The organism is Pseudomonas sp. KK18 (genome assembly GCF_037094675.1).
In the GTDB taxonomy this organism is placed as follows: Bacteria; Pseudomonadota; Gammaproteobacteria; order Pseudomonadales; family Pseudomonadaceae; genus Aquipseudomonas.
In genome coordinates, this window is the sequence record NZ_CP146605.1 from 631,708 (window position 1) to 747,050 (window position 115,343).

The 115,343-nt window shown below is 61.8% G+C and carries 94 protein-coding genes and 2 tRNA genes (2 of these 96 only partly in view); 48 read left to right on the plus strand and 48 right to left on the minus strand.

Annotated elements, in window-relative coordinates; translation table 11 throughout:
* From miaA to V6607_RS02805, 8 genes are all read left to right on the plus strand, one after another.
* Positions 1 to 382, plus strand: partial view of a tRNA (adenosine(37)-N6)-dimethylallyltransferase MiaA gene (gene miaA / locus V6607_RS02770; RefSeq protein ID WP_003217518.1) — the final stretch only. Its footprint begins 590 nt before the window's first position; only the last 382 of its 972 coding nucleotides appear in the window; the start codon falls outside the window, past its left edge; the stop codon is at positions 380 to 382.
* A 93-nt stretch (positions 383 to 475) separates the two neighbouring features.
* Positions 476 to 739 carry an RNA chaperone Hfq gene (hfq, locus tag V6607_RS02775; RefSeq protein WP_003217515.1) on the plus strand — a complete coding sequence of 88 codons (264 nt, stop codon included), beginning with the start codon at positions 476 to 478 and terminating at the stop codon, positions 737 to 739.
* A 12-nt stretch (positions 740 to 751) separates the two neighbouring features.
* Positions 752 to 2,053 carry a ribosome rescue GTPase HflX gene (gene hflX / locus V6607_RS02780; protein WP_003217514.1) on the plus strand — a complete coding sequence of 434 codons (1,302 nt, stop codon included), beginning with the start codon at positions 752 to 754 and terminating at the stop codon, positions 2,051 to 2,053.
* A gap of 96 nt (positions 2,054 to 2,149) precedes the next feature.
* Positions 2,150 to 3,325: an FtsH protease activity modulator HflK gene (gene hflK / locus V6607_RS02785; RefSeq protein WP_003217512.1), complete on the plus strand. Its 1,176-nt coding sequence runs from the start codon at positions 2,150 to 2,152 to the stop codon at positions 3,323 to 3,325.
* Positions 3,325 to 4,191, plus strand: a complete 867-nt coding sequence (gene hflC, locus V6607_RS02790) for a protease modulator HflC (protein WP_003217510.1) — start codon at positions 3,325 to 3,327, stop codon at positions 4,189 to 4,191. Before hflK ends, hflC begins: the two co-directional genes overlap by 1 nt.
* A 301-nt stretch (positions 4,192 to 4,492) precedes the next feature.
* Positions 4,493 to 5,680, plus strand: coding sequence for an ATP phosphoribosyltransferase regulatory subunit (locus V6607_RS02795; protein WP_003217507.1), 1,188 nt, complete (start codon positions 4,493 to 4,495; stop codon positions 5,678 to 5,680).
* Between the two features lie 54 nt (positions 5,681 to 5,734).
* Positions 5,735 to 7,024 carry an adenylosuccinate synthase gene (locus V6607_RS02800; RefSeq protein ID WP_003217505.1) on the plus strand — a complete coding sequence of 430 codons (1,290 nt, stop codon included), beginning with the start codon at positions 5,735 to 5,737 and terminating at the stop codon, positions 7,022 to 7,024.
* Positions 7,025 to 7,163: 139 nt separating this feature from the next.
* Positions 7,164 to 9,098, plus strand: coding sequence for a methyl-accepting chemotaxis protein (locus tag V6607_RS02805; protein ID WP_008439098.1), 1,935 nt, complete (start codon positions 7,164 to 7,166; stop codon positions 9,096 to 9,098).
* A gap of 108 nt (positions 9,099 to 9,206) precedes the next feature.
* On the opposite strand, the gene V6607_RS02810 is transcribed toward V6607_RS02805, so the two are convergent.
* The 4 genes from V6607_RS02810 to V6607_RS02825 all read right to left on the minus strand — a co-directional run bounded on the left by V6607_RS02810 (position 9,207) and on the right by V6607_RS02825 (position 12,289).
* Positions 9,207 to 10,772, minus strand: coding sequence for an iron ABC transporter permease (locus V6607_RS02810; RefSeq protein ID WP_134325640.1), 1,566 nt, complete (start codon positions 10,770 to 10,772; stop codon positions 9,207 to 9,209).
* Positions 10,772 to 11,797 carry an extracellular solute-binding protein gene (locus V6607_RS02815; protein ID WP_008439094.1) on the minus strand — a complete coding sequence of 342 codons (1,026 nt, stop codon included), beginning with the start codon at positions 11,795 to 11,797 and terminating at the stop codon, positions 10,772 to 10,774. The genes V6607_RS02810 and V6607_RS02815 overlap by 1 nt, the downstream gene beginning before the upstream one ends.
* A gap of 145 nt (positions 11,798 to 11,942) precedes the next feature.
* Positions 11,943 to 12,029: transfer RNA gene (locus V6607_RS02820), tRNA-Leu, on the minus strand.
* A 173-nt stretch (positions 12,030 to 12,202) separates the two neighbouring features.
* Positions 12,203 to 12,289 (minus strand) — tRNA-Leu (locus V6607_RS02825).
* Positions 12,290 to 12,513: 224 nt separating this feature from the next.
* On the opposite strand from V6607_RS02825, the gene rnr reads away from it, so the two are divergent.
* From rnr to V6607_RS02890, 13 genes are all read left to right on the plus strand, one after another.
* Positions 12,514 to 15,147, plus strand: coding sequence for a ribonuclease R (rnr, locus tag V6607_RS02830; protein ID WP_003217496.1), 2,634 nt, complete (start codon positions 12,514 to 12,516; stop codon positions 15,145 to 15,147).
* The gene (gene rlmB / locus V6607_RS02835; RefSeq protein ID WP_003217493.1) at positions 15,144 to 15,899 is read left to right on the plus strand and encodes a 23S rRNA (guanosine(2251)-2'-O)-methyltransferase RlmB; all 756 of its coding nucleotides are present in this window, start codon (positions 15,144 to 15,146) and stop codon (positions 15,897 to 15,899) included. Before rnr ends, rlmB begins: the two co-directional genes overlap by 4 nt.
* Before the next feature lie 307 nt (positions 15,900 to 16,206).
* Entirely contained in the window at positions 16,207 to 16,629 is a 423-nt protein-coding gene (rpsF, locus tag V6607_RS02840) for a 30S ribosomal protein S6 (RefSeq protein WP_003217491.1), read from the plus strand.
* A gap of 28 nt (positions 16,630 to 16,657) precedes the next feature.
* Positions 16,658 to 16,888 carry a 30S ribosomal protein S18 gene (gene rpsR / locus V6607_RS02845; RefSeq protein ID WP_002551829.1) on the plus strand — a complete coding sequence of 77 codons (231 nt, stop codon included), beginning with the start codon at positions 16,658 to 16,660 and terminating at the stop codon, positions 16,886 to 16,888.
* Positions 16,889 to 16,924: 36 nt separating this feature from the next.
* On the plus strand, positions 16,925 to 17,812 hold the full coding sequence (locus tag V6607_RS02850) for a hypothetical protein (RefSeq protein ID WP_003217488.1): 888 nt from the start codon (positions 16,925 to 16,927) through the stop codon (positions 17,810 to 17,812).
* Positions 17,813 to 17,830: 18 nt separating this feature from the next.
* The gene (gene rplI, locus V6607_RS02855; protein ID WP_003171376.1) at positions 17,831 to 18,277 is read left to right on the plus strand and encodes a 50S ribosomal protein L9; all 447 of its coding nucleotides are present in this window, start codon (positions 17,831 to 17,833) and stop codon (positions 18,275 to 18,277) included.
* Between the two features lie 120 nt (positions 18,278 to 18,397).
* Positions 18,398 to 19,792 (plus strand): replicative DNA helicase, encoded by a 1,395-nt coding sequence (gene dnaB, locus V6607_RS02860; RefSeq protein ID WP_003217484.1) that lies wholly within the window; start codon positions 18,398 to 18,400, stop codon positions 19,790 to 19,792.
* A gap of 99 nt (positions 19,793 to 19,891) precedes the next feature.
* On the plus strand, positions 19,892 to 22,195 hold the full coding sequence (locus tag V6607_RS02865) for a YgiQ family radical SAM protein (protein ID WP_008439091.1): 2,304 nt from the start codon (positions 19,892 to 19,894) through the stop codon (positions 22,193 to 22,195).
* A 221-nt stretch (positions 22,196 to 22,416) separates the two neighbouring features.
* Positions 22,417 to 23,337 (plus strand): NAD synthetase, encoded by a 921-nt coding sequence (locus V6607_RS02870; protein WP_134325641.1) that lies wholly within the window; start codon positions 22,417 to 22,419, stop codon positions 23,335 to 23,337.
* Complete coding sequence (locus V6607_RS02875) at positions 23,334 to 23,783, plus strand: hypothetical protein (protein WP_134325642.1); 450 nt, start codon at positions 23,334 to 23,336, stop codon at positions 23,781 to 23,783. The genes V6607_RS02870 and V6607_RS02875 overlap by 4 nt, the downstream gene beginning before the upstream one ends.
* A 187-nt stretch (positions 23,784 to 23,970) precedes the next feature.
* The gene (locus V6607_RS02880; RefSeq protein WP_134325643.1) at positions 23,971 to 27,261 is read left to right on the plus strand and encodes a transglutaminase family protein; all 3,291 of its coding nucleotides are present in this window, start codon (positions 23,971 to 23,973) and stop codon (positions 27,259 to 27,261) included.
* Positions 27,262 to 27,451: 190 nt separating this feature from the next.
* Entirely contained in the window at positions 27,452 to 29,938 is a 2,487-nt protein-coding gene (locus V6607_RS02885) for a circularly permuted type 2 ATP-grasp protein (protein ID WP_134325644.1), read from the plus strand.
* Positions 29,938 to 30,828, plus strand: coding sequence for a transglutaminase family protein (locus V6607_RS02890; RefSeq protein WP_003217471.1), 891 nt, complete (start codon positions 29,938 to 29,940; stop codon positions 30,826 to 30,828). The genes V6607_RS02885 and V6607_RS02890 overlap by 1 nt, the downstream gene beginning before the upstream one ends.
* A gap of 130 nt (positions 30,829 to 30,958) precedes the next feature.
* On the opposite strand, the gene V6607_RS02895 is transcribed toward V6607_RS02890, so the two are convergent.
* Both V6607_RS02895 and V6607_RS02900 read right to left on the minus strand, forming a co-directional pair.
* Complete coding sequence (locus V6607_RS02895) at positions 30,959 to 31,138, minus strand: hypothetical protein (RefSeq protein ID WP_003217470.1); 180 nt, start codon at positions 31,136 to 31,138, stop codon at positions 30,959 to 30,961.
* A 68-nt stretch (positions 31,139 to 31,206) separates the two neighbouring features.
* Positions 31,207 to 31,794 carry a TIGR00730 family Rossman fold protein gene (locus V6607_RS02900; protein ID WP_134325645.1) on the minus strand — a complete coding sequence of 196 codons (588 nt, stop codon included), beginning with the start codon at positions 31,792 to 31,794 and terminating at the stop codon, positions 31,207 to 31,209.
* A gap of 337 nt (positions 31,795 to 32,131) precedes the next feature.
* Between V6607_RS02900 and azu the strand changes: the two genes are divergently transcribed.
* Entirely contained in the window at positions 32,132 to 32,578 is a 447-nt protein-coding gene (gene azu, locus V6607_RS02905; RefSeq protein WP_008439083.1) for an azurin, read from the plus strand.
* A gap of 232 nt (positions 32,579 to 32,810) precedes the next feature.
* Here the strand turns inward: azu and nadE are convergent, their stop codons facing one another.
* The 3 genes from nadE to V6607_RS02920 all read right to left on the minus strand — a co-directional run bounded on the left by nadE (position 32,811) and on the right by V6607_RS02920 (position 35,978).
* Complete coding sequence (gene nadE, locus V6607_RS02910) at positions 32,811 to 33,638, minus strand: ammonia-dependent NAD(+) synthetase (protein ID WP_003217462.1); 828 nt, start codon at positions 33,636 to 33,638, stop codon at positions 32,811 to 32,813.
* Between the two features lie 3 nt (positions 33,639 to 33,641).
* Positions 33,642 to 34,856 (minus strand): nicotinate phosphoribosyltransferase, encoded by a 1,215-nt coding sequence (gene pncB / locus V6607_RS02915; RefSeq protein ID WP_003217456.1) that lies wholly within the window; start codon positions 34,854 to 34,856, stop codon positions 33,642 to 33,644.
* 225 nt (positions 34,857 to 35,081) lie between these two features.
* Complete coding sequence (locus V6607_RS02920; protein ID WP_003217454.1) at positions 35,082 to 35,978, minus strand: LysR family transcriptional regulator; 897 nt, start codon at positions 35,976 to 35,978, stop codon at positions 35,082 to 35,084.
* 154 nt (positions 35,979 to 36,132) lie between these two features.
* Here V6607_RS02920 and V6607_RS02925 point away from each other — a divergent pair, with 154 nt between their 5' ends.
* The 9 genes from V6607_RS02925 (at position 36,133) to V6607_RS02965 (ending at position 47,279) form a co-directional block, all read left to right on the plus strand.
* On the plus strand, positions 36,133 to 37,623 hold the full coding sequence (locus tag V6607_RS02925; RefSeq protein WP_134325647.1) for an aldehyde dehydrogenase family protein: 1,491 nt from the start codon (positions 36,133 to 36,135) through the stop codon (positions 37,621 to 37,623).
* A gap of 170 nt (positions 37,624 to 37,793) precedes the next feature.
* Entirely contained in the window at positions 37,794 to 39,077 is a 1,284-nt protein-coding gene (locus tag V6607_RS02930) for an FAD-binding oxidoreductase (RefSeq protein WP_087692468.1), read from the plus strand.
* A 376-nt stretch (positions 39,078 to 39,453) separates the two neighbouring features.
* A complete protein-coding gene (locus V6607_RS02935; protein WP_003217449.1) occupies positions 39,454 to 40,590 on the plus strand; it encodes a branched-chain amino acid ABC transporter substrate-binding protein in 1,137 nt (378 codons plus the stop codon).
* A gap of 253 nt (positions 40,591 to 40,843) precedes the next feature.
* Positions 40,844 to 41,758 (plus strand): branched-chain amino acid ABC transporter permease, encoded by a 915-nt coding sequence (locus V6607_RS02940; RefSeq protein ID WP_003217447.1) that lies wholly within the window; start codon positions 40,844 to 40,846, stop codon positions 41,756 to 41,758.
* Between the two features lie 2 nt (positions 41,759 to 41,760).
* The gene (gene livM, locus V6607_RS02945) at positions 41,761 to 43,038 is read left to right on the plus strand and encodes a high-affinity branched-chain amino acid ABC transporter permease LivM (protein WP_003217445.1); all 1,278 of its coding nucleotides are present in this window, start codon (positions 41,761 to 41,763) and stop codon (positions 43,036 to 43,038) included.
* On the plus strand, positions 43,035 to 43,910 hold the full coding sequence (locus V6607_RS02950; RefSeq protein WP_003217442.1) for an ATP-binding cassette domain-containing protein: 876 nt from the start codon (positions 43,035 to 43,037) through the stop codon (positions 43,908 to 43,910). Before livM ends, V6607_RS02950 begins: the two co-directional genes overlap by 4 nt.
* On the plus strand, positions 43,907 to 44,623 hold the full coding sequence (locus V6607_RS02955; protein WP_003217439.1) for an ABC transporter ATP-binding protein: 717 nt from the start codon (positions 43,907 to 43,909) through the stop codon (positions 44,621 to 44,623). The genes V6607_RS02950 and V6607_RS02955 overlap by 4 nt, the downstream gene beginning before the upstream one ends.
* Positions 44,624 to 45,447: 824 nt before the next feature.
* On the plus strand, positions 45,448 to 46,215 hold the full coding sequence (locus V6607_RS02960) for an SDR family oxidoreductase (RefSeq protein WP_003217437.1): 768 nt from the start codon (positions 45,448 to 45,450) through the stop codon (positions 46,213 to 46,215).
* A gap of 158 nt (positions 46,216 to 46,373) precedes the next feature.
* The gene (locus tag V6607_RS02965; RefSeq protein WP_102367988.1) at positions 46,374 to 47,279 is read left to right on the plus strand and encodes a cation diffusion facilitator family transporter; all 906 of its coding nucleotides are present in this window, start codon (positions 46,374 to 46,376) and stop codon (positions 47,277 to 47,279) included.
* On the opposite strand, the gene V6607_RS02970 is transcribed toward V6607_RS02965, so the two are convergent.
* The 5 genes from V6607_RS02970 to ureE all read right to left on the minus strand — a co-directional run bounded on the left by V6607_RS02970 (position 47,251) and on the right by ureE (position 50,970).
* On the minus strand, positions 47,251 to 48,381 hold the full coding sequence (locus tag V6607_RS02970) for an AGE family epimerase/isomerase (RefSeq protein WP_134325648.1): 1,131 nt from the start codon (positions 48,379 to 48,381) through the stop codon (positions 47,251 to 47,253). The genes V6607_RS02965 and V6607_RS02970 overlap by 29 nt on opposite strands.
* A gap of 182 nt (positions 48,382 to 48,563) precedes the next feature.
* Entirely contained in the window at positions 48,564 to 49,136 is a 573-nt protein-coding gene (locus tag V6607_RS02975; RefSeq protein ID WP_087692463.1) for a HupE/UreJ family protein, read from the minus strand.
* 24 nt (positions 49,137 to 49,160) lie between these two features.
* Positions 49,161 to 49,775 carry an urease accessory protein UreG gene (ureG, locus tag V6607_RS02980; protein WP_003217431.1) on the minus strand — a complete coding sequence of 205 codons (615 nt, stop codon included), beginning with the start codon at positions 49,773 to 49,775 and terminating at the stop codon, positions 49,161 to 49,163.
* Between the two features lie 23 nt (positions 49,776 to 49,798).
* Complete coding sequence (locus V6607_RS02985; RefSeq protein ID WP_003217429.1) at positions 49,799 to 50,473, minus strand: urease accessory protein UreF; 675 nt, start codon at positions 50,471 to 50,473, stop codon at positions 49,799 to 49,801.
* On the minus strand, positions 50,470 to 50,970 hold the full coding sequence (gene ureE, locus V6607_RS02990; RefSeq protein ID WP_003217426.1) for an urease accessory protein UreE: 501 nt from the start codon (positions 50,968 to 50,970) through the stop codon (positions 50,470 to 50,472). The genes V6607_RS02985 and ureE overlap by 4 nt, the downstream gene beginning before the upstream one ends.
* Before the next feature lie 337 nt (positions 50,971 to 51,307).
* On the opposite strand from ureE, the gene V6607_RS02995 reads away from it, so the two are divergent.
* Entirely contained in the window at positions 51,308 to 51,796 is a 489-nt protein-coding gene (locus V6607_RS02995) for a C40 family peptidase (protein ID WP_003217425.1), read from the plus strand.
* Between the two features lies 1 nt (position 51,797).
* On the opposite strand, the gene V6607_RS03000 is transcribed toward V6607_RS02995, so the two are convergent.
* Both V6607_RS03000 and V6607_RS03005 read right to left on the minus strand, forming a co-directional pair.
* A complete protein-coding gene (locus tag V6607_RS03000; protein WP_017478372.1) occupies positions 51,798 to 52,430 on the minus strand; it encodes a TetR family transcriptional regulator in 633 nt (210 codons plus the stop codon).
* 151 nt (positions 52,431 to 52,581) lie between these two features.
* Positions 52,582 to 53,031, minus strand: a complete 450-nt coding sequence (locus V6607_RS03005) for a hypothetical protein (RefSeq protein ID WP_003217421.1) — start codon at positions 53,029 to 53,031, stop codon at positions 52,582 to 52,584.
* 368 nt (positions 53,032 to 53,399) lie between these two features.
* Here V6607_RS03005 and V6607_RS03010 point away from each other — a divergent pair, with 368 nt between their 5' ends.
* Positions 53,400 to 55,469 carry an AsmA family protein gene (locus tag V6607_RS03010; protein WP_134325649.1) on the plus strand — a complete coding sequence of 690 codons (2,070 nt, stop codon included), beginning with the start codon at positions 53,400 to 53,402 and terminating at the stop codon, positions 55,467 to 55,469.
* Positions 55,470 to 55,606: 137 nt separating this feature from the next.
* On the opposite strand, the gene V6607_RS03015 is transcribed toward V6607_RS03010, so the two are convergent.
* On the minus strand, positions 55,607 to 56,137 hold the full coding sequence (locus V6607_RS03015) for a ferritin-like domain-containing protein (RefSeq protein WP_134325650.1): 531 nt from the start codon (positions 56,135 to 56,137) through the stop codon (positions 55,607 to 55,609).
* A 98-nt stretch (positions 56,138 to 56,235) separates the two neighbouring features.
* The gene (locus V6607_RS03020) at positions 56,236 to 57,147 is read right to left on the minus strand and encodes a LysR substrate-binding domain-containing protein (protein ID WP_134325651.1); all 912 of its coding nucleotides are present in this window, start codon (positions 57,145 to 57,147) and stop codon (positions 56,236 to 56,238) included.
* 124 nt (positions 57,148 to 57,271) lie between these two features.
* Between V6607_RS03020 and V6607_RS03025 the strand changes: the two genes are divergently transcribed.
* Complete coding sequence (locus V6607_RS03025; RefSeq protein ID WP_134325652.1) at positions 57,272 to 57,913, plus strand: NAD(P)H-dependent oxidoreductase; 642 nt, start codon at positions 57,272 to 57,274, stop codon at positions 57,911 to 57,913.
* 1 nt (position 57,914) lies between these two features.
* Positions 57,915 to 58,220 (plus strand): multidrug efflux SMR transporter, encoded by a 306-nt coding sequence (locus tag V6607_RS03030; protein WP_134325653.1) that lies wholly within the window; start codon positions 57,915 to 57,917, stop codon positions 58,218 to 58,220.
* On the opposite strand, the gene V6607_RS03035 is transcribed toward V6607_RS03030, so the two are convergent.
* Positions 58,213 to 59,109 carry a DMT family transporter gene (locus tag V6607_RS03035; RefSeq protein WP_134325654.1) on the minus strand — a complete coding sequence of 299 codons (897 nt, stop codon included), beginning with the start codon at positions 59,107 to 59,109 and terminating at the stop codon, positions 58,213 to 58,215. The genes V6607_RS03030 and V6607_RS03035 overlap by 8 nt on opposite strands.
* A gap of 97 nt (positions 59,110 to 59,206) precedes the next feature.
* Between V6607_RS03035 and V6607_RS03040 the strand changes: the two genes are divergently transcribed.
* The 3 genes from V6607_RS03040 to V6607_RS03050 all read left to right on the plus strand — a co-directional run bounded on the left by V6607_RS03040 (position 59,207) and on the right by V6607_RS03050 (position 61,579).
* Complete coding sequence (locus tag V6607_RS03040) at positions 59,207 to 60,001, plus strand: helix-turn-helix transcriptional regulator (RefSeq protein WP_003217407.1); 795 nt, start codon at positions 59,207 to 59,209, stop codon at positions 59,999 to 60,001.
* Positions 60,002 to 60,064: 63 nt separating this feature from the next.
* Positions 60,065 to 60,379 carry a PsiF family protein gene (locus V6607_RS03045; RefSeq protein WP_003217404.1) on the plus strand — a complete coding sequence of 105 codons (315 nt, stop codon included), beginning with the start codon at positions 60,065 to 60,067 and terminating at the stop codon, positions 60,377 to 60,379.
* A gap of 186 nt (positions 60,380 to 60,565) precedes the next feature.
* Positions 60,566 to 61,579 (plus strand): AI-2E family transporter, encoded by a 1,014-nt coding sequence (locus tag V6607_RS03050; RefSeq protein WP_003217402.1) that lies wholly within the window; start codon positions 60,566 to 60,568, stop codon positions 61,577 to 61,579.
* A gap of 134 nt (positions 61,580 to 61,713) precedes the next feature.
* Here the strand turns inward: V6607_RS03050 and V6607_RS03055 are convergent, their stop codons facing one another.
* Positions 61,714 to 62,982: an Hsp70 family protein gene (locus V6607_RS03055; RefSeq protein WP_003217400.1), complete on the minus strand. Its 1,269-nt coding sequence runs from the start codon at positions 62,980 to 62,982 to the stop codon at positions 61,714 to 61,716.
* 288 nt (positions 62,983 to 63,270) lie between these two features.
* Here V6607_RS03055 and V6607_RS03060 point away from each other — a divergent pair, with 288 nt between their 5' ends.
* Both V6607_RS03060 and V6607_RS03065 read left to right on the plus strand, forming a co-directional pair.
* Positions 63,271 to 64,218 (plus strand): DnaJ C-terminal domain-containing protein, encoded by a 948-nt coding sequence (locus V6607_RS03060; RefSeq protein WP_008439071.1) that lies wholly within the window; start codon positions 63,271 to 63,273, stop codon positions 64,216 to 64,218.
* Between the two features lie 2 nt (positions 64,219 to 64,220).
* Entirely contained in the window at positions 64,221 to 64,529 is a 309-nt protein-coding gene (locus V6607_RS03065; RefSeq protein ID WP_003217397.1) for a chaperone modulator CbpM, read from the plus strand.
* Between the two features lie 5 nt (positions 64,530 to 64,534).
* Here V6607_RS03065 and V6607_RS03070 read toward each other — a convergent pair whose 3' ends face one another.
* Positions 64,535 to 70,450 (minus strand): NEL-type E3 ubiquitin ligase domain-containing protein, encoded by a 5,916-nt coding sequence (locus V6607_RS03070; RefSeq protein WP_134325655.1) that lies wholly within the window; start codon positions 70,448 to 70,450, stop codon positions 64,535 to 64,537.
* Positions 70,451 to 70,734: 284 nt separating this feature from the next.
* Here V6607_RS03070 and V6607_RS03075 point away from each other — a divergent pair, with 284 nt between their 5' ends.
* Positions 70,735 to 75,879, plus strand: coding sequence for a DUF6543 domain-containing protein (locus V6607_RS03075; RefSeq protein ID WP_134325656.1), 5,145 nt, complete (start codon positions 70,735 to 70,737; stop codon positions 75,877 to 75,879).
* Here the strand turns inward: V6607_RS03075 and ureC are convergent.
* The 11 genes from ureC to urtA form a co-directional block, all read right to left on the minus strand.
* Positions 75,864 to 77,564, minus strand: coding sequence for an urease subunit alpha (ureC, locus tag V6607_RS03080; protein WP_003217391.1), 1,701 nt, complete (start codon positions 77,562 to 77,564; stop codon positions 75,864 to 75,866). The genes V6607_RS03075 and ureC overlap by 16 nt on opposite strands.
* Before the next feature lie 128 nt (positions 77,565 to 77,692).
* Positions 77,693 to 78,001, minus strand: coding sequence for an urease subunit beta (locus tag V6607_RS03085; RefSeq protein ID WP_003217389.1), 309 nt, complete (start codon positions 77,999 to 78,001; stop codon positions 77,693 to 77,695).
* Complete coding sequence (locus V6607_RS03090) at positions 77,998 to 78,528, minus strand: GNAT family N-acetyltransferase (RefSeq protein WP_134325657.1); 531 nt, start codon at positions 78,526 to 78,528, stop codon at positions 77,998 to 78,000. The genes V6607_RS03085 and V6607_RS03090 overlap by 4 nt, the downstream gene beginning before the upstream one ends.
* Positions 78,529 to 78,533: 5 nt before the next feature.
* Entirely contained in the window at positions 78,534 to 79,055 is a 522-nt protein-coding gene (locus V6607_RS03095) for a GNAT family N-acetyltransferase (RefSeq protein ID WP_003217385.1), read from the minus strand.
* Between the two features lie 9 nt (positions 79,056 to 79,064).
* Positions 79,065 to 79,367 carry an urease subunit gamma gene (ureA, locus tag V6607_RS03100; RefSeq protein ID WP_003217383.1) on the minus strand — a complete coding sequence of 101 codons (303 nt, stop codon included), beginning with the start codon at positions 79,365 to 79,367 and terminating at the stop codon, positions 79,065 to 79,067.
* Positions 79,368 to 79,515: 148 nt separating this feature from the next.
* Positions 79,516 to 80,355 (minus strand): urease accessory protein UreD, encoded by an 840-nt coding sequence (locus V6607_RS03105; RefSeq protein ID WP_003217381.1) that lies wholly within the window; start codon positions 80,353 to 80,355, stop codon positions 79,516 to 79,518.
* Positions 80,356 to 80,385: 30 nt separating this feature from the next.
* A complete protein-coding gene (urtE, locus tag V6607_RS03110; RefSeq protein WP_003217380.1) occupies positions 80,386 to 81,084 on the minus strand; it encodes an urea ABC transporter ATP-binding subunit UrtE in 699 nt (232 codons plus the stop codon).
* Positions 81,085 to 81,211: 127 nt separating this feature from the next.
* Positions 81,212 to 82,045, minus strand: coding sequence for an urea ABC transporter ATP-binding protein UrtD (gene urtD, locus V6607_RS03115; RefSeq protein WP_017478392.1), 834 nt, complete (start codon positions 82,043 to 82,045; stop codon positions 81,212 to 81,214).
* A 23-nt stretch (positions 82,046 to 82,068) separates the two neighbouring features.
* Positions 82,069 to 83,148, minus strand: a complete 1,080-nt coding sequence (gene urtC, locus V6607_RS03120; protein WP_008439056.1) for an urea ABC transporter permease subunit UrtC — start codon at positions 83,146 to 83,148, stop codon at positions 82,069 to 82,071.
* Positions 83,148 to 84,650 carry an urea ABC transporter permease subunit UrtB gene (gene urtB / locus V6607_RS03125; protein ID WP_134325658.1) on the minus strand — a complete coding sequence of 501 codons (1,503 nt, stop codon included), beginning with the start codon at positions 84,648 to 84,650 and terminating at the stop codon, positions 83,148 to 83,150. Before urtB ends, urtC begins: the two co-directional genes overlap by 1 nt.
* A 134-nt stretch (positions 84,651 to 84,784) precedes the next feature.
* Complete coding sequence (gene urtA / locus V6607_RS03130) at positions 84,785 to 86,050, minus strand: urea ABC transporter substrate-binding protein (RefSeq protein WP_003217372.1); 1,266 nt, start codon at positions 86,048 to 86,050, stop codon at positions 84,785 to 84,787.
* 297 nt (positions 86,051 to 86,347) lie between these two features.
* Between urtA and V6607_RS03135 the strand changes: the two genes are divergently transcribed.
* Positions 86,348 to 92,269: a hypothetical protein gene (locus V6607_RS03135; protein WP_134325659.1), complete on the plus strand. Its 5,922-nt coding sequence runs from the start codon at positions 86,348 to 86,350 to the stop codon at positions 92,267 to 92,269.
* Here V6607_RS03135 and V6607_RS03140 read toward each other — a convergent pair.
* The 11 genes from V6607_RS03140 to V6607_RS03190 all read right to left on the minus strand — a co-directional run bounded on the left by V6607_RS03140 (position 92,266) and on the right by V6607_RS03190 (position 103,119).
* Positions 92,266 to 93,276, minus strand: a complete 1,011-nt coding sequence (locus V6607_RS03140; RefSeq protein WP_003217368.1) for an iron ABC transporter permease — start codon at positions 93,274 to 93,276, stop codon at positions 92,266 to 92,268. The two genes, V6607_RS03135 and V6607_RS03140, sit on opposite strands and share 4 nt — an antisense overlap.
* Entirely contained in the window at positions 93,273 to 94,220 is a 948-nt protein-coding gene (locus V6607_RS03145) for an ABC transporter substrate-binding protein (RefSeq protein ID WP_008439045.1), read from the minus strand. The genes V6607_RS03140 and V6607_RS03145 overlap by 4 nt, the downstream gene beginning before the upstream one ends.
* Positions 94,217 to 95,005 (minus strand): ABC transporter ATP-binding protein, encoded by a 789-nt coding sequence (locus tag V6607_RS03150; RefSeq protein ID WP_102605722.1) that lies wholly within the window; start codon positions 95,003 to 95,005, stop codon positions 94,217 to 94,219. Before V6607_RS03150 ends, V6607_RS03145 begins: the two co-directional genes overlap by 4 nt.
* Positions 95,006 to 95,144: 139 nt before the next feature.
* Positions 95,145 to 97,250, minus strand: a complete 2,106-nt coding sequence (locus tag V6607_RS03155) for a TonB-dependent siderophore receptor (protein WP_134325661.1) — start codon at positions 97,248 to 97,250, stop codon at positions 95,145 to 95,147.
* Positions 97,251 to 97,402: 152 nt separating this feature from the next.
* Complete coding sequence (locus V6607_RS03160) at positions 97,403 to 98,785, minus strand: PepSY domain-containing protein (RefSeq protein WP_134325662.1); 1,383 nt, start codon at positions 98,783 to 98,785, stop codon at positions 97,403 to 97,405.
* 116 nt (positions 98,786 to 98,901) lie between these two features.
* The gene (locus tag V6607_RS03165) at positions 98,902 to 100,974 is read right to left on the minus strand and encodes a TonB-dependent copper receptor (RefSeq protein WP_134325663.1); all 2,073 of its coding nucleotides are present in this window, start codon (positions 100,972 to 100,974) and stop codon (positions 98,902 to 98,904) included.
* 93 nt (positions 100,975 to 101,067) lie between these two features.
* Positions 101,068 to 101,439 carry a DUF2946 domain-containing protein gene (locus tag V6607_RS03170; protein WP_102607479.1) on the minus strand — a complete coding sequence of 124 codons (372 nt, stop codon included), beginning with the start codon at positions 101,437 to 101,439 and terminating at the stop codon, positions 101,068 to 101,070.
* A 64-nt stretch (positions 101,440 to 101,503) separates the two neighbouring features.
* On the minus strand, positions 101,504 to 101,986 hold the full coding sequence (locus tag V6607_RS03175) for a copper chaperone PCu(A)C (protein ID WP_076017993.1): 483 nt from the start codon (positions 101,984 to 101,986) through the stop codon (positions 101,504 to 101,506).
* 46 nt (positions 101,987 to 102,032) lie between these two features.
* Entirely contained in the window at positions 102,033 to 102,428 is a 396-nt protein-coding gene (locus V6607_RS03180; RefSeq protein WP_008439034.1) for a DUF2946 domain-containing protein, read from the minus strand.
* A 97-nt stretch (positions 102,429 to 102,525) separates the two neighbouring features.
* A complete protein-coding gene (locus V6607_RS03185; protein WP_008439033.1) occupies positions 102,526 to 102,813 on the minus strand; it encodes an addiction module antidote protein in 288 nt (95 codons plus the stop codon).
* Between the two features lie 3 nt (positions 102,814 to 102,816).
* The gene (locus tag V6607_RS03190) at positions 102,817 to 103,119 is read right to left on the minus strand and encodes a type II toxin-antitoxin system RelE/ParE family toxin (RefSeq protein ID WP_008439032.1); all 303 of its coding nucleotides are present in this window, start codon (positions 103,117 to 103,119) and stop codon (positions 102,817 to 102,819) included.
* A gap of 644 nt (positions 103,120 to 103,763) precedes the next feature.
* Between V6607_RS03190 and V6607_RS03195 the strand changes: the two genes are divergently transcribed.
* The gene (locus V6607_RS03195) at positions 103,764 to 104,015 is read left to right on the plus strand and encodes a DUF6124 family protein (RefSeq protein ID WP_087693137.1); all 252 of its coding nucleotides are present in this window, start codon (positions 103,764 to 103,766) and stop codon (positions 104,013 to 104,015) included.
* Between the two features lie 121 nt (positions 104,016 to 104,136).
* On the opposite strand, the gene V6607_RS03200 is transcribed toward V6607_RS03195, so the two are convergent.
* Complete coding sequence (locus V6607_RS03200; protein WP_134325664.1) at positions 104,137 to 104,856, minus strand: cobalt-precorrin-6A reductase; 720 nt, start codon at positions 104,854 to 104,856, stop codon at positions 104,137 to 104,139.
* Positions 104,853 to 106,058 (minus strand): precorrin-6y C5,15-methyltransferase (decarboxylating) subunit CbiE, encoded by a 1,206-nt coding sequence (cbiE, locus tag V6607_RS03205; RefSeq protein ID WP_102368009.1) that lies wholly within the window; start codon positions 106,056 to 106,058, stop codon positions 104,853 to 104,855. Before cbiE ends, V6607_RS03200 begins: the two co-directional genes overlap by 4 nt.
* A 95-nt stretch (positions 106,059 to 106,153) precedes the next feature.
* On the opposite strand from cbiE, the gene cobG reads away from it, so the two are divergent.
* From cobG to V6607_RS03230, 5 genes are all read left to right on the plus strand, one after another.
* The gene (gene cobG / locus V6607_RS03210; RefSeq protein WP_305955642.1) at positions 106,154 to 107,455 is read left to right on the plus strand and encodes a precorrin-3B synthase; all 1,302 of its coding nucleotides are present in this window, start codon (positions 106,154 to 106,156) and stop codon (positions 107,453 to 107,455) included.
* Complete coding sequence (locus tag V6607_RS03215) at positions 107,448 to 108,074, plus strand: precorrin-8X methylmutase (RefSeq protein WP_003217338.1); 627 nt, start codon at positions 107,448 to 107,450, stop codon at positions 108,072 to 108,074. Before cobG ends, V6607_RS03215 begins: the two co-directional genes overlap by 8 nt.
* Positions 108,074 to 108,805: a precorrin-2 C(20)-methyltransferase gene (locus V6607_RS03220; protein WP_003217336.1), complete on the plus strand. Its 732-nt coding sequence runs from the start codon at positions 108,074 to 108,076 to the stop codon at positions 108,803 to 108,805. Before V6607_RS03215 ends, V6607_RS03220 begins: the two co-directional genes overlap by 1 nt.
* The gene (gene cobJ / locus V6607_RS03225; protein WP_134325665.1) at positions 108,805 to 110,445 is read left to right on the plus strand and encodes a precorrin-3B C(17)-methyltransferase; all 1,641 of its coding nucleotides are present in this window, start codon (positions 108,805 to 108,807) and stop codon (positions 110,443 to 110,445) included. Before V6607_RS03220 ends, cobJ begins: the two co-directional genes overlap by 1 nt.
* 302 nt (positions 110,446 to 110,747) lie before the next feature.
* Positions 110,748 to 111,539, plus strand: coding sequence for a hypothetical protein (locus V6607_RS03230; RefSeq protein ID WP_102606174.1), 792 nt, complete (start codon positions 110,748 to 110,750; stop codon positions 111,537 to 111,539).
* Position 111,540: 1 nt separating this feature from the next.
* On the opposite strand, the gene V6607_RS03235 is transcribed toward V6607_RS03230, so the two are convergent.
* From V6607_RS03235 to purD, 3 genes are all read right to left on the minus strand, one after another.
* Positions 111,541 to 112,137, minus strand: coding sequence for a MarC family protein (locus tag V6607_RS03235; protein WP_003217330.1), 597 nt, complete (start codon positions 112,135 to 112,137; stop codon positions 111,541 to 111,543).
* A 184-nt stretch (positions 112,138 to 112,321) separates the two neighbouring features.
* On the minus strand, positions 112,322 to 115,099 hold the full coding sequence (locus V6607_RS03240; protein ID WP_102606175.1) for a hybrid sensor histidine kinase/response regulator: 2,778 nt from the start codon (positions 115,097 to 115,099) through the stop codon (positions 112,322 to 112,324).
* A 102-nt stretch (positions 115,100 to 115,201) separates the two neighbouring features.
* Positions 115,202 to 115,343, minus strand: partial view of a phosphoribosylamine--glycine ligase gene (gene purD / locus V6607_RS03245; protein WP_003217326.1) — the final stretch only. 1,151 nt of this gene lie beyond the right edge of the window; the window shows 142 of its 1,293 coding nt (coding positions 1,152-1,293); the start codon falls outside the window, past its right edge; its stop codon occupies positions 115,202 to 115,204.

Consider the following 115,343-nt stretch of genomic DNA (forward strand, 5'->3'; position numbering starts at 1 on the left):
ACAATTGCCCTATACTGTGGCGAATCTGGCCATCGCTCCGACGGATCGCCAGGTGCTGCATGAACGAATTGCACAAAGATTCACAATTATGTTGGAACAGGGGTTTGTGGAGGAGGTCGTAGCACTGCGTTCAAGAGGTGACCTGCATCCAGGGCTGCCTTCGATACGTGCTGTAGGCTACCGCCAAGTCTGGGATCATCTGGATGGCAAGCTGACGTCAGCCGAAATGCAGGAGCGCGGCATCATTGCCACGCGCCAATTGGCGAAGCGTCAGTTCACCTGGTTGCGCAGTTGGAGCGATTTGCACTGGCTGGACAGCCTGGACAGCGACAATCTGTCACGCGCCTTGAAATACTTGGGAACGGTCTCCATATTGAGCTGAGTCCTTGCAATTGCCGTCTATCCTTGGGGGTGTGACGGCCATGAGCTATCTATTTTCCGATTTTTATTATTGATCCTTAAAGGAGTGCGGCACATGTCAAAAGGGCATTCGCTACAAGACCCTTACTTGAATACTTTACGTAAAGAGAAAGTTGGGGTTTCCATCTATCTGGTCAACGGTATCAAGCTGCAAGGTACGATCGAGTCGTTCGACCAGTTCGTGATCCTGCTGAAAAACACCGTAAGCCAAATGGTTTACAAGCACGCTATCTCGACCGTAGTGCCGGTTCGTCCAATTCGTCTGCCTAGCGCAACCGAAGAACAGGGTGACGCCGAGCCTGCACCAGGTAACGCCTGATAGGAGTCTCCTTTGTTCTTTGAGCGCCACGGTGGTGGTGAGCGAGTAATCCTCGTTCACTTGGATGGACAGGACCCTGAGGCGCGCGAAGATCCGCAGGAGTTTCAGGAGTTGGCAAATTCGGCCGGCGCCGAGACCGTCGCGTTTTTTAACGTGCCGCGTCATCGGCCAACCGCCAAATTCCTGATCGGCAGCGGCAAGGTCGAGGAACTGCGCGACCTGGTCCACGCCGAAAAGGCCGATCTGGTGATTTTCAATCACATCCTCACGCCCAGTCAGGAACGTAACCTCGAACGAGTTTTCGAGTGTCGCGTGATCGACCGCACGGGTCTGATTCTCGATATTTTCGCTCAACGCGCCCGTACCCATGAAGGCAAGCTCCAGGTAGAACTGGCCCAGCTTGACCACATGAGCACCCGGCTGGTGCGTGGCTGGACTCACCTTGAGCGCCAGGGTGGCGGCATCGGCATGCGCGGCCCGGGTGAAACCCAGCTGGAAACCGACCGGCGTCTGCTGCGGGTGCGCCTGCGACAGATCAAGGGCCGCCTGGAGAAGGTGCGCAGCCAGCGCGAACAATCGCGACGTGGCCGTATGCGTGCGGATATCCCGACCGTTTCCCTGGTGGGCTATACCAACGCCGGCAAATCCACACTCTTCAACAACGTGACGAAATCGGACGTGTACGCGGCCGACCAACTGTTCGCGACCCTCGACCCGACCTTGCGCCGACTGGAACTGGACGACCTGGGGCCGATTGTCCTGGCCGATACCGTGGGTTTCATTCGTCACTTGCCCCACAAGCTGGTCGAGGCATTTCGGTCTACGCTCGAAGAGTCGAGCAATTCCGACCTGCTGTTGCACGTGATCGATGCGGCCGAACCGGATCGCATGTTGCAGATTGAACAGGTCATGGTGGTGCTGGGCGAGATTGGTGCCCAGGACTTGCCGATCCTCGAGGTCTATAACAAACTCGATTTGCTTGAAGGCGTTGAGCCACAAATCCAGCGCGACGAAAACGGCAAGCCCCAGCGGGTCTGGCTGTCGGCGCGTGATGGCAGTGGCCTGGAATTGCTTGAACAAGCCATTGCCGAGCTGTTGGGCAGCGATTTGTTCGTCGGCACCTTGCGCTTGCCGCAGCGTTTTGCTCGACTGCGTGCACAGTTTTTCGAGCTGGGCGCGGTACAGAAAGAAGAACACGACGAAGAAGGTGTCAGCTTGCTGGCCGTTCGATTGCCGCGCTCGGAGCTGAATCGGCTGGTCAGCCGTGAAGGCGTTGTGCCGACAGAGTTCATCGAACAACACACTTTGCAATAAAAGCCTGAGAAAGCGGTTGTGCCGCTGTGACAGGCATTCTGTAGCATTGGTCGGCGCGCCGTGGGTGCGTCTTTGCTTTATCAGATGGAGAGCGCTATGGCTTGGAATGAGCCGGGTGGCAACTCGAATAATCAGGATCCTTGGGGTGGTAAACGCCGCAATAATGGCGACCGCAAGGGGCCACCAGATCTCGACGAGGCCTTCCGAAAGCTGCAGGAAAGCCTGAATGGGTTGTTCGGTGGTGGAAAAAAACGTGGTGGTGACGAAGGCGGTCGTACGAGCAAGGGCGGTGGTTACGGCCTGCTCGGCATCGGCCTCGTCGTGCTGGCGGCCGTCTGGCTGTACAGCGCCGTCTATGTGGTGGACGAGCAGGAGCAAGCCGTGGTGCTGCGCTTCGGCAAGTACTACGAGACTGTCGGCCCTGGCCTGAACATCTACTTCCCGCCGATCGACAAGAAGTACATGGAAAACGTCACGCGTGAGCGTGCCTACACCAAGCAGGGCCAGATGCTGACCGAAGACGAGAACATCGTCGAAGTGCCGCTGACCGTGCAGTACAAGATCAGCAACCTGCAGGACTTCGTGCTGAACGTCGACCAGCCGGAGATCAGCCTGCAACATGCGACCGAAAGCGCCCTGCGCCACGTGGTGGGTTCCACCGCAATGGACCAGGTGCTGACTGAAGGCCGTGAATTGATGGCCAGCGAAATCAAGGAGCGCCTGCAACGGTTCCTCGACACGTACCGCACCGGTATCACCGTGACCCAGGTCAACGTACAGAGCGCAGCGGCACCGCGTGAAGTGCAGGAAGCCTTCGATGACGTGATCCGTGCCCGTGAAGACGAGCAGCGTTCGCGCAACCAGGCTGAAACCTACGCCAACGGCGTTGTGCCGGAAGCCCGTGGCCAGGCCCAGCGCATCCTTGAGGATGCCAACGGTTACCGCGACGAAGTGGTCTCCCGCGCCAAGGGTGAGGCAGATCGTTTCACCAAGCTGGTGGCCGAGTACCGCAAGGCACCGGAAGTCACCCGTGAGCGTCTGTACCTGGACACCATGCAGGAAGTCTTCAGCAACACCAGCAAGGTTCTCGTGACCGGCAGCAAGGGCGGGCAGAACAATCTGCTGTACCTGCCGCTGGACAAGATGATCGAAGGTGGTCGTAGCAGCACCAGCGCACCGGCTGCCGGTTCCAATGCTGCTGCCAACGAAGCGAGCGCCCGTGCGGCCGCTGACCTGCTGCAACAGCAAACACGTACCAGGGAGAGTCGTTGATGAGCAATAAATCGCTGACCGCCCTGATTGTGGGCGTCGTCGTGGTCATCGCTGCCTGGAACTGCTTCTATATCGTGTCTCAGACCGAGCGCGCGGTGTTGCTGCAATTCGGTCGCGTGGTCCAGGCGGATGTCCAGCCGGGCCTGCATGTGAAAGTCCCCTACGTCAACCAGGTGCGCAAGTTCGACGGCCGCCTGATGACCCTGGATGCACCGACACAGCGCTTCCTGACCCTGGAAAAGAAAGCCGTGATGGTTGACGCCTACGCCAAGTGGCGCGTCAAGGATGCCGAGCGCTTCTACACCGCGACCTCCGGCCTCAAGCAGATTGCCGACGAGCGTTTGTCGCGCCGTCTGGAATCGGGCCTGCGTGACCAGTTTGGTAAGCGCACCCTGCACGAGGTGGTATCCGGTGAACGTGACGCGCTGATGGCGGACATCACGCGTTCGTTGAATGCGATGGCGGAAAAAGAGCTGGGCATCGAGGTGATCGATGTTCGGGTCAAGGCCATCGACCTTCCGAAGGAAGTGAACCGCAGCGTGTTCGAGCGTATGAGCACCGAGCGTGAGCGCGAGGCTCGTGAGCACCGCGCCAAGGGTAACGAACTGGCAGAAGGGATCCGCGCGGATGCCGACCGTCAGCGTCGCGTACTGTTGGCTGAAGCCTATCGCGAGTCTGAAGAGGCCCGTGGTGATGGTGATGCTCAAGCCGCTTCGATCTACGCCAAGGCCTATGGCCAGGACCAGGAGTTCTACGCGTTCTACCGTAGCCTGCGCGCCTACCGTGAAAGCTTTGCGAACAAAACCGACGTCATGGTGCTGGACCCAAGTAGCGATTTCTTCCGCTACCTGGAAAAGTCCAAGTAACCCGCATGTAGTCTGAGAATCGCTCCGTCGGGCGGCTAAAATGCCGGGCGGGGTGATCCTTTCAGAAAACGGGTGTATGATGCGGCAGCCGGGAAATTCCCGGCTTTTTTGCGTCTGCATGTTTGATTGTGGTTTTGCTCCGCAGGCGCCACAGGTTTTTCGAGGAAAGTGCCCGACGAGGCCGATTGTTGGTCGTTCGTCACGTCGCTCTTGCGCGTGGTTTATGCAGGGGCCGGGTATTTTCTGCTTCACTCAAGGCTCGCCCGAGGGCTGGCCGCCCGGATCATAGGGGAATGGCGTAATGGCAACGGTAGACCGCTGGCTGCTGCCAGATGGCATCGAAGAAGTACTGCCACCAGAAGCTGCGCGCATTGAAATCGCGCGCCGCCAGGTGTTGGATCTGTTCCAGAGCTGGGGTTACGAGTTTGTCGTGACTCCGCATATCGAGTACCTGGAATCCCTGCTGACCGGCGCGGGCCAGGACCTGGATCTGCGCACCTTCAAGGTCATCGACCCGCAATCGGGCCGGCAAATGGGCTTTCGTGCCGACATCACGCCGCAAGTCGCGCGCATTGATGCGCACACCCTGCGTCGCGAAGGGCCAAGCCGCCTGTGCTACGCCGGCAGCGTGCTGCATGCTCAGCCGCGTGCCTTGTCGTCTTCCCGTAGCCCGATCCAGTTGGGCGCCGAGTTGTACGGCGATGCGAGCCCGAGCAGCGACGTGGAAGTCATCAGCCTGATGCTGGCCATGCTGCAATTGGCCGATGTGCCGGATGTGCACATGGACCTTGGGCATGTCGGTATCTACCGCGGCCTGGCCCGTGCGGCCGGCTTGTCGGGTGAAGTGGAACAACAGTTGTTCGATGCCTTGCAGCGCAAGGCCATCGATGAAGTGATTGCCCTGACGGCGGGCGTGCCTGCCGACCTGGCCGGCATGCTGCGTGCGCTGGTGGATCTGTGTGGCGGCCGTGAAGTACTGACCGCCGCCCGTGATCGCCTGGCGAATGCGCCGGCTGATGTATTGGCGGCCCTGGACGATGTGCTGGCGATTGCCGAGCAGTTGTCTGCGCGCTTCCCGCAGTTGCCGCTGTATTTTGATTTGGGTGAGTTGCGCGGCTACCACTACCACACCGGTGTGGTGTTTGCGGTGTTTGTCCCGGGTGTTGGCCAGGCCATCGCCCAGGGCGGTCGTTACGACGATATCGGCGCCGACTTCGGTCGCGCTCGTCCGGCGACCGGTTTTTCCACCGATTTGAAAACCCTGGTGACCCTGGGGCGTGCTGAGGTCGAACTGCCGTCTGGCGGTATCTGGATGCCCGACAGTACGGACGCAGCACTCTGGCAGCAGGTTTGCCAGTTGCGCAGTGAGGGTCAGCGTGTGGTCCAGGCCTTGCCTGGGCAGCCATTGGCCGCCGCCCGTGAAGCGGACTGCGACCGGCAATTGATTCAGCAGAACGGGCTTTGGCAAGTATCGCCACTGGCTTCTTGAGTTTTCCTGCCGGCCACTGCCGGCACCAAGTTTGCGCGAATGAGGACAAGTGTTATGGGTAAGAATGTCGTAGTCCTGGGCACCCAATGGGGTGATGAGGGCAAAGGCAAGATCGTTGATCTGCTGACCGAACATGCTGCCGCCGTAGTGCGCTACCAAGGTGGCCACAACGCTGGCCACACCCTGGTCATCGATGGCGAAAAAACCGTCTTGCACCTGATCCCGTCGGGTGTACTGCGCGAAGGCGTGCAGTGCCTGATCGGCAACGGCGTGGTGGTTGCACCTGACGCCCTGCTGCGCGAGATCACCAAGCTGGAAGAGAAAGGCGTGCCAGTGCGCGAGCGCCTGCGTATCAGCCCTTCCTGCCCGCTGATCCTGTCCTTCCACGTTGCGCTGGACCAAGCCCGTGAAAAGGCCCGTGGCGAGCTGAAGATCGGCACGACCGGTCGCGGCATCGGCCCGGCCTACGAAGACAAGGTTGCACGTCGTGGCCTGCGTGTGGGCGACCTGCTCAACATGCCGCGCTTTGAAGACAAGCTGCGTGAACTGGTGGATTACCACAACTTCATGCTGGTGGGTTACTACAAAGAGCCGGCCATCGAGTTTGAAAAGACCCTGGCCGAGTGCAAGGAATACGCCGAGCTGCTCAAGCCGCTGATGCTGGACGTGACTGCCGAGCTGCACGACCTGCGTCGCGCCGGCAAAGACATCATGTTCGAAGGCGCCCAGGGCTCGTTGCTGGACATCGACCACGGCACCTACCCGTACGTCACCAGTTCCAACACCACCGCTGGCGGCGTTGCGACGGGTTCGGGCGTTGGCCCGATGTTCCTGGACTACATCCTCGGCATCACCAAGGCATACACCACGCGTGTAGGTTCGGGTCCATTCCCGACTGAACTGTTCGACGACGTCGGCGCGCACCTGGCCAAACAAGGCCACGAGTTCGGCGCGACGACCGGCCGTGCCCGCCGTTGTGGCTGGTTCGACGCCGTTATCCTGCGTCGCGCTATCGATGTGAACAGCATCTCGGGCATCTGCCTGACCAAGCTGGACGTACTCGACGGCCTGGAAACCATCAACATCTGCATCGGCTACAAGGATGCGGAAGGCAAGGACGTTGCCCCGACTGACGCGGACAGCTACGTAGGCCTGCAGCCTGTGTACGAAGAAGTGCCAGGCTGGACCGAATCGACCGTGGGCGCCAAGACCCTGGAAGAACTGCCAGCCAACGCCCGCGCTTACATCAAGCGCGTCGAAGAGCTGATCGGTGCGCCGATCGACATTATTTCGACGGGCCCGGACCGCAACGAGACCATCGTTCTGCGTCACCCGTTCGCTTAATAAGCTGTTGATGTAAAAAGCAAAGGGCTCCTTCGGGAGCCCTTTGTCGTTTCCGCCTGGTAAACGGCACGACCCTTGCTATGGTTCTTTCTTTCGCGGTGCTATCAAATTAATGGCACCCGTGGTGGAGGGATTCCCAGTGTCTGCCGTTCTCTCATTGTTACAAAGCCGGCTGTTGCGGCCGGTGTTCGTTACCCTAGGTATCGCTCTTTTGGTGCAAGTACTGGTGGCCGTCGCCCTGACGCGAAGCACCGTCACTGCATTGGAAGCTGATTTGGGCAATCGCCTGGGCGTCGACAGCCAGAAACTGTCCGGCGAGTTGGCGCAAGCCGGCAAGGAAGTGACATCCAGCCTGGACAGTCTGTCTTCCAGCACGCGCCAGCGTCTGACGGCGGGGCTTTCCACGCGCCTGCAGGAAGAGCAGAAGCAACTGCGTGCGACCCTGGAAAAAGACCTGCAGGACTCTGCCAATGACATGGCGCAACTGCTCGCCTCGGTGGCGCCGCGCGCCATGTGGGACAGCGACGTGCCGACGCTGTCTGAGTTTGCCCGCAGGGCCCAGCGCAATCCCAACGTGTTGTTTGTGGTGTATGACGACGCGGCTGGTGAGCACCTGACCCGTTACCTCAATCGTGAAAACCCGATCAACCAGGCGCTGCTGGAAAAGGGCAAGGGTGAACGTGCCCTGGATAAAGTCCTGGATGCGGCGAAGAATGATCCCTCGGTGTTCTACGTCGAAGCGTCCATCAGCCCCAATGGCGTAGAGATCGGCAAGGTCCGCATGGGGGTTTCGACTGCCTCGGTCGAGGCTGACCTGGCCGCGCTGGACAAGCGTTTTGCTGCACTGATTGCCAGCGGTGACCAGTTGGTGGGCGACAGCCTCAAGGGTGCCGCGGCTGACAGCGCGGCGGCCATGGGCGCGCGTTTGCAGTCGGCGCAAGCCACCGCCACCCAGATGACCGCCAATACCACCAGCGCCGTGCAAGAGGCGGCGGGCACCTTGCGCTGGCGCATCGGCATGGGCCTGGCAGTTGTAGGTTTTGGTGTATTGCTGTTGATTGCTGTAGTGCTCGGCCGTCGGGTGGTCAATCGCCTGAAGCTGCTGATTGCAGCGATGGACGATTTGGCGGCAGGCGAGGGCGACCTGACCAAGCGTGTGCAGATCAACAGCCGGGACGAAATCGGCGACATGGCCTCGGCGGTCAATCGCTTTGTGGATAAATTGCAGCCGATCGTGCGTGAAGCCGGTGATGTGGCCCAGCGTACCGGCGTGGAAATCGGCGCGATGACCCTGCGCAATGCGGGTGCCGATGCGGCCGCCGGCTTGCAGCGTGATGAGGTTGCCGAAAGCCTGCGGGCGCTGTCGCAAATGGCGGATGAGGCCCAGGCGGAAAGCCATGCGATGCAGGCGGCCTTGCAGCAGGTGGTGGATATTCGCCAGGCGACTGATGAAAATTCCCGCACTTCAGCCGAAGTCGGAAGCTTGATCGAGGCGTTGGCGGGGCAGGTGCAGGCCGGTTCCAAGGTGATCGAGCGGCTGGCGCAGCAGAGCGAGCAGATCGAGGTGGTGTTAACGGTGATCCACGGGATTGCCGAGCAAACCAACCTGCTGGCGCTCAACGCGGCTATTGAGGCGGCGCGAGCCGGTGAGACCGGGCGCGGCTTTGCGGTGGTGGCGGACGAGGTTCGCGCCCTGGCCAGTAAAACCCAGAGTTCTACCGGCGACATCCAGGCCCACATCGTGGCCTTGCAGCAAGGCGCCCGTGAGGCCGTGGAAACCATCGGCAAGGCCGGGCGCCAGGCCAGCGAAGGTTTGCTGGTATTGCGCGACAGCGTGCGCCTGCAGCAGTCGGTGCAGGCCTCGGTGGAGCAGGTGCATGCAGCGATTGGCCTGGCGACGCGGGCGGCTGAGCATCAGGCGCAGGGTGCGCATGCGGTGCGTGGGCGAGTCGAGATCATTCATGCCCAGGCTGAGCGAGCGGCGCAGGCGGTGGTAGAGACTACAGCCAGTGGCAAAGTGCTGGATGGGTTGGCTGCGCAGTTGAAGGCGAGCTTGGGGCAGTTCCGGGCTTGATGTCGCCTGGTGCGGCCCTTTCGCGAGCAAGCCCGCTCCCACATTCGACCGAGTTCCACTTCTGGAATGCGAGCAAATGTGGGAGCGGGCTTGCTCGCGAAAGCTATTTCAGCGGCTCAGGTACATCCGCGTCGTAAGCAAATACACCGGCAGTCCCGACACCAAAATCAACAATGCCGCATAGGGCGCCGCTGCCGCGAATTCCACATTCGAGGTGTGCGCCCACACGGCAGTTGCCAAGGTGTTCAGCCCGGTAGGGCTAAGCAGTAACGTCGCCGTCAATTCCTTCATCGCATCCAGGAATACCAGCGCAAACGCCGCCCCCAATGCCGGGAAAATAATCGGCAGCGTCACCCGGCAAAACGCACTGAACGACGACGCGCCCAGCGTTCTCGCCGCCTCTTCCAGCTGTGGTGCTGCCTTGTTCAGCGCCGTGCGGATCGGCGCCTGGGCCAGGGGCAAAAACAGCAGCGCATAAGCGATCAGCAGCAATGCCGACGTTTGATACAGCGCCGGTACGTAATGCAGGGCGAAATACACCAGTGTCAGCGCAATCACCAGGCCGGGCAGGGCGTGCAGCAGGTACGGCAGGCGCTCGGCCCACAGTGCGAGCTGGCCCTTGTAGCGCACCACCAGCAAACCCACCGGCACGGCAAACAACAGGCAAAGCGCGGCGCCGCCGAGGGACAGCGCCAACGAAGAAAGCAGCGCCTCGCTGATCTCGGCTACCGGAAATGCCGCCGAACTGCCCACTGCCAGCCAATAACCGAGCATGCCCAGTGGAATGCCGCTGCCGATGATCGCCAGGAGCAGGCAATACAGCTGCCCCAGCGCCGCCCATTTGCCGAGTCGAACCTGTTCGGCATGCCGCGCCGCGCCCTGGCCGGTACGCACGTGTCGGCCCTTGCCGCGCACCCGCAGCTCCAGCCAGAGCAGCGTCAGGCACATCACCAGCAGCACCGCCGAAAGCATCGCCGCATTGGCGTTGCTGAACTCTAGCTCGAATTGCTGGTAGATCGCGGTGGTAAACGTCTGCAAGCCGATGATCGACAGCGCGCCGAACTCCACCAGCATATGCAGGGCAATCAACAGTGCCCCGGCCAGCAGCGACGGCCACAGCAGCGGCAAGGTGATGCGAAAGAATACGCCCCAGCGATTCAGTCCGAGGGTGCGGGCCGATTCTTCCAGGGATGGATCAAGATTGCGCAGGGTTGCCGCCACCGGCAGAAACACCAGCGGGTATTTGGACAGGGTCATCACCAGGATCGCTCCGCCCAACCCTTCAAAGTTGGCGCTTAACGAAACCCAGGTAAAGCTGCTGACAAACGCCGGCACCGCGAACGGCAGGCACAGGATCACTCCCCAGATCCGCCGCCCCGGCAGGTTGCTGCGTTCCAGCAGCCAGGCCAGGGACAAGCCGATCACGCCGCAGGCCACGGTGACGCCGACCATCAGCGCCAGGGTGTTGCGCAGCAACCCGAATACATAGGGCCGCCACAGCAAATGCACCGCTTCGGCCCATCCTGCCTGCCAGGCCTTGAGGCCGACATACGCCAGCGGCAACAGGCTCAGGCCTACCAGCAGCAGGACTGGTAGCAGCAACCAGATCGAAGGGCGTTTGCGTCTCGGCGTAAAACCCCCGCGCAAGGCGGGGGCGGGGAGCGATGGGTTCATCAGTTCAAGCCAACGTCACGTTCCAGTTCCAGGGCTTCTTCGGCGTTGCCCAGGTCGGCAGGGGTGACTTTCGGCGGTTGCAGCTCGCTGAAAGGCTTGAGGCCGCGGTTGGATTCCATGCCCTTGCGCAGCGGGTATTCGGCGGAAGTGTTGGTGATCACCCGCTGGCCTTCTTCGCTGGCCATGAATGCCAGCAGTTGCTGGGCTTCCTTTGGATGCTTGCTGGATTTCAGTGCAGCCGCGGCAGACACGGTGATCAGGCCACCGGCATCGCCGTTGGTGAAGTAGTGCAGCTGCGAATCCAGGTTGGTTTTTTCTTTCTTCAGGGCGAACCAGTAGTAGTTGTTCACCAAGACAGTGGCGACTTCGCCATTTTCCACGGCCTTGAGCGCAACCATGTTGTTGCTGTAGACCTTGCCGAAAGCGCGCAGGCCGGTCAGCCACTCTTCAGCCGCTTCGCGACCGTGCAGCTTGATGATCGCTACGGCTTGTTCCTGGAACGCGCCGCTGGTGGGCACGAAACCGACCTTGCCTTGCCACTCGGGCCCGGCGAAATCCAGTACCGACTTGGGCAGGTCTTTCTCGGCGATCAGCTTCGGGTTGAAGGCCACGACGCGGGTGCGTGCGGTCACGCCCATCCAGGCGCCGTTGGCGGCCACGTATTCCTTCGGCAGGACGTCGAGGGTGCTGGCGTCGATGGTTGCCAGCAGGCCTTGCTCGCCGAGTTTATTCAGCGGCGGCGATTCTTCGGTGTAGATCACGTCGGCAGGGGAGCGGTCACCTTCTTCGACGACCTGGCTGGCCAGCTGGTTGCTGCTGCCCTTGCGCACATTGACGTGGATGCCGGTCTTGGCTTCGAAGGCCTTGGCAAGTTCATCGCCGACCTCCTTGTGTTGGCCGTTGTACAAGGTCAGTGCAACCTTGTCGGCAGAATAGGCAGCGGGCGAGAGCAGGGTCAGGCCGAGCAGAGTGATGGTCAGGCCACGCAGAAGGGATGTCTTGAGACGGGTATCGCGGATCATCATCCGGGGTTTTCCTCACTTGAGTGCAACAAATCCTTACAAGGATAAACGATAAAACTTCTCAAGTGCGGACGAGGGGGGAAATCACCGGTCAGGTTTTCAAACCCCGGAAACGAAAAAACCCGCTTTCGCGGGTTTGATCTGAATTTGGTGCCCAGGAGAAGACTCGAACTTCCACGACCTTGCGATCACCAGCACCTGAAGCTGGCGTGTCTACCAATTTCACCACCTGGGCATTATCAACGCTTGCGCTGTTGATGGAGCGAACTATACGGAGGGCTTTTTGATCTGTAAACCCCTGATTCAAAAATATAAATCAAGATTCTTGTTAAAAATCAAAGGCCTGAAACGCAAAAACCCGCTTTCGCGGGTTTTTGGAGACTCAAGGCATAACCTTGAGTTTGAAATTGGTGCCCAGGAGAAGACTCGAACTTCCACGACCTTGCGATCACCAGCACCTGAAGCTGGCGTGTCTACCAATTTCACCACCTGGGCAGCATCAACAACGTTGCCGTCGTCGATGGCGCGCACTATACGGAGGCTATTTTGAGCTGTAAAGCCCTGCCATGAAAAAAGTCTGGAATATTTCGCCGACGGTCGCGCAAGGTGCATTCCAAGGGCTACAAAGTGCTTTTACGGGCTTGTTGACACCTGAAATTTCCCGTTTCAATACGCGTATGCCAAACTAACCCGCATATAGACAAGGTGAAAACTCTCTAATGGCCGATTGGCAGTCCCTCGATCCCGAGGCCGCTCGTGAAGCGGAAAAATATGAAAACCCTATTCCTAGCCGCGAACTGATCCTGGCGCACCTCGCCGATCGGGGTTCGCCTGCTAGCCGCGAGCAGCTGGTTGAAGAATTCGGTCTGACCACCGAAGACCAACTCGAAGCCCTGCGTCGCCGCCTGCGCGCCATGGAGCGCGATGCCCAGTTGATCTACACCCGCCGCGGCACCTACGCGCCGGTGGACAAGCTCGACCTGATCCTCGGCCGCATCGCCGGCCACCGTGACGGTTTCGGCTTCCTGATCCCGGACGATGGCAGCGACGACCTGTTCATGAGCCCGGCGCAAATGCGCCTGGTGTTCGATGGCGACCGTGCCCTGGCCCGCGTTTCCGGCCTCGACCGTCGCGGTCGCCGTGAAGGCGTGATCGTCGAAGTGGTGTCCCGTGCCCACGAGTCCATCGTCGGCCGTTACTTCGAAGAAGGCGGCATCGGCTTCGTGGTGCCGGATAACCCCAAGGTCCAGCAGGAAGTGCTGATCACCCCGGGGCGCAATGGCGCCGCCAAAGTGGGCCAGTTCGTCGAGGTGAAAATCACCCACTGGCCCACTGCGCGCTTCCAGCCACAGGGCGATATCGTTGAAGTGGTCGGCAACTACATGGCGCCGGGCATGGAGATCGATGTTGCGCTGCGCACCTACGATATCCCTCACGTCTGGCCTGAGGCTGTGCTCAAAGAAGCCGCCAAGCTCAAGCCGGAAGTCGAAGAAAAAGACAAAGAGAAGCGCATCGACCTGCGTCATCTGCCGTTCGTCACCATTGACGGCGAAGATGCCCGCGACTTCGACGATGCGGTCTACTGTGAAGCCAAGCCTGGCAAACTGCGCCTGTTCTCCGGCGGCTGGAAGTTGTTCGTCGCGATTGCCGACGTGTCCAGCTACGTGAAGATCGGTTCGGCCCTGGACAACGAAGCCCAGGTGCGCGGCAACTCGGTGTACTTCCCCGAGCGCGTCATCCCGATGCTGCCTGAGCAGTTGTCCAACGGACTGTGCTCCCTGAACCCGAAAGTCGACCGTTTGGCCATGGTGTGCGAGATGACCATCTCGAAAACCGGCGAAATGACCGACTACCAGTTCTACGAAGCGGTGATTCACTCCCAGGCGCGCCTGACCTACAACAAGGTCAGCACCATCCTGGAACAGCCGAAAACCAGCGAAGCCAAGGCCCTGCGCGGTGAGTACGGGCATGTCGTGCCGCATCTCAAGCAGCTCTACGCGCTGTACAAGGTGCTGTTGGGCGCTCGTCACGTGCGTGGCGCGATCGACTTTGAAACTCAGGAAACCCGGATTGTCTTCGGTTCCGAGCGCAAGATCGCCGCAATCACCCCGACCACCCGTAACGATGCTCACAAGCTGATCGAGGAATGCATGCTGGCGGCCAACGTGGCCACCGCAGAATTCCTCAAAAAGCACGAGATTCCTGCGTTGTACCGGGTGCACGACGGCCCGCCGCCGGAGCGTCTGGAGAAGCTGCGCGCGTTCCTCGGTGAGCTCGGCCTGTCCCTGCACAAAGGCAAGGACGGCCCGACGCCGAAGGACTACCAGGCTCTGCTCGCGAGCATCAAGGACCGTCCGGATTACCACGTGATCCAGACCGTCATGCTGCGCTCCCTGAGCCAGGCGGTGTACAGCGCCGATAACCAGGGCCACTTCGGCCTGAATTACGAAGCGTACACCCACTTCACCTCGCCGATTCGTCGTTACCCGGACTTGCTCACGCACCGGGCGATCCGCAGCGTGATCCATTCCAAGCAGAACACCCCGCACGTCAAGCGTGCTGGTGCCATGACCATTCCGAAGGCACGGATCTATCCGTACGACGAAGCGGCCCTGGAACAGTTGGGCGAGCAGTGCTCCATGAGCGAGCGCCGTGCCGACGAAGCCACCCGCGACGTAGTGAACTGGCTCAAGTGCGAGTTCATGAAAGACCGCGTGGGCGAGTCGTTCCCGGGTGTGATCACTGCCGTGACCGGTTTTGGTTTGTTCGTCGAGCTGACCGACATCTACGTCGAGGGCCTGGTGCACGTCACCGCCTTGCCGGGTGACTACTACCACTTCGACCCTGTGCATCACCGCCTGGCGGGTGAGCGCACCGGTCGCAGCTTCCGTCTGGGCGATACCGTGGAAGTGCAGGTCATGCGCGTCGACCTCGACGAGCGCAAGATCGATTTCGGTATGCCTGACAAGCCGGCTGAACCGACTGGCCGTAAAAAACGTGGCAGCGAAACTGCAGCCCCGGCCAGCAAAGGCAAAGGCGCTCCTGCGAAAGCGGCGGTCGCCGAGCCTGCGCCAGCCAAGCCTGCGCGTCGTTCGTCTGCCAAGGACAAGGCCCCCGAAGCCTACCGCCCTAGCGATGCCGCGGCGAAAAACGCGGAGCTGCGCAAGAGCCGCGAGTTGAAGCAGCAGTTGCTCAACGAAGCCAAAAGCGGTGGTAAAGCGGCGTCTGGGGGAAAGTCCCGCGAGGCGGAAAAGCCGTCGAGCAAGCCGAGTAAACACCGTAAAGGCCCGCCAAAAGCGGGTTCGGCCCCCGCGAAAAGCGGCGGGTCGCGCAAACCTAAGGCCAAGTCATGAGTCTGGAAAAAATCTACGGCGTGCACGCCGTAGAAGCATTGCTGCGTCACCACCCGAAACGCGTCAAGCAGGTGTGGTTGGCAGAAGGCCGCAGTGAGCCGCGTGTTCAAGCGCTGGTCGAACTGGCCAATCAGAACAAAGTTGCCATCGGCCAGGCCGAGCGGCGCGAGATGGACGTCTGGGTCGAAGGCGTTCACCAGGGCGTGGTAGCCGACGTCAGTCCAAGCCAGGTCTGGGGCGAAGCGATGCTCGACGAGCTGCTCGACCGCACCGAAGGCGCACCGCTGTTGCTGGTGCTCGACGGCGTGACCGATCCGCACAACCTCGGCGCCTGCCTGCGTTCGGCGGATGCCGCCGGTGCGTTGGCGGTGATCGTGCCTAAAGACAAGTCGGCAACCTTGACGCCTGTCGTGCGTAAAGTCGCCTGCGGTGCTGCGGAAGTGATTCCGTTGGTGGCCGTGACCAACCTGGCGCGTACCCTGGAGAAACTCCAGCAGCGCGGCCTGTGGGTTGTGGGTACGGCGGGGGAGGCTGAGGTCAGCATTTATGACCAGGACCTCACCGGCCCGACCATCCTGATCATGGGGGCCGAAGGCAAGGGCATGCGTCGCCTGACCCGCGAGCATTGCGATTACCTGGTGCACCTGCCGATGGCCGGTAGCGTCAGCAGCCTCAACGTTTCAGTCGCAACGGGCGTCTGCCTGTTCGAAGCCCAGCGCCAGCGCGGCGCCAAGGCTAAAGCCAAGAAATAACCAAGTCTGGCGCAGGTCAAAATGTGGGAGGGGGCTTGCTCCCGAATACGGTGTATCAGTCAGTGCATTTGGTGACTGGCACATCGCTTTCGGGAGCAAGCCCCCTCCCACATTTGTTTTTGTGGTGTATGGGGGCTGTTCAAATAATCACCAATCACCTTGCACCCTTTCTCCCCCTTCTCTACAATTGCGCCCCTTGCCTTCATGGCAGGCACGCATGTGCCTCCCTTCGGCAAGATCCATAAGTGTCATTCACTCCTTGTCTGACCGTTTTTGAGCGGCAGGCTACAACCCGTAAGGAGCATTCATGCGTCATTACGAAATCATCTTTTTGGTCCACCCGGATCAAAGCGAGCAAGTCGGCGGCATGGTAGAGCGTTACACCAAGCTGATCGAAGAAGACGGCGGCAAAATCCACCGTCTGGAAGATTGGGGCCGTCGTCAACTGGCCTACGCAATCAACAATGTTCACAAGGCTCACTACGTGATGCTGAACGTTGAGTGCACTGGCAAGGCCCTGGCCGAGCTGGAAGACAACTTCCGCTACAACGATGCAGTGATCCGTAACCTGGTCATCCGTCGCGAAGAAGCCGTTACCGGCCAATCCGAGATGCTCAAGGCTGAAGAAAACCGCAGTGAGCGCCGTGAGCGTCGCGACCGTCCTGAGCACGAAGGCGCTGAAAGCGCTGATAGTGATGACAGCGACAACAGCGATAACGCTGACGAGTAATCCACGGACCTTTTAAGGAGCCTATCAAATGGCACGTTTCTTCCGTCGTCGTAAATTCTGCCGCTTCACCGCTGAAGACGTGAAGGAGATCGATTACAAAGATCTCAACACTCTGAAAGCCTACGTATCCGAGACCGGCAAAATTGTTCCAAGCCGCATCACCGGTACCAAAGCTCGTTATCAGCGTCAGCTGGCCACCGCTATCAAGCGCGCCCGCTTCCTGGCCCTGCTGGCCTACACCGACAGCCACGGCCGCTGAGACCGGGCAGTCGACAAGTAGTAAGGGATTGAATGCATGCGCGCCTTAGCTGAGTTCATCATGCGCGGTCGTGTGCAGGCCACTCTGGTAGTGGCTGGATGTGCAGCATTGCCGTTGTTGTATTGGTTGGGTGCTGCCGCGGGTTGCCTTGTGCTTCTGCGGCGCGGTTTGAAGGACGCCCTTGGCGTTCTTGCCCTGGGGATACTGCCGGCCTTGGTCTGGTGGTTGAAATTCGATGATCCACGGGTACTTCTGGTACTGCTCGGTTCATCGACCCTTGCGTTGGTTTTGCGCGCAAGTGAGTCCTGGGTCCGTACGCTGCTGGTCAGCGTGGCATTGGGGTTGGTGTATTCACTGGCGCTTGGCGCGGCTTTCCGCCCGCAAATCGAGGCGCTGGCGCAGGAGATCATCAAGATCCTGCCGCTGGCCCTCGGGGATCTCTACCAGCAGTTATCGGTAGAGGAGCGAGCGCGCTTTGCGTCAGTGGTTGCACCGATGCTTACCGGCCTGATAGCGGCACTGTTGCAGATTGTCAGCTTGCTGAGCCTGATTCTTGGGCGTTACTGGCAGGCGTTGTTGTATAACCCGGGTGGTTTTGGTCGCGAGTTTCGCAGTATCAGAATCCCCGCTGGACCGGCGATGTTGCTGCTGGCGTTCATGGTGGTCGGGCCGACTTTTGGCCTGGCGCTGTTGGTGCCGTTGTGCAGCGTACCGCTGGTATTCGCCGGCCTGTCCCTGATTCATGGGCTGGTGGCGCAAAAGCGACTGGGCAGATTCTGGCTGGTGGGGTTGTACGTGACGCTGTTGCTGTTCATGCAGCTGATCTATCCGTTACTCGTGGTCTTGGCCATTGTCGACGGCCTGATTGATTTTCGCGGTCGTCTGGCGCCGAAAGACGCCGATAACGCGAACGGTGAAGGTTAAAAGTTAGAGGATTTTCACATGCAACTGATCCTTCTGGAAAAAGTCGCCAACCTGGGCAACCTGGGCGACAAAGTGAACGTTAAGGCCGGCTACGGTCGTAACTACCTGCTGCCATACGGCAAAGCCACCGCTGCAACCGCTGCCAACCTGGCTGCGTTTGAAGAGCGTCGTGCCGAGCTGGAAAAAGCAGCAGCAGACAAAAAAGCTTCGGCCGAAACTCGCGCTGCCCAACTGGCTGAGCTGGAAGTGACTATCACTGCCACCGCCGGTGACGAAGGCAAGCTGTTCGGTTCGATCGGCACCCACGACATCGCTGATGCACTGACCGCCTCCGGCGTTGAAGTGCAGAAGAGCGAAGTTCGTCTGCCGAACGGCACCATCCGCAACGTTGGCGAATTCGATGTAGCCGTGCACCTGCACGCTGAAGTCGAAGCAACCGTACGCGTTGTTGTGGTAGCAGCTTAAGCAACACCTAACTGACTGGCACCTCGCGTGCCAGGCAGTTAACATCGGGCACGATCCTGTTCACAGGTCGTGCCTTTTGTTTTTCTGTAGCCCCAGATTCTCCAACTATTCCAAGTGGCCATGAACGATATCTCCGCTCCTGAGCAATATGACCTGCAAACCGCTGCCCTGAAGGTGCCGCCGCATTCCATCGAGGCCGAACAGGCCGTGCTCGGTGGCTTGATGCTGGACAACAACGCCTGGGAACGCGTGCTGGATCAAGTCTCGGACGGCGATTTCTACCGTCATGACCACCGCCTGATCTTCCGCGCCATTGCCAAGCTGGCCGACCAGAACTCACCGATCGACGTGGTGACCCTGGCCGAGCAATTGGACAAGGAAGGCCAGACGTCCCAAGTGGGCGGCCTGGGTTACCTGGGCGAGCTGGCGAAAAACACGCCATCGGTTGCCAACATCAAGGCCTATGCGCAGATCGTCCGTGCGCGGGCCACGTTGCGCCAGTTGATCGGCATCGCCACCGAGATCGCCGACAGCGCGTTCAACCCGGAAGGCCGCACCGCCGAAGAGATTCTCGACGAAGCCGAACGGCAGATCTTCCAGATCGCCGAGGCCCGGCCGAAAACCGGCGGCCCGGTCAGCGTCAACGACTTGCTGACCAAGGCCATCGACCGTATCGACACCTTGTTCAACACCGACAACGCCATCACCGGCCTGTCCACCGGCTACACCGACCTCGACGGCATGACCAGCGGCCTGCAGCCAGCCGACTTGATCATCGTCGCCGGCCGTCCGTCCATGGGTAAAACCACCTTCGCCATGAACCTGGTGGAAAACGCCGTGTTGCGCAGCGACAAGGCCGTACTGGTTTACTCCCTGGAGATGCCAGGCGAATCGCTGATCATGCGTATGTTGTCGTCCCTGGGCCGCATCGACCAGACCAAGGTGCGTGCCGGCCGCCTGGAAGACGACGACTGGCCGCGGCTGACCTCGGCGGTCAACCTGCTCAACGATCGCAAGCTGTTTATCGATGACACCGCGGGCATCAGCCCGTCGGAAATGCGCGCGCGTACCCGACGCCTGGTGCGTGAGCACGGCGATATTGCCCTGATCATGATCGACTACCTGCAGTTGATGCAGATCCCGGGCTCCAGCGGTGACAGCCGGACCAACGAGATTTCCGAGATTTCCCGCTCGTTGAAAGCCCTGGCCAAGGAATTCAACTGCCCGGTGGTTGCCCTGTCGCAGCTCAACCGATCTCTTGAGCAGCGTCCGAACAAACGCCCGATCAACTCCGACTTGCGGGAATCCGGAGCGATCGAGCAGGATGCTGACGTGATCATGTTCGTATACCGGGACGAGGTGTATCACCCGGAGACCGAGCATAAAGGCATCGCTGAAATCATTATCGGTAAACAGCGTAACGGGCCAATCGGCACCACGCGCCTGGCCTTCATCGGTAAATACACCCGCTTCGAGAACCTGGCGCCGGGCAGCTATAACTTCGAAGACGAGTAAAAGCGCTGCCCGCCAATTCCGACTGCAAAGGTCGGAATTGGTCAAATTTTGTGCTATATTCCGCGCCCGCGATTTTTCATCTCAACACCGGTCACCGTCATGCAAACAGCCAAGCCGTTATTTGACTATCCCAAGTACTGGGCCGAATGTTTCGGTCCTGCGCCATTCCTGCCGATGAGCAGGGAGGAGATGGATCAGCTTGGCTGGGATTCATGCGACATCATCATCGTCACCGGTGACGCGTACGTGGACCATCCGTCGTTCGGCATGGCAATCATCGGCCGGCTGCTGGAGTCCCAGGGCTTTCGCGTCGGGATCATTGCCCAGCCCAACTGGCAGTCCAAAGACGACTTCATGAAGCTCGGCGAGCCGAACCTGTTCTTCGGCGTCGCGGCCGGCAACATGGACTCGATGATCAACCGCTACACCGCCGACAAGAAAATCCGCTCCGATGACGCCTACACCCCAGGCGGCATGGCCGGCAAACGTCCGGACCGCGCGAGCCTGGTCTACAGCCAGCGCTGCAAGGAAGCCTACAAGCACGTGCCGATCGTGCTCGGCGGCATCGAAGCCTCCCTGCGCCGCATCGCCCACTACGACTACTGGCAGGACCGTGTACGCAACTCGATCCTGATCGACGCCTGTGCCGATATCCTGCTGTACGGCAACGCCGAGCGGGCCATCGTCGAAGTCGCCCAGCGCCTGTCGTGGGGCCACAAGATCGAAGACATCACCGACGTGCGCGGCACTGCGTTCATTCGCCGTGACACGCCTGAAGGCTGGTACGAGGTGGACTCCACCCGTATCGACCGTCCGGGCAAGATCGACAAGATCATCAACCCGTACGTGAATACCCAGGACACCCAGGCCTGCGCCATCGAGCAGGAAAAGGGCCCGGTGGAAGACCCGGAAGAGGCCAAGGTGGTACAGATCCTGGCCAGCCCACGCATGACCCGTGACAAGACCGTGATCCGTCTGCCGTCCGTGGAAAAAGTCCGTGGCGACTCGGTGCTGTATGCCCACGCCAACCGCGTGCTCCACCTGGAAACCAACCCGGGCAACGCCCGCGCGCTGGTACAGAAGCACGGCGAAGTGGATGTGTGGTTCAACCCGCCGCCCATTCCCATGACTACCGAAGAAATGGACTACGTGTTCGGCATGCCTTACGCCCGTGTTCCACACCCGGCGTACGGCAAGGAAAAGATCCCGGCCTACGACATGATCCGCTTCTCGGTGAACATCATGCGTGGCTGCTTCGGCGGCTGCACCTTCTGCTCGATCACCGAGCACGAAGGCCGAATCATCCAGAACCGTTCCGAAGAGTCGATCATTCGCGAAATCGAAGAGATCCGCGACAAGGTGCCAGGCTTCACCGGCGTCATTTCCGACCTCGGCGGCCCGACCGCGAACATGTACCGCATTGCCTGCAAGAGCCCGGAAATCGAATCCGCGTGCCGCAAGCCATCCTGCGTGTTCCCGGGCATCTGCCCGAACCTGAACACCGACCACTCGTCGTTGATCCAGCTGTACCGCAGCGCCCGTGCGTTGCCGGGTGTGAAGAAGATCCTGATCGCTTCCGGGCTGCGCTACGACCTCGCGGTCGAGTCGCCGGAGTACGTGAAGGAGCTGGTGACCCACCACGTCGGTGGTTACCTGAAGATCGCCCCGGAACACACCGAGGAAGGTCCGCTCAACCAGATGATGAAACCGGGCATCGGCAGCTATGACAAGTTCAAGCGCATGTTCGAGAAGTACACCAAGGAAGCGGGCAAGGAGCAGTACCTGATTCCTTACTTCATCGCCGCCCACCCGGGCACCACCGATGAAGACATGATGAACCTGGCCCTGTGGCTCAAGGGCAACGGCTTCCGCGCCGACCAGGTGCAGGCGTTCTACCCGTCGCCAATGGCCACCGCCACGGCGATGTACCACTCGGGCAAGAACCCGCTGCGCAAGGTCACCTACAAGAGCGACGCGGTGACCATCGTCAAGAGCGAAGAACAGCGCCGCCTGCACAAGGCCTTCCTGCGCTACCACGACCCGAAGGGCTGGCCGATGCTGCGTGAAGCATTGACTCGCATGGGCCGTGCCGACCTGATCGGGCCGGGCAAGGAGCAACTGATCCCGTTGCACCAACCGTCCACCGACAGCTACCAGAGCGCCCGTCGCAAAAACTCGACGCCGGCTGGCAGCCACAAGGTTGCGAAGGAAACCACCACCAGGATCCTCACCCAGCATACCGGCCTGCCGCCGCGTGGCAGTGATGGCAGCAACCCTTGGGACAAGCGTGAGCAAGCCAAGGCCGCGGCCATGGCGCGCAACAAGCAGGCCGCCAAGGAGCGCACCGACGCCGCCAAGGGCAAAGGCAAGAAGCCAGCCCGCAAGCCGGTGGTGCCGCGTTGATCGCCGCCTGAAACGCAAAACGCCAGCCTCGTGCTGGCGTTTTGCTTTCTAGCGGGTGGGTAGCCTGTTTGTTAAGGTGGCGCCCATTCGAGCGCCATCGCAGGCAAGCCAGCTCCCACATGTGACCGGGTTTCAGCATGAGAATGCGGTCGAATGTGGGAGCGGGCTTGCTCGCGAAAGCGCCAGTTCAGACACCACCCATTTCAAGGAAGAACACCCCCATGAGCAGCCCCCTGCTTGGCATCGGCATGGACTCCAACCGCTCCCAGTTCATGGCCCGCCAGCGCATCGAAAGCCAGATCAACCTGCCACGCCTGTTTGCCGCCATCGACGCCGACCCCGGCATTGTGGGGGCGGGTGTGGTGTATATCGATGCTGACTTCAACATCGTGACCCTGCGCGAATTCCAACCCATCTGCAGCATTGCGCCCAAACGCGTGATCCTGCGGGAAGCGCAGCGGTACATAGCGCCGGCGCAGTTCGCCCAGCAGGTGCAAGACAATCCCCGTGAATCGCGGCTGGTGGGTGAAGCGATCAACACCACGCTGTCGTGTGCCGGTGCAGTCATCGGCTGGGTAGTGGTGCTCAGCGGCTCTGTCGCGATACCGTTTTCGGCGGGTGCCAGTACGGTGGTCGCAGCCCTCGGCTACACCGCTGCGGCAGCCAGTACCGTTCAGTGTTTTGCCGGTGGCTACCGGACCGTCAACGAAATAAGAAATCCGTCGCGCAACGACGAGCTCGACGGCGAGGAATGGTATCAATACACGATGATCGCGTTGGACGCCGCATCGTTGGTCGGAGTCGGTGCATCGTCACTCACCACCCTCAAGTTGGTCCGGCTGAATAAGGCGACCACCGGCAAAAGTGTTCGGGAGGTACTGAAAGGCTTGAATCGACAAGAGCGCGCCAAACTGACCAAGGAGTTGCTGAGCATTAACGACCCTCGCTTGAGCTCGAAGATGCTCAAGTTGCGACAGTTGTCAGGTGAGCTGCCCAAGCGCTTCACGCCCACACAGGTCAAGCACGCAACGGTCACGCAAATACAGGATGCGTTGGGCGCCTCGATTGGCTTCACGGGCAGTGCGCTCTCCGGGAATGTCCGAACCATTGCCGTAGGTCTATACGAGGAGATTGAGCAATGAACCAAGCACCGAGCATTCGTGCCTTTCTATCCCGGTACTTTCCGGTTTTCATGGGGGCGATATTTGCAGCGGTATTTTCCCTGGTCTTCGCGGTGCCTTTGTTTTTTGACAGCTATTTCCGGGACCTTCCCCTGGCGGATAACGCCAAGTACTCCTTTCTCGGCGGAATCGCTCTGACGTTGGTCATCGTACACTGCAACTTCATGATCGCCCGCGGACGCCCGCAATGGGTGTGGCCGCTGGTGGTGTTGCTGGGGCTTTGTCTTGTGTGTGTGCTGCCCACGATCGAGTACCGACCGCATCCATTTATTTATGGCATGAGCGTGCTGTTGCCGTTGCTGGCGCTGCTGGTGCTTAACAGCAAGCGCCACCGCGAAATGCGCCAGAAACTGGTCGAAGTGCGCCACCTGCGTGAAGCCGTGATCGCCAGGCACAAAGCCCGTTGACTGGGTAGATTCACCACCCACCCTCACACTCCCGCCACAAATATGTGCAACCCTCGCACCACGACGGCGGCCATCGCGCCGTTTTGGTGCTGTACTGCACCGGGTCCCACGATAAAGCGCAATGACCACTGCTCTGGCATAAGTCTTGCGCGCTTTGTTTCCATGCCCTGGCTCGCAGGAGGCCGCCGTGTCGATTCATGTCGCGTTGCACCACGTTACGCATTACCGCTACGACCGCGCGGTCGAACTCGGCCCACAGATTGTTCGTCTGCGTCCGGCGGCCCATAGCCGCACGCGGATTCTTTCCTACGCGCTGAAGGTGCTGCCGGAACAGCACTTCATCAATTGGCAACAAGATCCCCAGGGCAATTACCTGGCGCGTCTGGTGTTCCCGGAAAAAACTGATGAGCTGCGCATCGAAGTCGACTTGGTCGCGGAGATGGCGGTATTCAATCCGTTCGATTTCTTCCTGGAACCCTACGCCGAAAAAATCCCGTTCAGCTACGCCGCCGATGAGCAGCGCGAGCTGGCGCCGTACCTCGAAACATTGCCGCTGACCCCGAGATTCGCCGCGTATCTGGCGGGTATCGACCGCACGCCGTTGCCGGCGGTGGATTTCCTGGTGGGCCTGAATCAGCGTCTGGCCGCCGACATCGGCTACCTGATCCGCATGGAGCCGGGGGTACAAACTCCGGAATTCACCCTGGAAAACGCCTCCGGTTCCTGCCGGGATTCGGCGTGGTTGCTGGTGCAACTGCTGCGCAACCTTGGGTTGGCGGCACGATTTGTGTCCGGTTATCTGATCCAGCTGACCGCCGACGTCAAAGCCCTCGACGGCCCGTCCGGCACCGAGGTGGATTTCACCGACCTGCACGCCTGGTGCGAAGTGTATTTGCCCGGCGCCGGCTGGATCGGCCTCGATGCCACCTCCGGTTTGTTCGCCGGTGAAGGTCATATCCCGTTGGCCTGTAGTCCTGATCCTTCTTCCGCGGCGCCCATCAGTGGCCTGGTGGAACCCTGCGAGTGCGAATTTACCCACGAGATGTCCGTGGAGCGGATTTGGGAAGCCCCCAGGGTTACCAAGCCCTACACCGAAGAGCAGTGGCTGGCGATCCAGGCCCTGGGCCGGCAGATCGACGGTGACCTGCACAAGGACGACGTACGCCTGACCATGGGCGGCGAACCCACCTTCGTTTCCATCGACGACCCCGACGGCGCCGAATGGAACACCGCCGCCCTGGGCCCGGACAAACGCCGGCTGTCCGCCGAGCTGTTCCAGCGCATGCGCAAGCACTACGCACCCAAGGGCCTGGTGCATTTCGGCCAGGGCAAGTGGTACCCCGGCGAGCAACTGCCGCGCTGGTCCCTCAACTGCTACTGGCGCCGCGACGGCGTGCCGATCTGGCACAACAGCGCGCTGATCGCCGATGAGCAGCAAAGCTACGGCGCCGATGGCATGATGGCCGGGCGTTTTCTGGCCAGCGTTGCCGAGCGCCTGAAACTGCCCGCGCAGTTTGTATTTCCGGCCTACGAAGACAATTTCTATTACCTGTGGCGCGAAGGCGCCTTGCCGCAAAACGTCAGCGCCGAAGATCCGCGCCTGGAGGACAAGCTTGAGCGCGAGCGCCTGCGCAAGGTCTTCAGCCAGGGCCTGGATAAAGTCATCGGCCAGGTGCTGCCGCTGGCGCGCACGGCGGCCAATGACCGCTGGCAGAGCGGGCGCTGGTACCTGCGGGACAACCATTGCCGCCTGGTGCCGGGCGATTCACCGTTGGGTTATCGCCTGCCACTGGCCTCGCAACCGTGGGTAACGGCGGCGGACTATCCGTTCGTACACCCCACCGATCCCAATCAGGACCTGGCAGACCTGCCGACCACCTCACAACTGCAAAGCCATGGCGAGGCAGCTGCCAGCCAAGACCGTATCCCGAAGATCGACGAGTCTGCCGACTGGCTGACCCGCACCGCCCTGTGCGCCGAGGCACGGGACGGCCGCCTGTACCTGTTCATGCCGCCGCTGGAACGGGTCGAGGATTACCTGGAACTGGTGGCCGCCATCGAAGCCACCGCCGAAGAACTGCATTGCCCGGTGTTGCTGGAAGGTTATGAGCCGCCGAGCGACCCACGCCTGAGCAACTTCCGGGTGACGCCGGATCCGGGTGTGATCGAGGTCAACGTGCAGCCGTCCGCCACCTGGGACGAGTTGGTGGAACGCACCGAGTTTCTCTACGAAGAAGCCCGGCAAACCCGCCTCACCACAGAAAAATTCATGATCGACGGGCGCCACACCGGCACCGGCGGCGGTAACCACTTTGTGCTCGGTGGCGCTACGCCCAAGGATTCGCCGTTCCTGCGGCGTCCCGATCTGCTGCGCAGCCTGATCAGCTATTGGCATAACCATCCGTCATTGTCCTACCTGTTTTCCGGCCTGTTCATCGGCCCGACTTCCCAGGCACCACGGGTCGACGAAGCGCGCAACGATGCGCTGTATGAGCTGGAAATCGCCTTCGCGCAGATGCCCGAAGCGGGCGAAGAATGCCCGCCATGGTTGGTGGACCGCCTGCTGCGCAACCTGCTGATCGACGTCACTGGCAATACCCACCGCGCCGAGTTCTGCATCGACAAGCTCTACTCGCCGGACGGTGCCACCGGCCGCCTGGGCCTGCTGGAATTGCGTGCCTTTGAAATGCCGCCCCATGCCCGCATGAGCCTGACCCAGCAGTTGCTGCTGCGGGCACTGGTCGCGCGGTTCTGGCGTGAACCCTATGCGCCGCCGAAGCTGGCGCGCTGGGGCACAGAGCTGCATGACCGCTTCCTGCTGCCGCACTTTATCGAGCAGGATTTTGCCGACGTGATCGTCGAGCTGAACGCTGCCGGTTATCCGCTGCGGGCCGAATGGTTTGCCGCGCACCTGGAGTTCCGTTTTCCCAAGGTCGGTGACTACGCCGTCAGCGGCATCGAACTGGAATTGCGCCAGGCCCTTGAGCCCTGGCATGTGCTGGGCGAAGAGGGTGCGGTGGGCGGTACGGTGCGTTACGTGGATTCGTCCCTGGAGCGCCTGCAGGTCAAGTTGAGTGGCCTGCCGCCCCAGCGTTACCTGCTGACCTGCAATGGCATCCCGGTGCCGCTGCAACCCACCGGGCGTGTCGGCGAGTTTGTGGCTGGCGTGCGTTATCGCGCCTGGCAACCGGCCAACTGCCTGCAGCCAACGATCCCGGTGCATGCGCCACTGGTGTTCGATCTTTTGGACACATGGATGCAGCGCTCGCTGGGCGGTTGCCAGTACCATGTCGCCCATCCGGGCGGGCGCAATTACGACAGCCTGCCGGTGAATGCCAATGAAGCTGAAAGCCGGCGGATGGCGCGGTTTTTCCGCTTGGGACACAGCCCCGGGAAATTGCCGGTGCCGAGTGTGGTGATCAATGATGAATTGCCGATGACCCTGGATTTGCGGCGCTTCTCCAATAAGAATGACTAAATGCGATTCAAAATGTGGGAGCAGGGTTTGTGTGGGAGCTGGCTTGCCTGCGATAGCATCACCTCGGTTTAACAGAGACTCCGAGGTGCTTGCATCGCAGGCAAGCCAGCTCCCACACAAGCCTGCTTGCACACTGGATTTGCAGTGTTTGTAAATTAATCTGACTTCCCTTGCCTCTGCCGAGCGTTCCATGCCCGACTTGCTCGACCGTTACCCGCTGACCGCGGGCACTTATCACGAACTGCTGGACGACAGCGGCGCGGTTCGCGCCCATTGGCAGCGGCTGCTCGATCACTTGCAACGCAGCACCCCGGCGCAACTGGCCCAGCGCCAAGCCTTGCTGACTCGGCAGATCCAGGAAAACGGCGTGACCTACAACGTCTACGCCGACCCCAAGGGCGCCGATCGCCCCTGGGAGCTGGACCTGCTGCCCCACGTGCTGGCCGCCGATGAATGGAAGCAACTCTCCGCCGGCATCGCCCAGCGTGCGCGCCTGCTGAATGCAGTACTGGCCGACCTCTACGGCCCGCAACGCTTGATCGCCGAAGGCTTGCTGCCGGCAGAACTGGTGTTCGGCCATAACAATTTCCTGTGGCCGTGCCAGGGGATCCAGCCGCCCGACGGCGCGTTCCTGCACCTGTACGCCGTGGACCTGGCGCGTACGCCGGATGGCCGCTGGTGGGTCACCGCCGACCGGACCCAGGCCCCGTCCGGCGCCGGTTATGCTTTGGAAAACCGCACCATCGTGTCCCGCGCCTTCCCGGACCTGTACCGCGACTTGCAGGTGCAGCACCTCACCGGGTTCTTCCGCACCCTGCAGGAAACCCTGGCCCGCCAGGCGCCGAGCGACGACCAGCCACCGCTGATCGTGCTGCTGACCCCGGGCCGTTTCAACGAAAGCTATTTCGAGCATCTGTACCTCGCCCGCCAGCTTGGCTACCCGCTGGTGGAAGGCGGCGACCTGACCGTGCGCGACGCCACGGTGTACCTCAAGACCCTCAGCGGCCTGCGCCGGGTGCACGCGATCATGCGCCGCCTGGACGACGACTTCTGCGACCCGCTGGAACTGCGCACCGACTCGGCCCTCGGCGTGCCCGGCCTGCTGGATGCCGTGCGCCAGGGCAATGTGCTGGTGGCCAACGCCCTGGGCAGTGGCGTGCTGGAATCCCCTGGCCTGTTGGGATTTCTGCCGAAGATCAATCAATTCCTGTTTGGCGAAGAGCTGATCCTGCCGTCCATCGCGACCTGGTGGTGCGGTGAGCCGCCGGTGCTGGCCGAAGCCCTGGAGAAACTGCCGGAGCTGCTGATCAAGCCGGCGTTTCCGTCGCAAAGCTTTACCCCGGTATTTGGCCGCGACTTGAACGACGAACAACGCGAGGCCCTGGCTGAGCGCATGCGCGCGCGGCCTTACGCCTATGTCGCCCAGGAACTTGCGCAGTTGTCCCAGGCGCCGGTCTGGCACACCGTTGACGATCACCTTCAGCACCGCGCCATCGGCATGCGTGTGTACGCCGTAGCCAGCGCCGACGGTTATCGGGTACTGCCCGGTGGCCTGACCCGTGTGGCCGCCGATGCCGATGCCGAAGTGGTGTCGATGCAGCGTGGCGGTGCGAGCAAGGACACCTGGGTGCTCGGCGAACGTGCCCATGGCACCGAGCAATGGCGCGCCCAACGGGCCATCGGCGCCCATGACCTGGTGCGGCGTGATCCGTACCTGCCGTCGCGGGTGGTGGAAAACCTGTTCTGGTTTGGCCGTTATTGCGAGCGCTGTGATGACAGTGCGCGCTGGTTGCGGATCGTCCTCGCCCGCTATGTCGACGGAGACGACCCGCTGGCGCTGCAGGCGGCGGTTGAACTGGGTGAGAACCTGCGACTGTTGCCGGAGGAGGGCGAGTTGCCTGAGCGGCTTCAGGCGGCGTTGCTCGGTGACGACTGGCCGTCGAGCCTGCGGGCCAACTTGCAGCGCTTGCAGTGGGCGGCGTCCCAGGTGCGCGGCAAGCTGTCCCGGGAAAACTGGCAGGCGCTGGTGGAGTTGCAGCGCGAAGCCCTGGACCTGGAAAGCGAAGAGCCGGACTTCGGCGAACTGCTGGATTTCCTCAACCGCCTGGTGATGTCCCTGGCCGCGCTGTCGGGCTTTGCCCTTGACGACATGACCCGCGACGAAGGCTGGCGCTTCCTGATGATGGGCCGGCGCATCGAGCGCCTGCAGTTTCTCAGCAGCAGCCTGGCGGCGTTCCTGCGCGGCGTGGCGGTGTTCGATCAGGCCGGGCTGGAGTGGTTGCTGGAGCTGGGCAACAGCAGCATCACCTATCGTTCGCGCTACCTCGCGGTACCGCAGCTGATTCCGGTGCTGGACCTGTTGCTGCTGGATGAGCAAAACCCCCACGCAGTGCTGTTCCAGCTGAAACTGGTGAGCCGCACCTTGCGCCGCTTGAATGACGATTTCGGCGTGCCCCGGGAAACCGGGCTGGCGCCGTTGGTGGAGCGCCTGGCGCGCTTTGACCTGGGCTGCCTGGAGAACCCGCTGTTCGGCGAGTCCAGTGTGCGTGCCGCGCTGGATGGCCTGGCCGACCTGCTGCAAGCGGTGGCCGATGAAAGTGGGCAAGTCTCGGATCGCCTGGCCTTGCGCCATTTTGCCCATGTGGACGATGTCAGCCAGCAAACGGTGTCTGTGTGATGAGTGCCCGCTACCAGATTTTCCACGATACCCACTACCACTACGACAGCCCGGTGTCCCTGGCCCAGCAGCTGGCGCACCTGTGGCCGCGGCCTTGCGCCTGGCAGCGCTGCAGCTCGCAGCAACTGGAGATCAGCCCAGAACCGACCTCGCGCCGGGATGAACTGGATGTGTTCGGCAACCCGATCACCCGGCTGGCATTCGAGCGGCCCCATGATGAACTGCTGGTGAACGCCGGGCTGACAGTGGAGGTGTTGGCGCGGCCGCTGCTGGATTTCAGCCTGTCGCCGGCCTGGGACCAGACCCGCAACGGCCTGACCTACAGCAGCCAGCCGCTGTCGGCCGAAGTGATCGAGGCGTGCCGCTATCGGTTCGAATCGCCCTATGTGCATTTGAAGAAAAGCTTCGTCGAGTTCTCCGAAGACTGTTTCCCGGCTGGTCGTCCGTTGCTGTTGGGTGTGCAGGCGCTGATGCAGAAGATCTTCAGCGAATTTACTTTCGATGCCGAAGCCACCCAGGTCGCCACGCCGTTGGTGGAAGTGCTGGAGCGCCGGCGCGGCGTGTGCCAGGACTTCGCCCACCTGATGCTCGCGTGCCTGCGTTCCCGGGGCCTGGCGGCGCGGTATATCAGCGGTTACCTGCTGACCCAGCCACCGCCCGGCCAACCACGGTTGATCGGCGCGGATGCGTCCCACGCGTGGGTGTCGGTGTTTTGCCCGGTGTCGGGTTGGGTGGATTTTGACCCGACCAACAATGTGCAGCCGGCACTGGAACACATCACCCTGGCCTGGGGCCGGGACTTTTCCGATGTTTCGCCGTTGCGGGGGGTGATTCTGGGGGGAGGGAGCCATGACCCGGAAGTGCGGGTGACGGTGATGCCGCTGGAGTAATGCACAAGATCGTTCCCACGCTCCGCGTGGGAATGCCTGTTGTGACGCTCTGCGTCACCCTGCGCATATCTCAAATCGGGACGCAGAGCGCCCCAGGATGCATTCCCACGCGGAGCGTGGGAACGATCACCTATTCAGCGTCTTTCGGTGCTTCGGTTTCGTCTGTAGCCACTGTACCTTCAGCATCCGGGTTCAGTGCACCGGCTTCTTCGTCGGCTGCAATTTTCTTGCGCTGCAGCTTTTCCTCTTTCTTCTGCTCTTTGGCCAAGTCTCTCTGACGTTTGGCGAAGGAGTAATTAGGTTTTGCCATGGGCGATCCTCTGGGGTCGAAGGTGAGGTTGAGCGGCGCGTATTCTGCCTTTAATCGCGTCCCAAGGGTTAATCGGGTTTTTGGTCCACCCATTTGGGCAGGACCAGCGGTTGCCAGGCATCCAGTACGTCAAGCAGCTCAGCCGGCGATTCGCTCATTTGCAGCATGGCACGATGCGGTGCCCGGACGAAGCCTTCGCCGACGATATGATCAAGAAAATCGGTCAACTTGCGGTAAAAACCGTTCACTTCGAGCAAACCCAGCGGTTTGCCGTGGTAGCCGAGCTGGCCCCAGGTCCAGACTTCGAACAGTTCTTCCAGGGTGCCCAGGCCGCCCGGCAGCGCAATAAAGGCGTCGCTCAGTTCGGCCATGCGTGCCTTGCGGGCGTGCATGCCGTCGACCACTTCCAGGCGGGTCAGGCCTTTGTGGCCGATTTCGAGGTTTTTCAGGCTTTCGGGAATAATTCCGATCACCTCGCCGCCGGCTTCCAGCGCCGCATCGGCGACGATACCCATCAGGCCCACGGCGCCGCCGCCGTACACCAGGGTCAGCTTGCGCTTGGCCAGCGCGCGCCCGAGGGCCACGGCTGCTTCACGGTAGGCCGGGTTGGTGCCGCTGCTGGCACCGCAAAACACACAGACAGACTTCAAGGACATACCTGACTCCACTCAGTTGTGGCTAAAGAGTAAAGGCTGGCTTGCGTCTCTCAAAGGATTAAACCTCGCGTTGAGGTGTTTCGCAGGTGCCGCTGGCACCACAGGCATAGGCGGCAAGCAGGCTGCGGAACAGACTATTGAGGTGCATGGCTGGGACTCCGGATGGGTGATGGACCGATCATAGGCCGGCACCCGCACTTTGGCCGGTAGATTGTGTCGATGAGTCTGATAGCCTAAAGTTGTATACAATCTGTTGATACAGATCATATGAAGTCCTGCCTGACTCAGGCACCCTTGTCGCAATATGCGTTTTTTAAACCCTGCCCTGGAGATTCACATGTTTGCCAAACTCGTTGCTGTTTCCCTGCTGACTCTGGCTAGCGGCCAGTTGCTTGCTGCAGAGTGCAAGGTCACTGTCGACTCCACTGACCAGATGTCCTTCAACACCAAGGCCATCGAAATCGACAAGAGCTGCAAGACGTTCACCGTTGAGTTGACCCACTCCGGCAGCTTGCCGAAAAACGTCATGGGCCATAACTGGGTGCTGAGTTCCGCCGCCGACATGCCTGGCATCGCCAGCGACGGCATGGCTGCCGGCATCGACAAGAACTACCTGAAAGACGGCGACACCCGCATCATCGCCCACACCAAGATCATCGGTGCCGGCGAGAAAGACTCCGTGACCTTCGATGTGTCGAAGCTGGCGGCAGGCACTGACTACGCGTTCTTCTGCTCGTTCCCAGGCCACATCTCGATGATGAAAGGCACTGTGACCCTGAAGTAAGCAATCTTCAGGCAAAAAAAAGCGCCCTTCGGGGCGCTTTTTTTGCCTGTAGGCAGGCTGCTCTTGTGGCGAGGGAGCTTGCTCCCGCTGGGCTGCGGAGCAGCCCCAATAAGCTCACCGCGTAGCATCAGAAAAAGCAGTAAGCAGGTTTCAGGGGCCGCTTCGCGCCCCAGCGGGAGCAAGCTCCCTCGCCACAGCAAGCCCTTTTGCCAGAATGAGCCGCTACGTCAGATCAGGGTGCAAACGGCATCACCCGCTTGTGCTCGGTCTTGCGATAGGTGTCGCAGATGATCTTGAAGGCCTCCTCGCGCACCGGCTCGCCGTGCAGGAACGCGTCGATCTCGGCATAGGTCACGCCATGGGACGCTTCGTCCGGCTTGCCCGGCGACAGGTCTTCCAGGTCGGCCGTCGGGATCTTCTCTACCAGCGATTCCGGAGCACCAAAGTGCCGGGCAATCGCACGCACCTGGTTCTTCACCAGCCCGCTCAGCGGCGCCAGGTCGCAGGCGCCATCACCGAACTTGGTGAAAAAGCCCATCACCGCTTCCGCCGCATGGTCGGTACCGATCACCAAACCACCGGCCGCGCCGGCGATGGTGTACTGCGCCACCATGCGCATGCGCGCCTTGGTGTTGCCCAGCACGAAGTCCCGGGAGACTGCGGCCTTGCCTTCAAACGCCGCCACTTCGTTGGCCAGGGATTTCACCGCCGGGCCGATGTTCACTGTGTGGCGCTCGTCGGGCTCGATAAAGTCCACGGACGCCTGGGCATCGTGTTCGTCGAACTGGGTTTCGTACGGCAGGCGCACCGCGATAAAGCGGTACGCATCGTCACCCTTGGCAGCCCGCAACTCTTGCATTGCACGCTGGGCCAGCAGGCCGGCGGTCAGGGAGTCGACGCCGCCGCTGATGCCCAGCACCAACGTCTTGAGGCCTGAATTGAGCAGGCAATCCTGGATAAAGGTAACGCGCCGGGCGACCTCCGCCTCAAGGGCGGCCTGGTCCTTGAACGGTGGTTGGACCTTGAGCTGTTCAGCAATCTCGCGCTGTACGGCTTGCATGATTCACTCCTTGCTGGGTAGGGCAGGTACTTTGAAAACGTGGCGCAAATAGGCGACAAAGTTCGGATCGGTGCAGTGGGTCTTGCCCGCTTCATCGGAAATCTTCGCGACGGGCTGGCCATTACAGGCAGTCATTTTAAGCACGATGCTCATCGGTTCCACACCTGGAATATCACAGGTCAGGTTGGTGCCGATGCCGAAGCTCACATTGATCCGACCACGCAGCGCGCGGAAAATCTCCAGCGCCTTGGGCAGCGACAGGCTGTCGGAGAACACCAGGGTCTTGCTCATCGGCTCGATCCCCAGCTTGTGATAGTGGGCGATTGCCTTTTCGGCCCATTGCACCGGGTCACCGGAGTCGTGGCGCAGGCCGTCGAAGAGCTTGGCGAAGTACAGGTCGAAATCGCTGAGAAACGCATCGGTGGTGATGCAATCGGTCAGGGCGATGCCCAGCAGGCCACGGTACTCGCGCACCCAGCAGTCGAGGGCGGCGATCTGGCTGTCGATCAGACGCGGGCCGAGTTGCTGGTGGGCCATGATCCATTCGTGGGCCATGGTGCCCAGCGGCTTCATGTTCAGCTCGCGGGCCAGGTGCACGTTGCTGGTGCCGACAAAACGCCCGGGGAAGTCGTGCTTGAGCACGTTCACCACTTCTTCCTGCACGCGGTAGGAGAAGCGTCGACGCGTGCCGAAATCCGCGACCTGCAGTTCGGACAGTTCTTCGACGCTGGCGTTGGCCGTCAGCCAGTCGAACTTGCGATACAGCTGCTCGCGGGCCTGTTCGAGGATCACGCTCTGGTAGCGATAGCGGTTACGCACTTCGCTGACGATGGCCAGCATCGGCACTTCAAACAGGATCACGTGCAGCCATGGCCCGCGCAGGCGGATAAACAGCTCACCGTTTTCGATACCGGTGTGCACGTAGCGCAGGTTGAAGCGAAACAGCCCGAGGAAACGCAGGAAATCCGGCTTCATGAAGCTGATGCGTTCCAGGAAGCCCAGTTGGTCGGGGCTCAGGCTCAGCTCGGCGAGGCGCTCGATCTGGTAGCGGATCTCCGCCAGGTACGGGCGCAGGTCTTCACTGTTGCGGCAACGAAACTCCCATTCAACTTCCACGTTCGGGTAGTTGTGCAGCACCGCCTGCATCATGGTCAGCTTGTAGAAGTCGGTGTCGAGCAGGTTCTGCACGATGCGATCGGCAAACACACTCTCGCTCATAACGGGAATCTCCAGACGGGTCGGCGATGGGCGCCGACCTTTACGCACAATTAAGGAATGGCGCTAGTGGCGCATAGACCTGTGCTGTTTTGCCAGTGTTTTTTCAGCTGGGTATGGTTGTTTGGCCCCTGGCGCCTTCGCGAGCAAGCCCGCTCCCACATTTGGAACGCATTTCAAATGTGGGAGCGGGCTTGCTCGCGAAGGCGGTATTGCAGGCAACGCGCCTCAATCAGACTCAACCTGCTCCATCATCCACTTCACAAAATCCCGCACCTTGGGCACTTCCGCCGAGTGCTCGGGGTAGGCCAGGTAATAGGCATCCTGGCTCGGCATCGCATGCTGCCAGGGGATCACCAGCTTGCCTTCGGCGAGCTCTTCTTCCACCAGAAACCTGGGCAGCAGCGCCACACCGCAGCCAACCTGTGCGGCGCGAATGCACATATAAAAGGTCTCGAAGCGCGGCCCATGGTAGCTGTGCTCGGTGTGATGACCCTGGGCGGCGAACCAGTCGTGCCAGCCTTGCGGGCGCGAGGCGTTTTGCAGCAACACCAGTTCGCTCAGTTGCGTGGGATCGGTAAATGCTTGGGCGGGCAGGCTGTCGGGTGAGCACACGGGCACCAGTTCTTCGCTGAACAGCTTGAGGCTCTCGGTGCCGGGCCGTGAGCCCTGGCCAAAGTAGAAGGCCAGGTCGGCCTTGCCTTGCAGCAGCTCGTCGGGCTCCTGTTCGTTGCACAGGTCCAGGTGAATCTGCGGATGGCGCAGTCGCCAGCCCTTGAGGCGCGGCACCAGCCAGCGGGCGCCGAAGGTGTAGGGCGTGGACACCCGCAGCACTTCAGTCTCGCCGCCGTAGGAGCGCAGGTAATGGGTGGACATCTCCACCTGGGTGAGGATCTTGCGCACTTCCACCAGGTACAGATCGCCCGCCGGGGTCATCTGCAAGCGGCGGCGCACCCGGCGAAACAGCAGGTGCTGCAACAGTTCTTCCAGCTGCGCGACCTGTTTGCTGACAGCGCTCTGGGTGAGGTTCAGCTCTTCGGCGGCGCGGGTAAAACTCAGGTGGCGGGTGACCGCTTCGAAGCACTGCAGGGCGGTGATCGAGGGCAAATGTCTTTTATTCAGCACGGCACGCCTCTTTTTGTTCTTAGCATGAATAAACGGAATGATATCTCGCCTAATCGTCGTTTGTTGGCAAGTCTTGGGCCAGCTACAAATAAGGTCTGGATCGCCGCGACCGCTGGCGGCGCAAATTTCTGTTTGTAGATTGAAGGAGTGACCCATGGTTGCCGCATTGCTTGATCGTCTCGGGGTAAACCCGGCGCTGTACCAGTCGGGTAAACAACCCGTGCATTCGCCCATTGATGGCAGCCGGATTGCCAGTGTGCACTGGGAAGGCGCCGCCGAGGTGGAGCAGCAGGTCAGTCGCGCCGAGCATGCATTCGAGGCCTGGCGCAAGGTGCCGGCCCCGCGTCGTGGTGAGCTGGTGCGCCAGTTCGGCGACGTGTTGCGCGAGTACAAGGCCGACCTCGGCGAGTTGGTGTCGTGGGAAGCCGGCAAGATCACCCAGGAAGGTTTGGGTGAAGTGCAGGAAATGATCGACATCTGCGACTTCGCCGTCGGCCTGTCGCGCCAGTTGTACGGCTTGACCATCGCCTCCGAGCGTCCGGGCCACCACATGCGTGAAACCTGGCACCCGCTGGGCGTGGTTGGCGTGATCAGCGCCTTCAACTTCCCGGTCGCCGTATGGGCGTGGAACACCGCGCTGGCGCTGGTGTGCGGCAACGCAGTGATCTGGAAACCGTCGGAAAAAACCCCGCTTACCGCCCTGGCCTGCCAGGCACTGTTCGAGCGCGTACTGAAGAACTTCAGCGATGCGCCGCCGTACCTCAGCCAGGTGATCATCGGTGGCCGCGATGCCGGCGCCGCACTCGTGGATGACCCGCGTGTTGCGCTGATCAGCGCCACCGGCAGCACCCGCATGGGCCGCGAAGTAGCGCCGAAAGTCGCTGCACGTTTTGCCCGCAGCATTCTCGAACTGGGCGGCAACAACGCGATGATCCTCGGCCCAAGCGCCGACCTGGACATGGCCGTGCGCGCGATTCTGTTCAGCGCCGTCGGTACCGCCGGCCAGCGCTGCACCAGCCTGCGTCGGCTGATCGCCCATGAGTCGGTAAAAGAGGAAATCGTCACCCGCCTCAAGGCTGCGTATTCCAAAGTGCGCATCGGCCATCCGCTGGAAGGCAACCTGGTCGGCCCGCTCATCGACAAGCACAGCTTCGAAAACATGCAGGACGCCCTGGAGCAGGCCTTGAGCGAAGGCGGCCGGGTGTTTGGCGGCAAGCGCCAGTTGGAAGACACGTTCCCCAACGCTTACTACGTGTCGCCGGCCATCGTGGAAATGCCGGAGCAGAGTGATGTGGTGTGCACCGAGACGTTCGCGCCGATTCTGTATGTGGTCGGCTATACCGATTTCGCTGAAGCGCTGCGCCTGAACAATGCGGTGCCACAAGGCCTGTCTTCGTGCATCTTTACCACTGACGTGCGCGAGGCCGAGCAGTTCATGTCGGCGGTAGGCAGTGACTGCGGGATCGCCAACGTCAACATCGGCCCGAGCGGCGCGGAGATTGGTGGCGCGTTTGGCGGTGAGAAAGAGACCGGTGGCGGGCGTGAGTCGGGCTCGGATGCATGGCGCGGGTACATGCGTCGCCAGACCAATACCGTGAACTACTCGCTGGAACTGCCGCTGGCCCAGGGTATTACCTTCGACTGATACCTCAAGTCGGAGTGAGGTCAATGTGGGAGCGGGCTTGCTCGCGAAAGCGGTGTGTCAGTCAACGAATGCTTATCTGATCCACCGCTTTCGCGAGCAAGCCCGCTCCCACATTTGACCGTATTTACAATTCGGAAAAGTGGTTTGTTAGGTCTCATCGGAGTCTGGCAATGGCATTACGCGAAGCATGTTTGTGGGAACAACTCACTCCTGGCCGGCCGGATCGTGCCGCGCTCAAGGGCGAGGTAAAAGTGGATGTGTGCGTGATCGGCGCCGGCATCACCGGTTTGTCGGCAGCCATACACTTGCTGGAACAAGGAAAAAGTGTCGCCGTACTCGAGGCCCATCGCACCGGCCACGGTGGTTCGGGGCGCAACGTAGGGCTGGTCAATGCAGGGATGTGGATTCCCCCGGACGAGATCGAAGCCGGTTTTGGTACCGCGGTGGGCAGCCAGCTCAACCGCATGCTCGGCGCGGCACCGTCCCTGGTGTTCAGCCTGATCGACAAATACAACATCGACTGCCAACTGCGTCGCGAGGGCACCTTGCACATGGCGCACAACGCCCGTGGCGAGGCGGATTTGCGCAGTCGTGAGGAACAATGGAAGCGTCGTGGCGCACCGGTGGAGCTGTTGACCGGCGCTGCATGCGAACAAGCCACCGGTACCAAAAAGATCGCCGCCGCCTTGCTCGACCGGCGGGCCGGCACCTTGAACCCGATGGCCTACACCAGTGGTTTGGCCAATGCCGCCGTCGGGCTCGGCGGACAGTTGTTCGATCACTCCCCAGTCACCCAACTGGAACGCCAGGGCCAGCACTGGTCAGTGCAGACTGCCCAAGGCTCGGTGCAGGCCGAACAGGTGGTGATCGCTTCGAACGCCTACACCGAAGGCGAGTGGACCGAACTGCGCCGCAACTTCTTCCCCGGTTATTACTATCAGGTGGCGTCGGCCCCTCTGACCGACGACGCCGCCCAACAAATCCTTCCGGGCGGCCAAGGCTCCTGGGACACTCGCCAGGTACTCAGCAGCATCCGCCGCGACGCCGAAGGCCGCCTGCTGCTCGGCAGCCTGGGCAACGGCAACCAGAAACCCGCGTGGTTCCTCAAGGCCTGGGCCGATCGGGTGCAACAGCACTACTTCCCGTACCTCAAACCGGTGCAGTGGGAGTGCACCTGGACCGGCTGCATCGCGTTCACCCCGGACCACTTGATGCGCCTGTTCGAGCCGGCGCCCGGGCTGGTGGCGGTCACCGGTTATAACGGGCGCGGGGTGACGACCGGCAGTGTCGTGGGCAAAGCCTTCGCGGATTATCTGTGTCACCAGGATCCACAGGCACTGCCGATCCCCTTTGCGCCGATGCAGCCGTTGGCCGGTGTGGGCCTGCGCAGCTGTTTGTACGAGGCGGGATTCTCGCTGTATCACGCGGGCCAATGCCTGCGGATCGTGATCTGATCAACGAAATACCCCTCAGAAGCCTGCATTTTCTTAGCCGGCTACTAATCTGTATTGGTGCGAGTCGTAGCAGTAACGCACTGTAAATGTGCACTTCCGTTACGCACGCTGTTACATGTTCAAGGGTGGCCGTTTAATGGCCGGGTTGCAGCGCTTGATTGGTCGGGTTGCACTTTATAGGTCCAATGGTTGCACCTGGTTGAGGTAGACGGTTGCACGTCCAATCAAAAGGCGCCCAAAAACCTGCAATAACAATGACACCGTGTCTTTTTGAATAATAAAAACGTAATGGCACGACGCTTGCTCTGGGCTTTCTCCGAAAGTTTTTGAAGTGAAGCTGCAGTGCCAATTCAACAAAAACCTCGGAGCACCACTCATGTCCCAGACGTTTTACAAGAAAGGTTTTCTAGCCCTCGCCGTTGCTGCGGCGCTGGGTGTTTCTGCGTTTGCTCAAGCTGATGTGAAGATTGGCGTAGCGGGGCCGATGACCGGCGCCAACGCGGCATTTGGTGAGCAGTACATGAAAGGTGCCCAGGCGGCAGCCGATGTCATCAACAAGGCCGGCGGCATCAACGGCGAGCAGATCAAGCTGGTGGCCGGCGATGACGCCTGCGAACCCAAGCAGGCCGTGGCCGTGGCCAACCGCCTGGTTGACCAGGACAAAGTGATTGGCGTGGTCGGGCACTTCTGCTCGTCGAACACTATCCCAGCCTCCGAGGTGTATGCCGATGCGGGCGTGATCATGATCACCCCGGGCTCCACCAACCCGCAGGTTACCGAGCGTGGCCTGTCGGCCGTGTTCCGCATGTGTGGTCGTGACGATCAGCAAGGCATCGTGGCCGGCGACTACATCGTCGACGTGCTCAAGGGCAAGAAAGTTGCCGTTATCAACGACAAGGACACCTACGGCAAAGGCCTGGCCGACGCCACTGCGGCGCAGTTGACCAAGCGCGGCGTGAAGCCGGTGCTGGAAGAAGGCCTGACCCGTGGCGAGAAAGATTTCAGCGCCTTGGTCACCAAGATCCGCTCCACCGGTGCTGACGTCGTGTACTTCGGCGGCCTGCACCCGGAAGCCGGCCCACTGGTTCGGCAGATTCGTGAAGCCGGCCTGAAAGACGTCAAGTTCATGTCCGATGACGGCGTGGTGACCGACGAACTGGTGGCCACTGCCGGTGGTGCACAGTATGTGGATGGCGTGTACATGACCTTCGGCGCCGACCCACGCCTGCTGCCAGACAGCAAGACCGTGGTGGAAGAGTTCCGCAAAAATGGCACCGAGCCTGAAGGCTACACCCTGTACGCCTACGCCTCGATCCAGGCCCTGGCCGCCGGTTTCAATGGCGCCAAGTCCGACAAGGGCGAAGACGCAGCCAAATGGCTGAAATCCCACCCGGTCAAAACCGTCATGGGCGAGAAGAACTGGGACGCCAAGGGCGACCTGAAAATCTCCGACTATGTGGTTTACCAGTGGGACAAGGACGGCAAGTATCACCAGCTGGAAAAGCAGAAGTAATAGTTAGCGCGATGGGTTAGACGCCACTTGACCCTGTGGGAACCGGGCTTTTGTGGGAGCTGGCTTGCCTGCGATAGCGTCACCTCGGGTTGACTGACATTCCGAGGTGTCGCTATCGCGGGCAAGCCCGGCGCCCACACACGCCAGCTCCTACACGGGGACTTGGTTGCCAGCCTCTTTTGTGTCTGTCTTTTCCTCCTAGAAGATCCGCACACCCACAGGTGTGCAGGCTCTCACTGCGTGAGATTGCGTTATGGATGGTATTTTCCTGCAGCAACTGGTCAATGGGCTGACCCTCGGGTCGGTCTATGGCTTGATCGCCATCGGCTACACAATGGTCTATGGCATCATTGGCATGATCAACTTCGCCCATGGCGAGGTTTATATGATTTCCGCTTACCTCGCGGCGATCAGTCTGGCACTGCTGGCTTACTTCGGCATCGAATCCTTCCCGCTGCTCATCCTTGGCACCCTGATCTTCACCGTCGTCGTCACCGGCGTCTACGGCTGGGTCATCGAGCGTGTCGCCTACAAACCGCTGCGCAACTCCACCCGACTGGCACCGCTGATCAGCGCCATCGGTATTTCGCTGATCCTGCAGAACTACGCGCAGATCGCCCAGGGCGCCAAGCAACAAGGCATCCCGACGCTGCTGGCCGGCGCCTGGAGAGTCGATATCGGCACCGGCTTCGTGCAATTGACCTACACCAAGGTGTTCATCCTGGTGGCCGCGTTCGTCGGCATGGGCCTGCTGACCTACATCATCAAGTACACCAAGCTCGGCCGCATGTGCCGCGCTACCCAGCAAGACCGCAAGATGGCGTCGATCCTCGGTATCAACACCGACCGGGTCATCTCCTACGTATTCGTGATTGGTGCCGCCATGGCCGCGCTGGCCGGTGTGCTGATCACCCTGAACTACGGCACGTTCGACTTCTATGCCGGCTTCATCATCGGCATCAAGGCATTTACCGCAGCGGTACTCGGCGGCATCGGCTCCCTGCCTGGGGCCATGCTGGGCGGGATCATCCTGGGTATTTCCGAGTCGCTGTTCTCGGGGTTGATCAACTCTGACTACAAAGACGTGTTCAGTTTCTCCCTGCTGGTGGTGATCCTGATTTTCCGTCCCCAGGGCCTGCTCGGTCGCCCACTCGTGGCGAAGGTATAACTATGTCTGCTGCCTACTCTATCGATATCAAGAAAAGTGTCGTCGATGCGGTACTCGCCGGGCTGATTTCGCTGATCGTGTTCGGTCCGATCGTCGGCGTGGTCCTCGACGGCTACAGCTTCAACCTGCAACCGGCGCGTGTCGGCATCCTGGTGGCCATCGTGATGGTCGGCCGGTTCGCCATGAGCCTGTTCCTGCAAACCCCAAGGGGCCTGCGGATTCTGCAAGGGTTTGAAAGCACCGGCTCCGGTGTGCATGTGCTCAAGCCGGACTACAAGTCGCGCCTGCGCTGGATCATCCCGGCGTTGATCGTGATTGCCATCGTATTCCCGTTCTTTGCCAACAAATACCTGCTGACCGTGGTGATCCTCGGGTTGATCTACGTGTTGCTGGGCCTGGGCCTGAACATCGTGGTCGGCCTGGCCGGGCTGCTCGACCTGGGTTACGTGGCGTTCTATGCCATCGGCGCCTATGGCCTGGCGCTGGGTTACCAGTACCTCGGCCTGGGCTTCTGGTCGGTGCTGCCGCTGGCGGCGATTTGTGCGGCGCTGGCGGGGTGCATACTCGGGTTTCCGGTGCTGCGAATGCACGGCGATTACCTGGCGATCGTGACCCTGGGCTTCGGTGAAATCATCCGCCTGGTGCTGAATAACTGGCTGTCGTTTACCGGTGGCCCGAACGGCATGCCGGTGCCGTCGCCAACGTTTTTCGGCCTGGAGTTCGTGCGCAAGGCGAAGGATGGCGGGGTGCCGTTCCACGAGTTCTTCGGCATCGACTACAACCCCAACATCAAATTCCTGTTCATCTACATCGTGCTGTTCCTGGTGGTGCTGCTGGTGCTGTACATCAAGCACCGCCTGACCCGCATGCCGGTGGGCCGCGCGTGGGAAGCCTTGCGCGAAGACGAAATCGCCTGCCGTTCCATGGGCCTCAACCACGTGCTGGTGAAGCTCTCGGCGTTCACCATCGGCGCGTCCACTGCCGGTCTGGCCGGGGTGTTTTTCGCCAGCTACCAGGGCTTCGTCAACCCGTCGTCGTTCACCTTCTTCGAGTCGGCGCTGATCCTCGCCATCGTGGTATTGGGCGGCATGGGCTCGACCGTCGGCGTGGTGATTGCCGCGTTCGTGCTGACGGTGGCGCCGGAGCTGCTGCGCAGCTTCTCCGAGTACCGCGTGCTGCTCTTCGGCGTGTTGATGGTGGTGATGATGATCTGGCGACCACGAGGCCTGATTCGTATCAGCCGTACCGGTGTCGTCCCGCGTAAAGGAGTGGCGCCATGAGCAAGGAAGTCGTTCTTTCCGTGGAACACCTGATGATGCACTTTGGTGGCATCAAGGCCTTGAGCGACGTAAGTCTCAAGGTCAAGCGCAACTCGATCTTCGCCCTTATCGGTCCCAACGGTGCCGGCAAGACCACCGTGTTCAACTGCCTGACCGGTTTCTACAAAGCCTCCGGCGGCAAGATCGAACTCAATGTGCGCGGCAAGCAGACCAACGTGATCCAACTGCTGGGCGAGCGCTTCAAGGCCACCGACTTTGTCTCGCCGAAAAGCTTCGTCAGCCGGGTGTTCTACAAGATGTTCGGCGGCACTCACCTGGTGAACCGGGCGGGTTTGGCGCGCACCTTCCAGAACATTCGCCTGTTCAAGGAAATGTCGGTGGTGGAGAACCTGCTGGTGGCCCAGCACATGTGGGTCAACCGCAACATGCTCGCGGGCATCCTCAATACCAAGGGCTACCGCAAGGCTGAAAGCGACGCCCTCGACCATGCGTTCTACTGGCTGGAAGTGGTGGACCTGGTGGACTGCGCCAACCGCCTGGCCGGCGAGCTGTCCTACGGCCAGCAGCGCCGCCTGGAAATCGCCCGTGCCATGTGCACCCGGCCGCAGATTATTTGCCTCGACGAACCGGCCGCCGGCCTCAACCCCCAGGAAACCGAAGCCCTCAGCGCGATGATTCGCCTGCTGCGGGACGAGCACGACCTGACGGTGGTGCTGATCGAACACGACATGGGCATGGTGATGAGTATTTCCGACCACATCGTGGTGCTGGACCACGGCAACGTGATTGCCGAGGGCGGGCCGGAAGCGATCCGCAATGATCCGAAGGTGATCGCGGCTTATCTGGGCGCTGACGAAGAGGAACTGGTATGAGTGAGCCAATCCTCGAACTGAAAGACCTGGACGTGTTCTACGGCCCGATCCAGGCCCTGAAGAAAGTTTCGCTGCACATCAACGAAGGCGAAACCGTGAGCCTGATCGGCTCCAACGGCGCGGGTAAATCCACGCTGCTGATGTCGATCTTTGGCCAGCCACGGGCCGAGTCCGGGCAGATCATCTACCGCGGCGTCGACATTACCCACAAGTCGTCCCACTACATCGCCTCCAACGGCATTGCGCAGTCGCCGGAAGGGCGGCGGGTGTTCCCCGACATGACCGTCGAGGAAAACCTGCTGATGGGTACCATCCCGATTGGCGACAAGTTCGCCACCGAAGATATGCAGCGCATGTTCGAGCTGTTCCCGCGTCTCAAGGAGCGGCGCAACCAGCGGGCGATGACCATGTCCGGTGGTGAACAGCAGATGCTTGCCATCGCCCGCGCACTGATGAGCCGGCCCAAGCTGTTGCTGCTGGACGAGCCGAGCCTGGGGCTGGCGCCGATCGTGGTGAAGCAGATCTTTTCCACGCTGCGCGAGCTGGCGTCTACCGGCATGACCATCTTCCTGGTGGAGCAGAACGCCAACCATGCGTTGCGCTTGTCGGACCGGGCGTACGTGATGGTCAACGGCGAGATTCGCCTTACCGGCACCGGCAAGGAGCTGCTGGTAAATGAGGAGGTGCGTAACGCCTACCTCGGCGGGCATTAAGTCGTTCGCAGGTCCAATGTGGGAGCGGGCTTGTGTGGGAGCGGGCTTGCTCGCGAAGACGGTGGGTCAGTCACATGTGCATTGACTGATACGCCGCTTTCGCGAGCAAGCCCGCTCCCACACAAAGCCCGCTCCCACATTTTTTTGCGTCGCCTGCAGGCTTTCCTGAAATTGTGGACAACAAATCCGGGCACCTGCCAAAGCGCGACATATAGCCGCCGCAAATCCCTGTTTTGTCACAGTTTTGACTTGTCCCCAAGCACTGTGGAACCGGCTGTGGGTAACGTGGGAGTAGCTGGCTGGAGGCCTTTGTTTTCGTGGCTTGCAGCGTGGTGGTTGTTTATTGATCAGTGAGTTTTTCGTGACCACCCGAGGGGTTTGTCAACCTGTTTAAAGACACAGGTATATGACCGGAATATGTCACTACGGCCTGTGGATAAGTCTGTGACTAAACTCTGGAAAGAGTGCCGCAGAGGCCGGAATGACTGGCCTGGAGCCATCGTCCTGGTTGCACCGTTTTGAACCGGGCTACATACGGGCTGCGCAAGGTCAAGCAAAAAACTTTTTGAATCGCGCTGAAAGCCTTGTGTAGCGCGGCTTTCAGCTTTTGTACTTGCCCCCAAAGACTGTGGACGGGGCTGTGGATAAGGTGCGCGCACATGGCTGCACGCCACGGCCTGTATGGCTTTCGGGCGATTGGTTGAATTTCGTACAGCATGAGCGGCATTCACCTGTGTCCACAGCGTGTATCAGTTGCCGCCAGCCCGGTAGCCGGGCATTCTGCTGGCTGATTTTTTACCTCGTAGCCCCGCAAGGAGAACACCATGTCCAATACGCTGTTTATTACTGGCGCGACCTCCGGTTTTGGCGAAGCCTGTGCCCGCCGTTTTGCCGAAGCCGGCTGGAAACTGGTGCTCACCGGCCGCCGCGCAGAGCGCTTGAACGCCCTGTGCGCCGAGCTTTCCAAGCAGACCGAAGTGCTCGGCCTGGTGGTGGACGTGCGTGACCGCAAGGCCATGGAAGAGGCGATCGCCAACCTGCCGCCGTCCTTTGCCACGCTGCGCGGGCTGATCAACAACGCCGGCCTGGCGGTGGGCACCGACCCTGCGCCGAAGTGCAGCCTCGACGATTGGGAAACCATGGTCGACACCAACATCAAGGGCCTGCTGACCACCACCAGCCTGCTGTTGCCGCGCTTGATCGCCCACGGCCGTGGCGCCGGCATCATCAACCTCGGTTCCATTGCCGGCAGCTACCCGTACCCGGGCAGCCACGTGTATGGCGGCACCAAGGCCTTCGTCAAACAGTTCTCGCTGAACCTGCGTTGCGACCTGCAGGGCACCGGCGTGCGCGTGACCAACATCGAGCCGGGCCTGTGTGAGAGTGAGTTCTCGCTGGTGCGCTTTGCCGGTGACCAGGCGCGTTATGACGCGACTTATGCCGGTGCCGAGCCGATCCAGCCGCAGGACATTGCGGATACGATCTTCTGGGTGCTTAACACCCCGGCACACGTGAACATCAACCGCCTGGAGCTGATGCCAGTGAGCCAGACCTGGGCCGGGTTTGCGATTGAGCGCGGCGCCAAGGCCTAAGTTCGTCGAGCTGTTGTGGCGAGGGAGCAAGCTCCCTCGCCACAGGGTTTTGTCAGGCTTGAATATGCGGTAAATCGGCCAAAACAGGACATAAGGTACACTCCACCCCTGAAAACCCCGCCGCGCTGTGCGGTTCAAAGGTTTTGACAGGAGGATATGTGAGTAACCGAGGTGAGCAGTCGCTGCTCAAACAATCGACCATCCTGATGTTCGCCGTGGCGATCGCCGGGATTGTCACGGGGGTGGTGTCGGGCGCCCAATCGATTTTATTCGACGGCTTTTTCTCGCTGATCGCCACCGCCATCAAGGTGCTGATGCTGATCACGGCCAAGCTGATCGCCAAGAAAAGCAACGAACGTTTCCAGTTCGGCTACTGGCACCTGGAACCCATGGTGCTGCTGATCGAGGGCAGTTTCCTGCTGTTGATCGCCATCTACGCGTTTCTCAACGGCGTGTTCGGCATTATCAATGGCGGGCGCGATATCGAGTTGGGTCTGGTGATCATCTATGCGGCGGTGTTTACCGTCGTCGAGTTCGCCTATTTCTTCTACGTGCGTTACCGCAATCGCACGCTCAAGTCGTCGCTGATCCAGTTCGACAACATCAGCTGGCTGGTGGACGCGATGCTGTCGGTGGGGCTGCTGGTGAGCTTCCTGGCGGCGCTGTTGCTCAAGTCCCAGGGCTATGGGCAGTGGGCGGTGTATGTGGACCCGTTGATCCTGATCCTGCTGGCGTTGAGCATGCTGGCGCCGGCCTTCAAGATCCTGCGCCCGGCGCTACGCGACGTGTTGGGGATTGTGCCGGACCAACTGGACGGAAAAGTGCGCGAAGTGATGGAGGCGGCCCAGGCCAGGCATGGTTTCGATGATTACGTGTCCTACGTGCAGAAGCACGGGCGGGCGCGGTTTATCGAGATTCATGTGGTGCTGCCGGCGGATTACCCGGTGGATAACGTCGCCACCCTGGATGGGCTGCGCGAAGAAATATCCACAGGGTTGGGCAAGCCGGATGCGGCCCGCTGGCTGACGATCAGTTTTACCGGGGACCGCAAATGGATTGCGTAAGGCCCAGGTAGCACGTCGCCAAGTGGTAAGGCGTGGTCGACGGCATATCCCGCCGGCTCACGTGCCCCTTGGCATCCAGGCATTCATTCCAGCCTTTGTCGTGCAGGAAGCGCTGCTGCAACGCCAGCAATTGGCGGTGCAGCACGGCTTCACTGTTGGGCCGCAAGGTCAGCGCCCGCAGGTATTCGGCCTGGGCCCAGATACGCTGGGTGCCGTCGCGTACGCTGCCGTCCAGGGCCAGCATGCCGCTGACCGCACCGGTAGCGTTATCCACACCCTTTTGCTCGGCATAGGTGAACGCTTTGTTCAGCGATGTGTGCAGCGGTGTGCCCCGCAGCAAATCCGAAGATTCCAGCAGGAAAAACCATTCGAACTGATGCCCCGGTTCAAACCAGTTATCCACAGCACCCAGCGGTTTTTCCATCATCACCCCGTGTTGGCGGTCGATGAAGCGCTTTTGCATGGCGTTGGCCAAGTCCAGCAATGCGTCCTGGGTGACGGCGTCTTCACGCACGGCCAGCGTGGCGAGGAAGCCTTCGGCCAGGTGCATCAACGGGTTTTGCAGAGGGCCGGACTTGAGGGATGACCAGTTACGTTCCAGCACCGCTTCGTACAGGCCGTCGCCGGTGGCGAAGCGTTCGGCGACCACTTCCAGGGCGGCATCGAGCACCGACTCCACCAGCGATTCACGCACCTTGGCCCAATAGTGGGCGCAGGCGAAGATGATGAAGGCGTGGGTGTAGAGGTCCTTGCGCTTATCCAGCGGCTTGCCGTGGGCGTCGATGCTGTAGAACCAGCCGCCGTGCTCGGCGTCGTGGAAGTGCCGTTGCAGGGAACGGAACAACGCGGCGGCGCGCTCCTCGGCAAAGGCTGCGCCGGGCTCGCCGATCAGGCTGGCAAACAGGTACAACTGCCGTGCGCAGGCCATGGCGCGATAGCGTTGCGGGGGCAAAGGCCGATGATCGGCGTCCAGGGCCTCATAGGGCAGCGCCAGGTCGGCATTCCAGCCCGGGCCTTGCCAGAGCGGCACGATCAGGTCGTGGAAGTGCGTCAACACGGCGGTCAATTGAGGCTTGGGGGCGGAGCTTGGAGCGATGGGCATCGGCTGGCGTCGTCACGGCAGGGGTGTTTGCGCGACATGGTATCAGGCTTGGGATCGGTGTTGTCTTTACTGCCGCCTTCGCGAGCAAGCCCGCTCCCACATTCGATCGAGTTCCATTGTTGGAATGCCGTCGACTGTGGGAGCGGGCTTGCTCGCGAAGAGGCCCTCAGGAGCACCGAAAATCAGGCAGCGAGCAACCAAACCCCGGTCGCCGCCGAAGCCGCACCCGCCACCCGCACCAACGGCGCAGCCGCCGCCGGCAGGAAACGCACCACGGCATAACCGGCAGCATGCAAAACCGCCGTCGCACCCACAAACCCTATGGCATACGCCCACGGGCTGGACATGTCCGGCAGCTCCAAACCATGGGCCACGCCATGGAACAGTGCAAACAGCGCCGTCGCCGCCACCGCCACGAACAACGGCGGCCGCACCGCCAGCGCTACCGCCAGGCCCAGCGCCAGCACCGACGCGGCAATCCCGCTTTCCAGCGCCGGCAGTTCCAGCCCTTCAAAGCCCAGCATCCCGCCGATCAGCATGGTGCCGACAAACGTGCACGGCAGCGCCCAGCGCGCCGAGCCTTTTTGTTGAGCGGCCCACAGGCCCACGGCGACCATTGCCAGCAAGTGGTCGATGCCGCCCAGCGGGTGGCTGATACCGGCCACTAGGCCGTTGTCGCCATGGCCGGGGTGGGCGAAGGCGAGGGCGGGGGTGAGCAGCAAGGCTGCGGCAGCGAGAAGTGTATTGAGGCGCATGGACAGGCTCCTTGTGGGGGTTGATCAGGCTGCGGTCAGCAAGCCCTGGCGTTCGATGAAGGCGACGATTTCTTCCAGGCCGACGCCGGTTTTCTGATTGCTGAAGACGAAAGGTTTACCGCCGCGCATGCGCTGGGTATCGCTGTTCATCAGCTCCAGGGATGCGCCTACCAGCGGCGCCAGGTCGATCTTGTTGATCACCAGCAGGTCGGATTTGCAGATTCCCGGCCCGCCTTTGCGCGGCAGCTTGTCGCCGGCCGACACATCGATCACGTAGATGGTCAGGTCTGACAGTTCCGGGCTGAAGGTGGCCGACAGGTTGTCGCCGCCGGATTCCACCAGGATCAGGTCCAGGCCGGGAAAGCGACGGTTCAACTGGTCTACTGCTTCGAGGTTGATGGAGGCGTCTTCGCGAATGGCGGTGTGGGGGCAGCCGCCGGTTTCCACACCGATGATGCGCTCGGGCGCCAGGGCCTGGTTGCGCACCAGGAAGTCGGCGTCTTCGCGGGTGTAGATATCGTTGGTGACCACCGCCAGGTTGTAGCGATCACGCAGGGCCAGGCACAGGGCCAGGGTCAGGGCGGTCTTGCCGGAGCCGACCGGGCCGCCGATGCCGACGCGCAGGGGTTGGGTGTTCATGTGATTCTCCAAGATAAAGTGCCCTAGGAACGGAACAGGCGGCTGTACTGGCGCTCATGGGCCATGCACGCCAGGGACAGGCCAAACGCGGCGCTGCCGTAGTGATTGGGGTCAAGCTGGCTGGCGTCCTGCTGGGCTTGTTGCAGCAGCGGCAGCAGTTCGCTGGTCAGGCGCTGGGCGGCTTGTTGGCCCAGAGGCAGCGTCTTCATCAGCACCGCCAATTGGTTTTCCAGCCAACTCCACAACCAGGCGGCCAGGGCGTCATCCGGGCTGATCTGCCAGGCGCGGGCGGCCAGGGCCCAGCCCAGGGCCAGGTGCGGTTCGGAACGCTGTGCCAGGAACTCTCGGGCGGCGTCATCCAGCTCCGGTAAACCGTTCAATAGCTGGTGCAGGGAATAGCCCATCTGCCGGCTTTCCTGATACAGCTCGCGGGTTTCACGGCTGGCGCGGTGTTCCTCGCACAACTGCGCGAGGCGTGGCCAGTCCTGTTCGGCGGCGGCCTGGCAGTGGGCGAGCAGCAGCGGCGCTTCGAAGCGCGCCAGGTTGAGCAACAGTTGATCGCTGATCCAGCGCCCGGCACTTGCCGGGTCGGTCACGCGGGCTTGCTCCACGGCCATTTCCAGGCCCTGGGAATAGCTGTAGCCACCAATCGGCAGCTGCGGACTGGCCAGACGCAACAGCGCCCAGGCTGGGTTCATAGGCGTACGCCGAACTGGTGCAGCTTGGGCGGGTAGTTGAAGTCTTCGTCGCCATGGCGGGAGTGGTGGTGGCCGCCGCCATAGGCGCCGTGTTCCGGCTGGAAGGGGGCCTCGATGGTCTCGGTCGTCGCGCCCAACTGATCGAGCATGGCCTTGAGCACGTAGTCATCGAGCAGGCGCAGCCAACCATCACCCACTTGCAGGGCCACGTGGCGGTTGCCCAGGTGATAGGCGGCGCGGGTCAGTTCAAAGGCACTGCCGCAAGTGACGTGCAGCAGTTGTTCAGGCCGGGCGCACACGCGTACGACACGTCCGTCTTCAGCCTGTAGGAATTCGCCATCGTGCAGCGGCGGTTGGCCGCGCTCCAGAAACAGGCCGACGTCTTCTCCGTCGGCACTGAAACAGCGCAGGCGGCTTTTGCTGCGGGCTTCGAAATTCAGCAGCAACTCTGCGGCCCAGACGGGTTGGGGGGCGATTCGGCGGTGGATCACCAGCATCAGAAAGCTTCCAGCTATGAGCGATAAGCAAGCTAGAGCAAGGGTCTTGCCAACCACGCGGGGAGTAGGAATTCCCTGTAGGCAGGCGACTTGTGCCACCTGATGGCGCAGGAAATTATTCCAAAATGTTTCATTTTGGTGCGTGGTTGGATTTATAGCACCGGATCCGGGCGCTCGGCGTTGAATTCCATTGCTTGGTGCATGAAATTTCTTTCATCTTTTATGAGTTTTGATTGCTTGGGACTTTTCCTACGCACTTGCAGGATTTGCCGTGCGTTGCGTTACGCGCTGTTTCATTAGGATTCCGCTCCGTATTTAATCTTCAGCGGTTTCCACCATGTACAAGTCATTTTTCTGTTTACTCATTGTCAGTTTGTCGCTCGCCATTTCATCTGCTTCGGCCAACCTTCAGCGTGCCCCGGCATTCGCGCCGCCACCTACTATCGACAACGTGATCGACCGCGCCCACGAGCTGTTGGGCACGCCCTATAAATTGGGCGGCGCTTCGGTGAAGCAGGGCTTCGATTGCAGCAGCTTCCTGGTGTACCTGTTCAAGACCGAAGCCAACATTCATCTGCCTCGCACCACCTCGGCGATGCACCGCTCAACCGCGGCCACGGTCAAGCGCAATGCGTTGCAACCAGGTGATGCGGTGTTTTTCAGGGGCAATGGGCGCGGCCAGGTCAGCCACGTTGGTCTCTATATAGGAGAGGGCAAGTTCATCCACTCGCCACGCACGGGCAAAAGCGTGCGCATCGACTCACTGGCCAACAGCTATTGGAACCGGAACTACACCACCGCCAAGCGTTTTCACACCGTGCGCTGAGTTATTCGGTGCTGCCCAGGCCTTGCCAATGCTTGAGGCCGATAAAGATGAAACGCAGCTGCTGGGTGATCTTGGCTTGTGGCGTGAGGTGCGCAGGCAGCGCTTCGGCGGGCGGGTCGATAATGTCGGGCAGGGTGGCGAACACGCTCTTGACGATCAGGTCGGCCATTACGTGCAAGCCGTCGGCATCCAGGTGCTGGAGCTTGGGCATCAGGGTCAGGTCGGCGGCGAGGTCGCTGGTGATGTCTTCACGCAGGGCACCAATGGCTTGGCGAACGGCGAGGCTGCCACCGTATTGCTCGCGGGCCAGGAACAGGAATTGCGAACGGTTGGCGGCGACCACATCCAGGAAAATCCGCACGGAGGCATCGATGATGCCGCCCATCACGAATTCGTTGTGGCGCACCAGGCGAATCGTCGCGCGAAAGGTCTGGCCGACTTCGCTGACCAATACCAGGCCCAGCTGATCCATATCGGCAAAGTGACGGTAGAAACCGGTGGGCACGATGCCGGCGGTCTTGGCCACTTCACGCAGGCTGAGGCTGCCGAACCCACGGCCACACTCCATCAGATGGCGGGCTGCGTCCATCAGGGCGAGTCGGGTCTGTTGCTTCTGTTCGGCGCGGGGCAGCATTGGCAGGCGGGCTTTGTGGACAAGGACAGCGACGCACTCTAGCAAATCAGCTTTGCCAGCGTCGAACTTCAAAAGGGAGAAGGGCGTTGCGGTTCACACAAAGTCAAAGCCCGATCGGCTGATCGGGCTTTTTTCCAGGGCCAGCACGGGCTTAGCTCTGTGCTTGATGCAGTTCTGCCAGACGGTCAGCACCGCCTTCCACTACGCCGTCAGCATAAGCGCGTTTGTTGGCGCGGCTCGAACCATCTTCAACCAGGCCTTTCTGTTCCAGACGATCACGACCACCTTCGGCAACAGCGTTGCGTTCCATCAGGCGATCAGCGCCACCTTCAACCAGGCCTTTCTGTTCCAGACGATCACGGCCACCTTCAGCAACGCCTTCGGTGTAAGCACGTTTGTTGGCTTGTTCCGAACCGTTTTCAGTGATGCTGCCGTTGTAGTCGGTGTTGTTCTTGTCCGAAGCGCCGCTGCGAGCCAGGGTTTGGCTGAAGTGGGAAGCGTCGGCTTTCACTTGTGGGGTTGCCTGTTCAGCAGCTGGCAGGGCAAATGCGCTGGTGGCCAGGAGGGAAAGTGCAAAGCTTGCGAGTATTTGGCGTTTCATGATGGGTTGCTCCTTGGGAGGGCGATAAATTGGGTACAGGGCTAATGCTACTCTTGATAAGTCGATATAAAAGTTCATAAACACAATGGTAATAATCAACAGAATTGATTGTTCCCTGCGAAGGCTCTATCTCGCAGGTCTCAAGCCCGCGCTTTTGCACCGAGGTGGGTATTTTCGACACGAACGTGGGTAACAACGGTGCGTCGTTGATGATTGAAACTGTCTGGTTGGTCAGGAAAGGTGGTTTTTATGAGGATTTCATCAATGGGGTTAAACCCCCGCGCCGTTTGTCAGTCGTAGCCATATAAGCTGTAGTCAAAACGCGCGCCGCAAAGCGCCCGCTCAGTCGTAACCTGGAGTCCTGTGCAATGACGCGCACTCGTAAAATTCTCGCCTGGAGCTGCGCCAGCTTCGTTTTGTTAATCGCCATTGTGGTGTTGGTCCTGGTGTTCTTTGACTGGAACCGGATCAAGCCGCCCCTCAACGCCAAGGTCTCCGAAGAGCTGCATCGACCGTTTGCCATCAATGGCAACCTAGCAGTGGTGTGGCAGCGCGAGCCCGATGAAGGTGGCTGGCGCGCCTGGATTCCGTGGCCCCATGTGATTGCCGAAGACCTGACCCTGGGCAATCCCGACTGGTCGAAAGCCCCGCAGATGGTCACCCTCAAGCGCGTGGAGTTGCGTATCTCGCCCCTGGCGTTGCTGGCCCAGCGCGTGGTGATCCCGCGTATCGACCTCACCGAACCGAGTGCGCAGTTGCAGCGCCTGGCCGATGGCCGCGCCAACTGGACCTTCAAGTTCGACCCCAAGGACCCGAATGCCGAACCGTCCAACTGGGTGGTGGACATCGGCGCCATCGGCTTCGACAAAGGCCATGTGACCCTCGACGACCAGACTCTCAAGACCCAGCTCGACGTCGTGATCGACCTGCTCGGCAAGCCGATCCCCTTCGGCGAGATCGTCGGCGATGCCGACGCCAGGAAAGCCCTGGAAAAAGGCTCGGCGCCGCAGGATTACGCGTTCGGCCTCAAGGTCAAGGGCCAATACCACGGCCAGAAACTCGATGGCACCGGCAAGATCGGTGGCCTGCTGGCCTTGCAGGACGCGGCCAAGCCGTTCCCGCTGCAAGCCCAGGCCAGGATCGGCGACACCAACATCGCGCTGGCCGGCACCCTGACCGACCCGATGAACCTCGGCGCCCTCGACCTGCGCCTCAAACTCTCCGGCAGCAGCCTGGGCAACCTGTACCCCCTGACCGGCGTGACCCTGCCGGATTCGCCGGCCTATTCCACCGACGGCCACCTGATCGCCAAGCTGCATGAGGCCAGTGGCGCGTCGTTCCAGTATGAAAACTTCAACGGCAAGATCGGCAACAGCGACATCCACGGCAACCTCGGCTACGTCGCCAGCCAGCCGCGGCCCAAGCTCACCGGGGCGCTGGTCTCCAACCAGCTGTTGATGACCGACCTGGCGCCGCTGATCGGCGCCGACTCCAACGCCAAGCAAAAAGCCCGTGGCGGCGAAAGCAAGCAGCCGGCGACCAAGGTGCTGCCAGTGGAAGAGTTCCGCACCGAGCGCTGGCGCGACATGGATGCCGACGTCGAATTCACCGGCAAACGCATCGTCCACAGTGCCGAATTGCCGTTCACCGATCTCTACACTCACTTGGTGCTGAACGACGGGCAGTTGAGCCTGGAGCCCCTGCGTTTCGGTGTGGCCGGTGGCAAGCTCGACGCGCAGATTCGTCTCAACGGGCGCACCACGCCGATGGAAGGCCAGGCCAGACTCACCGCGCGCAACTTCAAGCTCAAGCAGCTGTTCCCGACCTTCGAGCCGATGAAAACCAGCTTCGGTGAGCTCAACGGCGACGCGGACATTTCCGGGCGCGGCAACTCCGTCGCGGCATTGCTTGGCACGTCGAATGGCGATCTGAAGATGTTGATCAACGACGGCGCCATCAGCCGCGGACTGATGGAAATCGCCGGGCTCAACGTCGGCAACTACGTGGTCGGCCGCCTGTTTGGCGACAAGGAAGTGAAGATCAACTGTGCGGCCGCAGACTTCGGCATCAAGTCGGGCCTGGCGACGACTCGCCTGTTTGTGTTCGATACCGAGAACGCGATCATCTACATCGATGGCACCGCGAACATGGCCAGCGAGCAGCTTGACCTGACCATTACCCCGGAGTCCAAAGGCTTCCGCCTGTTTTCCCTGCGCTCGCCGTTGTACGTCAACGGGCCGTTTATCAAACCGAATGCTGGGGTGAAGGCGGTGCCGCTGATGCTGCGTGGTGCGGGCATGGTTGCCTTGGGTGTGATTGCCGGCCCGGCGGCGGGCTTGCTGGCGCTGGTGGCACCGAGCGGCGATGAGCCGAACCAGTGTGCGCCGCTGCTGCAACAGATGAAGGAAGGCAAGGCACCTAAAACAGTGAAAGGCTAGCTGACAAAACCGTGAACCAAATGTGGGAGCGGGCTTGCTCGCGAAGGCGGTGGATCAGTCAAGAATGTTCCGACTGACCCACCGCCTTCGCGAGCAAGCCCGCTCCCACATGGGTTTTGCGGTGTTAGCTGTGTTAGTTACAGGTCCTTCAGAATATCCGCCATGTCGTCGGCGTGTTCTTCTTCCTGGGCCAGGATGTCTTCGAAGATCCGGCGAGTGGTCGGGTCTTTGTCACCGATGTACTGGATGATTTCGCGATAGCTGTCTACCGCGATGCGCTCGGCCACCAGGTCTTCGTAGACCATCTCCTTCAGCGTATTGCCGGCCACGTACTGCGCGTGGGAATTCTTCGACAGCAAGTCGGGGTTGAACTCCGGCTCGCCACCCAACTGCACGATACGCTCGGCCAACTTGTCGGCGTGTTCGGCTTCCTGGGTGGCGTGCTCGAGGAACTCCTCGGCGGCGACATGCGCCTTGACGCCATTGGCCATGAAGTAGTGGCGCTTGTAGCGCAGCACGCACACCAGCTCGGTGGCCAGCGATTCGTTGAGCAGACGCAGGATTTCCTGGCGGTCGGCGTCATAACCTTCGGTCACGGCACCGTTTTCGACGTTCTTGCGGGCGCGGTCACGTAAAGTGGTTACGTCAGACAAATGTGAGTCAGTCATCTCATTCTCCTGGTACTAATCCGGTTTTGCGCCACGCTCTGCCGGCGTGATCGCTCCAAGTTGTGAGTCCCAGGCAACGCAAAAAGTTTTATCGGATTTTACAGAGCGTGCCCCGACAGCCGCGCTTCCTCCTGCAACCACTCAAAAAACGCCCGGACCGGCGGGTGCCGTTCCCGTCCCGGTACGCACAGGGCGCTGTAGCCGGCGCCGTTGACGCGGACCTGTGCCCGGTAAGGCACCAGCAACCCGCTGGCGACGCTTTCCGAGACCAGGATATTGCTCGCCAGCACCAGGCCCTGGCCGGCGATGGCCGCTTGTAGGGCGTAGTGTTCTTCGTCGTATTCGCGCAGCGGCGAAGCGGATTGCAACCAGTCTTCCCCGGCCTTTTCGCACCAGGCCTGCCAGCCCAGGGCGTACAGCCTGGAGTTGTGCCAGCGCACACTGATCAGGGTCGGGGTGCGCTCGCGCGCCAGGGCGACTTGTTCGGGGGAGCCATACACGGCGAAACATTCGTCGAACAGGCACAAACCGTAGAGGTTCGTGTAGTCGTCGATGCTGTAGCGGATCACCAGGTCGACGCTGGCATCCTGCTGTAAATCGACCACGGCGCAGTTGGTGTCCAGGCGCAGGCTGATATCCGGATGGGCGGCATAGAAGCGCCCGAGTCGCGGCACCAGCCACAGAGCGGCAAACGCCGGCGTAGTGGAGAGCGTGAGATTGCCGGCGCTGCGCTGCGGGCGCAGGGTGTCGACGCTTTGCGCGACGTCCAGCAGCGCGCCGTGCAGGCTGTGGAACAGGCGCTCGCCGCGTTCCGTCAGGCGCACCTGGCGCGGCAGGCGCTCGAACAGCGGTACGCCGAGCCAGGTTTCCAGGGAGCGAATCTGATGGGACACCGCCGTCGGCGTGACCGACAACTCCTGGGCGGCGGCCTTGAAGCTCAACAGGCGCGAGGCCGATTCAAAGGCGCGCAGGGCGGTCAGGGGCAGCGAGGCAAACATGTGTGGCTCCATGGATGAATTCAGTTCATCCAAAACAACTATTGCTCATTTGTGAGGGTGGCCGCTCGGCTCTAGATTTATGCGCAACAGAGGCAGCCATTCAGGTTGCCTGAGTCTAGCGTGTGAAGGCCTACAGATGAAAAAAATGATTGCGATCCATTCCAGCCCCCGCGGCGAACGTTCCCACTCCCGGCGCCTTGCCGAGGTGTTCCTGGCCGCCTGGCACACCGCCAATCCCTACGCGCAGCTGACCCGCCGCGAAGTGGGCCGGGCGTCGATTCCCCACGTCAGCGAAGCCTTTATTGCCGCCAGTTTTCACCCCGAGCCGCAGTCTATGCCCTTGTCCATGCACGCTGATTTGCAACTGAGCAACGAACTGGTGGCCGAGCTAGTCGAGCACGATTTGCTGGTGATTTCCGTGCCGATGTACAACTTCGGGATTCCCAGCAGCCTCAAGGCCTGGATCGACCAGATCGTGCGCATGGGCCATACCGTGGATATCACCCAGGACAGCCAGGGCATCGCCCAGTACCAGCCGTTATTGTTGGGCAAAAAGGCCTTGATCATCACCAGTCGCGGCGGCAGCGGCTTTGGCCCGGGCGGGGAAAACGAGGCGATGAACCACGCCGATCCGCACCTGCGGACCGCGTTGGGGTTCATCGGCATTGAAGATGTCACGGTGATCGCCGCAGAAGGCGAGGAGTCCGACCCGAGCGTTTTCCGCCGTTCCTGCGATGCAGTCGAAGGGCAACTGCGCGACCTGGCCGGGAGCTTCTGAAGTGTCGTGGCTTTTCCTGCTGATCGCCGCCGGCTTTGAGGTGACCTTCGCCATGGGCATGAAGTACGCCGAGGGATTCACCCGGCTGTGGCCATCGCTGGTCACCGTCATCGCGGCCGTGGGCGGGATCTACTTCCTGACCCTGGCCATGCGTGAGTTGCCGGTGAGCGTGGCCTACCCGATCTGGACTGCCATCGGCTCACTGGGCACGGTGTTTCTCGGTTTCGCGTTGCTGGGGGAGAGCCTGACGCTGATCAAGCTGGTGTCGGTGGGCTTGATCGTCGCCGGTGTGGTGGGGCTCAAGTAGCTTCCTGCGCGCTGACATTGCTGCGAACCGGCGTCGTCCAGCGCTCCGACAAAATCACCCCGCCCAGGGTCAGCAAGCCGCCCACCAGGTGATACATCGCCAGCTGCTCTTTCAACACCACTGCGGCAATCAACGCGGTGATCAGCGGCAGCAGGTTGAAAAACAGCGTGGTGCGGCTTGGGCCGAGGGTCTTCACCGAATGCATCCAGGCCAGCGGCGCGAGCATCGAGGCCAGCAGGCAGGCGTACAGCACCAGCGGGATATTCGACCAGCCAAGGCCGGCCTTGTCGGAGAGCAGGAACAGCGGAAACAACACCACCACCGCCACCAGCACCTGCAGGTACAGCAACACCAGTGGCGGCAAGCGCAGCTGCCATTTTTTCAGCAGGGTGCTGTAGACCGCGTAGGCGAGGGTGGCCACCAGCATCATCGCGTCACCCATATTCAGCCCGTGTTGCAGCAGGGCGCTGAGACTACCCGCAGAAACCACCACTACCACGCCGGCAAACGACAGCACGGCACCGGTCAGGGCGCCGAAGGTCAGGCGCTGGCCAAGGCTGATGATTGCGGCGGTGAGAGCCATCAGTGGCATCAGCGAGAGGATAATGCCCATGTTGGTGGCCGAGGTCAGGTTCGCGGCGTAATACGCCAGGCTCTGGTACACCGCCATGCCCAGCACGCCGAGGATGAAGACCTTGCCCAGGTTGGGACGAATCAGCGGCCAGTTGGCGATGACGGGTTTGAGCATGAACGGGGTAAACAGCAGGCCGGCCAGCAGCCAGCGGTAAAAACCGATCTCGGCAGGGAAAATCGTCCCCACCGCGAGTTTGTTGACCACGGTATTGCCGGCCCAGATAAAAATGGCAAGTAACGGATAAGCGTATTGCATCGAAAAGAACCAATTGCGTCTATGAGCGGTGATTATCCTTTGTCTGGATCGAAGCCTATACTTCGATCCAGCCATCCGACCTTTGTATCCAGACAACATGCTCAAGAAGTACATCAACCTTCCCGATTTTGACCAGTTGCCGGCCCCGGTGTATTTCCGTTATTCGGAATTCGAGGCTGACACCCATGCCAGTGCGCACCAGCATGCCTGGGGTTCCCTGGACTACTCGGCCCGTGGCGTGATGCGCTTTGAAGTGGCTGGCAGTCGCTTTATGTCGCCGCCGCAATATGCGGTATGGATCCCACCCAACACCCAGCACAGTTCCTACAACGCCCAGGCGATCGTCTACCGCTCCGTATATCTGGCGCCCGCCTTGTGCGAGCAATTGCCGGCGCAGCCGTGCACCCTGACCATCAGCGATATCCTCAAGGCGATCCTCAGTGATTTCGCCGAGCGTGACGTCAACATTCCCGAGAACGAAGCCGACGTGCGCCTGGCCCAGGTGCTGGTAGACCAGCTCAGGCAGGCGCCGGTGCACGATTGTTTCCTGCCGTATGCCAGCCATCCCGGGTTGCTCAGTGTGCTGGAGGGCATGCAGGCCGACCCTGGCGATAACCGCGCGCTGGCCCAGTGGGCGCAGCAGGTGCATGTCAGTGAGCGCACCCTGGCGCGGCAATTTGTGCGTGAGCTGGGGATGAGCTTCGGCGAATGGCGCCAACGCCTGCGGTTCCTGGCGTCGATCGAAGCGCTGGACAGCGCGCGCAGTGTCCAGGAAGTTGCGTTTGACCTGGGCTACAGCACGGCCTCGGCGTTTATCGCGATGTTCCAGCGCCAGGCCGGCTGCACGCCGGAGCAGTATCGCCGGACCCATATACGCGGCAGGAAGGTGTAACAGGGTTTGACTACACTGCTGGGGAGGCCGTGCCCCTCGGCACGGTAACAGGGAGAAAACTCCATGAAGATGCTGCGTATTCCGCTGTTGATGATGGGCCTGCTGCTGTGTTCCCAAGGCTTTGCCGCGACTGCCGCACAGACGGCTCAGCAACAAAAAATGACTACTTGCAACGCCGAAGCCAAGACCAGTGGCAAGACCGGTGATGATCGCAAGGCGTTCATGAGCAACTGCCTCAAGGCGGCCCCGGCGGCCAACGACGCCAAGACCCTGACCCCCCAGCAACAGAAGATGAAAGATTGCAACGCCACCGCGAAAACCCAGGCGCTGACCGGCGATGCGCGTAAAACCTTTATGAGCACCTGCCTGAAGAAATAATGATGCAGAACTCTGTGGGCGCTGGCTTGCCTAAGATTGCGACCTGGCAGTCGATGCCTTTGTTGGCTGACCCACCGCCATCGCAGGCAAGCCAGCTCCCACATTGGACCGCGTTTAGACTTCTCGCTTGATTCACCCAACGCTGGCAGACTGCCCATCCTTTAACGCCGTTCGTTTTGAGGCTGTATGCCAACGTTTTCTCAGCGTCACGTGTTGTTGTTGGTCAGTTGCGTGCTGATTTTTGGCGGGCTGCTGCTGGTTTTGCCATTGAAGTTGCTGCCGAGCCTGCTGGCCGGGCTGCTGGTGTACGAGCTGGTCAACATGCTCACCCCGCAGTTGCAGCGGCTGATCGAAGGCCGGCGTGCGCGCTGGTTGGCGGTAGCCTTGCTGGGAACCTTGATCGTCAGCATCCTGACCCTGATCTTTGCCGGGGCCATCAGCTTCCTGCTGCACGAAGCGGAAAACCCGGGGGCCTCCCTCGATAAGTTCATGGGCGTGGTCGACCGTGCCCGCGGCCAGTTGCCGCCGTTCCTCGACGCCTACCTGCCGGCCAGCGCCGCCGAGTTCCGCGTGGCCATCGGCGAATGGCTGAGCAAACACCTCAGCGAACTGCAACTGGTGGGCAAAGACGCCGCGCACATGTTCGTGACCTTGTTGATCGGCATGGTGCTGGGGGCGATCATCGCCCTGCAACGGGTGCCGGACCTGACCAAGCGCAAACCCCTGGCGGCCGCGCTGTTTGATCGCCTGCACCTGCTGGTCCAGGCCTTTCGCAACATCGTTTTCGCGCAGATCAAGATCGCCGCGCTGAACACCGCGTTCACCGCGATCTTCCTCGCGGTGGTGCTGCCGTTGTGCGGGATCCACCTGCCGCTGACCAAGACCCTGATCGTGCTGACGTTCCTGCTGGGCCTGCTGCCGGTGATCGGCAACCTGATGTCCAACACCCTGATCACCATCGTGGCCTTGTCGCTGTCGATCTGGGTGGCGGTGGCGGCGTTGGGCTACCTGATCGTGATCCACAAGGTCGAGTACTTCCTCAACGCGCGGATCGTCGGCGGGCAGATCAGTGCCAAGTCGTGGGAATTGTTGCTGGCGATGCTGGTGTTCGAAGCCGCGTTCGGCCTGCCGGGGGTTGTGGCGGGGCCGATTTATTATGCGTACTTGAAGAGTGAGTTGAAGCTGGCGGGGATGGTTTAGGCATTGATGTTGCCTGGACTGGCCCCTTCGCGAGCAAGCCCGCTCCCACATTTGACCGAGTTCCAACTTTGGAATGCAGCCGAATGTGGGAGCGGGCTTGCTCGCGAAGGGCGCGCCACGGTTTCAGCTAAAACTCAGTAGCCGTAGCGCTTGCTGGCCTCAATCGCCAGACCACTGCCAATACTGCCAAAGATGTTCCCTTCCACATGCTGCGCATTCGGCAGCATCGCCGAGATGCTGTGGCGCAGCGCCGGAATCCCGCTGGAACCCCCGGTAAAGAACACTGTGTCCACCTGGGCCACGTCCACCGAGGCGTCGTTGAGCAGTTGCGTCACCGCATTGCGCACCCGCTCCAGCAAGCCATCGATGGCCGACTCGAACAACGCCCGGCTCAATTCCACGCTCAACCCCGGCTCGACCCGGTCCAGCAACACATGGCGGCTGTCCTGCCGGGTCAGCTGGATCTTGGTTTCTTCCACTTCCATCGCCAACCAGTGCCCGGCGCGCTGCTCGATCAGGTTGAACAGGCGGTCGATGCCACCCGTGTCCTCGATGTCGTAGCGCATGCTGCCCAGCGCCAGCTTGGATTTCTGCGAGTACACCGAGTTGATGGTGTGCCAGGTCGCCAGGTTCATGTGGTGGCTGGTGGGCATATAAGCGCCGCTCTTCATGCGGCTGCCGTAGCCGAACAGCGGCATCATGCCGGCCAGCGAGAGCTGCTTGTCGAAGTCGGTACCGCCGATGTGCACACCGCCGGTGGCGAGGATGTCGTCGTGGCGGTTGTCGATCTGGCGGCGCTCGGGCGACAGGCGCACCAGGGAGAAGTCGGAGGTACCCCCGCCGATGTCGACAATCAGCACCAGCTCTTCTTTCTCGATGGTGGACTCGTAGTCGAAGGCCGCGGCAATCGGTTCGTACTGGAACGAGATGTCCTTGAAGCCGATCTTGCGGGCCACGTCCACCAGGGTGTTCTCGGCTTCCTGGTCGGCCATCGGGTCGTCGTCGACGAAAAATACCGGACGGCCCAGCACCACTTCGTCGAACTCACGCCCGGCGGTGGTTTCGGCACGGCTCTTGAGTTGGCCGATAAACAGCGCCAGCAGGTCGGTGAACGGCATGGCCGTGCCCAATACACTGGTGTCGTGCTTGATCAGCTTGGAACCCAGCAGGCTCTTGAGCGAGCGCATCAGCCGGCCTTCGTAGTTTTCCAGGTACTCGTGCAGGGCCAGGCGACCGTACACCGGGCGGCGCTCTTCGAAGTTGAAGAACACCACCGACGGCAGCGTGATCTTGTCGTCCTCCAGCGCGATAAGCGTTTCCATGCCGGGACGAATCCAGCCGACGGTGGAGTTGGACGTGCCGAAGTCGATACCGCAGGCACGGGCTGGGGATGGGTTTTTCATGTCAATCGGGTTCCGGTTGAAAAACGGCCGCGCAGTGTATGCCACCCGCGTGCAGATGCGTAGGCCGACTATCCGCTAAATACAACGCACTTGTTACCTTGAAAGCCCGGCCTTTGCCCCCAAATCCTCCCCATACGGTTGGTGGCTGCAGGATTCTGCCCGCAGCGCCGATAAACTTCTGACGCACCCTTCGGTCACAAGATTGAGATCGGTCAATCCAGACGCCGCAAACAGGCGCATGCTGTGACGCTGGCAGTGCGATATCGATAATGGATGGTGATGCCCCCGATGGACTTCAAAGACTATTACAAGATTCTCGGTGTAGAACCCACCGCTGACGACAAGGCGATCAAGGCCGCCTATCGCAAGCTGGCGCGCAAATATCACCCGGACGTGAGCAAGGAAAAGGACGCTGAAGCCAAGTTCAAGGACGCGTCCGAAGCCTATGAAGCGCTGAAAAGTGCCGACAAGCGCGCCGAATACGACGATCTGCGTAAGTACGGCCAGCATGGCCAGCCGTTCCAGGGCCCGCCAGGCTGGCAGAGCCGTGGTGGCTATGGCGGCGGTGGCCAGGACACCGGCGACTTCTCGGACTTCTTCAGCTCGATCTTCGGTTCGCGCGGCAATGGTTTTGGTGGTGCCCAGGGCCGCAGTGCCGGGCGCCGGGGGCAAGATGTGGAAATGGAACTGCCGGTCTTCCTCGAAGAGACCCTGTCCAACGAGTCCAAGCAGGTCAACTTCCAGGTGCCGCAATACAACGCGGCCGGCCAGCACGTCAGCAACACCACCAAGAGCCTGAACGTGAAGATCCCGGCCGGTGTGGCCGACGGCGAGCGCATCCGCCTCAAGGGCCAGGGCGCGCCGGGGATTGGCGGTGGTGCCAATGGTGATCTGTACTTGATCATCAAGTTCGCGCCACACCCTAAATTCGATGTGGAAGGTGAGAACCTGATCATCACCCTGCCACTGGCCCCGTGGGAGCTGGCGTTGGGCACGGAAGTGGCGGTGCCGACCCTCACCGGCAAGATCAACCTCAAGGTGCCGGCCGGCAGCCAGAACGGCCAGCGCATGCGCGCCAAGGGCCACGGCTTGTTGAACAAGGCCGGGCAGCGCGGTTATCTGTTTGTGCAACTCAAGGCGGTGATGCCGAAAAACACCGACGACGAGGTCAAGGCGTTGTGGCAGGAACTGGCACAAAAAGCCGCCTTCGATCCAAGAGAATCATGGAGTAGCTAACGATGAGCAGTCCCCGTTTGGTTCAAGTGAACATGGCAGAATTCTGTGAGGCCACCGACCTGTCGGTGGCCTACGTGATCGAAATCGTCGAGCACGGCATCGTTGAACCGGTGGGGACCAGTCCCGAGTCCTGGCGCTTCACCGATTATGAACTGGCCTTGGCCAAGCGCGCCTCGGCGCTGCAAAAGGACCTGGAGCTGGAATGGGAAGGCGTCGCCCTGGCGCTCGACCTGCTGGAGGAAGTCCAGCAACTGCGGGCCGAGAACCAGATGCTCAAGCAACGGCTGGGGCGGTTGGTGCAAACGCCCTGAATCCATCAGGTGATGCTGCAGCGCGCCTTGCACGGCACCCAGTCGCGCAGGGTCAGCGAGCGAATCAGTTGCGCCTCGTCCACGGCCAGTTGCAGTTGCACATTTTCAGCCTGGGTTGCGTATGCCTCATCACTGAGGGCGCCGGCATCGTGTTCCTCGGATAACGCATTCAAGCGCACGTCATGGGGCTCCCTCAGGACTCTGAACTCATCGTCATAATGGTTGCGAATAAAGGCCTGCCAGAATTCGCGGCCTAACAGCGACTGTACGAGCTTCTTGGAGTTGTCCAGTTTTTCTATTGTGATGGCGGCATTATTCAGGATCTGCGGCGCTACCTGTCCCGTTGCGAGGTAGCGGGCATCGTTGGGCTGACCGGGCAGGCCGAGGCGGCGGGCCAGGCCCATGCGATAGGCCAGGCGAATTTCAATATCTTCCAGTTTTTCCAGGGCGGTGACTTTTTGTTCAGGGGTCATGGTCGACGTGCGAATCATGCCTTCTCGAACCCGAATGTCTGCGCTGGCTAATTTTTCCACCTCGTCCAGGCGAAAAAGACCTTTGGCCAACGTGTAGAGTGCCGGTCCCGCCTCGCCATCGGCGGCATAGCGCGTGGCTTGCCACGTCAGCACCTTGGTCTCCATGTCACTGAACACCAGGGCCGACCGATCGCCGCAGCGCGGGTCACCCGCCAGGTTGAACAGCTCTTCCCGCAAGCCATCGTCCCGGGCCGCATAGAGCAATTGCCACAGGCGCGATTGCAGGTCGGTATAGCGGCTGCGGTACTCCGCCGATTCTTTGAGGTTGTCGAGGATGTCGAGGAAGATCTGCGAACCGGGTTTCTCGGCAATCGACTCCCACAGGCTGCTTCGTACGTCGATTTCCTCGGGTGACAGACCATCCATCCAGTGCTGGTATGCCGGCTCCGGTGTGTCGTCCACGATCTGTTCTTGAGGCGCGTGAACCTCAACTGTAGCGGGCTGTGGCGCCCGATAACGCATCGCGCCGGGCTGCCGGCCCGCTGCTGCCTCGCGGTGGAGCAAGGTTGCATTGCTCCAATACTCGACCAACTGCCTGCGGGCTTCGGTGCTCAGCGGGTTGCCGTCGATAAAGGTGACGTTGTTGACGTAGATGAATGCCTCGGCCTCCTCGGGCAGCGGGTTGACCAGGGACTCGGGCAACTGCGTGATGCGGTTCTGCGCCAGGTTAACGATGTCCAACGCCTGATGTGGCCCCAAGCCCTGCGGCCACTCGGTGATCCCGGTGTTTTTCAAATTCACCCTACGCAGGTTCGGCAGGGTTGCGAAGTTGGGGGTACGCGCCAGGGGGTTGCGGCTCAGATTGATGATCTTGAGTGAGGTGAGCCCCTCCAGCAGATCCACGTCGGCCTCGCTCAGGGAAAGTTGGTTGCTCCTGAGGTCCAGGCGGGTAAGCCGAGTCATCCGGGCAACGCTGGGCGGGATTGAACGCAACTCTCCGTACGACAGGTCGAGCCAACGGGTGTGACTGAAGTGGCCGAGAAACTCATCCAGGCCGTATACGGATTGCATGTCCTGAAGCTTGATTGACCCAACGTGGCTGAAATCTGCTTCCAGCGCAGGCAAGTCGCCGACTCTCAAGCCGAGTGCTTCAAGGGTGTAGCCGGCGGGAGAACCATCTTGGGCCAGCACTTTGGGAGTCATGCGCCGCCAGCACGCCTTGAGGTCTCGAGCGAATTGCTGGCGATGGTTGGCATCCCCTGCACGCAGGTTTTCGCTGTCGGCAGCCACCAGGAACCGTTGTGTGGCCCAGGCGTTCAGTTGGGTGCTCAAGGTTTGCCACTCGCCTTCCAGGCGCGTCAGTTCAGCCGGCGCCCCGTCGCCTGCGTGCAATACGAATTGCTCGTTTTCCTCCTCGCTGTAGCCGGGAAACAGGTCCCTTATCCGCCGCATTTCGTCGGTGTGGCTCAAGGGTACTTCGAAGGCGCCAGGCTGGCCGCCGTTGCGCCAGCCCGGGCGAGTTTGTGCCAGGCGAGCGATGTACGCCCGCATCTGCTGATTGGCTTGCGGGGTGAATGGGTTGTCACGTAGGCGGGTCATGCGGTTGAGACGGATGCTGGCTTCCACGTTTTCGGGGGCTGGGTTGAGCAGGCTGTCGGGCACCGCGCTCAGGTGATTGCCGGACAGGTCGACTTCTCTCAGCTCCGGCAGTTCCAGCAGGCCTGTGGGCCACTGATTGATCCGGGTGTCACGCAGCTCCAGCTTGCGCAGTCGTAGCAGCGGGCTGAAATCCGGCAGGGTGCCCAAGGGGTTATCGTTCAGGCACAGTTCTTCCAGGCGGCTCAGGCCGGCCAGTTGGCCGGCGCTGATTTCGCTCAGGCGGATGGCATTTTTCGACAGGTCCAGGTGCGTCAGCGCCTTTATGGCCGTGATTGCTTCGGGCAGTTCGGTCAGCGTATGGCGTCCGATACCGCCGACTTGTTTGAGGGTCAAACGTTTCAGATTGGGGAAGTTGCCAAGGAACTGCCCGGGGCCGTCGCTGAAGCTCACGTAGTCGAGAACCAACTCCTCGACATGGGCAAAATCGGCGTTGAGTTTGGGCAGGTTCACCTGGGCGCTGATTTCCAGTCGGCGCCCGGTGTAGGCCCCGGCACGGTCCACGGTCTGTCGGCGCCAGCAATCTCTCAACGCATCGGCCACTGACTGCTCCCGGCGTCCCGGGTTTACCTCAAATGGACGCCTGCTCGTATCTTCTCGGGCACTGCGATTCACCCAGTCCTTGAGTGCGCGTTTGAGGGCGGCGTACTGGTCTTCCCGGCGCGTCAACTCAGTGCGCGCATCGCTCCCGAGGGTCTCGATGAAGGCTGTGGCCTGCTCGTCGCTGAACCCCGGATACAGCTTGCGCACCCGCGTATGGGTGCTGCGCAATTGAGTGAGTTTGTGCAGCGGGGAGCCGCCCCGCAGGCGCAGGTCTCCTGCCAAGGGTTTGCGCAGCACCGGGTATTCCAGCAGCACCGAGCGCAGCTCGTCCCGGGCCAATGGCGTTTGCCGCACCCGTTGCTTCAAGGTGCCGGCGTCCCGTGCGGCTTCGCCAAGTGCTCGACGCTGGCCCTGTTCAAGACGTGCCAGAACGGCGCCATACAGGTCGGTGGCGCCGAACGCCCCGTCTTCACCCATCGCCAGCATCAGCGGCGGTGCGTCGGCCTCTGGACCGACGGCGTCGATCAGTGGCCCCTGTTCGCTGCCCAAGCGGATTTCCACCCGCAGGCTCGGGTCCCAACCCGGCAAGCTGGGCAGGGTATGCAGGGCCAGGCGCAGGCTGTCCTGGCTCTGCAGGGTGTCGAGGAACAAGCCTTCATAGGCCCGCGCAATGCGCACTTGCTGCTGGCTTTCGCGCGCCAGGGCGGTGAGCCTTGGTGACAACTGCTGATGGCCACTCAGCGCAGTTAAATCCGCGTCCGTGGCGGTTTCCAGCAACTGCCTGGCAACCTCCGCCGGCAGGCCGGAAAACCTGTCAATGAGCTGCTGTACCGGGGGCGAGCGAGTCAGGTTATGGGCGCGGTAATCCGCGTCGAATAGCGAGGTCCGACTGTCCCGGGCAGCCTGGGCAACTTCGCGGCGCCACAGCATCGTCTGTTCGTCCAGCACCCGGGGAGTCGGGTCGAGGACCGCCGGATAGGTCAAGCCTCGGTGCGCCACCACGCGCTCGGTGATCGCCGGGTCGGCCAGCGCATAATCCAGCGGGTCGTCACTGCCCATCTTCTCGATAAACGTCTCGATCCGCTGATGGATGCCAAAGCGCGCCAGGCTGTCGCTCAACGGGGCGGGCGGCGGTTGCAGGTCCACATGCAGTTGGCGCAGTTGATCGGCGCGAGTGCCACTGGCCAGGCGTGCCTGTTCCAGTTGTGCGTCGCTCAAGCCCCGGGTGCGACAACCCAGGCGGCGCATCAGCGCCGGGCCGTCCCAGGTCAGCGGTTCTTCGCCTTCATGCAGCCAGGCGCCCGCGCCGTTATGCGCCACCTGCGGGGCATAAGCGTCGGAGCGGGTGGGGTGTTGTATGCGATAGGTGTCGCCGTCGGGCTCGGGTTTGACGGCATACAGTTGATCGTCGAGGGGCAGCAGCGGCTGCTGGTCGTGGCTGTGCAAGCCCAGGTCATCAAACGTGGCGTCCTTGGACAATACGACGGGGCTGCGATAAGGCGTAAGGTCCGGCTTCCACAGCCGCTGCTCGCCACCTGGCAAACGCACCGGCTTGAGCCCCTGTATCAACGCGGGTGTAGGCGGTGCAGCGAGTTTTTGCAGGCCTTTCCCCGCACCGGCCAGCAGCGCCATGGCGGCCAGGTTTTGCGCGACGTCGAACCAGTGCGTCTTGGCCGTGTCCCGGTCGCCTTCGCCCCAGTCGATCACACCTTCGAAGGTTTCGTAGAGCAATTGGCCCGCCATGGCGGCCAGCATGATTTCGCCGAGCACCGGGACGAACGCCAGTCCCAGGCCGAGCACGGTAGCGCCGGCCTCCAGCCAACGGGCGATTTTTTGCCCGCGCACCCGGGCGTCGACATCGGCGGTGGGCACTGCCTGGTCGCGCGCATCGCCGAGGGCCTTGTCGCGGCCATGCTCAAACAGGTTGGCCCACAGGTCGACGTTGTCAGCCCACAGGCCCTGTCTTGAGACCACCATCAGGTACAGGTCGGGAGCGCCCGTCTTCACCACCCTGCAGCCGGCTTTCGGGGGCGGAAGCGACTGGGGCATGACCGTCGTAGTCAATACCGGGAAGGCCAGTTGCAGCATCGTCTGGGTCACCGGCGAACGCGCTACTGCGTCGACGGCGGCGGTGGAGTCCGCAGCGGGTTCGGTAAACCGGTTGAAGAACGCCGGCTTGTCGTGTTCATTGAGAAACTGGCTGAAAAAATGCTGGTAGCTCGTGGGCGTCGGGCGGTTGTTATTGCCGGATTCGCTTGGCGCTTTGTCGCGCGCCGCCCACTGGCGGTTCAGTTCGGTTTTCAGCGCATCAAGGCTGTTGTAGCGCTTGAGCGGGTGCTCCGGATCGTGGGGCAGGTAGACGATGAAGTCGGTGGCATAGCGATATTTTTCCACCGGTGTAAACACCACGCTTCCCATGAGCGCGCGGTCCATCACGCTCAGGCAACTGTACCACACCGGCTTGCCGCCCAGCGTCGGGTTGCGTTCGCCGTCGACCACCTTGAGCACCATGGTGAAGTCATCCGGGAGAATGTCCTGCTTGAGCAGCGCCAGGTACGCCGCAGCCCTGAGGGCATCCTTCTGGCTGGTGATCACGGCGTCGCGCAACCGGGTGGCGGCCGTCTCGTCGGTGGGCAGTAATGTTTCCTTGAGGTGCGCCTGGTAGCGGGCACCCACGTCCAGCGTACGGCACAGCCTGATAAAGGCGGGTACGGTCAGCGCCGGGCTGATCCTGGGAGAGGCGCCTTCCCGGTCCGGGTATTGGGTGAACCCGGAGGCAGGATCGAATGCGCCGTCTTCACCTTCACTGGCTTCAAAGTTATGCAGGGCAGCCTGCACCAGCGACACCTCCAGTACTTTGTATTCGCCGGCCTTGATCCCCAGGGTGCCGAGCCTCAGCGGCTCATACAAACGAAGAGAGGTGCCTTCGACATCCACGGTGAGGTTGAATTGTTCTTTCAGCGCGCCGTTGAGCAGGCCTATGGCGAAGGGCTTGAGTGCCTGGACGTTGGCTAGGTGTTTATCCACCGAGTGTTGGGATTTGAAACTGGTTTCATTGAACCCCTTCAAGGTTCTTCGCTGCAGCGGCGACAAGCTGTCCATCCACTGCGCCTGTTCGAGCCTGGCCTGTTTCAACGCTTCTATGCGGTGGGCCGGCGCCTGTACCAGCCAGTCCGGAATGGCCTGGCGAATGAACGCACTGTTGTCGTCGGAAGATGAGAGGGGAGTAACGGAGGGGGCATCCTGCATGGGGGCATTCCTTTGGGTAAGCAAAGGAAAAAGGCTACTGAAAACCGCTGTGGATTAATAAGTCGAAAAGCCGCTGGATAGCACGCAATAGTTAACGCATCGGCCCCGGATTACCTATGGATCGACGACTTAATTACCCCATGGAAATCCCCCCGTGTGCATCAAGCCTGCCAGCGCTTTTTGAGTGTTCGTCCAGGGGGGGCAATCCGTTCAAATAGCTACCGCCGAGTGCCGGGGGCGACTGATTAAGGTCATTGCCTTAATTTCCCTATCGGTACTCGTTTATGCCAGCACCTCAAGCCTCCTCCTCGCTCCTGCCGGGCGGCGAAGGGCGTCACTATGCACAGATCAAAGCCGCCATCCCCGAAAGCCTGGTCAGCGCATCTCCTGCCCTGCGTGCAGCCATCACGCAGGCCAAGCCAGAGATCCCCGCCTGGTATGTGGCCACCACCCCGGCACAGAAGGCTGCGCTGCAAAACCTGTTGGAGGCGAGCATCAAGTCTCACACTGCACTGGAGCAAGCGACCGGCAAGGTGCAAGAGGTCAACGCCTTCGCCCGGCCATTGCTTGAAGCCGCGTTGAAGGCCGCCGGGTTTGAGCTGGACGTCAACCAGGTGCATCTGCGCCTCTATGTACCGGTCGAAGGACTAGCGACAGGCTACCGGACCAAGACTTTGTCCCTGTTGCAAGCGGCCTTGAACAATTTTGAAGCGCGCGAGACCCGCGCCGGGTTCTTCGACAGTGCTTCAGGCTTTATCACCGCTCCCGGCGCCGATGGCCGTTTCGAGCGCCATACCACGACCCTGACGATCGAGACCTTCGCCCGGTTATGCCGCGACCTGGACCTGGGCAGGCTGTACCAGGAACACCTCACCACCTACCTGCTGCCCGTGCAAACCGTGTCCAGGAACCTGCTGCGTGAACGCTTTATCACCCGGCAAAAGGACGCCTTCAGAGCCGCCGCCTACGTGGCGTTGCTCAAAGGTGATATTCGCAGCGACGACTACGCGCTATTGCTGCGCATCGCCAATGGCGAGCGACGCATCAAGCACGAAGGCAAGCAGGTCTGGCACCGCTGGCCCAGTATCATGGAACTGCAAATGCACGGCTGCCTCATGATCGACCCGAGCGTGGAGCATGGGTATGGCACCTGGCTTATCGTCTACATCCCCGACCACCCCGAGCACCCCATCAAGCGCTACAAAACCTTTGCCGACTATGCAGAGGAAACGACCCGTGAGCTGACCGCTTACAGGCCAGAGGACTATTGGGACAGCAGGGGGGGTCAGGTCACGGCCCACCAACAGTTTTTCTCACGGTTCATCGGGAAAAAATACCTGGCTTACTACTACGGGCGGTTCACCGAGAAACGCGTCGATGAACCGCAAAGGCGCGTGGCCCTGGGCCCTGATCCAGCGTGGCGACAGTACTACGCTAGAAAATCCCTTACCGAACTCCAGGCGATCAACGCCGTCATAAAGTCCCCGCGACATATCAGCCGCACGCCGCAGGACCAGCCAAACCTGAACCTCAACGCCCACCCGATCAAGGGGCTGTGGATCGACGTCGACCCTTGGGACGAGCTGTACGCCGACATGCGCAAGCGCGCACTCGACGATGGGTTGAGCATGGCGATACCCACCGCTCACACCGACGCGGCTGGCCACGACCGGCGGATGGCGCATCTGATGAACATCGGCCTGTTCACCTTGAACCTGGTGTCGATGTTCATTCCGCCCTTGGGTGCACTGATGGCGGTGGTCACGGCCGGGCAACTGCTGTACGAAGTGCTGGAGGGCGTGGTTGAACTCTGCCAGGGTGACCGCGAGGCCGGCTGGGCGCATATCGCTGACGTGCTGGAAAATCTCGCGCAACTGGCGGTGGGCGGCGCTGCGTTGCATATCAGCCTGTCGCCGTTTATCGAAGGACTCAAGGCGGTCAGGCTGCCGTCGGGCAAGGCCCGCTTGTGGAAGCCGGACCTTGCGCCCTATGCGCAGGACATCCGACTGCCGGCAGGCTCGGTTCCCGACCAGGCGGGACTACATGCCGTCAATGGGCGCCAGGTCGTGTCGGTGGACGGCAATCGCTACGCCGTGACCGCGCAAGACGAACCGGGCGTGTACCGGGTCCAGCACCCCAGCAGGCCCGAGGCGTATGAGCCTCAGATCGTCAACAACGGTTCTGGCGCCTGGACCCATGAGGCCGATGAGCCCCTGACGTGGCAAGGTGCTCCGCTGATGCGGCGACTGAGCCATGTAATGGAAGGCCTGAGCGATACGCAGTTGGAGCAGGTGCGCAAGATCAGTGACACCGACGAAAGCGTGCTGCGCCGGCTGTACGTGGAAAGCGAGCCCACTCCGGCCATCACACTCGATACGGCGGTGCGCATGCGGGCTTACGGGCGTGCCGAAAGCTTGAGTGGGCAGATCCTTGCGGGGTCGATGTCGATGGACCTGGGTAGCTACGCCGCGTCGTTGATGGTGGAAATGACCGGCTGGCCGCCCGGCAGGACCATCGAAGTATTTGACGGCCAGGGCACCAGCAGGACAGCTGCGTTGTATGGCCAACCTCATGCGCCCGGGACGGAACTGATCAGCATCAGCCGCATCGACCTGTTCGGCGGCAAGCTGCCGGCGTTGATCGTCGAGAGTTTGCCCGAGGAGCAGCTTAAAAACCTGCTCGGCCAGCATATGCCCTACGGGGCCGCGCTGCGTAGCCAGGCGTTGCAGGCTCGCCTGGGAATCTATGCAAAACAGTCCCTGCGGCGGGTGTTCGACAGCCTTTACCTCGGGCGGTCATCGCCTGGCAGCGCCGAACTGCAACTGTTCGCGCGCGACTTCAAAAGCCTGCCCGCGGTCATGGTCGAGGAACTGCTGGAAGGTGCCAGCCCCTCGCAGCGGGCGAGCCTGGTCAACAATCGCAAGATTCCCCTGGAGCTGGCGCAGCAAGCGCGCCAGAAACTCGGGGAATTGCGCCTGGCCCGGGCGTATGAAGGGCTGTACCTGGATGCGTTGGCCAATGCTGACACTGAAGCCCTGGTGCTCAATACCCTTGAGCACCTTCCCGGTTGGCGGGACAGCCTGCGCATTGAAGTGCACGAAGGCTCGGTGAGCGGGCGCCTGCGTGCCAGCTATGGCCTGCCTGGGTCCAGCAACCTCAAACTGCTGGTGCGAGTGGGCGATGGTCAGTATCAGGTGTTTGACACCCAGGGCAACGAGTTACATGGGGTCGATAGCTTGTACGATTCCTTGCAGCACGCACTGCCGGAGGCCCATCGCCAGTCCGTGGGGTTGCCAGAGGTCGGGCAGGGGCCGCAACTTGGAAGGTTGATTCAACAGCACGCCCTGTCCCGTGCCGGCCTGCGCAAGGTGCTGGGCATGCAACCGTTGGGCTCACCCTTTTTCATTTCGCCGCAGCGCTCTTCTCGCGGGCGGATCGGTTATGCCTGGAGTGGTCGTGGTGCGGGCTCCTGGGAGCACAACGTTCGCCAGCGTATCAAAGCCCTCTACCCCACTTTTGACGAAGTGCAGATTACCCAACTGCGTGCACCTTACACGCCGGCCGACGACACCTGGCTCATCTCTCTGGAGCAGGAGTACGAAATGCTCCGTTCCACCTTGGAGACCTGGGAAGCATCACCGATCCAGGGCTTTGGTGAGGCCAATAGCGCTGAATACCGAGAGCAGCGTGCCATCCGTAAAGAACTGCGCAAGGTGTTGATTCGCGCCTGGAGGCGTAACGGTGAGGTTGATGTGGATAGTTCCGGCAATCCCCTGGGCCAGAAGATCGAAGTGAGCGAGATTGACATACAACCTCAGTTGGCGTCGCTTCCGGCGCTGAGCGCCAACTTTGATCATGTCACTTACCTGGAAATATCCAGTGCGGAACTGACCAATGCCGTCGAGCCTTTCCTGGCTCCCTTTCGCGGCTTGCGCACCCTCAACCTGGAAGACAACCAGCTCACTCGCCTGCCCCTGTTGCTTGAGCATCTGCCCAGGCTTGAGACGTTGATACTGGCGGATAACGAGATTGTGCTGGACGTCGCGGCCGTCAACCGATTGAAGAACCTCACCCGGCTCCAGACACTCGAGCTGGAGTCCAATCCGCTGGGCATGGCGCCGGACATCAGCCGGATGCGCCGGCTGTATCACGTTTCATTGGGCGATACCGGGCAACGTGGTTGGCCCATTGGGATCTTCGCCAGGCCCCGGCCTCGCGAGTTCAACCTGGACCTGGAAGGTAATGCGCTCGAGGTGCCGATAGTCGAGCCAGGTTCAGCGCAGGCTGCGATTCTTGCGCGCACCCGTGTTACTCGCTCCTTGCTGACGCCCGAAGGCCTTCGCCAGCTCAAGCAGTACATTGCATCTGTAGGTATGGACCCGGAGCGGCAGTTTCCACCCCGAGGGATGCAGGACAGCATCCAATGGAAGTCCGGCCTCACCGACATGCAGTGGAGGGACTTGCAGCCCCTATGGAATGCCTTGGAAGAGTCCAGGGGCGCCGAACCGTTTTTTAACGAAATCCGCAAGTTGAGCGAGTCTGCCGATGCAATGTCGGAAGACTTCGCGCAAGACCTTACGGCCAAGGTCTGGCGAATGTTGCGCGCCATGTACGACGACACCCGGCTGCGTGAGAAGCTTTTCGACATGGCGAGGGCGCCTACCAGCTGCGTTGATGCGGGTGCCCAATTGTTCAATGCCATGGGGATCGAAGTGATGGTGTATGAGGCTTGGACCAACCCTCACCCCGACGTGGTCGAGCAACTGATGTTGACGGTGGCCAAAGGCAGGACCCGGCTCAACAAGCTGGGAGAAATTGCTCGCGCCCGGGTGGCGGCATTGAGTGAGCAAGGCCGCAAGTTCCCCAATGATCGGGACCGGGGAACCGACTCTGCTGGAAACCCCGAACGGGCTATCGACGAAGTGGGGGTCCATCTGGCGTTTTCCACCGGGTTGGCCCAACGGCTTGAGCTGCCCTGGCAATCAGCGGATGTGATGTACCCGGAACCCGACGTCACCCCGCAGATGCTGGACGATGCTTTTGATCGGGTCATGGCATTGGAGGAGGGCGACCTGCTCAGGGATGCGCTCGTCGAGCTGGACTTCTGGGGTGAGTACCTTGAGCGTTCGACCCCCGCGGCCTTTGTCTGGCTGACGCGCAAAAGGGCGGCGCTGGAAGACTTGACGAGTGCCCTGAATGATCTGGCGGCCAATGGTCGATTGCTTGAGTCGCAGAAGATGGCCCTGCGCAATACCCTGCGCAATTCGGCCCTGATGCTGGACAAGTCGGTTGAGGATTTTCCTCCCGGCACGCCCATGCACCAGGACGTCTATGATGCGCTTGCGGTGAAACTGCACGAGGAGCGCAAGGCGATTCTCCAGAGGCTCACTGACGAGGCTCTGGAAATCGCGCTTCAGAACAGAAAGTAACGCTGCGCCATCGGCAGCACATCCGCCGGTTCACACCACAGCAACACACCGTCGGCCTTGACCTGGTAGGTCTGCGGGTCAACCTCGATATCCGGCAGGTAATCGTTGTGGATCAAGTCGGTTTTCTGCACCGCGCGGCAACCCTTGACCACGGCGATCTGCTTCTTCAACCCCAACTGCTCCGGCAGGCCTGCCGCCAACGCCGCCTGGCTGATAAAGGTCAGGCTGGTGGCGTGCAGCGAGCTGCCGAAGCTGGCGAACATCGGGCGGTAGTGCACCGGTTGCGGCGTCGGGATCGAGGCGTTGGCGTCGCCCATCAGGCTTGAGGCAATCGCGCCGCCCTTGAGAATCAGCGTCGGCTTGATCCCGAAAAACGCCGGGCGCCACAGCACCAGGTCGGCCCACTTGCCCACTTCAATCGAGCCCACTTCGTGGCTGATGCCGTGGGTAATCGCCGGGTTGATGGTGTACTTGGCGATGTAGCGTTTGGCGCGGAAGTTGTCATTGCCTTCGCCGTCGCCAGGCAATCGCCCGCGCTGTTTTTTCATCTTGTCGGCGGTCTGCCAGGTACGTGTGATCACCTCGCCAACCCGCCCCATGGCCTGGCTGTCGGAGCTGATCATCGAGAACGCGCCGAGGTCGTGAAGGATGTCTTCGGCGGCAATCGTTTCGCGGCGGATGCGGCTTTCGGCAAAGGCCACGTCTTCGGCAATGCTCGGGTCCAGGTGATGGCAGACCATCAACATGTCCAGGTGTTCGTCGATGGTGTTGCGGGTGAACGGCCGGGTCGGGTTGGTGGAGCTGGGCAGCACGTTGGGGAAGCCACAGGCCTTGATGATGTCTGGCGCGTGACCGCCACCGGCACCCTCGGTGTGGTAGGTGTGGATGGTGCGGCCCTTGAAGGCGGCGAGGGTGGTTTCGACAAAGCCGGATTCGTTGAGGGTGTCGCTGTGGATCGCCACCTGCACGTCGTACTCGTCGGCGACGCTCAGGCAGTTGTCGATGCTCGCCGGCGTGGTGCCCCAGTCCTCGTGCAGCTTCAAGCCAATGGCACCGGCCTTCACTTGTTCGATCAACGGCTCCGGCAGGCTGGCGTTGCCCTTGCCGGTGAAGCCGATGTTCATCGGGAACGAGTCGGAGGCCTGGAGCATGCGCGCCAGGTGCCATGGGCCGGAGGTGCAGGTGGTGGCGTTGGTGCCGGTGGCCGGCCCGGTGCCGCCGCCGATCATGGTGGTGACGCCGCTGGTCAGTGCTTCTTCGATTTGCTGCGGGCAAATGAAGTGGATGTGGGTATCGATGCCGCCGGCGGTGAGTATCATGCCTTCACCGGCAATCACTTCGGTGCTGGCGCCGACACAGATGGTCACGCCGGGCTGGATGTCCGGGTTGCCGGCCTTGCCGATGGCGGCGATGCGGCCGTTTTTCAGGCCGACGTCAGCCTTGACGATGCCCCAGTGGTCGATGATCAGCGCGTTGGTGATCAGGGTGTCGACCACCTCATGGGCGAGCAATTGGCTCTGGCCCTGGCCATCACGGATCACCTTGCCGCCGCCGAACTTCACTTCTTCGCCGTAGACGGTGAAGTCCTGTTCGACTTCGACGAACAGCTCGGTGTCGGCCAGGCGGACCTTGTCACCAACGGTGGGGCCGTACATGTCGGCGTAGGCTTGTCTGGAAATCTTCATGTGTTTAGTTCCTGATCGTTCCCACGCTCTGCGTGGGAATGTCGCCCTGGACGCTCTGCGTCCGCTCTTGAAGGTCGTGACGCGGAGCGTCACAGGATGCATGCCCACGCAGAGCGTGGGAACGATCATTAATCCAGGTCGCCCATGATGCGCCCGGCAAACCCGAACACCCGGCGTTTGCCACTCAGCTCAACCAGTTCCACTTCACGACTCTGCCCCGGCTCAAAGCGCACGGCGGTGCCGGCCGGGATGTTCAGGCGCATGCCACGGCTGGCGGCACGGTCGAACGTCAGTGCGTCGTTGGTCTCGAAAAAGTGATAGTGGGAACCAACCTGGATCGGCCGGTCGCCGCTGTTGGCCACGCTCAGGGTGGCGGTGCGCCGGCCCACGTTGAGTTCGATGTCGCCAGGCTGGATCTGAAATTCGCCAGGAATCATGCAGGTTGTCCCAGGGTCTTGAAGTAGATGGCGGTCGGGGTGTAGCGCCCGTCCGGGCTTTGGCAGTAGTTGGGCAATTCACCGATCTTGGTATAACGCAGCGACTGGTAGAAGGCTTCGGCGCCGGAGCCGGCTTCGGTGTCCAGGTACAGCAGCCCGCGTTTGTACTGGCGGGCGCTCAGTTCCAGGGCGCTCATCAGTTGCTGGCCAAGGCCACGGCGCCGGGCCTCGCTGTGCACCAGCAGCTTCTGCACTTCGGCGCGGTTCAGGCCGTTGGCTTTCATGCACAGCGCCAATTGCACGCTGGCGATGACGTGTTCATCACGCACCACCACCCACAGCAGCAGGCTGCCATCGTTAAGACTGGCCTGCACGCCGTTGAGATAAGTGCCGGCCTGGGCTTCATCGAAGTCGGCCATGAAGCCCACCGATGCGCCGTGCTTCACGGCGTCCAGCAACAGCTCAATCAAACCCGGGCGGTAATGGGCAAAACTTTCGGCATTGACTCGACGCAGTTGGGCGTTCATCAGTGTCACTCCTTGGGCGGCACAGCGCCTGGGTTGAGCGTCAGTTGCATGAAGGTCAGGTCCAGCCAGCGGCCGAACTTGGTGCCGACCTGGGGCATCTGCCCGGTGGTGATGAAACCCAGGCGCTCATGCAGGCGGATCGAGGCCTGGTTGCCGCTTTCGATGGCGGCGACCATCACGTGTTTGTCGCAGGTTTTCGCCCGCTCGATCAGCACCTGCATCAACTGTGGGCCGAGGCCTTTGCCGCGCTGGTCGTTGCGCACGTACACCGAGTGTTCGACGGTGTGGCGAAAGCCCTCAAAGGGCCGCCAGTCACCGAACGAGGCATAGCCGATGACCTGCTCGTCTTCGACGGCCACCAGGACCGGATAAAACTGCGACTGACGAGCGCTGAACCAGGCCTGGCGGTTGCCCAGGTCTACCGGTTGTTCGTTCCAGATCGCCGTGGTGTTGAGCACCGCGTCGTTGTAGATATCGCGAATCCCTGGCAAATCGGCGTGCACCGCATCACGAATCAAAAAGGACATGGTCGGGCCTCAGGCGATGGGTTGGTGGACGGTGACCAGCTTGGTGCCGTCGGGGAAGGTGGCTTCCACCTGGATGTCCGGGATCATTTCCGGGATGCCTTCCATCACCTGTTCGCGGGTGAGCAGGGTGGTACCGAAGTGCATCAGCTCGGCGACGGTGCGGCCATCGCGGGCGCCTTCCATCAACGCGGCGGAGATGTAGGCGATGGTTTCCGGGTAGTTGAGCTTCACACCGCGCGCCAACCGTCGCTCGGCTACCAGGCCGGCGGTGAAGATCAGCAGTTTGTCTTTTTCCCGTGGGGTCAGGTCCATCGTTCAAGGTCCACTATGAAATACATTCGTAAAAACACCGGAGATCCAATGTGGGAGCGGGCTTGCTCGCGAATGCGGTCTGTCAGTGAATGCATCTTTGCCTGACCCACTGCATTCGCGAGCAAGCCCGCTCCCACATTTTTAATCTTCATGTGCTCCAGATTCTCGGTGATACAGCCTCGCGGCCCAGTACGGCCGGGCGCAGCAGGCGCCACAGTGCGATCAGCCAGGCTCGCGCCAGCAGCGCTTCACTGGCCAGGCAGCGGGCCACCAGCAGGCCGGGCAATTGGGTCAGGTCGCCGCGTACCGGGTGGGGCAGGGAGCGACATTGCTCGAGCAGTTCAGGGTCGATTTCGCCGGTCACCAGCAAGGTCGCAAACACCGGTTGCCCGTCCAGCCCGATGGGTGAGTCGAGCAAACCGTCGGCGCCCACAATGCGCTGGCGCTCATGCCAAATCAACTGGCCGTCGCGGCGGATATCCAGGTGCGACTGGAAGTGCCCGAGGTCGAAACGCTCGCCGCTGGCGGGGCGCCCGAGGGCGACCACGTCCCAGTAAAACAGCCGGGCATCGCCTTGCAGGTCGATGCGCGTGGTGAGTTCGGCCTGGGCGGCGCTGAACACGATGGTCTCCTGCGGCAGCCATTCCAGCGTCGCGCCCGCCTCAACCGTCAGCTCCAGTTTCTGATACGCCGGCCCGCCGGCGCGGTACCACTTGGCCGCGCCGGGGCTGGTCAGTTGCGCCCACGCACCTTCGGCGACATGGGCGCTGATATCGAGACGATCACCGCCGGCAATCCCGCCCGGCGGGTGCACGATGATGTGCTGGCACACCTCGGGGCCTTCGGCGTACAGATGCTTTTGCACCCGCAGTGGGCCGAGGTGGCGGCGCATCACTGGGCGCGTGGTGTCGCCGAAACGCGCGTAGCCGAGTTCCAGCTCGGCGTGCCAGCTTGGGGTGAACAGCGCGGTGGGGGCAGGTAGGGTCATGGTCAGTGCTTATCGTTAGGACGCTACAGATTAGATCGTAACGAGCCCGCGCACACCCTCGCTTTCCATATTTTCTCCACGCCCCTGCTGGACGATTTCGCCCCGGGACATCACCAGGTACTGGTCGGCCAGTTCCGCGGCAAAATCATAGAACTGCTCCACCAGCAGAATCGCCATGTCGCCGCGTGCCGCGAGCTTCTTGATCACCGCGCCGATCTCCTTGATCACCGACGGCTGGATGCCTTCGGTGGGTTCATCGAGGATCAGCAGGCGCGGGCGGCTGGCCAGGGCCCGACCGATAGCCAGCTGCTGTTGCTGGCCGCCGGACAAGTCACCACCCCGGCGTTGCTTCATTTGCAGCAGCACCGGGAACAGCTCGTAGATGAAGGCGGGCACTTCCTTGGCTTCGGAGCCGGGGAAGCGTGACAGGCCCATCAGCAGGTTTTCTTCCACTGTCAGGCGGCCAAAAATCTCCCGGCCCTGGGGCACGTAAGCGATACCGGCGTGCACCCGCTGGTGCGGCTTGAAGCCGGTAATGGCGCGGCCTTCCCAGTTCACCGCACCTTCCTTGGCCGGCAGCAAACCCATCAGGCACTTGAGCAAGGTGGTCTTGCCCACGCCGTTGCGGCCCAGCAGGCAGGTGACTTCGCCGACTTTTACCTCAAAGGAAAGCCCGCGCAGGATGTGGCTACCGCCGTAGTACTGGTGCAGCTTGTCGACTTGCAGCATGTTCAGTTCCCCTTAATGATCGTTCCCACGCTCTGCGTGGGAATGCCGCAATGGACGCTCCGCGTCCGCCGTGTGACGCAGAGCGTCACCGGATGCATTCCCACGCGGAGCGTGGGAACGATCAGGTTCAGCGGCCGAGGTAAACCTCGATCACCCGCTCATTTTCCTGCACCTGTTCCAGCGACCCTTCGGCCAGCACGCTGCCCTGGTGCAACACCGTCACGTGGTCGGCAATCGAGCCGACAAAGCCCATGTCGTGTTCCACCACCATCAGCGAATGCTTGCCCGCCAGGCGCTTGAACAGCTCGGCGGTGAACTCGGTTTCGGCATCGGTCATGCCCGCCACCGGTTCATCCAGCAGCAACAGTTGCGGGTCCTGCATCAGCAACATGCCGATTTCCAGGAACTGTTTCTGGCCGTGGGACAGCAAGCCGGCCGGGCGATTGACTGAAGCGGTGAGTCGGATGGTGTCGAGCACTTCGCTGATGCGGTCTTTCTGCTCACCACTCAAGCGCGCCCGCAGGCTGGCCCACACCGATTTGTCGGTCTTCTGCGCCAGCTCCAGGTTTTCAAACACGCTGAGGGCTTCGAATACCGTGGGCTTCTGGAACTTGCGACCGATGCCGGCCTGGGCGATCTGCACTTCGCTCATGCTCGTCAGGTCGAGGGTTTCGCCGAACCAGGCCTTGCCGTGGCTGGGCCGGGTCTTGCCGGTGATCACGTCCATCAGCGTGGTCTTGCCCGCGCCGTTGGGGCCGATGATGCAGCGCAATTCGCCGACGCCGATGTACAGGTTCAAGTCGTTCAACGCCTTGAAGCCGTCGAAGCTGACGCTGATGTCTTCCAGGGTCAGGATCGTGCCGTGGCGGGTGTTCAGGCCTTTGCCGGCAGCCTGACCGAGGCCAATGGCATCGCGGGCGCTGCCTTGGTCTTTGTTCGGTTCAAGAATGGGCTCGAGCATGAATTCCGCCGTCGCTGTAATTCTCATTGGTCGCCCCTTTTCTTCAGCAGGCCAATCACACCCTTGGGCAAGTACAGGGTGACGATGATGAACAGCGCACCGAGGAAGAACAGCCAATACTCAGGAAACGCCACGGTGAACCAGCTCTTCATGCCGTTGACCACACCGGCGCCCAGCAGCGGGCCGATCAAGGTTCCACGCCCGCCGAGGGCCACCCACACAGCGGCCTCGATGGAGTTGGTCGGCGACATTTCGCTGGGGTTGATGATGCCCACTTGCGGCACATACAACGCGCCCGCCAAACCACACAGCACCGCGCTCAACACCCACACGAACAGCTTGAAGCCACGCGGGTCGTAGCCGCAGAACATCAGGCGATTTTCCGCATCCCGCAGCGCTGTCAGTACCCGGCCGAACTTGCTCTGGGCCAGGCGCCAGCCGATGAACAGGCTCGCCACCAACAACACCACGGTGGCCACAAACAGCGCCGCTCGCGTGCCCGGCTCGGTGATGCCAAACCCGAGGATGCTACGGAAATTGGTAAAGCCGTTATTGCCGCCGAACCCGGTCTCGTTGCGGAAGAACAACAGCATCCCGGCGAAGGTCAGGGCCTGGGTCATGATCGAGAAGTACACGCCCTTGATCCGTGAGCGGAAGGCGAAGAACCCGAACACCAGTGCCAGCAATCCCGGCGCCAACACCACCAGGCACATTGCCCAGAGGAAGTGGCTGGTGCCGGTCCAGTACCACGGCAACTCGGTCCACGACAAAAAGGTCATGAACGCCGGCAGCTCATCGCCGGACGCCTGGCGCATCAGGTACATGCCCATGGCATAACCGCCCAGCGCAAAGAACAGGCCGTGGCCGAGGGACAACATCCCGGCATAACCCCACACCAGATCCAGCGCCAGGGCGACGATGGCATAGCACAGAATCTTGCCCACCAACGTCAGGGTATAGGCGGAAACGTGCAGCGGATTTTCCGGTGACAACAGCGAGAACAACGGCAGCGCCAGCAGCAGGATCAGCACCACTGCACCGACCGCGACGGTCACCTTGGGGCCGGCCTTTTGCGCGGCCGTAAGCATCAATGGCTGGTTCATCAGTCGATCACCCGTCCTTTCAGTGCGAAGAGTCCTTGCGGGCGTTTCTGGATGAACAGAATGATCAGCGCGAGGATCAGGATCTTGCCGAGTACGGCACCGATCTGCGGCTCAAGAATCTTGTTGGCTATCCCCAGGCCGAAGGCGGCCATGACGCTACCGGCCAACTGGCCGACGCCGCCGAGCACCACCACCAGGAACGAGTCGATGATGTAGCTCTGGCCGAGGTCCGGGCCGACGTTGCCGATCTGGCTCAGGGCCACGCCACCGAGGCCCGCTATGCCGGAGCCGAGGCCAAAGGCGAGCATGTCCACGCGTCCGGTGGGCACGCCGCAGCAGGCGGCCATGTTGCGGTTCTGGGTGACGGCGCGCACGTTGAGGCCCAGGCGCGTCTTGTTCAGCAGCAGCCAAGTCAGCACCACCACGAACAGCGCGAAGGCGATGATCACGATGCGGTTGTACGGCAGCACCAGGTTGGGCAGCACCTGGATTCCCCCGGACAGCCACTCGGGGTTGGCCACTTCAACGTTCTGCGCACCGAACACCAGGCGCACCAGTTGGATCAGCATCAGGCTGATGCCCCAGGTGGCGAGCAGGGTTTCCAGCGGGCGGCCGTAGAGGTGACGAATCACCGTGCGCTCCAGGGCCATGCCGATGGCGGCGGTGACAAAAAACGCCACCGGCAGCGCGATCAGCGGGTAGAACTCGATGGCCTGGGGCACGTAGCGCTGCATCAGCAACTGCACCACATAGGTCGAGTAGGCGCCGAGCATCAGCATCTCGCCGTGGGCCATGTTGATCACCCCGAGCAGGCCGAAGGTGATCGCCAGGCCGAGCGCCGCCAGCAGCAGGATCGAGCCCAGGGACATGCCGCTGAAGGCCTGGCCGAGAATCTCGCCCACCATCAGTTTGCGTTTGACCTGGGCCAGGCTGGTCTCGGCGGCGGTGTGCACCGTGGCGTCGGCTTCGACGCCGGGGGCGAGCAGGGCTTCCAGGCGAGTGCGGGCCAGCGGGTCGCCGGTGCCGCCGAGCAAGCGCACGGCGGCCAGGCGCACGGCCGGGTCGGGGTCTACCAGTTGCAGGTTGGCCAGGGCGAGACTGAGGGCTGTGTGTACGTCATCATTGGTTTCGCCGGCGAGTTGCTGGTCGAGGAATTTCAGCTGCGCAGGTTGTGCACTTTTTTGCAGAGTCTGGGCGGCGGCAAGGCGCACCTTGGGGTCGGCAGCGAGCAATTCCTGGCTGGCTTGCACGTTGTCGATCAGGCCGCGCAGGCGGTTGTTCAGGCGTACGGTCTTGGTTTCCCCGTTGACGCTGATCTGGCCTTGTTGCAGGGCGTCCACCAGCTCGATGCGCTCCGGGTCGGGCTGGGCGGCCCAGTCCTGGAGCAGCTTGGCTTGTTGCATCGGGTTGGCGTTGATGAAGTCTTCGGCGTCGCTGGCGTGTGCGGCGAGGGGCAGCAACAGCAGGGCGGCGAGGATGAAGCGGTATAGGGCAGTGGGCATACAAAATGTCCTGATCATGCACGGACAATGTGGGAGCGGGCTTGCTCGCGAAAGCGCTGGCTCAGTTTCGGATGCGTCGACTGACACACCGCTTTCGCGAGCAAGCCCGCTCCCACATTTAGACCGAGTCGGTCTTAGTTGCTCTTGACGGCGTAATCCGGCTTTTTGTCATTGCCAGGGATATACGGGCTCCACGGCTGGGCACGAATCGGCTCCTGGGTCTGCCACACCACCGAGAATTGCCCGTCAGACTGGATCTCGCCGATCATCACCGGCTTGTGCAGGTGGTGGTTGGTCTTGTCCATGGTCAGGGTGAAGCCGGACGGCGCGGCAAAGGTCTGCCCGGCCATGGCTTCACGTACTTTGTCGACGTCGGTGGACTTGGCTTTCTCCACCGCCTGCGCCCACATGTGGATGCCCACGTAGGTGGCTTCCATCGGGTCGTTGGTCACGGCTTTGTCCGCGCCCGGCAGGTTGTGGGCCTTGGCGTAGGCTTTCCAGTCTGCGACGAATTTCTTGTTCACCGGGTTCTCCACCGACTGGAAGTAGTTCCAGGCGGCGAGGTTGCCCACCAGCGGCTTGGTGTCGATGCCGCGCAGTTCTTCTTCACCCACGGAGAAGGCGACGACCGGTACGTCGGTAGCCTTCAGGCCCTGGTTGGCCAGCTCTTTGTAGAACGGCACGTTGGAGTCGCCGTTCACGGTGGAGATCACTGCGGTCTTGCCACCGGCCGAGAATTTTTTGATGTTGGCCACGATGGTCTGGTAATCGCTGTGGCCGAACGGGGTGTAGACCTCTTCGATGTCTTTATCCGCTACGCCTTTGGAGTGCAGGAACGAACGCAGAATCTTGTTGGTGGTGCGCGGGTACACGTAGTCTGTGCCCAGCAGGAAGAAGCGCTTGGCGCCGCCGCCTTCTTCGCTCATCAGGTATTCCACCGCCGGGATCGCCTGCTGGTTCGGCGCCGCACCGGTATAGAACACGTTCGGCGACATCTCTTCGCCTTCGTATTGCACCGGGTAGAACAGCAGGCCATTGAGTTCTTCGAACACCGGCAATACCGATTTGCGCGACACCGAGGTCCAGCAACCGAACACCACGGCGACCTTGTCCTGGGTCAGCAACTGGCGGCCCTTTTCAGCGAACAGCGGCCAGTTGGAAGCCGGGTCCACCACTACCGGTTCAAGCATCTTGCCGTTCACGCCGCCCTTGGCGTTGATCTCGTCGATGGTCATCAGCGCCATGTCTTTGAGCGAGGTCTCGGAGATCGCCATGGTCCCGGACAGCGAGTGCAGGATGCCGACCTTGATGGTCTCGGCGGCCTGTACCGTCCAGGTCATGCCCATCGCGGCGATGGATGCCGACAGTGTGAAAGCCTTGATCAAGCTGCGACGCTTCATTGTGCAATCTCCATGACTCAATGATGTGATGAGGGAGTGATTGCAAAGGCTGTGCCGGGGCGCGCAATCGTGGTGCGCGCGAGCCGTGACCGGGCTGTGGGGGTGGGCGATGCACCAATGCGGCGCCAATCAACGCAGGCTGTGCGTGCAGGCGCACCCTGATGGTGCCTGGCGCCCCGAGCCTTAACTATCTAATGCCTGCGTCCAGCCAAACCCTTGAAAGTGAAGCCTGCCTGGTGCCCCCGGCAACCCAGGGGCAGCGCCAGTTTTCTTAACTTCACTCAAGTGACGATGAACATGGACAGTACTCACATTCAAGACGATCAAGTGGCGAGCACGCGCAGGCCGGTTCCCCATCTGGGGCCGGCGTTCGTTACCGATCACGATGCCGCCCATTGGGCGCATCAACAGATCGGCAACCGGCGCGAGACGGTATTTGGCGGGCTGGTTTTCAAGCGTGATGACGGGATGTACCTCCCAAGCGTGCCGGTGGCCGGCACCGCCACTGCATTCGATTTCCAGAGCGACCTGCTCAAGGTCGATGCCAACAGGAATTTCCTGGCGTACGAGGGCCACAGCGTTCACGCCCTGTACAGTTCGCGCGGCGAGGATGGCACCCGACGCTCCGCGCAGATACAGCACTGGACAGGCGCGCAGCGCCGCCTGGATCGCAGCTTTTTCCCCATCAATATCCTGCGCATCATCATCCAGGTGCGCATGCTGTGCCCCCGTTACTACCTGTCCGGGTTCTATGGCTCGCTCATCCAGTATGAAAGCAGCGGCTCTGCGACTGAGGCCAGCTTCTTGAACACGTTGATGGCGGCCAAGCCTGCGGCCGATTTCGACGACTACATCGCCTTTATCAATCAGACGGCCAGGGCCGGCTACCTGCGGGTCATCGTTGCCAACGCCGAGCTGGGTGGAAAGCCTGGCCAACTGCTGGCGCCGTGGACCCTCAATCAAACCCTGTCGCAAATCGGGCAGGACGCACTGGCGCCTCTCGCCAGCCAAGTCAGCCGCCGGTGGCAGGACGCGGTGCGATCAGTCTTGCCGCCGCTGGGGGTTGCACGGCAGGAGAGTCTCTTTGGCTACCTGTACAAAAGCGCGTCGAACCAGTACGTGGCCGAATTTCCGTCGGATGAACTCAAGGCGGCGTTTGCGCTGACCAGTGGCAAGTTGTCACTGCCAAAAGTGCACAAGGCGGACAGTGAGTTTTTGACCTTCGGTATTTACTGCTCCCTATCACCGCAAGCGAAACCGACCGTGGCGAAAGAGTCGTGGCTGGCGGAAAACTTCTTCACGGCTTCTGCGTTGGCTGCCGTGGTGATGATGGCGGGGACCGACGACCTGGGCTTGCACTTTTACTTGCGCGCCAACGACGGCGCGCTGCTGATGTACCACTGCACCGGCTCGCAGGCGCAGGCCCAGCTGTTCGCCAATCGCGGCGCGGATCTCGACGGACGCTTGAAGGACGCTACCTTGAGCCCTTCCGAGTTTGTCCGGCAAGTGGCTGCCGTGGGCACGCTGACGGTGGTTGAGCCCGGACGGATATGGGACAAGGCCGGGGTGGTAGGACCGCAATGGCGCGCCTTCGCGAAAGTCCATGCGTCGCTGAGCCCTGCCTTCGTCACTGCCGATGATGTCGCACGCTACCTGCATTACAAGGTGGGTTCACCCCACGGCTCTTTTCTCCAGGCTTACGTCTTCAAGCGCAGCGATGGGCTGTTTGTGGCCTCCAGGCTGTCAGACCCTGACAGGTGGCTGTCGTTGTGGGGCGGGGCATTGCCCAACGACAACGCTCTGACGCGGGTCGAGCTTGAAGGGCACCAAATGGTTGGCGAGTTCAATCGACCTGTCTACGACCTGGCCGAGGTGCGTGCCAACTATCCTCAAAAAACCTCGCGACAGCTGGCGTTCCTGATCAGTACACCGTCGACTCAAGCAATCGACATGACGCTGGTTTTTTCCGATCAGATCAAGGTGCTTTACACCAGCGGAACGAACGGTACGTTGATCAAATACGCTGTCAGCGGCTCTCGGGCCGAGCGTGAATTCGGCGAGTACCTGGCACAAGTTGAACGCGATGGCCAAGGTGTGGCCCGCGTACAAGGTTTTGACGGCACGCGTGAAGGGCTGATCAAAGAGCTGGTAAAACTCGGTGAGTTGACGGTGCTGCTGGCGGATGAGACCTGGTACAACGTCCAGGGCCGGGTCCCGGCCACCTGGGAGCCCGAAACGCCTTTCGCCGCCGCAGCCCCCATTGATATGCCCCTGAGCTGGGTTTTCACTGACCTGGCAACCGCCGCCCTTTATGCCCATGACCGTATGCAGGCAACGGCGGATGGCCGGCGAGTCGGTTGCATCCTCAAGCACTCGAGTGCAGAGCAGTATGTGGTCAGCGAGCCTTGCGCACCGATACCCGCCGGCGAAACCCTTTTCGTGTTGGCGAATGTTTTTGGCAATGCCAGCCTGCCGCCAGGCTTCGCCCTGCGTGGCTGGTACTGCCGCAGCGCACCGGACGCCACCGGCATCGGCGCCGAACCCTGGTTGTACGAGGGCTTTATCGACACCACGGATTTTGCCCAGGGGATTGCCGCGCTGCGCATCCACCCCGAGAGCAATCTGGCCTTCTACCTCAGCACGGCGGACGGCGCTCAGCTGGCCTATGACGCCTCCGGCTCGGCCGAGGAAAGCCAGCTCTACCAGGTGCTGCCCGATGGCCGGGTGACGGACAACGGGCTGGGGGATGAACTGCGGGCCGCCACCGTGACGCCCCACGAGATGATCCAAAAGGTCGCCGCCGCCGGGGCGCTGTCGGTGTTGCAACCGGGCACGTTGTGGGATGTGGCGGGGCTGGTCGCCGACACCTGGCGACCTTACGCCCTGGCACCCCGCCCGCAACTGAGCCGCGGGTTTCTCCAGATAGAAGACGCGGCACGCTACGCCCACGGGCAAATCGGCAGCTGGCGTGAGGGCGAATACTGCGGCTATATCCTGCAGCGCCCGGACGGTCTCTACGTGGCCACTGAGCCATTGCCGGCCAGCGACGCCGGGCGCTTTGCCCTGGGCGTTGTCTACCCCCAGGACGTCAAGGGCCGCTCACTGCTCCCGCCCGGTCACATGCTGAAGGCCGTGTACGGTTCCAGCCGCGGGGTTTCGTTGCTGGAACCCGAGCGCCTGCAGCGCCCGGGCTGGTCGCGGGACGATGCCTGCCTGGAGGCGCAGATGTTCAGCGTCCTGGACGTGCACACGCTGATCCGCAATCGCCAACAGGTGTCCGTGGCCTACCTGTCGGGCGCCGAAGATTGTTTGCTGGCGTATGACCTGATCGACTCTGCCGCCCAGGCGAACCTGTTCAAGGCGCTCGACCCCTTGCCCCATCGCAGCCCAACGGCCCTCAACCTGGCCAGCGGCACGCTGACGGCGCGGGAGTGGATCAGCCAGGTGGCGGCGGCCGGCAGCGTGCGGGTGGTGCAGGCCAACCCGTTGTGGGGCGCGCCGGGGCTGATCGCCGAACACTGGCGGCCACGCCTGCCGATACCCCGGCGCGAACGTCCGGAGCAGATTGCCTATGGCCCGGTCTGCGCCAGTGCCGCTGACGCGGCTCGGGCACTGCACACGCGCCTGGACCATGAAGCACCTACGCAAACCGGTTTCGGTTTCATGCTCAAGCATCGCGATCAGGACGCCTTTGTCTGCTCCGAGCTTGTACCCGCCTGGGATAGGGCCGGGCTGTTCGCCTTGAGCGCCGTGTTTGCCGTGGATGACGAAGGCGAGTTCATTTACCCCGCGGGTTATCAACTGCACGCCTTGGTTTACCGGCGCAACTGGATGCCACAGGGGCTGACCACCGCCGAACACTGGCTGGCGCAGCATTTTATTTCGGCCGGGGATCTGGCCAGTGCCACCGTCGAGGCCAAGCGCCAACGGGAGACAGGCGCACTGACGGGCTTGCCGGTGTTTATCTCGACACTGGACCAGGCGCTGCTGCAGGTACAAACGCCGGTGGCATCGACGCTGTTCAACCCGGTCCGCCAGCCGTCGGGGGTCTATGAAGACGTGCAGACCTTGATGGCCAGCGGGCAGCTCTCGGCGGTCGGGTTTGTCAACGAAGTGGCGAAGTTGAGCTGGTTGAGCGTTTTGGTGCCGAGCGAATGCTGGGCGTTGGCGGGTAAACTGGATGTCAGCCAGGCCCCATGGACCGCCTTCGCCAACTTTATGCGTCGCCCATTGAGCCCGCTGTTCAGCAACCAGGCCGATGCGGTGCGTTACGCCCACCAACAGCTGGGCACACAGCGCGACACGCTGCAAGGCGGGCTGGTGTTGCAGCGCAACGGCAAGTTTGTCGCGACCCTGGCGGTGCCGGTGTTGAGTGAAGACTTCGACCCGAACGTCATCCTGCCGGGCCTGGACGTCAGCCAGGCGCTGCTGGCCCCTGGTTGGAAAATGGTCGCGCGCTACCGGTCACGTGTCGCCCGGGTGCTGGAGTTCTGGTTACCCTCTGAAGAAAACGCGGTGTATCAAAACCTGTTCTCGACCAAAGTACTGGAGACCGCCCTGAAGTCGGGTCACCTGTGGACCCACGAATACCTGCTGACGCCCGACGGCTCACTCATCGGCTTCAGTACCCAGGATGCCGAGCGCAGCTTGCTGGACTCAGGCCAGCGCAACGAAACGACGCAGTTGCTCAGCCACCTGGAAACCTCCCTGGCCCCCAACAGCCTGGCGTTGCACGACCCTTACAGCAATGCCATCGAGCAGCAGATGCGCAGTGGCCGCAAGAGCCCCACCGAGCTGGTCAATCAGCTGGCGCGGGTGGGGACTTTGCAGGTACTGGAGGGCGGCCCGTTGTGGGGCACTGCCCAGCGTGTGCCGCCGGGCTGGATGCCCGGCCTGGCCTACGTTGCGCCGCAGGCGGCGGTCCATGCGGTGGCGGATCGGCAGCTGGGCCCGGTGTTCAAGCATGCCGACGACGCGGCACGCCATGGTCATCAATACGCCCAGGGGCGCGCCGATTTGAGTTTTGGCGTGATTCTCAAGTCCTCCGACAATGGGCATTTTGTCGCCTGCGCACCGGTCAAGGGCGACGACCTGGGCTTTGCCCTCGACCGGGCGTTCCTGCGCGGGCAGTTGCCGAGCGGGTACAGCCTGCAAGGCCTGTATCTGAGGCTGCCGCAGCGCGCTGCGCCCGAGTTGCCCCAGGCCGAAGGCTACGCGCAACTGATGGCTCCGGCCGTGGTGCTGGCGGCGCTGAGCTTTTTGCGGGTGGCACAGAGTGAGCGGTTCCTGGCGTTGCATGTGTCGTGTGCCGACGGCTCACTGTTTCGGTACCAGGCGGTGAGGATCGACCCGGACTGGGATTCCAGCCGCCGGCAGGCGGCGTATCTGAAACACCTCAACAGTCGTGGCAGCATCGACAGCCATGTGTTGAAACTGGTGGAGTCCGGCGAGCTGCGGGTACTCGACAGCAGCCCGTTCTGGGATGCCTTGTTGCCCCGGATAAAGCGCCTGGCCACGACACTGGCAGTGCGCGATACCCGCATGGCCCTGGGCCCGTTGTGCGCCCACCCGGACGATGCCGCGCGCCAGGTATGGCAACAGGTTGTGCCGCTGGAGCATCAGGCGCGGCTGGGAGCGGTGCTGGGCAACGGCGACAGCGACACCTTCATCGCCGTGCAACCGGTGGCAGACCCGGGCCCCTCGGTGGCCGTGGGACTGCGGCCGGACACACCGGCCTACAAGGCATTGTTCGAAGGCATCATGAACCTCGGCTACCCCGGCACATCGACCCGCTACCCGGCGGGCTACAAGGTGATGGGCGTCCAGCAGTTGTTCAAGCTCGACACCGAGCGCCAGCATCTGGCGGATCGCTACGAAGAAGGCCTGGCCCACAACTTCATTGCCCAGAAGGAAATTCGCGGGTTCATCGAGATGCTGCGCCAGGACAAGATCGCGGGGGCGCGTTACTACTTCACCCCGGTTCACGGCGCGTTGATTGTGTATGAGCCCAGCTATCACGCGGACGAAAGCCAGTTGCTGCGCGATGACTGGATCGACGAAGACACGGGTGTGGTGAAGGTCAAGCCCAGCGAGGTGATCCGCCGGTTGGCGACCTCGGGCAAGCTGACCATCCTGGAAACCGATCGCTTCTGGCAACCCCGCAGCCAGGTGGCGCGACGCTTGTTGCATGCATTCAAGCAGGCCGACCAGGGGGTTTAACGCCGCCGCATCAGCCCGATAAAAAACAACCCGCCAATGGCCGCCGTGGCCACGCCGATGGGCAGGTCTTCGGGGGCAATCATTGTGCGGGCCGCCACATCCACCCACACCAGGAACACACTGCCCAACAGCACGCACACCGGCAGCAAACGCCGGTGTTCGGCACCTACAAGGCGCCGGGCGATGTGCGGCACCATCAGCCCGACAAAGCCGATGGAGCCGCTGATGGACACCAGCACGCCGGTCATCAGCGAGGCGATCAGGAACACCTTGAGCCGCACATTGCGCGCGTTCAGGCCCAGGGTCACGGCGGTCTGTTCGCCGGCCATCAGCGCGTTCAACGGGCGAGCCATCCCCAGCAGCAACACCAGCCCCAGCAACACGGTGGCGAAGGGAATGGCCAGCAGTTCCCAGCGCGCCAACCCGAGGCCGCCGAGCATCCAGAACATCACCGCCGAGGCCGCGCGATGGTCGCCCATGAACAGCAGCAAATTCGCCACGGCCATCATCACGAACGACACCGCCACCCCGCACAGCAGCAGGCGGTCACTCTCCAGCCGACCGTTGCGACTGGCCACCGCCAGCACCACGATCATGCTCAGCAACGCACCGATGAACGCCGCGATGGGCAGGGTCAGCAAGCCGATCACTTCACCCACATGCAGCACCACGATCACTGCGCCGAGGGTGGCGCCGGAAGTCACGCCCAGCAGGTGCGGATCCGCCAGCGGGTTGCGCGTTACCGCCTGCAACACCGCACCGATCAACGCCAGCCCGGCGCCCACCAGGGCACCGAGCAACATGCGCGGCACGCGGATCAGCCACACGATATGTTCCTGCCCCGCGCTCCAGTCCACCTCGCCAACGCCGAAGGCTTTATGCAGCAGGATCCGCCACACCACGTCCACCGGTACCCGCGCCGAGCCGAACCCCAGCGAGACCACGCACGAGATCAGCAACAACGCGCCGAGGGCACTCAGCAGCAGGGCATAGCGACGGGTGATCATTCGCCGTGAAACCCCTTGGCCAGGGTTTCAACCGCCAGCACGTTGTCGATGCCCGGCGTGGCTTGCACGTAGGGGATCACGATAAAGCGCTGGTTCTTGATCGCGTCCACCGATTGCAGCGCCGGGTTGTTCAGCAGGAACTGCTCTTTTTGCTCGGCGGTGATTTCGCTGTAGTCGACGATCACGATGACCTGCGGGTTGCGCTCCACCACGGTTTCCCAGTTGACCCGGGTCCAGCTGGCGTCCACGTCATCGAGAATGTTGCGCCCACCGGCGGCGTCGATCAGCGCCTGGGGCATGCCCAGGCGGCCGGAGGTCATGGCGCGGTCTTCGCCGCTGTCGTAGAGGAACACGCGGGGCTTGTCGGCCGGCAGGTTTTCCTGCACTTGGGCGACCTGTGCCTGCATCTGCGCGATCAGTGCATTGGCGCGGTCCTGCACGTCGAAGATCTTGCCCAGGTTGCGCAGGTCGTTATAGGTGTCTTCCAGTGTGGCCGCCGGGCGCTTCATCACGAAGGCACAGGACTCGGTCAGCTCGTAGACGTTGATGCCCAACGGTTGCAGGGTTTGCGGGGTGAGGTCGCCACCGACGCGCATGCCGTAGTCCCAGCCGGCGAAGAAGAAGTCGACGTTGGCGTTGAGCAGGGTTTCCACCGACGGGTATTTGCTCGCCAGTTCCGGCAGGCCGTCGAGAATCTGCGCCATTTCCGGGGTGACCGACTTCCAGCCGGTCACGCCGCTGTAGCCGGCCATGTGCGACTTGAGGCCCAGGGCGAGCATCATCTGGGTCATGTTGATGTCGTGGCTGACCGCGTGTTTTGGTGCCTCGGCGAAGGTCACTTCGCGGTTGCAGCTCTGGATTTTCAGCGGGTAATGGGTCGCTTCGGCGAACGCTTGGGAAGTGCCGAGCAGCAACGCGAGAGACAGCAGGGAGCGCAGGATCATGGTTGGGTTATCCAGGTGATTCGGGGGTAGCCGGACAAGGGGTGAGTGTCGATCAATGCTTCAACGCCGAACACTTCGCGCAGCAATTCGGCGGTCAGCACTTCGTGAGGTGTGCCGCTGGCGACGATGCGCCCGTGGTTGATCACATACAGCCGATCGCAGAACGCCGCGGCCAGGTTCAGGTCATGAATGCTGGCGAGGGTGCCGATGTTCAGGCGCTTGACCAGTTGCAGCAATTGCAACTGGTAGCGCGGGTCGAGGTGGTTGGTCGGTTCGTCGAGGATCAGCAGTTGCGGTTGCTGGGCCAGGGCGCGGGCGAGGATCACCCGCTGCTTTTCTCCGCCCGAGAGGGTGGCGAAGGCGTGGTCTTCAAAGCCCAGCAGGCCGACGGATTCGAGGGCCTGGCGGATCAGGTTCTGGTCTTCAAGCGTATCGCTGTCGAACAGGCCCTTGTGCGGTGTGCGGCCCATGGCGACCACTTCATCCACCCGCAGGCCGAAGGCGTCGGGAAACTCCTGGAGCACCACGGCAATGCGTTGCGCGCACCACTTCGAGGATTGCTTCCAGACGTTCTGGTGTTCCAGCAGCACCTCACCGTCAGCCGGTTTGCTGAACCGATAGGCGCAGCGCAGCAGGCTGGTCTTGCCGCTGCCGTTGGGCCCGATCAGCCCGACGAACTCACCGGCGTTCACGTGCAGGCTGGCGTCACGCAGTTGGAACTGGTGATGACAGTGCTCGTGGCCTGGTGGGGTCCAGGCGAGGGCGGTGAGGTTGAGTGAGGTCATCTTTACTCTCAGGTCCAACACAGGACAAATGTGGGAGCGGGCTTGCTCGCGAAAGCGGTGGATCAGTAACAGATACAGTGCCTGACACACCGCATTCGCGAGCAAGCCCGCTCCCACATTTGGACAGTGTTGCGTTCAGTTAGAAGGTGTAGTCCGCCGTCACGAAGAACGAGCGCGGCTCGCCCAGGATCCATTGCTGGCCGTCGTTGTATTGGCTGACGGCGTAAGTGCGGTCGAACAGGTTATTCAATTGCAGGCCCAATGTCGTGTTGCGCATGGCTTTCCATGAAACGCTGGCGTCGACCACGGTGTAGCTCGGCACTTCGCTGGTGTTGGCGGTGTTGGCGAAACGCGAGTCTACATAACGCACACCCGCACCGGCACGCACGTCGTCAGTGATGGCCTTGCTCAGCCACAGGTTGGCGGTGCGGCGCGGCACGTCGGTGGGGCGGTTGCCGTCGCGGGACACGGACTGGCCGTTGACCACTTCGGAGAAGTCGTCGTACTGCGCCCGCACGATCGCAGCGTTGGCTTGCAGTTGCCAGGCATCGGGCAGTTGCAGGTCGAGGCTGGCTTCCAGGCCGATGGAGGATTGCTGGCCGACTTGTTCCTTGAGGGTGGTGCCTGGGATGCTCACCAACAGTTTCTTTTTGACGATGTGGTAGGCCGCCAGGGTCCATTCACCACGGGAATCCCAGAACGCCTGCTTGAGGCCGATCTCGGTTTGCTTGGCGGTGGACAGGCCGAACTGCTGCTGGCTCGGGCTCAGGGTGATCAGGCTGCCGACGCCGTCGGTGCTGGTGGCGTACTGGCCGTAGACCGAGGTGTCCGGGGTGATCGCGTAGACCAGGCCGGCTTTCCAGTTGTTGCCGGTAAAGGTCTTGTTGGCGTCGCTGCCATCCACCAGGGAGTCACTGTCGATGTGCAGGTAATCGCGGCGCACGCCGGTGATCAGTGACAGTTGATCAGTCAGTTGCAGGCGGTTTTCGGCGAACGCGGCCAGCTGTTTGGTGGTGCTGACGGACTGCGGGACGAAGGGGCTGGCGCTTTCAAACGGCTGCGGTACCGGGTGGTTGATGTCCACCGGTTGGCCGGCGTTCGTCAGGTCATCGAACGGCGAGTTGCTGGCCAGGCGGAAGCGAATGCGGTTGTACTCCACCCCCGTCACCGTCTGGCTGTCGAGGCCGAACAGCGTGTGTTTGAAGGTGAAGGTCTGGCGGTCACCCACCTGTTCCTGGTTGTGCTTGATGCCCAGGTAGCTCTGGCGCACCAGGCCGCCGTCGACGTAGTTGTAGCTCTCGGCGTTCTGCCAGCGCCGCTGGTTTTTCAGGTAGGACAGTTCGTTGGTGGCGGTGACGTTGTCGTTGATCTGCCACTCGCTGGTCAGGCGCGTCCACTGGTCGTTGTAGTGCTGGATATCGTTGCTGACGTTGTAGTTCTTGTCCCGCAGGCCCTTGTGCAACTGGCCGTTGATCAGCGGTGTGCCGTAGTCGTTTTGCGGGGTCTGGTCGCCGTAGTCGGAGGCCAGGGTGAAGCTCAGGTTGTCCGCCGCCTGCCAGCGCAGGGCACCGCTGACGAAGTCGCTGCCGGACTCGCCGCGGTCGATGAAACCGTTGCTGCGCAGGCGGTTGATGTTCAGGCGATAGCTCAGGGTGTCGGTCAGCGAGCCGCCGCTGTCGAGGGCTTGCTGCTGGCGGTCATAAGAACCGTAGCCCAGGCGGATATGGTTTTCGATCTCGCCCTCGAAGGGTTTCTTCGCGATGGTGTTGATCACCGCGCCGGTGGCGCCCTGGCCGTACATCACCGAGGCCGGGCCGCGCAGTACGTCCACCCGCTCAACGGACCAGGTGTCCACCGGGAAGGTGGAAGTGCCCGCGCCATCGAACATGCGCGCGCCGTCGTACAACTGCAGCACCGAGCTCTGGCCGGTGAACCCGCGTGCCGACAACGAGGTACCACCGTCGCCCGGCGTGCCGGTGCGGCTGATGCCGGTGGCCCGGGAAATCGCGTCCTGCACCGTGGCATCGCCCCGTGCGCGAATCTGCTTGCCGGTCTGGCTTTCAACGCTGCCCGGGGTTTGCAGGGCCGTGAGGTTCAGGCGTGAACCTGCCGTGGTCGGGGTGTTCAGGTCGACGCGCTCGTCGTCGACAGCGGGGGCGGAGACGGCACTGGCGGGAAGCGTCAGGGCCTGGGCAGTGTTTTGCAGGGCGAGCAGGCACAGGCCGGACGCAAGGTACTTGTTCATCGGACGATAAATCGCTTCTTCGAGACGGTACTCGCCGCAGGGCGCGGCGAGTGGGAGAACACATTAAGTGTTACAATATAACACTTTGTGCGGCGTGGGCGAAAGCCCGCGTAAGACTACATAACGCCTCTAGGTAGGGCATCTCGTCTGTTTCACGCTGAACCTGAGGCAGATTCACGTTGGCCAAACCACCGTGAAAGCACCAGGCGATCCAGTGCCCAGACCACGATCAGCGAGGCGCCCACCAGCGGAAAGACAATCGCCAGCCCGAGCATGATCACCATCGCGGTTTTCCATTTCGGCAGGTCATGGCGCAACGGTGGAACCCCCAGGCTGCCCTGTGGCCGACGCTTCCACCAGATCACCACACCGCTGACGGCGCTGAGCAGGATCATCAGGCAAATCAGCAGCACGATGATCTGATTGACCACGCCAAACATCTTGCCTTCGTGCAGCATCACGCCCGATTCGGTAACCCGCGCCACGCTGTTGTAGTGCTCCCAGCGCACATCGGCCAGGACCTTGCCGGAGTATTGGTCCACATGCAGGGTGGCGTCATTGCGCGGGTCGTTGGCGAACACCGCGATGGTGAACACGCCTTCGGCAGTGGTGGGGAAGGTGATGCTGTAGCCGGGCTCGACCTTGCGTGAGTTGGCGAGGTCGACCACCTGTTGCAGGCGGATGACCGGGGCGGCGGGGCCATGGCTCATACCGGCGTGGTTCATGTGCTCGGCATGCTCGCCAGACATCGGCATCGGCGTGTTTTCCATGGCCCACGGCACGGTTTGTTGGCTCGCGGTGTTGAGGCTGCGGGCCTGCTGGTCGGACTGCGGCACGTTGTTCCACATGGCCGACGGGAATTTATTCCACAGTTCGGCGTATTGCTTGCCCCAGAAGCCGGTCCAGGTCATGCCGCTGAGCAGCATCACCAGCAGGAACGCCGCGCCCCAGAAACCGGCAACCGCGTGCAGATCGCGCCAGAACAAGCGACCGCGACTGCCCAGCCGCGGCCACAGAATGCCCGCCGCCGACTTGCCTCGCGGCCACCACAGATACACGCCCGAAATCACCAGCATCACGCCCCAGCCGGCGGCCAGTTCCACCAGGCGATCACCGACGGTGCCGATCATCAACTCGCCATGCAGCGCGCGGGCGATGGCTTGCAGGTTGTATTTCGAGTCCTGTTCGCCGAGCACGGTGCCGCGATACGGGTCGACGAACACAGTCACTTCGCGCCCGTCGTTGTGCATCACGAATTGCGCGCTGCTGGTGGCGTCGGCAGGTGGCAGGTACTTGCTGATCTTGCCTTTTGGATAGGCAGCCTGGGCACGTTGCAGTTGCTCGTCGGCACTCAGCGCGTGTTCGGCGCTTTGCACGGTCAGCAGGTTGCCGTACATCAGCGGGTCGAGTTGAGGTTTGAACAGGTAGATGATGCCGGTCAGGGCCAGCAGCACCATGAATGGCGCGACAAACAGCCCGGCGTAGAAATGCCAGCGCCAGGCCAGGTTGTAGAAGGAAATCTTCGGTGGGTTCATCAGGGTGCTCCGCAAAGGCTTGGATTTTTTGTGTTATCGAGGACGCCATCGCGGGCAAGCCCGCTCCCACAGTGGAATGCATTGCAACTGTGGGAGCCGGCTTGCCTGCGATGCGCTTAGAAGCTCATGTCCACCTTGGTCCAGAGCGTGCGCCCCGGTTCCTTGATGGCTTGCGGGTCATTGGCCGGGTAGCCGAACCCGGCGTTGCCGGCCAGGTTCAGGTGTTCGGCGTACGCCTTGCCGAACAGGTTGTCGACGCCGGTGCTGACCTTGAAATTCTTGTTGATGCGATACGCCGCGTTCAGCGAGAACACGCCAAACCCCGAGCTTTTGTCGAAGTCCTTGCCCACCACGTTGCCCTTGTTCTGGTCGATGCGGTTTTGCGCCGCGACCACCCGCCACAAGGCGCCGGCGCTCCAGTCGTCCTGGCTGTAGGTGAGCCCGAAGCGCGCATCCAGCGGCGGGATCTGCGGCAGCGGTTTGCCGTCGCTGGTGTTCTTGCCCCAGGCGTAGGCGAAGGTGGCATCGGCCTTCCAGTTGGCGGTCAGCTTGTAGGCTGCGCCCAATTCACCGCCCATGATTCGCGCGTCCACATTGCGCGCCTGGGAGGTGGTGCCCATCATTCCCGGCTGGTAGTCGAACAGGATGAAATCACGCACCTGGCCGACGTAGCCCGAGGCCCAGGCATCGAGATCGGCGGATTTGTATTGCAGGCCAAAATCCAGCTGGGTGGTTTTTTCAGGCTTCACACCGTCGAAGGCATTCACGGAACCGACCGACCCGGTGTCGGGAGAAAACAGCTCCCAGTAATCAGGGAAACGCTCCGAATGCCCAAGCCCCGCGTACAGGGTGGCAGGGCTGTCCGCCAGATCGTGCTCGTAGCGCACAAAGCCGGACGGCAGCGTATCGGCGCGGGTTTTACCGGCGGTGGGGTTGGGGCTGCTCATCATCCCGGAGCTGATGGTTTGCCGGAAATCCTTGGCCGAGGCGCGGTCGACGCGGGCGCCGGTGATCAGGCGGTCGCGGTCGGCGGCGTACCAGGTCAGTTCGCCGAACACCCCGTAGTTGTGGAAGTTGGCGTCCTTGCTGCGGGGCAGGTCCTTGTAGGTGTCGACGCCCATGGCGCTGCGTTCGCGGTGTTCGTTGGTTTGTGCATCAATGCCGCTGATCAACTGCACATCGGCCCAGCGCCAGGTGGCCTTGATACGGGCGCCGAGGGTGCGGCGGTCGACGTTGGCCGCCATGGGCCCGGCCATCATCCCGGTGCCCGACGGGACGCGCAGGGTGTAGTTGTCCATCACGTGGTCGGCGTAGTTGTAGTAGACCTGCGCTTCGACCTTATCCAGCACCTCGCCGATGTTCGATTTCTCGAAGCGTAATCCGAGGCTCTCGCGCAAAAACTGCGAACCGTCCATGCCACGCCCGGCGTAGCGGGCTTCGCCATCGCCACGGCCGGCGGTGAGTTCCAGCAAGGTGTCGGCGTCCGGGGTCCAGCCCACGGCCACGTCGCCGTTCCACTTGTCGTAGCGCGAGGCGACGGTGTCGTTGTTGCCGTCCTTGTAGTCATCGGCGTGGGCCTGGTTGCCGATCACCCGCACATAACCCAGCGGCCCGCCGGCTGCTGCGTCGACGACTTTGTCGAAACGCCCGTTGGAGCCCGCCAGGATACTGGCGTTGACCCGCGTGCCCAGCTCGCCGAATTGCTCGGGCTCGCGCTCGAACAGGACCGTGCCGGCTGAAGCGCCCGGACCCCAGAGCACGGTTTGCGGGCCTTTGATCACGGTGAGCTTGTCGTAGGTTTCCGGTGAGATATAGGAGGTGGGCGCATCCATCCGGCCGGGGCAGGCGCCGAGCATCATGCTGCCGTTGGTGAGGATGTTCAGGCGTGAGCCGAACATGCCCCGCAGCACCGGGTCGCCGTTGGTGCCGCCGTTGCGCACCAGGGCGAAGCCGGGGATGGTCTTGAGGTAGTCGCCGCCATCGCTGGCGGGCACCGGTTGGCGCGGGTCTTTCGGGTTGGTGACGACGGTCAGTGGTGAGCTGGGGGCAATGGCGGTGATCACCGTCGGGCTCAGTTCATTGTGGTCGGCATGTTCGTCGGCGTGGGCCTGTGGAACCAGCAGCGCGCCACACAGAACGGCGAAAACGGGAGTACATCCCAAACGGGTGTCAGCAGAAAACCTGGACATGAAAAATTCCATCATTCATTCGTAAACAACACGGCCAGCAGCCTGCGGCTGTCTGTCTAAAGTCGGCCGGGGTGAAGTAACGGTGTGAAGTGCTTACGCGATGATGGGCGGGGCGCGGCTGCGGGCACCGGGGAACACGGTTTGCCGGGCATGGCCCAGGCGTGGGGCGGGGGTCAGGGCGTTGGCGGGCGGCGGGCTGCCGAGGGTGACAAACGACACGCTGCCAGGCAGCGCCGGGCAACTGAAGAGCAGGCTGCAATAGCCGCACTTTTCCCAGAGCACGTGGTGTTCGTCGGGTGCTTTGTGGTGATCGGTCGCAGGCTTGGCGTCGCCATGGCAGCTCGGCGCGTCCATGGACATTTCCATCGACATGCCGGCGTGATGATCCATCGGCATCGCTTGGGAAATCAGCGGACCGATAAAGATCATCAGCATGGCGAACAGGCTGATCCAGCTGCCGCGCATAAGGCCTACAGGCTTACGGCGGTGCGGGGACAACCTGGCGCGTGGGGCGCCCATCGAGGTTTATCTATTGGGCGTGCATGTGTTCGTGGCCGGCCATGGGCGGCTGCTTCTGCACTGACACTTCCACCTTCACTGGCCCGGCCTTTTCAAAGTTCAGGGTCAGCGGAAAATGCTGGCCGTCGCGCAAAACGCTGCGGTCCTTCAGGTCCAGCAGCATCACGTGGTAGGCCATGGGCGCGAACGTCAGGTCACCTTTGGCCGGCACCGCGACGCTGGTCACCTGCTGCATCTTCATCAGATCGCCCTGCATCACATGCTCATGCAGTTCGGCCTTGGCGGCCACGGGCGTGTCGACGCTGAGCAAGCGATCCGCATGCTCGCCCTGGTTATGAATCACGAAATACGCCGCGACGGTCGGCGCATTGGGCGGCAGTTCCTGGGACCAGGGTTCGCTGACCACCAGTTCGCCGACCTTGAAGTCTTCGGCATTGGCAGCAGCACACACCGGCAGCAACAACGCAGCCAGAAGCAGGGAAGATTTGAGCATGGCAGTTCTCCAGAACGGTTCTAAACGCAGTTCACTTGCGAAGAAATCAGACCGTTGGAGAGGCGCGGGGGTTAAGGCTCGGCCATTGCTGGCGCGGGGTGGGGGATTGCAATGACGGCGGCGGCAGGTCTTGCACCGCGTCGAATCTTGCGAAATACAGTGTTGGTGAATGCCCCGGCAGCGCCACTAATGGCGCCGAGCCCGAGCAGCACCAGCAATGCTGCATGGTGGAGTGATCGTCCTGCTGCGGCGCCGGAATCTCCAGCTTGCCCAGGGCAATGGCCGTCAGCTTGTTGGCATTGGAGGAGCAGAAACTGCCCCACAGCAGTTGCTTGACCGGGTCATCCGCCTGCTGCATCGCACCCGCCAGCGGCATGGCAAACGCATTGAACAGCACTGCAAGGCAGGCTATCCAGGCAATTGCAAAGCGTTGACGGGCCATGGCGGACAATCCGTAGGGTTAAGCGATCAGGTGGGTATTTAGCCTGATCGGGGAGGATAAGTAAAAAGGGGCGGTGTGGTTTGGTGTCGCAGTGCTATCAACCAGCTGTGGCGTGCAGCTTCAGGCCGAGCGCTTTCATGACCTTCATGATAGTCGCGAACTCGGGATTGCCAGTGCTGGAGAGGGCTTTATATAAACTTTCGCGTCCGAGGCCTGCGTCGCGGGCTACTTGAGTCATGCCTTGGGCGCGGGCGATGTTGTTGAGGGCTGAACGAATAAGCAGTCCGTCACCGGCATCCTCCTCGAAGCACGCTTCAAGATACTCGGCCATATCTTCAGGAGTCTTGAGGTGTTCCGCTATGTCGAAGTCTGTAAATTCAGTCATGGCTTACTCCTTTTTTTCAAAGTCTGCTGCAATTTGCTTAGCGCGCTGGATATCGCGTTTCTGCGTTGATTTATCGCCGCCTATCAACAACAGGTAAACCACCTCCTCTCTACGAGTGAAATAAACCCGGTATCCAGGACCGTAGTGGATGCGCATTTCCGAAACGCCATTTCCTACTGTCTCACAGTCTCCGAAGTTGCCTGATTGTGCGTTATTCAACCTTGCCAGTACGCGTGCACGGGCCGGTTTATTGTTTAACGAATCAAGCCACTCCAGGAAATGCTTGGATTTCTTGAAGTGAATCATCTTGGATCGTATTCCTTGGGATACAGAATGACAAGTCACGATGCTCCGCAAAAGCAGTGCATCCCCATCGCAGACTCTGGTGCAAAACTGCGGGAGGGGAGCTTAGGGCGAGGGCTTTTGGCTGAACCAGCCGGCTGGTTCGGAGGGGGGTGTAAGGCGAATCAGTTTTTAAAGCGAGGTTGTCAAAAGGATGTCGATGATTGAGGCGCTTTCCTACGAGGTCATTGCACCTTGCGATACAGGCGACTCGGTCTTCCTGCTGGAACGAGGTGATGCTATCGCAGGCAAGCCAGCTCCCACAGTTTGGATTGTGTTCGATTCGAATGTGGAGGCCCTCCACAGAAATTTCCGACAGTGATTGGCGGTTGTCTCTAGGAAACTCAATCTCTAGTCTCCGAACACCACTGCAAACTCAGTGGTCGGGCGTCGCGGCCCGGATTTCTTCAGACGCAAAAGCGTCATCGTGTCCTTTCAGTTGGCGCTTTTTTATCGTCTACTGTGCGGCGCTATGGTGGCTGTGCGCGGGATACCTTCGGGTATGCCGGTGTTCTGGAGAGCCGGTCCGCGAACCCGCGTTCAGCTACCACCCCCATCGCATCGCGGCGATCAGTGGTAGCTCCTTTGTACTTCTCCGGAGCTTCACAATGATTAAACCTACCCCCAATCCCCCTTTTCGGCTGTTCACCGTAGCCGACGGAATCAGCACCGAAGACCTGTTGGTCAACCTCATTGAAACACTCGCCTCGGCCAACGCGCTGAGTTGCGACTTGGCGTTTAGCCTGGAAGGATCGAAGCGAGAGGAGTTGTTGGGCGTCGCTCAGTTGATCGAGCTGGCGGAGTTACTGGCTGATCGGGTGCACGATGCAGCCGGACAGACGGCTGCCGCGCGGAGCTAACAGCGCGACGCAGGTTAGTGTGGGAGCTGGCTTGCCTGCGATAGCATCGCCGCGGTGTATCTGAATGACCGTGTCGTTTGCATCGCAGGCAAGCCAGCTCCCACCTTTGTTTCGTGTTGCGTCATACAGACTGGAATGCTTCCAGTACCGAGTTGACTGTCGTGAATGCCCTATCCACCTGCGCCAACACCGGCCGCCTCAACACCAACACCGGCACCCCCCGCTCCCGCGCCACTTCCAGCTTCGGCTCGGTAGCCGTGCTGCCGCTGTTCTTGCTGATCAGCACATCAATCTGCCGCCGCTCAAACAGCGCCCGTTCATCCTCGATCAAAAACGGCCCACGGGCGCCAATCACTTCGCAGCGTTCATTGCCGGGGTACACATCCAGTGCGCGCAGTGTCCAGAACTGCTCGGCGGGGATTTCGTCGAGGTGTTGTAACGGTTCACGGCCCAGCGTGAACAGTGGTCGCTTGAAGGGTTTCAGAGCTTCAATCAACTCCGCCCAGTCACCGACTTCGCGCCAGTCATCATCCGCCTGTGGCTGCCACGCCGGGCGGCGCAGGGCCCAGCAGGGAATGCCACACACACCCGCAGCACGGGCGGCATTGGCGCTGATCTGTGCGGCATACGGATGGGTCGCGTCCAGCACCAGCTCGATACCTTCATCGCGAATGAACTGCGCCAAACCTTCCGCGCCGCCATAGCCACCGACGCGCACCTGGCACGTAAGGTCGGTGGGAACGCGGCCAACACCCGCCAGGCTGTAGATATGTTCGGGCCCCAGTGTGCGGGCGATGGCCAGGGCTTCCGTCACGCCGCCCAACAGCAGGATGCGTTTCATAGCGGCTTGATCACTTCCAGCAGGGTGATCGGCAGCGCCTGGCGCCAGGTATCAAAGCCCCCCAGTGGCTGGGCCTGGGCCACATGAATGCGGGTCAGCTCGCCGCCGTGTTGTTCGCGCCAGGCCATCAGGGTCATTTCACTTTGCAGGGTCACGGCGTTGGCCACCAGCCGGCCGCCCGGGCGCAGGTGTTGCCAGCAAGTGTCGAGCACGCCGTCGCGGGTGACGCCGCCGCCGATGAAGATGGCGTCGGGCGCTTCCAGCCCGTTCAGGGCGTGGGGCGCGGTGCCGCGAATCAGTTGCAGGCCGGGGACGCCAAGGGCATCACGGTTATGTTCGATCAACAGTTGCCGGCCTTCATCGGCCTCGATGGCCAGGGCGCGGCAGCTGGGGTGGGCGCGCATCCATTCGATCCCGATGGAGCCGCTGCCCGCGCCCACGTCCCACAGCAGTTCGCCGGGCATCGGCGCGAGGCGGGCGAGGGTCATGGCGCGCACGTCGCGCTTGGTCAGTTGGCCGTCGTGCCTGAAGGCCGAGTCCGGCAGCCCTGCCAGGCGTGACAGGCGCGCAGTGTTGGCGTCGGCCACGCAGTCGATGGCCAGCAGGTTCAACGCGGCAATCGGTTCGCCAGGCCAATCCCGGGCGATGCCGTCGATGCGCCGCTCATCCGGCCCGCCGAGGTGTTCAAACACACTCAGGCGACTTGCGCCAAACCCGCGCTCGGCCAATTGTGTGGCAATCGCCGCCGGGCTCTGGCCGTCATTGCTCAGCACCAGCAAACGCACGCCGCTGGCCAGATGCGCATTCAGCGCCGCCATCGGCCGGGCAACCACCGACAGCGTCACTACCTCTTGCAACGGCCAGCCCAGACGCGCCGCCGCCAGGGACACGGAAGAGGGCGCCGGCAGAATCAGCAGCTCATCGGCCGGCACCTGCCGCGCCAGGCTCGCACCCACGCCATAGAACATCGGGTCGCCGCTGGCCAGCACGCACACCGCTTCACCACGCCTGGCCAGCACCGGCTCCAGGGAAAACGGGCTGGGCCACACCTGGCGTTCGCCACGGATGCACACCGGCAACAAGTCCAGCTGGCGTTGCCCGCCAATAATGCGCGAGGCGCGCAACAGGGCGTGCCGGGCGTTTCTGCCCAGGCCCTTGAAGCCGTCTTCACCGATGCCTACTACCGTCAGCCAGGGCGACATATGAATTCCTTGAACGACATCCGACGGGCAGGCTTTTCATGCCGCCGGACAAAGCAGGCATAATACCGCGCCTTTACCCGTGAACCGGTAGCCCCGTGAAACCAATACCACCGTCCAATACCTTGCGCCCCTCGGCCTGTCCGGGGTTGCTGCGTATTGTCCAGGCGTTGGATGGCGGGATTTGCCGGATCAAACTGGCGGGCGGTTCGATCCGTGCCGAGCAGGCGTTTGCCGTGGCCGACGCCGCCCAGGCCCATGCCGGCGGGGTGATCGAGGCGACCAACCGCGCCAACCTGCAGATTCGCGGGATCGGCGCCGAACAGGATGCATTGATCGCCGCCTTGCTGGCCGCCGACCTGGGCCCCAAGCGTGCCGCCGGTGATGATGTGCGCAACCTGATGCTCAGCCCCAGTGCCGGCATTGACCGCGAGATGCTGTTCGATACCCGACCGTTGGCCGACCAGATCCTCACCACCCTGGAAACCCACCCGCGTTTCCATGAGCTGTCGGCCAAGTTCGCCGTGCAACTGGACGGCGGTGAAGCCCTGGCCATGCTCGAGCATCATCACGACCTGTGGCTGTCAGCCTTCGATGCCAATGGCAACACGCTGTTGGCATTCGGCCTGGCAGGCTGCCCGGCGCGGGAAGCGCCCTTGGCGGCGGTACCTTTGGCGCAAGGGCATGCACTGGTGGTGGCGGTGCTGGAACGGTTCCTTGAACTGGCCCGGCCTGATCAGACCCGTATGCGCCATCTGCTGGCTGAAACCGCTGTGGATAACTTTTTGCGGCAGCTGAATATGCCATTGCAGCCGGTTGATGGCTTTTCAAGGCACTCCAACCCCGCGCCGCTGCACCTGGGAAGTTATCCACAGCGCCAAAAAAACCAGGTCTACGTCGCCGCCGTCGCACCCTTGGGCCGCCTGGATTCGGCGATGCTCAGGGGCGCTGCGCAACTGGCCGTCGACCATGGCGACGCCACCTTGCGTGTCACGCCATGGCAAGGCCTGCTGCTGCCCAATATCCAGGATGCGGCGGCTGTCACCGAACGCCTCGAACAGCTTGGCTTTTTGTGTTCGGTGGACCAACCCCTCGCACGGATGATCGCCTGCACCGGCGCCGGCGGTTGCGCCAAAGGCCTGTCCGACACCAAGGCCGACGCCGTGCAACTGGCCGCGCTAGCGCCCGGCCACAGCGTGCACCTGTCCGGCTGCCCGCGTTCCTGCGCGGCCGCACACACCGCGCCGGTCACCCTGCTGGCGGTAAGTCCCGGCCACTACGACCTCTATTTTCGCGACGCAGGCCTGCCCGGTTTCGGCCGCCTGCACGCGCGCACTCTTTCTATTGAAGCGGCGGGCGCCTTGTTGCGCGCTCACCCACGGAGCAACACCGATGATTGATTACATCCGCGACGGTCAGGAGATCTATCGCAACTCCTTCGCGATCATTCGCGCAGAAGCCCGGCTTGATCGCATCCCTGCCGACCTGGAAAAACTCGCGGTGCGGGTGATTCATGCCTGCGGCATGGTCGACGCCATCGACGGCCTGCAATTTTCCGAAGGTGCCGGCAAGGCCGGGCGCGAAGCCCTGGCCGCTGGCGCGCCGATCCTGTGTGATGCGCGGATGGTCTCCGAAGGCGTGACCCGTACGCGCCTGCCGGCCAACAATCAGGTGATCTGCACCCTGCGCGACGACAGCGTGCCGGAGTTGGCCCGCGAGCTGGGCAACACCCGTTCCGCCGCCGCCCTGGAGCTGTGGCGCCCGCACCTGGAAGGCAGTGTGGTGGTGATCGGCAATGCGCCGACAGCTCTGTTTTACCTGCTGGAAATGCTCGACGCCGGCGCGCCAAAACCTGCACTGATCCTCGGTTTTCCAGTGGGCTTTGTCGGCGCCGCCGAATCCAAGGCGATGCTGGCGGCAGACAGCCGCGGCGTACCGTTTGTGATCATGCAGGGCCGCCTCGGCGGCAGTGCGATGGCCGCCGCCGCGGTCAACGCCTTGGCCACGGAGGTCGAATGATGCCGGCACGCGGACGTTTGATTGGCCTGGGCGTAGGCCCCGGCGATCCGGAACTGATTACCCTCAAAGCCCTGCGCCTGCTGCGCGAATCGCCGGTGGTGGCGTACTTCGTGGCCAAGGGCAAGAAGGGCAACGCCTTCGGCATCATCGAAGACCATTTGGTGCCCCAGCAAACCCTGATGCCGCTGGTGTACCCGGTGACCACTGAAGTGTTGCCGGCGCCGCTGTCCTACGAGCAAGTGATCAGCGATTTCTACGACACCGCCAGTGTCGACGTTGCGGCACATCTGGACGCGGGGCGCGATGTGGCGGTGATCTGTGAAGGCGACCCGTTCTTCTACGGCTCCTACATGTATTTGCACGACCGCCTGGCCGAGCGCTACGAAGCCCAGGTGATCCCGGGTGTGTGCTCGATGCTCGGTGGCGCCTCTGTACTGGGCGCACCGTTGGTGTACCGCAACCAGAGCCTGTCGGTGCTTTCCGGCGTGCTGCCCCATGACGAACTCAAGCGTCGCCTGGCGGATGCCGACGCGGCGGTGATCATGAAGCTGGGGCGCAACTTCACCAAGGTGCGTCAGGTACTGGAAGAATTGGGATTGGCGAGCCGGGCGTTGTACGTCGAGCGCGCGACCATGGCCAATCAGAAAATCGTCGCCCTGGATCAGGTCGATCCGACGTCCTCGCCGTATTTCTCGTTGATCATCGTTCCCGGTGAAAGGTGGCAAGGCTGATGACGGCTCCCGCGATTGTCATCCTGGGGCAGGGCAGCCTCGCCACGGCCCGCGCTATCCAGCAGGTGTATCCCGACGCACTGATCCACGGCCTGGCCGGGCGGGTCGAGGGCGCAGATCAGGCCTATAACGAATTCGGCGCCAGCGTGCGCCAGTTGTATCAACAGGGCACGCCGATCATCGCGCTGTGCGCCGCCGGGATTGTGATCCGCACCCTGGCGCCGCTGCTGCTGGAGAAGGGCATCGAGCCTGCTGTGCTGGCCGTCGCCGAAGACGGCAGCGCGGTGGTGCCGTTGCTCGGTGGCCTCGGTGGCGTAAACGTGATGGCGCGGGAAATCGCCGCGGCCCTGGACGTTGCCGCCGCGATCACCACCAGTGGCGAGCTGCGTTTTGGTACCTGCCTGCTCAACCCGCCCCATGGTTATCAGCTGGGGGATCTGGAACTGGGCAAACGCTTTGTCTCGGATTTGCTGGCTGGCGAATCAGTACGCATTGAAGGCGCGGCGCCGTGGCTGGATCAGGCCAACTTGCCCCAGGATCAACAGGCGCGCCTGGCGATTCACGTCGGCAGTGCCGAGCGCACACCTGCGGCCAATGAGTTGCTGATTTATCCGAAGACGGTGCTGGTTACCTGCCAGCCGGGGCCGCAACTGGCCGGGCGAATTCGTGCGGCGTTGCAGGATGCCGGGCTCGCCGTGCAGTCCCTGGCTTGCTTGCTGGCGGCTGAAACGGAGATGGCCGATTCGTCATTGCACGAAGCGGCGTTGGAGCTGGGCGTGCCATTGCGCTTCGCCGATCTGGCGCCTCAGGCGGATATCGCAATCACGGTGGCCGAGGCCCCTCTGGACCTGTCCCTGATCGGTCGTCCCCGTGGCCGCCTCGCGGTGATCGGCTTGGGCCCCGGCGCTGCCGAACTGATGGTACCGGCAGTAAAAGCCGAGCTGGCCCGCTGCACCGACGTGCTGGGTTACGAAACCTATGTGCGCATGGCCGGGCCGTTCCGCGCGGACCAGATCCAGCATTGCACCGACAATCGCGAAGAGATGCAGCGCGCGCGTCATGCCTTTGAGCTGGCGGCGCAGGGGCGTTCGGTGGTGGTGGTGTCTTCGGGTGACCCGGGTGTATTCGCCATGGCCGCTGCGGTGATCGAAGCCTTGCACGAGTCCGGCGACCCGGCCTGGCATCAGGTCGACCTGGAGATTTTGCCGGGCGTATCGGCATCCCTCGCCACGGCGGCCCAGGCAGGTGCCCCGCTGGGGCATGACTTCTGTGTGATGTCACTGTCGGACAACCTCAAACCCTGGTCGATCATCGAGAAGCGCCTGGACCTGGCGTCCCAGGCCGACCTGGCGCTGGCGTTCTATAACCCGATCTCCCGTGCGCGGCCCTGGCAGTTGGGACGCGCCCTGGAAATCGTCGCGCAGCACCGCACGCCTGAAACACCGGTGGTCTTGGGCCGTGACATCGGTCGCCCGGGCCAGACCCTGCGAGTCACCACCCTGGGGCAACTGACGCCGGAGCAGGTGGACATGCGCACCATGGTGCTGATCGGTTCGTCCACCACCTGCGTCTTTGCGCGGGCAGGTGGTGGCGAGTGGGTCTACACGCCACGTTGGTACGGCGAGAAACCCGCCTCCTGAAAACAACGGCGGCCCCGCCATGGGGCCGCCTTGAAACGTCAGTCATTGATGCCGGAAAGGTCTGCTTGCCGAGGTTTTTTTGCATCGGCTCAAGTCATACCTTTCTCTACGGCTTGAAGAAAAGCACGGCGCTTTTGTGTGCCGCCGCCTCATCCCCAGCGTTTACTCAACTGCGCCGCCTGCAGTGATTTTTCCTGCGGGTCGTGGCGCGTCCCGTGGTCAATTTCCAGCAGCTCAAAATCCCCGGCAAGTCGACTAGTGTTGGCGTTGAGCCCCATGTTGGGGGTTATGGAGAAATGGCTATGGAGCGAAACAACAAACGGATCAACAGCGCAAAAAGGAGGAAGCTGATTGCCGCTTACCGGCTTCCGGGCGCGCCCGGCCTGGCGTCGGGGTTGAGCGCGCCGGTGAAGCCCGAGGCGGATGATGAGCTGGACGCGGCGGTGGTGAACAACAGCGTCATGTCGTTTGTGCAAGGCATGACCAGCCTCAACAAGGAGTACACCCGCAAAAGCTATCTGCTGGCGAGCAGCTACGTCAGCGATGTGCTGCGGGTCGCCCGGGGCACAGAGGCCTGGTACAACGAATTCATCAAGGTCATGAGCAGCCTCGGCTGGATGCCGGTCAGGAGCAGTTTCGAGCGGGTGTACACCTCTCGCAAGGGGCTGTCGGTACAGCTGGCGGCGCTGAACCTGATGGCGGCCACCGTGGCCTCGACGTTTCTGTCGGGGCCGCTGATCAGTGTATTGCCCAAACGGGTGGCGGAGGCGGTTGAAGCCTTGAAGCAGCTCCCGGCCTCATTTGAGTTATTCAAGCGAAATACCACCACGCGTGACGGTGGCGATTTCGGCTTGGCGTCCTGCTCGGAAATCGCCGGGGAAGTTTCGATGGTGCTGGTGACGTACAGCTCCCACGGCGTCAGCAAGCAACTGGGCATACCGTTTCTGGAGTGGGACAGTGCATCCGTCGAGGCCTTCAGTGGCCGCACGTGCCTGGTGCTGAACAGCTCGGTGGTCAACGAAGACACGATTCAACTGCTGCGGGACAGCGCAGGGGACAAGGTCCGCCTGGCTATCGCCAACTACAGGATTTGATCTACGGCACCAGGTAACCGCGTACACCGGTGAAGATGATTTGTGCGGCCAGGGCGCACACGAACAGCCCCATCAACCGGCTGACAATCTGCAAGCCCTGGTCGCCGAGGATGCGTTCGATACGGTTGGACAGGTACAGCACCACGCCCACCGTCAGGCTGGCCAGGGCGATACTGAGGATCGCGGTGATCTTGTCGTCCCAGTGCGGCTGGCTGACGCCCATCACCAGCAGCGCACCGATGGTGCCGGGGCCGACGGTCAGGGGAATGGTCAGCGGCACGATGGTCACGTCCTGCTGCACGTTGTCGGTCTGCACCGCCGACTTGCCTTGGGCCATGCCCAGGGCCGAGATGAACAGCACACTGCCGGCGCCGATGCGGAAGGCGTCGACGGTGATGCCGAACACACTGAAAATCACCCGGCCGAACAGGTAGAGCAACACGCTCGATACCAGGGTGGCGAGGGCCACTTTCCAGGCCAGGCGCCGCCGCTCCTTGCTGGAGTAACCGCGAGTCAGGCTGATAAAGCAGGAGAGCACGAAGAAGGGGCTGTAGAGCACCAGCATCTTCAGGTAAACGCTGAATAGCACGTGGAGCATGGTGGGAGCTCGCAGCGAAGGAGGGCGAGCGGGAGTTTATCAGGCCTGTGACGAACGGGCTGCACTGATCCCCTGTAGGAGCGAGCTTGCTCGCGAAGGTCGTTAACGATAACGCGGGCTTTCTGGTTTAACGCGGCGCTCTCAGGTTCTTCGCGAGCAAGCTCGCTCCTACAGGTTGGGCGTGTCAGGAAGTCGGGGCGTGCTCGGGGCGTTGTGCCCGCTGTGCTACCCAGTACTCCACCAGCTCGCGCAATTGCGACAACTCCACCGGCTTGGCCATGTGCCCGTCCATCCCGGCCTGGCGCGCACGCTCTTTGTGTTCCGAAAGAATATGCGCCGTCAGCGCCACGATCGGCGTACGAATGCGCTGGTTGCTGACTTCCCACGCCCGCAGTTGCTGGGTCGCGGAGAAGCCGTCGAGGATCGGCATTTCACAGTCCATCAACACCAGGTCGTAGCGCTGGGCCTTCATTGCCTGCAGGGCTTCTTCGCCGTTGCTGGCGGTGTCGGGCTGCAGGTTGAGCTTGCCGAGCATGCCGCGAATCACCTTGGTGGAGATGCTGTTGTCCTCCGCCACCAGGATCCGGAAGTCACTCGGCACGGTCACCGGGGCAGGCGCGCTGATCGCCGGCTGGCGTGGTTGCACGGAGCCCTTGCTGCGCTGGGTCAATTCATCGGCAAGGGTGGTCTTGAGGGTATAGCCGGCCACGGGTTTGGCGAGGATGCGCTTGATCCCGCAGTTGCGCGCGATGATCTTGCTCGGCGCATTGCTGATGCCGGTGAGCATGATCAGCAGGATGTCGTGGTTCAGGCTCGGGTCTTCCTTGATCTTCGCCGCCAGTTGCATGCCGGTCATGCCGGGCATGTTCTGGTCCAGCAGCACCACGTCGAAATAGTCCCGCAGGTGCGCCTTGGTGCGCAGCAGCGCCAGGGCTTCCTTGCCCGAAGGCACGGCGCTCACGTTCAGGCCCCAGGCCGTGCATTGCTGCACCAGCACTTTGCGGCAGGTGTCGTTGTCGTCCACCACCAGCACGCGCGCGCCCTTGAGCGGGCCGTCTAGGTCCGAGGTCGGGTGCTCCAGGCGTTCCGGGTCCAGCGGCAAGGTCAGCCACAATGTGCTGCCTTGCTGGCTGCCACTCTTGATGCCGAATTCGCCGTTCATCAACAGGATCAGCTGGCGGGCAATGACCAGGCCCAGATGGCCGCTCAGGCGGGTGGCAGAGAGGAAGTTCTTGCTGTGCAACTCGCTGTGCAGCAGGGCGTCGCGCTCGGCGGGTTCCATCGGCAGGCCGCTGTCTTGCACGGCAATGCGCAGGCGCGGTTTGCTGCTGCGCTCGTCCAGTGCGACGACGATCAGTACTTCGCCTTCATCGGTTTTTTGCAGGGCATTTTCCAGCAGGCTCAACAGTGCCTGGCGCAGCCGCGTCGGGTCGCCGCTGATCACCCGGGGTACCTGGGGCTGGATAAAGCTGATCAGCTCGACGTTCTGCTGCTCGGCCTTGGCGCGGAAAATACTCAGGCAGTCTTCGATCAGCGCGTTGAGGTCGAACTGCACATCGTCCAATTCGATCTGCCCGGATTCCAGCTTGGAGATGTCGAGAATCTCGTTGATCAGGGTGAGCAGTTCGTTGCCGGCGCTGTGGATGGTTTGCACGTAGTCGCGTTGCTTGACTGAAAGCGGGGTGCCCAGCAGCAGTTCGGTCATGCCCAGCACGCCGTTCATGGGCGTGCGGATTTCGTGGCTGATCTTCGCCAGGAATTCGGCCTTGGCGGCGATTTCGGCGTTGCTGGCCGCCAGGTCGCGGCTGAGGCTGAAGTTGTCTTCGGTGATGGCGCGCTGGCGTTCGCCCAGGGCCAGGCTCATCAACAGGCCACTGAGGCAGATAAAGCCGAGCAGGGTGATGATCAAGCCTTGTGGCGGCACCAGCGTCAGGCCCAGCAAGGCCGGGAGAATAATCAGCGTGCCGATGTTGAAGATCACCATCGCCAGCATGAACAGGCGCGCCGGGCGGTAGCCCTTTTGCCAGTGATAGGCCGAGACGAACAACATGCTCAGGCCGGCCAGCGCCACCAGGGCGTAGGTGATGATGTTCAGGGGCAAGGTGTTGACGAACAGCAGCAACAGGCCGGTCAGGACGATCAGCAGGATGTCGGCCATCAACAGCTTGTTCAGCGGATGCGGGCCCAGTGGCGCAAAGAAGCGGTAGGCAAACATCAGCCCGCACGGCGCGGTCAGCAGCAGGGCGAGGTAGGCACCGGGGGTTTGTACCGCGTGCCAGTTCGGCAACCACGGGCCCAGCACGTTGAGCAGCAGCGCAAGGCTCAGCAGCAACAGCAATTCGCAGGCGGCGAGCCACAGGCTGCTGCGGGAGCGATGGTAGGCGTAGCGGGTGAGGTTGTGCAGGATCAGCATCACCAGGCAACCGAACAGCAGCCCGTAGATCAGCGTCTGGTTCTGGTTGGCCGCAGCCAGCACGGCCGGCTCAAGGGTGATGTAGGGGCGCAGCTCGTGTTCCGAGACCATGCGCAGGTACACGTCCAGCGGCTTCTGGCTTTGCGGCATCGGCAGCATGAAGTCGCTGCTGGGCAGCGGGCGCTCGGCCTGGGGCTGGCGGGTGCCGGTAGCTTCCTGCTCCACCAGGGTGTCGCCGTCGAGTACATACAGGTTCAGGTGTGACAGGTCAGGGGCGAATACCCGCAGCACTTGCTCGTGTTTGCCGGGTTGCAGCCTGAAGCGTACCCACAACGCACCGTCCGGTTGCGCGGCGGTAATCCGGTCCAGTTCGATGGGGCTGAATTGATTGATGTAGCGGGGCGAGCGGATGTCGCTCAGTTGCAGATCGGCCTGTTCATCAAGCAATACTGCCCAGCCACTGCCTTGTGCGGCGGCCTGGGCCGGGAGCAAGCAGAGCAAGGTCAGCAGACTGACAGTGAAACCTATGGCGATCCTGAGCCAGCGCACGGCGAAATCCCTTCGTAGGTTGATGCATGGGTATAACTATGCGCGGGGCCACAAGCGTAGGGCAAGGGCCAGAGGCCCCTGCCTAACCGAACGGATAGCTGTTTACTGACTTTCGCCACGCTCACGGGCAATGGCGCGGTAGCCAATGTCGGTGCGGTAGAAGCAGCCTTTCCAGTCGATCTTCGCCGCCAGCTTGTAAGCCTGTTGCTGGGCGGCATCTACGCTGCTGCCCATGGCGGTTGCG

Bases quoted from the DNA above. Each gene is read 5' to 3' on its own strand.
- V6607_RS03085 (WP_003217389.1), bottom strand. From the start codon at position 78,001: ATGATTCCTGGCGAATTTCAGATCCAGCCTGGCGACATCGAACTCAAC.
- urtC (WP_008439056.1), bottom strand. From the start codon at position 83,148: ATGAACCAGCCATTGATGCTTACGGCCGCGCAAAAGGCCGGCCCCAAG.
- V6607_RS03230 (WP_102606174.1), top strand. From the start codon at position 110,748: ATGGAGCGAAACAACAAACGGATCAACAGCGCAAAAAGGAGGAAGCTG.
- V6607_RS02875 (WP_134325642.1), top strand. From the start codon at position 23,334: ATGAACCAAGCACCGAGCATTCGTGCCTTTCTATCCCGGTACTTTCCG.
- V6607_RS03055 (WP_003217400.1), bottom strand. From the start codon at position 62,982: ATGAAAAACCCATCCCCAGCCCGTGCCTGCGGTATCGACTTCGGCACG.
- V6607_RS03150 (WP_102605722.1), bottom strand. From the start codon at position 95,005: ATGACCTCACTCAACCTCACCGCCCTCGCCTGGACCCCACCAGGCCAC.
- V6607_RS03215 (WP_003217338.1), top strand. From the start codon at position 107,448: ATGATTGATTACATCCGCGACGGTCAGGAGATCTATCGCAACTCCTTC.
- ureC (WP_003217391.1), bottom strand. From the start codon at position 77,564: ATGAAGATTTCCAGACAAGCCTACGCCGACATGTACGGCCCCACCGTT.
- V6607_RS02810 (WP_134325640.1), bottom strand. From the start codon at position 10,772: ATGAACCCATCGCTCCCCGCCCCCGCCTTGCGCGGGGGTTTTACGCCG.
- cobJ (WP_134325665.1), top strand. From the start codon at position 108,805: ATGACGGCTCCCGCGATTGTCATCCTGGGGCAGGGCAGCCTCGCCACG.
- urtA (WP_003217372.1), bottom strand. From the start codon at position 86,050: ATGAAGCGTCGCAGCTTGATCAAGGCTTTCACACTGTCGGCATCCATC.
- V6607_RS03020 (WP_134325651.1), bottom strand. From the start codon at position 57,147: ATGGAGCCACACATGTTTGCCTCGCTGCCCCTGACCGCCCTGCGCGCC.
- V6607_RS03200 (WP_134325664.1), bottom strand. From the start codon at position 104,856: ATGAAACGCATCCTGCTGTTGGGCGGCGTGACGGAAGCCCTGGCCATC.
- ureE (WP_003217426.1), bottom strand. From the start codon at position 50,970: ATGCTGGTGATCCACCGCCGAATCGCCCCCCAACCCGTCTGGGCCGCA.
- V6607_RS02815 (WP_008439094.1), bottom strand. From the start codon at position 11,797: ATGATGATCCGCGATACCCGTCTCAAGACATCCCTTCTGCGTGGCCTG.
- V6607_RS03235 (WP_003217330.1), bottom strand. From the start codon at position 112,137: ATGCTCCACGTGCTATTCAGCGTTTACCTGAAGATGCTGGTGCTCTAC.
- pncB (WP_003217456.1), bottom strand. From the start codon at position 34,856: ATGAGCGAGAGTGTGTTTGCCGATCGCATCGTGCAGAACCTGCTCGAC.
- V6607_RS02890 (WP_003217471.1), top strand. From the start codon at position 29,938: ATGAGTGCCCGCTACCAGATTTTCCACGATACCCACTACCACTACGAC.
- rlmB (WP_003217493.1), top strand. From the start codon at position 15,144: ATGAGTCTGGAAAAAATCTACGGCGTGCACGCCGTAGAAGCATTGCTG.
- cbiE (WP_102368009.1), bottom strand. From the start codon at position 106,058: ATGTCGCCCTGGCTGACGGTAGTAGGCATCGGTGAAGACGGCTTCAAG.
- V6607_RS02900 (WP_134325645.1), bottom strand. From the start codon at position 31,794: ATGTCCTTGAAGTCTGTCTGTGTGTTTTGCGGTGCCAGCAGCGGCACC.
- V6607_RS03195 (WP_087693137.1), top strand. From the start codon at position 103,764: ATGATTAAACCTACCCCCAATCCCCCTTTTCGGCTGTTCACCGTAGCC.
- V6607_RS03015 (WP_134325650.1), bottom strand. From the start codon at position 56,137: ATGACTGACTCACATTTGTCTGACGTAACCACTTTACGTGACCGCGCC.
- rpsR (WP_002551829.1), top strand. From the start codon at position 16,658: ATGGCACGTTTCTTCCGTCGTCGTAAATTCTGCCGCTTCACCGCTGAA.
- V6607_RS03065 (WP_003217397.1), top strand. From the start codon at position 64,221: ATGAGCAGTCCCCGTTTGGTTCAAGTGAACATGGCAGAATTCTGTGAG.
- V6607_RS03075 (WP_134325656.1), top strand. From the start codon at position 70,735: ATGCCAGCACCTCAAGCCTCCTCCTCGCTCCTGCCGGGCGGCGAAGGG.
- rplI (WP_003171376.1), top strand. From the start codon at position 17,831: ATGCAACTGATCCTTCTGGAAAAAGTCGCCAACCTGGGCAACCTGGGC.
- V6607_RS03105 (WP_003217381.1), bottom strand. From the start codon at position 80,355: ATGACCCTACCTGCCCCCACCGCGCTGTTCACCCCAAGCTGGCACGCC.
- V6607_RS03060 (WP_008439071.1), top strand. From the start codon at position 63,271: ATGGACTTCAAAGACTATTACAAGATTCTCGGTGTAGAACCCACCGCT.
- V6607_RS02975 (WP_087692463.1), bottom strand. From the start codon at position 49,136: ATGCGCCTCAATACACTTCTCGCTGCCGCAGCCTTGCTGCTCACCCCC.
- V6607_RS02940 (WP_003217447.1), top strand. From the start codon at position 40,844: ATGGATGGTATTTTCCTGCAGCAACTGGTCAATGGGCTGACCCTCGGG.
- V6607_RS03045 (WP_003217404.1), top strand. From the start codon at position 60,065: ATGAAGATGCTGCGTATTCCGCTGTTGATGATGGGCCTGCTGCTGTGT.
- hflC (WP_003217510.1), top strand. From the start codon at position 3,325: ATGAGCAATAAATCGCTGACCGCCCTGATTGTGGGCGTCGTCGTGGTC.
- V6607_RS03035 (WP_134325654.1), bottom strand. From the start codon at position 59,109: ATGCAATACGCTTATCCGTTACTTGCCATTTTTATCTGGGCCGGCAAT.
- V6607_RS03050 (WP_003217402.1), top strand. From the start codon at position 60,566: ATGCCAACGTTTTCTCAGCGTCACGTGTTGTTGTTGGTCAGTTGCGTG.
- ureG (WP_003217431.1), bottom strand. From the start codon at position 49,775: ATGAACACCCAACCCCTGCGCGTCGGCATCGGCGGCCCGGTCGGCTCC.
- V6607_RS03070 (WP_134325655.1), bottom strand. From the start codon at position 70,450: ATGCAGGATGCCCCCTCCGTTACTCCCCTCTCATCTTCCGACGACAAC.
- hfq (WP_003217515.1), top strand. From the start codon at position 476: ATGTCAAAAGGGCATTCGCTACAAGACCCTTACTTGAATACTTTACGT.
- V6607_RS02935 (WP_003217449.1), top strand. From the start codon at position 39,454: ATGTCCCAGACGTTTTACAAGAAAGGTTTTCTAGCCCTCGCCGTTGCT.
- V6607_RS02885 (WP_134325644.1), top strand. From the start codon at position 27,452: ATGCCCGACTTGCTCGACCGTTACCCGCTGACCGCGGGCACTTATCAC.
- V6607_RS02985 (WP_003217429.1), bottom strand. From the start codon at position 50,473: ATGAACCCAGCCTGGGCGCTGTTGCGTCTGGCCAGTCCGCAGCTGCCG.
- V6607_RS03220 (WP_003217336.1), top strand. From the start codon at position 108,074: ATGCCGGCACGCGGACGTTTGATTGGCCTGGGCGTAGGCCCCGGCGAT.
- V6607_RS03135 (WP_134325659.1), top strand. From the start codon at position 86,348: ATGGACAGTACTCACATTCAAGACGATCAAGTGGCGAGCACGCGCAGG.
- V6607_RS03095 (WP_003217385.1), bottom strand. From the start codon at position 79,055: ATGTCCTTTTTGATTCGTGATGCGGTGCACGCCGATTTGCCAGGGATT.
- urtE (WP_003217380.1), bottom strand. From the start codon at position 81,084: ATGCTGCAAGTCGACAAGCTGCACCAGTACTACGGCGGTAGCCACATC.
- V6607_RS03190 (WP_008439032.1), bottom strand. From the start codon at position 103,119: ATGATTCACTTCAAGAAATCCAAGCATTTCCTGGAGTGGCTTGATTCG.
- V6607_RS02895 (WP_003217470.1), bottom strand. From the start codon at position 31,138: ATGGCAAAACCTAATTACTCCTTCGCCAAACGTCAGAGAGACTTGGCC.
- V6607_RS03145 (WP_008439045.1), bottom strand. From the start codon at position 94,220: ATGATCCTGCGCTCCCTGCTGTCTCTCGCGTTGCTGCTCGGCACTTCC.
- V6607_RS02950 (WP_003217442.1), top strand. From the start codon at position 43,035: ATGAGCAAGGAAGTCGTTCTTTCCGTGGAACACCTGATGATGCACTTT.
- V6607_RS02795 (WP_003217507.1), top strand. From the start codon at position 4,493: ATGGCAACGGTAGACCGCTGGCTGCTGCCAGATGGCATCGAAGAAGTA.
- V6607_RS02995 (WP_003217425.1), top strand. From the start codon at position 51,308: ATGTACAAGTCATTTTTCTGTTTACTCATTGTCAGTTTGTCGCTCGCC.
- V6607_RS03165 (WP_134325663.1), bottom strand. From the start codon at position 100,974: ATGTCCAGGTTTTCTGCTGACACCCGTTTGGGATGTACTCCCGTTTTC.
- V6607_RS02930 (WP_087692468.1), top strand. From the start codon at position 37,794: ATGGCATTACGCGAAGCATGTTTGTGGGAACAACTCACTCCTGGCCGG.
- V6607_RS02960 (WP_003217437.1), top strand. From the start codon at position 45,448: ATGTCCAATACGCTGTTTATTACTGGCGCGACCTCCGGTTTTGGCGAA.
- V6607_RS03090 (WP_134325657.1), bottom strand. From the start codon at position 78,528: ATGAACGCCCAACTGCGTCGAGTCAATGCCGAAAGTTTTGCCCATTAC.
- V6607_RS03000 (WP_017478372.1), bottom strand. From the start codon at position 52,430: ATGCTGCCCCGCGCCGAACAGAAGCAACAGACCCGACTCGCCCTGATG.
- nadE (WP_003217462.1), bottom strand. From the start codon at position 33,638: ATGCAAGCCGTACAGCGCGAGATTGCTGAACAGCTCAAGGTCCAACCA.
- V6607_RS02955 (WP_003217439.1), top strand. From the start codon at position 43,907: ATGAGTGAGCCAATCCTCGAACTGAAAGACCTGGACGTGTTCTACGGC.
- V6607_RS03175 (WP_076017993.1), bottom strand. From the start codon at position 101,986: ATGCTCAAATCTTCCCTGCTTCTGGCTGCGTTGTTGCTGCCGGTGTGT.
- V6607_RS03040 (WP_003217407.1), top strand. From the start codon at position 59,207: ATGCTCAAGAAGTACATCAACCTTCCCGATTTTGACCAGTTGCCGGCC.
- V6607_RS03005 (WP_003217421.1), bottom strand. From the start codon at position 53,031: ATGAAACGCCAAATACTCGCAAGCTTTGCACTTTCCCTCCTGGCCACC.
- rpsF (WP_003217491.1), top strand. From the start codon at position 16,207: ATGCGTCATTACGAAATCATCTTTTTGGTCCACCCGGATCAAAGCGAG.
- V6607_RS02850 (WP_003217488.1), top strand. From the start codon at position 16,925: ATGCGCGCCTTAGCTGAGTTCATCATGCGCGGTCGTGTGCAGGCCACT.
- V6607_RS03140 (WP_003217368.1), bottom strand. From the start codon at position 93,276: ATGATCACCCGTCGCTATGCCCTGCTGCTGAGTGCCCTCGGCGCGTTG.
- rnr (WP_003217496.1), top strand. From the start codon at position 12,514: ATGGCCGATTGGCAGTCCCTCGATCCCGAGGCCGCTCGTGAAGCGGAA.
- V6607_RS02800 (WP_003217505.1), top strand. From the start codon at position 5,735: ATGGGTAAGAATGTCGTAGTCCTGGGCACCCAATGGGGTGATGAGGGC.
- V6607_RS03160 (WP_134325662.1), bottom strand. From the start codon at position 98,785: ATGAACCCACCGAAGATTTCCTTCTACAACCTGGCCTGGCGCTGGCAT.
- urtB (WP_134325658.1), bottom strand. From the start codon at position 84,650: ATGCCCACTGCCCTATACCGCTTCATCCTCGCCGCCCTGCTGTTGCTG.
- urtD (WP_017478392.1), bottom strand. From the start codon at position 82,045: ATGCTCGAGCCCATTCTTGAACCGAACAAAGACCAAGGCAGCGCCCGC.
- V6607_RS02970 (WP_134325648.1), bottom strand. From the start codon at position 48,381: ATGCCCATCGCTCCAAGCTCCGCCCCCAAGCCTCAATTGACCGCCGTG.
- V6607_RS03155 (WP_134325661.1), bottom strand. From the start codon at position 97,250: ATGAACAAGTACCTTGCGTCCGGCCTGTGCCTGCTCGCCCTGCAAAAC.
- V6607_RS02865 (WP_008439091.1), top strand. From the start codon at position 19,892: ATGCAAACAGCCAAGCCGTTATTTGACTATCCCAAGTACTGGGCCGAA.
- azu (WP_008439083.1), top strand. From the start codon at position 32,132: ATGTTTGCCAAACTCGTTGCTGTTTCCCTGCTGACTCTGGCTAGCGGC.
- V6607_RS03185 (WP_008439033.1), bottom strand. From the start codon at position 102,813: ATGACTGAATTTACAGACTTCGACATAGCGGAACACCTCAAGACTCCT.
- hflK (WP_003217512.1), top strand. From the start codon at position 2,150: ATGGCTTGGAATGAGCCGGGTGGCAACTCGAATAATCAGGATCCTTGG.
- ureA (WP_003217383.1), bottom strand. From the start codon at position 79,367: ATGGACCTGACCCCACGGGAAAAAGACAAACTGCTGATCTTCACCGCC.
- livM (WP_003217445.1), top strand. From the start codon at position 41,761: ATGTCTGCTGCCTACTCTATCGATATCAAGAAAAGTGTCGTCGATGCG.
- V6607_RS02925 (WP_134325647.1), top strand. From the start codon at position 36,133: ATGGTTGCCGCATTGCTTGATCGTCTCGGGGTAAACCCGGCGCTGTAC.
- dnaB (WP_003217484.1), top strand. From the start codon at position 18,398: ATGAACGATATCTCCGCTCCTGAGCAATATGACCTGCAAACCGCTGCC.
- V6607_RS03170 (WP_102607479.1), bottom strand. From the start codon at position 101,439: ATGCGCGGCAGCTGGATCAGCCTGTTCGCCATGCTGATGATCTTTATC.
- V6607_RS02870 (WP_134325641.1), top strand. From the start codon at position 22,417: ATGAGCAGCCCCCTGCTTGGCATCGGCATGGACTCCAACCGCTCCCAG.
- V6607_RS03025 (WP_134325652.1), top strand. From the start codon at position 57,272: ATGAAAAAAATGATTGCGATCCATTCCAGCCCCCGCGGCGAACGTTCC.
- V6607_RS03010 (WP_134325649.1), top strand. From the start codon at position 53,400: ATGACGCGCACTCGTAAAATTCTCGCCTGGAGCTGCGCCAGCTTCGTT.
- V6607_RS03180 (WP_008439034.1), bottom strand. From the start codon at position 102,428: ATGGCCCGTCAACGCTTTGCAATTGCCTGGATAGCCTGCCTTGCAGTG.